The sequence below is a fragment of the Streptomyces sp. NPDC044921 genome, from assembly GCF_056432865.1.
On the sequence record NZ_JBWKIF010000007.1, the window covers coordinates 57672 to 172498 of the forward strand.

Here is a 114827-nt window from a genome sequence, read left to right on the forward strand (position 1 = left end):
GCCGCGGTGGCCGCGCTGCGCGGCCAGGTCTCGGCGAAGGAGATCCAGAAGCTGGTCCGCCGGCAGGAACGGCGGGCACGAGCCGGTAAGGCCGTGAAGACGCTGGTGATCCTGGGGGCCGTGGCGGGCGGTGCCTTCGCCGCATGGAAGTGGTGGGACAAGCAGGCCAACCCGGACTGGCTGGTCGAGCCGCCCGCCGCGACGGAGGTCCCGGAGTCGGGTCGCCCGCTGTCCGCCGTGGACGGCAGCGGCCAGTCGGCTCTGGACCCCGAGGTCCAGGCCAAGGAGGCCGAGGAGGAGGCCGCCCAGCGCGACGACCGCTCCTGAGCGGCGCCGATCAACAGCACGGCGGGGCCGGAGACTTGAGGGCTTGCCTCGAGAGTTCCGGCCCCGCCGTGCTGTTTCACGTGAAACAGTCGCCGCCCGGCTCGGAGGGCGCACGAAAAACGCCCTCCGCGTCTGCGTTTCCGCAGATCGGAGGGCGTTTCCAGGTGGAGCCTAGGGGAGTCGAACCCCTGACATCTGCCATGCAAAGACAGCGCTCTACCAACTGAGCTAAGGCCCCGGAAGAAGACGTCCGACCGGATAACCGCGTCCGGGCGGGCGTCGGAGACCAGAGTACCGGGTCACCCCCGTGATTCCGCAAAAAGATTGGGGGTCCCCGTCGCCGACCACTCTCCGTAAGATGCTCGGCGTGGTTCGCTACCGCGAACCGCCGTACTTGGGGAAGCGATGGGGAGACGCAATGGACGCCGCACAGCAGGAAGCCACCGCAAGAGCGCGGGAACTGCAGCGGAACTGGTACGGGGAGCCGCTGGGGGCGCTCTTCCGTAAGCTCATCGACGATCTTGGCCTCAACCAGGCTCGTCTCGCGGGGGTGCTGGGACTGTCGGCGCCGATGCTGTCGCAGCTGATGAGCGGTCAGCGGGCGAAGATCGGGAATCCGGCCGTGGTGCAGCGGGTGCAGCTGCTGCAGGACCTGGCGGGGCAGGTCGCGGACGGCAGCGTGAGTGCGGCCGAGGCCACCGAGCGCATGGAGGAGATCAAGAAGTCGCAGGGGGGCTCGGTGCTCAGCAACACCACGCAGACGACGAGCAGTTCGGGGGCTCCCACGGTCAAGCGGGTCGTCCGCGAGATCCAGTCGCTGCTGCGCTCGGTGGCGGCGGCGGGCGACATCATCGACGCCGCGGACACCCTCGCCCCGACCCATCCGGAGCTGGCGGAGTTCCTCCGGGTCTACGGCGCCGGCCGCACCTCGGACGCGGTCGCGCACTACCAGTCCCACCAGAGCTGATCCTCGCGCCCAGGCACCGAAGGGGGTTCGGCGGCGGGCACGAGGGCGGTGTGACGGGGGGCCGAGTGACGGGGCGGGAGTGACGGGGGTGCCTCGCGGTACGGGCGGGCACGGGGGAGTCTTTCGCCCGTCGGGGAGTCGTAGCGCTCGCCGAGGGGGAAGCAAGGGGGAGACCACAGGGGGAGGAGCGACGTACAGCCATGGGTGAGGTCTTCGCCGGCCGGTACGAACTGGTCGATCCGATCGGGCGCGGAGGCGTCGGCGCGGTCTGGCGTGCCTGGGACCACCGCCGCCGCCGCTATGTGGCCGCCAAGGTCCTGCTGCAGAGCGACGCCCACTCACTGCTGCGCTTCGTCCGCGAGCAGGCCCTGCGCATCGACCACCCCCATGTGCTCGCCCCCACCAGCTGGGCCGCCGACGACGACAAGGTCCTGTTCACGATGGATCTCGTCGCCGGGGGTTCCCTGGTCCACCTCGTCGGTGACTACGGCCCCCTGCCGCCCGCGTTCGTCTGCACCCTGCTCGACCAGTTGCTGACCGGGCTGGCGGCGGTGCACGCGGAGGGCGTGGTGCACCGGGACGTGAAACCCGCCAACGTGCTGCTGGAGGCCACCGGCACGGGCCGGCCCCGGCTGCGGCTGTCCGACTTCGGCATCGCGATGCGGCTGGGCGAGCCCCGGCTGACCGAGACCAACCTCGTCGTGGGGACCCCCGGCTACCTCGCGCCCGAGCAGCTGATGGGCGCCGAGCCGGACTTCCCCGCAGACCTGTTCGCCGTGGGTCTGGTCGCCCTGTACCTGCTGGAAGGCGCGAAGCCGGACAGCAAGGCGCTGATCCAGCACTTCGCCGAACACGGGACACCGGGAGCGCCCCAAGGCATCCCGGAGCCGTTGTGGCAGGTGGTGGCCACGTTGCTGCAGCCCGTCCCGGAGGCGAGGTTCCGTACGGCGACGGGAGCGCGCAAGGCTCTCGCGGCCGCGGCGGAGCTCCTCCCGGAGCCGGGCCCGGACGACGAGCTGATCGAGATCTTCGACCAACTCGGGCCCCTGCCCAAGGGGTTCGCCCCGGAAGGGCCGCTGGAGAGAGCGCGGGGACTGAGGCCGGAAGACGACCGCACGGGCTCGCAGCCGAGGACGAACGGGAACCCGCCGGGCTCGGAAGCGGACGCGGGACAGGCAGGCGCGCGACCGGAAGGCCCGGGACCGGCGGGTAGGGGACCGGGGGGTACGGGACCGGCAAGCGCGCGACCGGCGGGTAGGGGACCGGGGGGTACGGGACCGACAAGCCCGAGACCAGCAGGTACGGGACCGGAAAGCGCGGGACCGGCAGGCGCGCGACCGGCGGGCCCGGGGCCGGCGGGCCCGGGGCCGGACGCCCGGACGCCGGCCGAAACGGCGTCCACGGGGTCCCAGCCCACCGGCACCCCCGGCCAGCACAACGGCCGGCCGGCCCCGGTCAGCGAGCCCGCGCAGCCGGACGCCCGGCAGTCCTCCGGCCCCCCACCCGCCCCCGTACGGCAGCAGCCCTCCATGTCGGACACGGGCAGCTTCCACCTGCCCCCACCGCAGCCCACGGTCACCTCATCCCCCGCACCCGGGGCGGCCCACCAGGCCCACGGCCAACAACCGCACCACCATGCCCAGTTCTCCCCCTACGACCTCACGCACCCGCGACCCGCGGCCCAGCCGCTCCTCCCGGCCCATCCCGGCCCGTATCCGCCTCTCGCGGAGCCGCACCGCGCCGACGCCGTCACCGCCTCGTACACCGCCCGGAACCCACAGACCCCGCCGGCCGCGGGCCACCAGCCGCCGTCCCGGCACCGCGCACCACGGCCGTCCCGCCCCGGCCCCCCGGCCAAGGTGGCCGTCCCTCTGCTCCTGCTGGCCCTGCTCTGCTACGCCGTGGGTTTCTGGGCGCTGACCCGTCTCTGAGCACTCGCCTTGGGCGACGACCTCGGCAGGGCTACGCGGCGCTCCGCCGCCGGGCCAGCAGGGTCCACACCCCGAGTCCCACCAGCAGCGCGCTCCCGGTGCCGATGCCGCCCACGGCGACCACCCGCAGCGCGGTGTCGTCGCCCGACACCGGCACGCCCTCGGCGGCGGCCTCCCGGTCCTGCTCCGAGACGTCGAAGACGCCCTGCGGCCGGGACTCCCCCGTGTACCCGGGCCCGCTGCGGGGTTCGCCCTTCACCCGCACGCGCAGGGTCATCCTGAACGGCCCGTCACCGAAGTCGTCGGCGACCTCCGGCGCCAGGTGCGCGACGAGGTAGTAGGAGCCGGCGAAGCGCAGCGCGCTCACCTGGGCGGTGGCGGCGTAGCGGTTGGCGTGGTCGACCGGCGGCAGCGGCGGCAGGCTGCCGGACTTCTGGTCGCCGTCGTAACCGACGCTCACCCCGGCGGCACGGCCGCGCGCGGGGTTGTAGAGGGCCAGTTCTAGGGCACCGGACACGTACCCGCTGCCGCCGGAGTCGGAGCTGCCCAGCTCGGCCGTCACCGAGAGCTGCTGGCCCCAGTCGACCGGCACCGCGTAGAACAGCGTCTGGCCGGGCCGGACGTCGTCGCGCCAGACCCCCTGGTCGAGGGGGGTCGCCCCGGCGAACCCCGCACCGCCGCGACGGGACTCGGGGTCGCCCTGGAGCGGCTGGGGGGTGGCGGAGTCCCACACCTGGGGTGCGCCGGTCGCGGCGGTGCCCGCCGCCGGCGGCTCGGTCGTGGTGAGGATTTCCAGGTCCCAGCTGGCGGGCGAGGAGCCCTTGCCGTCGAGGTCGGCGCGCTCGACGGACACGTAGTAGGCGCCGGCCTCCTGGCACAGCGACTTGGTGGGGGAGATCTCCCGCACGCCCCAGGCCGCGATCGGGCGGGCACTGCGGCCGGCGCCGAAGCTGGCCGTGTCGGCGGAGCAGGGATTGCCCTCGGCGTCCTGCACGGACACCCTGACCCCGTCGACGACGGAGACGGTGCTGCCGGGGGGAGGGACGGCGGTGACGGACACGTACGCGCTCGACGTGGCGTCCAGCACCAGACGGTAGTTGACCTTGCCGCTGCTCGGCAGGGAGCTCCGGTAGGCCGTCCCGGGCGCCAGACGTACGGCGTCGGCGGTGCTGCGCGCGCCCTCGACGGTCCGGGCGCCGTCGGCGAAGGCGTAGGGGCTCGGTGCGGCTGCCGGGACGGAGTCAGCCGCGGCGCGGGCGGCCGGTACCGGTCCCACGGCGGCCGTCGTCCCCAGCACCACCACCACGGCGCCCAGGCGCGCGGCCGTCGACGACCGACCGCGCCACGCCCCCGCACGCCGCTCGCGCGCCGTACACCACCGCCCCCTCACGCGCCACTCCTCACCGTCGCCGGACCTCGGAACCGTGAACCGGAGCCCATCCTGCCGCGCCGCGCGGGCTCACGACCGGCCCTCGGCACACAAAACCCCGACCGCGAGGCGGCCGGGGTGTGCTCGAAAGGGGTTGTCGTGACTCACGAACCCGTGGGCACGGAGTCAGTCGCCTCCGTCCACAGATCCTGCTCGGCGCGATCCGCCTGGATCTGGCGGTACACGAGGAGCCCGCCGATGGCGGCCAGTGCGACCAGGAGAAGCTTCTTCACCGCGCGACCTCGTCTTTCCTTGACGTAGGGGACCTCTGGCGCCCGACTATACACACCGACCGATACCGATCGGTGACCTGCGTCGGCTGTCAACTCCCGTCCCGGACACCGGGATAGAAGCGGAGCCACCCGCTCCGATCGGAGGGTGATCACACGCCGACGGACGGTCACTTCGACCACTCTCCTCCCCTCTTCCCACGTTTTCCGCCCCCTTGCGTCCATCCGGGTGGTGTTCATCTGAACATCGCCGCGCCACGGGCGGAGGTCCACCACTTCTCGGCCCCCATACACATCATGAGGAAAGTACGCAAATCGCCCAACCCGAAAGTGAGGGGCCATGGCCCGGAACAAGGTCATGAAGCTGTGGACCGCCATCGTCACCGCCTTCCTCGCCCTGTGCACGGCGCTCGGATTCATCACCACGACCGCCGCGGCCGCGGTACCGCAGGCCGAGCAGAAGCGCAACAGCGAGCGCATCCCGCACCAGCGGACGGCACCGGAGGCCGCGCCCTGGTCCCAGGCGAGGGCCCTGCCCCCCACGATGAAACAGCGCATCCGCGCCGAGGCCCACGGCAAGTCCCCGCGCTGCCGCCACCGCTCCCTCACGGACGCGACGGCGACGACGAGCACGCCCGACTGCCCGGACGACGGCGACCCTGACGACGAGGGCGACCCCACCCCCACCCGCCTCACGCCCCTCCAGCGCTGAACGCCCGGTCCCTGGTACGTCCTGGCGATCTTGCGTACCCCCACGACCCACCAGAGACCTTGAAGACCCCGGCCGTCCCGGCCGGGGTCTTCGCACGTCCCGCTCACTGCGACAACGCGGTGAGCACCACGGCGATCGCCGCCAGCACACCGGAACCGGCCGCCGAGGCGACCCCCAGCCCTGCGGACCGGAAGCCCTGGCTCCCTATCCCATGGAACGCGCGAAGGCGGCCTTCTCTTCTCCGAGGGCCTCTTCATGCTCGGGCCGCAACGCGATCGGGGCCCCCGCGCCTTCCAGCAGCACGAGCGAGGTGATCAACAGGTCGCGCGTCAGACCGCGCGACACCGGATTCCCGGCCGAGGACCACGTGTCGTACAGGGCCTGCACGAAGGCCCGGAACGTCAGGAGCTCCATGTCACAACTGCCCTGCGGAGTCGGTGTCAGGCCGGTCGGCAGCTCAAGGAACTCCGCCGCGCCCCGCGCCAGGGAGAGGTACAGCAGTCCGCCGTGATGGCCGGCGTCCCAAAGCGTCTCTCCGCCCAGTTCGTAGGGGTAGCTCAATCCACGATCTCCACAGTGTGAGGCCGATGTCAGGCATGGACGTCAAAGACCCCCAGCCGCTACCGACTGGGGGTCTCTTCGCTGGTGGGGCTAACAGGATTTGAACCTGTGGCCTCATCCTTATCAGGGATGCGCTCTAACCAACTGAGCTATAGCCCCGCCGCGCTCTGCGGTGTGTGTCCCGCGCGCTGACTCCTGAAGATTAGCGCACGACATGGGCAGTCCCAAAATCGGTTGCCGGAGCACCGCCAGCGGGACACCCGCAGCACGTCGGAGGTGACGTCACTCGTCCTCGGCGAGCGTCAGCTCCACCCCGCCCACGAAGCCCGCGGAGAGGTTGTAGATGAACGCGCCGAGCGTCGCCAGGGCCGTCGCGAGGACGACGTCGATGACCGCGATGATCGACGTGAACAGCAGGACGTTGGGCAGCGACAGGAAGGCCTGCAGGTCGAAGCCGTTGGACTCGTTGGAGCCGGTGGCCTCGGAGATCGTGCCGCCGACCGTCGAGAAGACGCCCATCGCGTCCATGACCATCCACAGCACGGCGGCCGCGACGATCGTGCAGATGCCCAGCGCGATGGAGAGCAGGAAGCTCACCTTCATCACCGACCACGGGTCGGCCTTCGCCACCCGCAGGCGGGCCTTGCGGACCCGGGGCGTGGTGCGCGCGCCCGTGCGCGGACGCCGTACCGCGGCGGTGGCCCCCGCGTCGGGACCGGCCGCGGCGCCCTGCTGCGCCGGATAGGCCTGCGGCGGGTGGTACGGCCCGGCCGGCTGCTGCGTCCGCCGTTCCCCCGGCAGCGGCGACGTCGAGGCCGGCTGCGCGGCGGCTCCCTGGTCCTGGGCGGCCGGCTGCGCCGGTGCGCCGGTGGCGGCCGGGCCCGCCCCAGGCTTCTGCTGGGTCTGCGGACCTCGGGTGTCCGTCACAGTTCCCCCCTGTGATCCGTGCGTGTCGGGCGAGGACGAGTCCTTGGTCGGGGACTTGATCGCCTTCAGGTTGGTCGTGTGCGGATCCGCCGCACGCGCGGCGGAGCCACGGCCGCCGCCGTCCGTCTCCGTACCCTTCGAGGTACCGGTCGGTCCGGCGCCCGTGGCTCCGCTCACGCTGACTCACTCCTCGTGCTACTCGGGCGAGGGCGCCTCACCCTCGTCCGTGCCGGTGGTCTCGGCACCCTCGGCGGACTCGTCGACGACCACGTCGCCGTCGACCTCCTCCGCCTCGCGTCCCGCCTCGGCGTTGCGAGCGATGCCCACGACGGCATCGCGCTTGCCCAGATTGATCAGTTGGACGCCCATGGTGTCACGGCCGGTTTCCCTGATCTCGTTGACTCGCGTACGAATCACACCGCCCGACAGCGTGATGGCGAGGATCTCGTCGGTCTCCTCGACCACCAGCGCGCCGACGAGGGAACCGCGGTCCTCGACGATCTTGGCAGCCTTGATGCCGAGGCCGCCGCGACCCTGGACGCGGTACTCGTCGACGGCGGTCCGCTTCGCGTACCCGCCGTCTGTGGCAGTGAACACGAACGTACCGGGTCGAACAACATTCATCGAGAGGAGCTCGTCCCCCTCGCGGAAGCTCATGCCCTTGACACCGGAGGTGGCACGGCCCATGGGGCGGAGGGTTTCGTCCGAGGCGGTGAACCTGATCGATTGGGCCTTCTTGCTGATCAGGAGCAGATCGTCGTCGGACGAGACGAGTTCGGCACCGATCAGTTCGTCGTCCGAGCCGTCCTCCATCGACCGGAGGTTGATCGCGATCACACCGCCGGAGCGGGGCGAATCGTAATCCTTCAGAGGCGTCTTCTTCACAAGTCCGGCCTTGGTGGCGAGCACCAGGTACGGAACGGCCTCGTAGTCGCGGATCGCCAGGATCTCGGCGATCGCCTCGTCCGGCTGGAAGGCGAGCAGGTTCGCCACGTGCTGACCGCGCGCGTCCCGGCCGGCGTCAGGCAGCTCGTAGCCCTTGACGCGGTAGACGCGGCCCTTGTTGGTGAAGAACAGCAGCCAGTGGTGCGTGGTGGACACGAAGAAGTGGTCGACGATGTCGTCTTCCTTGAGCTTCGTGCCGCGCACGCCCTTGCCGCCGCGCTTCTGGGCGCGGTAGTCGTCGGTCTTGGTGCGCTTGATGTAGCCGCCCCGGGTGACCGTGACGACGATGTCCTCCTCGGCGATCAGGTCCTCGATGGACATGTCGCCCTCGTACGGGATGAGCTTGGTCTTGCGGTCGTCGCCGTACTTCTCGACGATCGCGGCCAGCTCCGCGCTGACGATGCCCCGCTGGCGGACCGGGGAGGCCAGGATCTCGTTGTACTCGTTGATCTTCGCCTGGAGCTCGTCGTGCTCCTGGACGATCTTCTGGCGCTCCAGGGCGGCCAGCCGGCGCAGCTGCATCTCCAGGATGGCGTTGGCCTGGATCTCGTCGATCGTCAGCAGGTCCATCAGGCCGCCGCGGGCGATGTCGACGGTCTCGCTGCGCCGGATGAGCGCGATGACCTCGTCGATGGCGTCGAGGGCCTTCAGCAGACCGCGCAGGATGTGCGCCCGCTCCTCGGCCTTGCGCAGCCGGAAGCGCGTACGGCGGACGATGACCTCGATCTGGTGCGTCACCCAGTGGCGGATGAACGCGTCGAGCGAGAGGGTGCGCGGCACGCCGTCGACCAGCGCCAGCATGTTGGCGCCGAAGTTCGTCTGCAGGTCGGTGTGCTTGTAGAGGTTGTTCAGGACGACCTTGGCGACCGCGTCCCTCTTGAGCACGATCACGAGCCGCTGGCCCGTGCGCGAGGACGTCTCGTCGCGGACGTCCGCGATGCCGCCGATCTTGCCGTCCTTGACGAGGTCGGCGATCTTCTGCGCCAGGTTGTCCGGGTTCACCTGGTACGGCAGCTCGGTGACGACCAGGCACTGGCGGCCCTGGATCTCCTCGACCTCGACCACCGCGCGCATGGTGATGGAGCCGCGCCCGGTGCGGTACGCCTCCTCGATGCCCTTGCGGCCGACGACGAGCGCGCCGGTCGGGAAGTCGGGGCCCTTGATCCGCTCCAGGAGCGCGTCCAGCAGCTCCTCGTGCGAGACCTCGGGGTTCTCCAGGTACCACTGGGCACCGGCGGCGACCTCGCGCAGGTTGTGCGGCGGGATGTTGGTCGCCATGCCGACCGCGATACCGGCCGAGCCGTTGATCAGCAGGTTCGGGAAGCGGGCCGGCAGGACGGTCGGCTCCTGGGAGCGGCCGTCGTAGTTGTCCGTGAAGTCGACGGTCTCCTCGTCGATGTCACGGACCATCTCCATCGACAGCGGCGCCATCTTGCACTCGGTGTACCGCATGGCCGCGGCCGGGTCGTTGCCCGGGGAACCGAAGTTGCCGTTGGAGTCGACGAGCGGCATGCGCATCGACCAGGGCTGGGCGAGGCGCACCAGCGCGTCGTAGATGGAGGAGTCGCCGTGCGGGTGGTAGTTGCCCATGACGTCGCCGACGACGCGGGCGCACTTGTAGAAGCCGCGCTCGGGGCGGTAGCCGCCGTCGTACATGGCGTACAGGACGCGGCGGTGCACGGGCTTGAGGCCGTCGCGTACGTCGGGCAGCGCGCGCGAGACGATGACGGACATCGCGTAGTCGAGGTACGAGCGCTGCATCTCGGTCTCGAGCCCGACGGGCTCGACGCGCATCGCGAGGTCGCCGCCCTCTTCAGGGGTGACGGGAGTGTTCTCGTCGGTCATTGCCGGTGAAGATCCTTCCTGGTGCGGTCAGCTGAGACCGACTCAGATGTCGAGGAAGCGGACGTCCTTGGCGTTGCGCTGGATGAACTGGCGGCGGGCCTCGACGTCCTCGCCCATCAGGACCGAGAACAGGTCGTCGGCCTGCGCGGCGTCGTCCAGGGTGACCTGGCCGAGGACCCGGTGCTCCTGGTCCATCGTGGTCACGCGCAGCTCCTCGGCGTTCATCTCGCCGAGGCCCTTGAAGCGCTGGATGGAGTCCTCGCGGACGCGCTTGCCGCGCTGGCGGCCCATCTCGATCAGAGCGTCGCGCTCGCGGTCCGAGTAGGCGTACTCCACGTCGTCCCGGCCCCACTTGATCTTGTACAGCGGCGGACGGGACAGGTACACGTGCCCGGCCTCGACCAGCGGCCGCATGAAGCGGAACAGGAAGGTCAGCAGCAGGGTGCTGATGTGCTGGCCGTCGACGTCGGCGTCCGCCATCAGGATGATCTTGTGGTAGCGGAGCTTCTCGATGTCGAAGTCCTCGTGCACACCGGTGCCGAAGGCCGAGATCAGCGCCTGGATCTCCTGGTTCTGCAGGATCTTGTCGATCCGGGCCTTCTCGACGTTGAGGATCTTGCCGCGGATCGGGAGGATCGCCTGGTACTGCGGGTTGCGGCCGGACTTGGCCGAGCCGCCGGCGGAGTCACCCTCGACGATGAAGATCTCGCACTTGGTGGGGTCGTTCGACTGGCAGTCCGAGAGCTTGCCCGGCAGGGACGCGGTCTCCAGCAGGCCCTTGCGGCGGGTCAGGTCACGGGCCTTGCGGGCGGCCACGCGCGCGGTGGCGGCCTGGATGCCCTTGCGGACGATGTCCGCGGCCTCGACCGGGTTGCGGTCCAGCCAGTCGTTGAGGTGCTCGTAGACGGCCTTCTGGACGAAGGTCTTCGCCTCCGTGTTGCCCAGCTTGGTCTTGGTCTGGCCCTCGAACTGCGGCTCGCTCAGCTTGACCGAGATGATCGCGGTGAGACCCTCGCGGATGTCGTCGCCCGTGAGGTTGTCGTCCTTCTCGCGGAGCAGCTTCTTGTCGCGCGCGTACTTGTTGATCAGGTTCGTCAGCGCCGCGCGGAAGCCCTCTTCGTGGGTGCCGCCCTCGTGGGTGTGGATGATGTTGGCGAACGAGTACACGCCCTCGCTGTAGCCGCTGTTCCACTGCATGGCGACTTCGAGGGAGAGGGACTTGTCCTTGTCCTCGGCCTCCAGGCCGATCACCGACGGGTGCACCGCCTCTCCCTTGCGGGAGTTGAGGTACTTCACGAAGTCGACGATGCCGCCCTCGTAGTGGTACGTGACCGTCTTGACCTCGGCGGTCTCGTCCGCGCCCGCCTCGTCCGCCCCGGAGGTGGCCTTCGCCGACTCGCGCTCGTCGGTGAGCTTGATGGTCAGGCCCTTGTTGAGGAACGCCATCTCCTGGAAGCGCCGCGACAGCGTCTCGAAGGAGTAGTCGGTGGTCTCGAAGATGTCGCCGTCGGCCCAGAAGGTGACCGAGGTGCCGGTCTCCTGCGTGGCCTCGTGCTTGGCCAGGGGGGCCGTCGGGACGCCCATCTTGTAGTCCTGCGTCCAGCGGTGACCGTCGGTCTTCACCTCGACGGAGACCTTGCTGGACAGGGCGTTCACGACCGAGACGCCGACGCCGTGCAGACCACCGGAGACCGCGTAGCCGCCGCCGCCGAACTTGCCGCCCGCGTGCAGCACGGTCAGCACGACCTCGACGGCCGGCTTGCCCTCGGACGGGACGATGCCCACCGGGATGCCACGGCCGTTGTCGACGACCCGGACGCCGCCGTCGGCGAGGATCGTCACCTCGATCGTGTCCGCGTGCCCGGCCAGCGCCTCGTCGACGGAGTTGTCGACGACCTCGTACACGAGGTGGTGCAGGCCGCGCTCACCGGTGGAACCGATGTACATACCGGGTCGCTTGCGGACCGCGTCCAGACCCTCGAGGACGGTGATGGCACTGGCGTCGTACGAGGCGGTGACCTCGCTGCTGGAGGTGATCGCCTCGCTGGTCACGCCTGCGTCGGTGGACGGGATGTTCTCGTTGGGGTTGCCGGAATCGGCCACGAAGCGCCCTTTCTGGCACAGCACGAGCCAGGCTCTGGGGGTCTCCCCTCCGGGGAGGGTTGCCGGAGCGGCTGCGGCATGTTGCGTTGGTAAGCCTTGATCAGCGTTGCTCAGCTTGTCCCGGACGGTCCCCACGATGGGGGCGGGATTGCTTCCAGTCTACCGGTAGCACTGACACTGATGGGGGTTTGCCGGTACCTGAGTCCGCATGTGCCGCCCTCGCCGGGTCTTGTCCGACTCCCGATATACGGAAGGGGGCTCCAAGAGGCTCACGGAGCCACTCAGCGCTTTCGGCCGTCAACCCTTGGCTACTTCGGAGTCAGGTCGCGATTCGCAACCGTGTGCGGTGCCGCGAGAGGACGGCCGCGCCCGTCGATCGGGGCCGGAAGGACGTGACGTAAGTCACCTGTAGGAATCGCGCGGTCCACTGCTGCCGGGGGCGCGCAGGGGGCCGTAGCGGCGCGTGGGAGCGCTCGGACCGATGACCTTGATGTGCCGTACGGTGCCGTGCCCCAGGTCCTCGTTGAGCCGTGCGACGAGGACGGGCGCCAGGCGGCGCACCTCGGTCGCCCAGACCGGCGACTCGCACTGCACGACCAGGACGCGCTCGTCCTCGTCGTACCGCTGCGGGGTGCAGTGGTCGGCGAGCTTCTCGCCGACGATCTGCGGCCAGCGGCCCATCACCCCGCCCACGGCGGCCGGGGCCTCCCAACCGCGCTCGGTGATGAGCCGGTTGATCGCGGGGCCGAGGGGCATCGGATCGCGGCCGTCGGCGCGCGCGCCGGAGCGCAGCCCGCCGCCCCGGCGCGCCTGCTTCTTCTGCTGCGCCGCGTCCCCCCGCGCGCGGGCGGCCTCCTTCGCGGCGCGCAACGCCACGCGCGCGAGGTCGACGCCGGAGGGCTCCGGCTCCTTCTTGGGCTCCTGCGTGCTCATACCCGCTCCACCGTCCCGTCGGACACGGCGAACCGCGCCCCGGACAGCACGTGCGGCACGTCGTCGTCCACGGCCGCGGTCACCAGCACCTGCTCACCGGGCGCGACCAGCTCGGCGAGCCGCTCGCGCCGGCGGGTGTCCAGCTCGGCGAAGACGTCGTCGAGCACCAGCACCGGCTCGTTGCCCTCCGCCCGCAGCAGGTCGTACGAGGCCAGGCGCAGCGCCAGCGCGTACGACCAGGACTCGCCGTGCGAGGCGTAGCCCTTGGCGGGCAGCTGGCCGAGCTTGAGCAGCAGGTCGTCCCGGTGCGGTCCGACCAGCGTGACGCCCCGTTCGATCTCCTGCTTGCGGGCCTCGGCGAGCGCCGCCGTCAGCTGTTCGAACAGGTCCTCGCGCGTGTGGGCGTCGCCCGGCGCGGACGGCCTGTACTCCAGGGCGACCGGGCCGCCGCCGGGGGCGAGCTGCTCGTACGCCTTGTCGGCCAGCGGCTGGAGCGTGGCGATCAGATCGAGCCGCTGGGCGAGCAGCTCGGCACCCGCGCGCGCGAGGTGCTGGTCCCAGACGTCCAGGGTGGACATGTCCATGGAACGGCCGCCGTGCCGCCGGGCCAGCGCGGCCGACTTCAGCAGGGTGTTGCGCTGCTTGAGGACCCGGTCGTAGTCGGAGCGGACCCCCGCCATGCGCGGGGAGCGGGCGGTGATCAGCTCGTCGAGGAAGCGGCGCCGCTCCCCGGGGTCGCCCTTGACCAGGGCCAGATCCTCCGGCGCGAACAGGACCGTGCGTACGATTCCCAGCACGTCACGCGGCCTGACCTGCGTGGACCTGTTGATCCGGGCGCGGTTGGCGCGGCCCGGGTTGAGCTCCAGCTCGATCAGCTGCTGCCGCTCGCCCTGCCGGACCTGTGCCCGGACGATCGCCCGCTCGGCGCCCATGCGGACCAGGGGGGCGTCGGAGGAGACCCGGTGGCTGCCGAGGGTGGCGAGATAGCCGACGGCCTCGACGAGGTTGGTCTTGCCCTGCCCGTTCGGCCCGACGAAGGCCGTCACCCCCGGGTCGAGCGGGACCTCGACCCGGGGATAGGAGCGGAAGTCGGCCAGCGACAGATGCGTGACGTGCATGGTCGTTCCGCCGACCTCCCTCGGTGCTCGGTTACTTCTTCTCGACCGCGTGGCCGCCGAACTGGTTCCGCAGCGCCGCGATCATCTTCATCTGGGGCGAGTCCTCCTGGCGCGAGGCGAACCGCGCGAACAGCGACGCGGTGATCGCCGGCAGCGGCACCGCGTTGTCGATCGCGGCCTCCACAGTCCAGCGTCCCTCGCCGGAGTCCTGTGCATAACCCCGGAGCCCGTCCAGGTGCTCGTCCTCGTCGAGCGCGTTCACCGCGAGGTCGAGCAGCCAGGAGCGGATGACCGTGCCCTCCTGCCAGGAGCGGAAGACCTCCCGGACGTCGGTCACGGAGTCGACCTTCTCCAGCAGCTCCCAGCCCTCGGCGTAAGCCTGCATCATGGCGTACTCGATGCCGTTGTGGACCATCTTGGCGAAGTGGCCCGCGCCGACCCTGCCGGCGTGCACCGAGCCGAAGTCGCCCTCCGGCTTGAGGGCGTCGAAGACCGGCTGCACCTTGGCGACGTTCTCCGGGTCGCCGCCGTACATCAGCGCGTAGCCGTTCTCCAGGCCCCAGACGCCGCCGGAGACACCGCAGTCGACGAAGCCGATGCCCTTGGCCGCCAGCTCCTCGGCGTGCTTCTCGTCGTCCGTCCAGCGGGAGTTGCCGCCGTCCACGACGACGTCGCCCGGCTGCAGCAGCTCGGCGAGCCGGTCGATGGTGGACTGGGTGGCCTCGCCCGCCGGGACCATCACCCAGATCACGCGCGGTCCGGTGAGCTTGCCCACAAGCTCTTCCAGGCTGTGGACATCGGCGAGGTCCGGGTTGCGGTCGTATCCGTAGACGGTGTGGCCCGCGCGGCGGATCCGCTCGCGCATGTTGCCGCCCATCTTGCCGAGGCCGACGAGACCGAGCTCCATCAGTTGTTTTCCTTAAGGTTCGCAGGTGTCCGACGTGGCGCTGCGGCACTGGTGTGCCGCGTCCGAGCCTAATCCCGGACGCTCGTGCACATCTGTGGGCATACGCGCTCACTCGCACGCCCTCACCTGCGGCTTTACCCCCAGCCTGTGGACAGCCGGCGACGCTCAGCCGCTGAGGCGCACCGGCATGATCAGGTACTTGTAGGCCTCGTCCGCCTCGGCGTCCACGGCCGGCTTGCCGCTGAGCAGCGCGGGCTTGGTGGACGTCGTGAAGGACAGCTGGGCGACTGGGGAGTCGATGGCGCTCAGGCCGTCGAGCAGGAAGGTCGGGTTGAAGGCGATCGAGATGTCGTCACCCTCCAGCTGGGCGTCGACCCTTTCCACAGCCTGTGCGTCGTCGCTGGAGCCGGCCTCCAGGATGAGCACGCCCTGCTCGAAGCTGAGCCGCACCGGGGTGTTGCGCTCGGCGACCAGGGCCACACGCTTGACGGCCTCCACGAAGGGGGCGGTCTCGATCACGGCGATGCTGTTGAACTCCGTCGGGAACAGCGTGCGGTACTTCGGGAGGTCGCCCTCCAGCAGGCGGGTCGTCGTGCGGCGGCCGGCGCCCTCGAAGCCGATCAGGCCCTCGCCGGAGCCCGAGCCGGACAGCGCCAGGGTCACCTGGTCACCGCTGGTCAGGGCCTTGGCCGTGTCCAGGAGCGTCTTGGCGGGCACCAGGGCGACCGCGGAGGCGTCCGGGTTCTCCGGCTTCCACAGGAACTCGCGGACCGCGAAGCGGTAGCGGTCGGTGGAGGCGAGCGTGACCGTGTCGCCCTCGATCTCGATGCGGACACCGGTGAGGACCGGCAGCGTGTCGTCGCGGCCGGCCGCGATGGCGACCTGGGCGGCCGCGGAGGCGAAGACCTCACCGGGGACCGTGCCCGTCGCGTTCGGCATCTGCGGCAGGGCCGGGTACTCCTCCACAGGCAGGGTGTGGAGCGTGAACCGCGAGGAACCGCAGACCACGGTCGCCCGTACACCGTCTGTGGAAATCTCCACCGGGCGGTTGGGCAGCGCGCGGCAGATGTCCGCGAGCAGGCGGCCGGAGACCAGGACCGTGCCCTCCTCCTCGACCTCGGCCTCGACGCCCACCCGGGCGGAGACCTCGTAGTCGAAGCCGGACAGGCTCAGCTGGCCGTCCTCGGCCTTCAGGAGCAGGCCGGCGAGGACAGGCGCCGGCGGACGGGCCGGGAGGCTGCGTGCCGCCCAGGCCACTGCCTCCGCGAGTACGTCGCGTTCCACCCGGATCTTCACTGTTGCCGCCTCCTGCTGTTGCCGGCGCTTCTCGCTCTGCCTGGCCCTCATCGTCTGTCTCGGTGTCGACGGTCCCTGAGACGGGGAGGACACCGGGGACCAGTCTGACGCACGGCACTGACAGTAGGTGCCTCTCGGGGTCAAGTCGTGACGAGGGGCGGTCGGGCGCCGAAGAGCGAGTTGTGCACAGGGCCCGCTTCGAAACGGATTCCGCTCTCTCTCTAGTCGGGAGTAGTAGTAGGGCCTGTGGATACCGTGGATAACCACGTTTGCCCAGCTCAGAGCGGAAAATTTGTCCACGGGTCCTGTGGGTGACGGCGGTGGACAACCCGGCGCTTCTGTGGAGAACGGAAAGTTCTGCACACCCCGTGCACAGGGAGAGGCGAGTTCTCCCCAGTGCCGTCCCCAGGTTTACCCACCTTTCCCACAGCCCAACCCGGCACCTTGGTGTGACGCCTTTCACTCGACCCGGTGAGGAGGCGCGTCGGGTTGCCGAACAGTGGACAGGCATGTGGAGAAGACGCCGATCGCTGGGGACAACCGCCCCCAGCCTGTGGGCAGCCCGTGGACAACTCCGTGCACAGCCTGTGGATCACCGCTTTGTCCACAGTCTGTGGAGATCGTTCGTCCACCAATCCACAAGGGCCTGAGCTGGTCTGATGGTCTTTCAACAGCGCTCCCTGTGGACACGATCTGGACAACTTCCCGGTCCCCAGGATGTGGACGGCAGAAAGTCACCGAATCTGTGGAGGGAGGCCGTAACCCGGCGACTATTCGAACAGCGGGTTGCGGCCGGGGACGGCGCGGGCGCCCGTGGGCAGGGACGCCGACCGCCGTGACGCACGCGGACGCACGCAGGAGACGCATGCAGGGGCAGCAGGAGACGCATGCAGAGGCACGCAGAAGGGCGCCCCCAGGAGTCCCGGAGGCGCCCTCAGTGACCCTTCGAAGCGGCCGTCAGCCGTTCTTGATGCGGTTGGTCAGCTCCGTGACCTGGTTGTAGATGGAGCGGCGCTCGGCCATCAGGTTGCGGATCTTGCGGTCCGCGTGCATCACCGTCGTGTGGTCGCGGCCGCCGAACAGCGCGCCGATCTTCGGCAGCGACAGGTCCGTCAGCTCCCGGCACAGGTACATGGCGATCTGCCGGGCGGTGACCAGGGCGCGGCCGCGGGACGTACCGCACAGGTCCTCGACGGTCAGCCCGAAGTAGTCGGCCGTCGCGCCCATGATCGCCGTGGAGGTGATCTCGGGCGCCGAGTCGTCACCGCCGGGGATGAGGTCCTTGAGGACGATCTCCGTCAGCCCCAGGTCGACGGGCTGCCGGTTGAGCGAGGCGAACGCCGTGACCCGGATCAGCGCGCCCTCCAGCTCGCGGATGTTCCGCGAGATCCGGGACGCGATGAACTCCAGGACCTCCGGCGGCGCGTTCAGCTGCTCCTGCACCGCCTTCTTGCGCAGGATCGCGATCCGCGTCTCCAGCTCGGGCGGCTGGACGTCCGTGATCAGTCCCCACTCGAAACGGTTCCGGAGCCGGTCCTCCAGCGTCACCAGCTGCTTGGGCGGCCGGTCGCTGGACAGCACGATCTGCTTGTTGGCGTTGTGGAGCGTGTTGAAGGTGTGGAAGAACTCCTCCTGCGTCGACTCCTTGTCCGCGAGGAACTGGATGTCGTCGACGAGCAGGATGTCCATCTCCCGGTACCGCTTGCGGAAGCTGTCGCCCTTGCCGTCCCGGATGGAGTTGATGAACTCGTTCGTGAACTCCTCCGAGCTCACGTACCGCACCCGCGTGCCGGGGTACAGGCTGCGCGCGTAGTGCCCGATGGCGTGCAGCAGGTGCGTCTTGCCGAGCCCGGACTCCCCGTAGATGAACAAGGGGTTGTACGCCTTGGCCGGTGCCTCGGCGACGGCGACCGCGGCCGCGTGCGCGAAGCGGTTGGAGGCGCCGATGACGAACGTGTCGAAGAGGTACTTCGGGTTCAGGCGCGCGGTGGGCTCGCCCGGGCCGGTCGCCGGCGCGGGCTGCGCGGCCAGCGGGCCGGGTGCCCCGGTCGTCGGCAGGTTCGGGCCGACCGGGCCGCCCCGGTGCACGTGCCCCGAGCCGGCCGGCGGCTCCGGCAGCTCGCGGCGGACCGGGTCGCGCTGGTCGTAGTCGGGGCGTGACGCCTCGTACTCGGGGCGCGGCGGCTCGTAGGAGGGACGCTCCGCGGGCTGTGGACGGTAGTCCTGCGAGCCGTAGGGCTCCTTCGGGCCGTAGGAGTCCTGACCCCCGTACGGGTCCTGACCGCCGTAGGAGTCCTGCGACGGGGACGCGTACGGGTCACGGTCGGGGAAGCCGAGGCGCTGCTGCTGCCAGCCGTAGTCCTCCTGTCCCGGCCGGGGCCAGGAGCCGGGCTCGGGGCGCTGGTACTCGGAGGGGTAGGCCGGGCGGGCCGTCGGCAGCTGGTCCGCGCGCCCAGGGGGCAGCTGGTCGCCGGCCGTTCCCGGCAGCGGCTCGGCGCGGTGCCGGCCGTACCCCTCGTACCCGTCGCGGTCCTGGCGGCCGTCGTAACCGTCGCGGTCCGCGCGGGCGTCGTAGGCGTCACGCTCCTGGCGCGCGTCGTATCCGTCCCGCTCGGGGCGGTTGTCGTACGCGTCACGGTCGGGGCGGCCGTCGTAGCCCTCCCGGTCCTGGCGGGCGTCGTACGTGTCGCGGTCCTGGCGCGCGGACGGGAGCTCGGGCTCCTCGTAGCGCGGCTGGGGGCGGGCGGGGGGCGCCGGCGTGGCCGGGGGCTCGCCCGCGGAGTCGTCGACGGTGATCGCGATCCGGATCGGGCGGCCGCACTCGCGGCTCAGCGTCTCGCTGACGACCGGCGCCAGACGGCCTTCCAGCACGCCCTTCGCGAATTCGTTCGGTACGGCGAGCAGCGCCGTGTCGGCGACCAGCGCGAGCGGCTGGCAGCGCCGGATCCAGTGTTCGTCCTTCGCCTCGACCCCCTGGCCGCGGCCCTCCCCGAGGAGCTGCTCCAATACGCGTGGCCACACTGCGGCAAGATCGGCAGGTACGTCAGCCACAGGGCACGCTCTCTCACGGGTCCCTCGAAGGTGTGATTCGGGGACGGGTCGGGATGTAAATCGGGTCGGGCAGGGATAAGGGAACGAATCGGAGTCCAGTCACGGTAGTCAGGGCGGTGGCTGCGGTTCAAGTTGTTGTCCCCAGGCTGTGGACAAGTGTCTCCCGGCGACTCCTGGTTTGACCGGATGGCGTAGCCGCGCGTACCGTAACCAGGTCGAGTTGTCGATGGCTGCTGCCGCCTGCCTCCGATGGGCACAGGTCACTGGGGTGATCGGTAAGCGGTGCACTCGGGCGTAACTGCGAGCTACTCGTGGGCGCACGGTGACAGCCAGGACGGCACCCCGCAACCACCGATTCTTTCTGGAGCCCCCGAGTGAGCAAGCGCACCTTCCAGCCGAACAACCGTCGTCGCGCGAAGACCCACGGCTTCCGGCTGCGTATGCGCACCCGTGCCGGCCGCGCGATTCTCGCGTCCCGCCGTAGCAAGGGTCGCGCCCGCCTGTCCGCCTGATCCCGGTCAGGTCATGACGTCGTGCTGCCCACCGAGAACCGGCTGAGGCGGCGCGAGGACTTCGCGACCGCGGTACGACGAGGGCGTCGGGCAGGCCGCCCGACCCTCGTCGTCCACCTTCGAAGCGGTGCCACGGACCCGCATGCGCCTGGGGAGAGCGCTCCCCCGACGCGTGCGGGTTTCGTCGTGAGCAAAGCCGTGGGTGGCGCGGTCGTGCGCAACAAGGTGAAGCGCAGGCTTCGCCACCTGATGCGCGAGCGAGTCGCCCAGCTGCCCCCCGGTAGCCTGGTAGTCGTACGAGCGCTGCCCGGATCGGGCGACGCCGACCATGCACAGCTGGCCCGAGACCTGGACGCCGCCCTTCAGCGGCTGCTGGGAGGGGGCGCGCGATGAAGTACCCGCTGCTGGCTCTGATCAAGCTCTACCAGTGGACGATCAGTCCGCTGCTCGGGCCGGTCTGCAAGTACTACCCGTCGTGCTCCCACTACGGCTACACGGCCATCGACCGGCACGGTGCCATCAAGGGCACGGCACTCACGGCCTGGCGCATCCTGCGGTGCAATCCGTGGTCGCTGGGCGGTGTGGACCACGTCCCGCCGCGCAAGCGTCCGCGGTGGCACGAAATGCTGCGCAACGCGTGGCGCGCACGCAAGGGCGGGCCCTCCGCCGCCGACCCGGCCACCGAGGGACAGACTTCTCCCACAGGTCCGTCCAGTCCTTCGAGCCCGGCCGCAGAGACACCGTCCCATGCCCAAGGAGCATGATTAGTGGACACGATTGCCAGCCTCTTCAGCTTCATCACCACACCCGTCTCCTGGGTCATCGTCCAGTTCCACTCGGTGTACGGCGCCATCTTCGGCCCCGACACCGGGTGGGCCTGGGGCCTGTCGATCGTGTCCCTGGTGATCCTGATCCGTATCTGCCTGATCCCGCTCTTCGTGAAGCAGATCAAGGCGACCCGGGCTATGCAGACGCTCCAGCCCGAGATGAAGAAGATCCAGGAGCGCTACAAGAACGACAAGCAGCGTCAGTCCGAAGAGATGATGAAGCTGTACAAGGAGACGGGCACCAACCCGCTCTCCTCGTGCCTTCCCATCCTGGCGCAGTCCCCGTTCTTCTTCGCCCTGTACCACGTGCTCAACAGCATCGCCTCGAACGACACCATCGGTGTGATCAACGAGAACCTGCTGCAGAGCGCGCAGAAGGCGCACATCGTCGGTGCCCCCCTCGCGGTGAAGTTCACCGACAGCGCGTCGAAGGTGGAGTCGCTCGGCGCGACCCTCACCGACGTCCGCGTGGTCACCGCCGTCATGATCATTCTGATGTCGGCGTCGCAGTTCTTCACCCAGCGCCAGCTGATGACGAAGAACGTCGACACCACGGTGAAGACGCCGTTCATGCAGCAGCAGAAGATGCTGATGTACATCTTCCCGGTCATGTTCGCCGTCTTCGGCATCAACTTCCCCGTCGGTGTCCTCGTCTACTGGCTGACCACCAACGTGTGGACCATGGGTCAGCAGATGTACGTCATCCGCAACAACCCGACCCCGGGTTCCAAGGCCCAGGCCGAGTACCTGGAGCGCCTGCACAAGCATGTCACGCACCGCGAGAAGGTCAGCCGGCGCAGGGACCGCGTCATCGTGAAGGCCATCGTCGCCAAGGGCCGCGACCGTAACGAGTACGAGCGCAAGTTCATCAACGGACTGAGCAAGGCCGGACTCGCCGCGCAGGCCGACGGCACCGTGATCAAGAGCGAGGCCGCTGCCGCCGCCCAGGCCGAGGACGGCGCGACGGTCACCACGGGTACGCCGCGGCGTCAGCAGCCCAAGCGGCAGACCAAGGCACAGCGTCAGGCCGGCGCCGTGGGAGGCGCCAAGGCGGCCGGTGAGCAGGAGCCGAAGACCTCGCTGACCAAGTCCGACGAGCCCGAGGACGCCAAGCCCGCCCCCGCTGCCAAGAAGGGCGGCGCGAAGCCCGCCGGCGGTACCCGCAGCAAGGCCCAGTCCGGACAGCGCAAGGGCCCCCAGCGGCCCAAGTCCCCGTCCAAGAAGTAAGAAGGAGTCCATCCCGTGACGGAAGGCACCACCTCCGCCGCTGCCGAGGGTGCAGACACCCTGACTCGCCTGGAGCAGGAAGGCGAGATCGCGGCGGACTACCTGGAGGGTCTGCTCGACATCGCCGACCTCGACGGCGACATCGACATGGACGTCGAGGCCGACCGTGCCTCCGTCTCGATCATCAGCGACACGGGCAGCCGTGACCTGCAGAAGCTGGTCGGCCGCGACGGCGAGGTGCTGGAGGCACTCCAGGAGCTCACTCGACTGGCCGTGCACCGGGAGACCGGTGACCGCAGCCGTCTGATGCTCGACATCGCCGGTTACCGCGCACGGAAGCGCTCCGAGCTGTCCGAGCTGGGCGCCAAGGCCGCCGCCGAGGCCAAGAGCAGCGGCGAAGCAGTGAAGCTCCAGCCGATGACGCCCTTCGAGCGCAAGGTCGTGCACGACGCGGTCAAGGCCGCCGGCCTGCGCAGCGAGTCCGAGGGCGAGGAGCCGCAGCGCTTCGTCGTCGTGCTGCCCGCCTGATCGGCCCCTGCTTTTCCCGGCCCCGTCTGTTGCGCAGACGGGGCCGAACTTTGTCAGCCTGATAGTTCTGTGGTTCTGATGTCGGCGCCCGGCGCGCCGACGCGGTACGGAAGGACGGTCCCCCGTGACGGAGGCAGCGGAGCTTCCCCCCGCGCCCGAGCAGGCGCGCGAGGTATTCGGTGACCGCTTCGCGGATGCGGTGCGGTACGCCGAGCTGCTCGCTGAGACGGGCGTGCAGCGCGGTCTCATCGGTCCACGCGAGGTGCCCCGCCTGTGGGAGCGGCACCTGCTGAACTGCGCGGTGCTCTCGGAGGTCGTGCCCGAGGGAGTGACGGTGTGCGACGTCGGTTCGGGCGCCGGTCTGCCGGGCATTCCGCTGGCACTGGTCCGGGAGGACCTCAAGATCACCCTGCTCGAGCCGCTGCTGCGGCGCACCAACTTCCTCACCGAGGTCGTCGAGCTGCTGGGCCTCGACCATGTGACGGTCGTGCGCGGCCGCGCCGAGGAGGTCATGGGGAAGATCCAGCCCGTCCATGTGGTGACGGCCCGTGCTGTCGCGCCCCTCGATCGTCTCGCCACCTGGGGCATCCCGTTGCTGCGCCCGTACGGGGAGATGCTCGCGCTCAAGGGTGACGCGGCCGAGGAGGAACTGAAGAGCGCCTCGGCGGCTCTCAGCAAGCTGGGTGCGGTGGGGACCTCCATCCTGCATGTGGGCGAGGGCGTGGTGGACCCGATGTCCACGGTCGTACGGGTCGAGGTCGGAGAGAGTCCGGGCGGTGTGCGCTTCGCCGCGAAGCGGGCCAAGGCAGCTCGTACGGGCCGCGCGCGTCGGCGGCGCTGATCCGTCCTGCGGACGAGACGTACTCCACACAAGCTGCCAAACCTATGCATGCCGGAGTGTCGCGGCAGTTCGGCCAGGGCTGCCCTGCATCGTGTTTCACGTGAAACGTCGCTCACTGCTGCACGGCATCATCAGTCGTGGCCGCGCTGCGGCCGAACCCCGCGACCGTAAGCCCCTCGGCTCACTCGACGAGGGAACCGAGTTGTCCACAGAGGTGGATTTCTCCACAGAACGTCAGGCCTCACTGGTTCACGACCCCGAAGACATGGGAGGCTCTGTTCATTGCGAGCCTGAAGTCGAGGAGAGTGAATCCTTGCGGTCCGACGCCAACATCGCGGGACCGATGACCGATCCGGTCCCCGGTCCCCGTACCGAGTCGATGGGGGCGGATGTTTCACGTGAAACACCGCCTCCGATGGACGACACTCCCATCGGTCGTGCTGCCCAATTGGCGGTGGAGGCTCTGGGCCGTGCCGGCGAGGGTCTGCCGCGGCCCGAGCAGACCCGGATCATCGTGGTCGCCAACCAGAAGGGCGGTGTGGGCAAGACGACGACCACCGTCAACCTGGCCGCGTCGCTGGCCCTGCACGGTGGCCGGGTCCTCGTGGTCGACCTCGATCCCCAGGGGAACGCGTCCACCGCACTGGGCATCGACCACCACGCCGAAGTGCCGTCCATCTACGACGTGTTGGTGGAGAGCAAGCCGCTCTCCGAAGTCGTCCAGCCGGTTCCCGATGTCGAAGGCCTCTTCTGCGCCCCCGCCACCATCGATCTCGCCGGTGCGGAGATCGAGCTGGTGTCCCTTGTGGCCCGGGAGAGCAGACTGCAGCGCGCCATCCAGGCGTACGAGCAGCCGCTGGACTACATCCTCATCGACTGCCCGCCCTCGCTGGGCCTCCTGACGGTCAACGCGTTGGTGGCGGGCCAGGAGGTCCTGATCCCCATCCAGTGCGAGTACTACGCGCTGGAGGGCCTGGGTCAGTTGCTGCGCAACGTCGATCTGGTGCGGGGGCACCTGAACCCCGCCCTGCACGTGTCGACCATTCTGCTCACCATGTACGACGGCCGGACCCGGCTGGCGTCCCAGGTCGCCGAAGAGGTACGCACCCACTTCGGCGACGAGGTGCTGCGGACGAGCATCCCCCGTTCCGTCCGTATCTCCGAGGCCCCGAGCTACGGGCAGACGGTTCTGACTTACGATCCAGGATCGAGTGGTGCCCTCTCTTATCTTGAGGCGGCACGAGAGATCGCGCTGAAGGGCGTGGGCATCAGCTATGACGCCACGCACGCCCATATCGGCGCCCAACAGAACGACCCGAGCATGGTGGAGGGCATCCAGTGAGCGAGCGACGGAGGGGGCTGGGCCGTGGTCTCGGCGCACTGATCCCTGCCGCCCCGACAGAGAAGTCGGTGGCCCAGGCGGCAGCGGGGGGATCCGCTTCCGCGTCCCCCGCGGCAGTGCCCGTGCTGCCCAACGACCGCGGAGTGGCCGCAGCGAAGGTGGCGACGCTGCCCCCTGTCTCACGTGAAACAGAGGAAGCGGCGCAGCCTGCTGCCCCGGCCGCGCCCGCCGCACCGATTGGTGCGCACTTCGCGGAGATCCCGCTCGACTCGATCACCCCGAACCCGCGGCAGCCGCGTGAGGTCTTCGACGAGGACGCGCTCTCCGAGCTCATCACCTCCATCAAGGAAGTGGGGCTCCTCCAGCCGGTCGTCGTCCGGCAGGTGGGCCCCGCCCGCTACGAGCTCATCATGGGCGAGCGTCGCTGGCGGGCCTGTCGTGAGGCGGGCCTGGAAGCGATCCCCGCGATCGTGCGGGCGACGGAGGACGAGAAGCTCCTCCTGGACGCCCTGCTGGAGAACCTGCACCGCGCTCAGCTGAACCCGCTGGAAGAGGCCGCCGCCTACGACCAGTTGCTCAGGGACTTCAACTGCACGCACGACCAGCTGGCGGACCGCATCGGCCGCTCGCGCCCGCAGGTCTCCAACACCCTGCGCCTGCTGAAGCTGTCGCCGGCCGTGCAGCGCCGGGTCGCCGCGGGAGTGCTCTCCGCCGGTCATGCTCGGGCTCTGCTGTCCGTGGAGGACTCGGAGGAACAGGACAGGCTGGCCCACCGCATCGTCGCCGAAGGGCTTTCGGTGCGTGCCGTCGAGGAGATCGTGACCCTCATGGGATCACGTCCTCAGAAGGCCCAGCGCCCCAAGGGGCCGCGGGCCGGAGCTCGGGTCTCTCCCGCGTTGTCGGACCTCGCCACGCGGCTCTCGGACCGGTTCGAGACGCGGGTGAAGGTCGACCTGGGACAGAAGAAGGGCAAGATCACCGTCGAGTTCGCCTCGATGGAGGACTTGGAGCGGATCCTCGATTCGCTCGCTCCCGGTGAGGGGCCGGTCCTGCAGAAGAATCTTCTGGAGGGCGACTCCGAGGAAAGCGAGTCCTGAGTCTCCGGAGGAGTCTCGGCTGTGCATCCGACAGAGCGGGCCGTGTCCGGTGTGTACCGGAACGTGGCCCGCTTTTTCCTTTCTGCCGGTTTCGAGGGAATCGCATCGTGGATACGATGCGTTCGGATACGGCGCGACCTCCGGCAACACCTCTGAGAGGGAGGCAGGGGCCATGCGAACGATGAGCCGCACCGGGCTGGTGAGCGCCGGTCTGGGGCTGGGAGCCGTCGGTGGGTTCATCGGCAGTCTCCTCAGGGAACGGAGTGCTCTGACAGCCGCCCGTGACGTGGCGGGCGAAGGAAGCGAGGAACAGCCTTCATGGGGCGTCGGCTTGCACCGCTCACGCTGGACAACCTTCAGGACCTCCCCCAGCGCTGTCGTTCGTGCGTCTTCTGGGAGCTCGACCCGGTCAGCGGTGAAGCAGCGGTAAAGGCGGGCACGTCCGACCTGGAGAAGGAAGCCTGGATCTCAGCTGTCCTGCTGGACTGGGGCTCCTGCGGCCGGGTCGTCTACGTCGACGATGTGCCGGTGGGTTTCGTGCTCTACGCTCCTCCCGCTTATGTCCCCCGCTCCACGGCGTTCCCCACGAGTCCGGTCTCTCCCGACGCCGTCCAGCTGATCACCGCGTTCATCGTGCCGGGCTACCAGGGGCAAGGACTGGGCCGGGTGATGGTCCAGACGGTGGCGAAAGATCTGCTGCGGCGCGGCTTCAAGGCGATCGAGGCGTTCGGAGACGCCCGGTGGAAGGAGCCGGCCTGCGTACTGCCCGCCGAGCATCTTCTGGCGGTGGGCTTCAAGACAGTCCGGCAGCATCCCACGCACCCCCGGCTACGGCTGGAGCTGAGGTCCACGCTCTCCTGGAAGGAAGACGTCGAGATGGCGCTCGACCGGCTTCTGGGAGCCGTCCAGAAGGAGCCGGCCCTGCGACCTCTGTAGCGAGGGGCAGACAAACGAATGGGCCAACCCGTTCGGGTTGGCCCATTCGTGTTTCACGTGAAACATGCGCCGTCGGCGCGACGGCTCAGCCGCCTCACTCGGCGATGAACTCCTCCAGGTCGCGAACGATCGCGGCCTTCGGCTTGGCACCCACGATGGTCTTGGCGACCTCGCCACCCTGGTAGACGTTCAGGGTCGGGATGGACATGACGCCGTACTTGGCGGCCGTACCCGGGTTCTCGTCGATGTTGAGCTTGACGACCTCGATCTTGTCGCCGTACTCGGAGGCGATCGCCTCGAGGGACGGCGCGATCTGGCGGCACGGACCGCACCAGGCGGCCCAGAAGTCCACCAGGACGGGCTTGTCGCTCTTGAGGACGTCCTGCTCGAAGGAGTCGTCGGTCACATTCTTCAGGGTGCCGGCCACGGCGGGCTCCTTAACTGTTGGTGCGTGGGGCGGGTAGGGAGGGGTCAGACAGCGGTCTTCTCGGGCTCCGGCTGCTCCTCGTCCGCGAGGGCGGCCAGGAAGCGCTCGGCGTCCAGAGCGGCGGAGCAGCCGGTGCCGGCCGCCGTGATCGCCTGCCGGTAGGTGTGGTCCACGACGTCACCGGCAGCGAAGACGCCGGTCAGGTTCGTGCGCGTCGACGGCGCGTTCACCTTCAGGTAGCCCTCTTCGTCCAGGTCGAGCTGGCCCTTGAAGAGCTCGGTGCGGGGGTCGTGGCCGATGGCGATGAAGAGTCCGGTCACCGGCAGGTCCGAGAGCTCGCCGGTCTTGAGATTGCGCAGCTTCAGGCCGGAGAGCTTCGCGTCGCCCTGGATCTCGGCGACCTCGCTGTCCCACACGAACGAGATCTTCGGGTCGGCGAAGGCGCGCTCCTGCATGGCCTTGGAGGCACGCAGGGTGTCACGCCGGTGGACGACGGTGACGGACTTGGCGAACCGCGAGAGGAAGGTGGCCTCCTCCATCGCGGTGTCGCCACCACCGATCACGGCGATGTCCTGGTCCTTGAAGAAGAACCCGTCACACGTGGCGCACCACGACACGCCACGGCCGGAGAGGGCGTCCTCGTTCGGCAGGCCGAGCTTGCGGTGCTGCGAACCCGTCGCCACGATCACGGCCTTGGCCCGGTGGACGGTGCCGGCGGTGTCCGTGACGGTCTTGATCTCACCGGTCAGGTCGACGGCCACCACGTCGTCCGGGACGAGCTCGGCGCCGAAGCGCTCCGCCTGGGCACGCATGTTGTCCATGAGCTCGGGGCCCATGATGCCGTCCTGGAAGCCCGGGAAGTTCTCGACGTCGGTGGTGTTCATGAGCGCACCACCCGCGGTGACGGCCCCCTCGAACACCAGGGGCTTCAGCGACGCGCGTGCGGTGTACAGCGCCGCCGTGTAACCGGCGGGCCCGGAGCCGATGATGATCACGTTACGGACGTCGCTCACGGCTTGATTCCTCGTCTCTGGACTGCGTCGTTCGACCGGTGGGAGCTTCTTGCGGAGCTCTCACCCCACCCAACGGATCCTAAGGGGCGCGCATTCCCGCTGTGTCCGGGCACACGGAGATGCGCCCCGTGCCGGACACCACCCACGGGAGAGACGAGGCACCGGCTCAGGGAGACGGGTAGGTACGCTTCAGGAGGACCTTGCCCGGGGCAGCGGAGTCCTTCTGCGCCACACAGGTCGCGTCGACGATGTAGGCGGTGACCCGCGTGGCGTCGGCGGCATCGGGGAGCAGCACGAGCATGGCCTTCTTCCCCTGGTACGTGCCGTTCTCGACAGCGAGGGCGGCGTCTTCACGCCCGATGCCATCACGCACGCAGCCGGGTACCACGACCTCCCGGAAGACTCTCGGATCGTCGGTGCCCGGTGCGGTCGCCGCGCCGAAGGGACTGCGGGTACCGCCGCCTTCCTCGGTCTCGCTCTTGTTTTCGGAGAGGAGATCGGAAACCTGGTTCCGCAGCTGCCCCTCCGAGAAGGTGTCCGCGGGGGTGGTCCGCTGACCGCTCGCCGTGTCGCGCGAGGGCTGGCCGTCCCCGAGGGACGACAGGAGTACCGATCCCAGCCCCAGGGCGGCGACGGTGAAGACGGTGCCCAGAACGGCGATCCTGCGACGTCCGTTTCGCGTGCGTCCCTTGCGTCCCGGTCCGGTGGTCGAAGAGCGGGGGCGGCCGGCGGGCCGGTCGGCGGACGTCGATGTTTCACGTGAAACATGCGCACCGGTGTCGTCTCCGGCGGGGGTGGGCTTCGAGTCGGACTCGGAGCTGGAGCCAGAGCCAGAGCCGGAGCCTGAGCCGGGAGCCCCCGGAGATGCGCCCCTCTCCTCCGAGGTCTCCGGGCGGGTGGCCGTCAGCAGGGCCTCGGCGGCGAGTGCGGCGTCGATGCGCCCGGCGACCTCGGCGGGCATGCGCGGGGGACCCGGCAGGGTGCCGAGCAGCCCGCGGATCTCCTCCAGGGAGGCGTGGACGTCCGCGCAGAGCTCACACGCGTCGAGATGCCGCCGCAGGTCGCTGCTCCGGGCCGGTGGGAGGAGGCCCTCGACGAGGTCGGAGATCTCCGCGACGTCCGGGTGCCCGGCCATGTCGGTCGTCGACGTCACGCTCGCCCACCTCCGCCCTTCACTACAGCTGAGTCGCTCGGTCCTGTGTCCGGCGGTTCCGCTGGGTGCGGACCCGCTGCGGGTGGGACGGCCGACTCCGGCGTCCGGTTCCGTTCCGTGCCCGTCTTCTTGCCGCTGCCGTCCGGCCGGAGGTGGGTGAGCAGCGGCAGGAGTCTGGCTCTGCCGCGGGCGCACCTGCTCTTCACCGTGCCGGTCGGCACGTCGAGGATGCGGGCTGCCTCCGCGACGGGATAGCCCTGCATGTCCACCAGGACGAGCGCCGCGCGCTGATCGGCCGGCAGCGTGCCCAGCGCCTCGACGAGCTGCCGGTGGAGATCGTTGCGCTCGGCAGGTGCGGAGGCCGACTCGTGCGGCTCCAGCAGCTGCTCCAGACGCTCGGTGTCGTCGACGGGGGAGGTCTTCCGGGAGGCCGCCTTGCGGGCCCGGTCGAGGCAGGCGTTCACGGTGATCCTGTGCAGCCAGGTCGTGACGGCCGACTGGCCACGGAAGGTGTGGGCGGCCCGGTAGGCGGAGACGAGCGCGTCCTGCACCGCGTCAGCGGCCTCCTCGCGGTCCCCCAGGGTCCGCAGGGCGACGGCCCAGAGCCGGTCACGGTGCCGCCGGACGATCTCCCCGAAGGCGTCGGGGTCACCCTCCACATGGCGGGCGAGGAGGTCCTGATCCGTCGCACCGCTGAGTTCGGCGCTGTCCCCCATCGGACCCCTTCCCCTCGGTCGGCTCTCAGCCCGTGAACTTCACTTCGGTGATCGCCTGCTTGTAGCCCGCGTCACCGAAGTTGGACGGGTCGTAGCCCGAGTAGGGCAGCGCCGTCAGCCAGACCAGGACGTACCGGCTCTTCACCGGCTTGTCGACGGTGATCTTCGCGGTGGTGCTGCTCGACGTCACCGTGCCGAGCTTCTTCATGGAGCTCAGCGGGGTGGCGGAACCGAGGGAATCGGTCGCGTACAGCTCGGCCGTGGTGTGGTCACCGCCGTACCGGAGCGACAGGGTCGCGGACGAGACCTGCTGCTCGGACCCGAGGTCGTAGACGATGCCGACACCCGGCTTTATCACCATCTTGGGACCGTCGAGATAGCTGTTGGTGCGCCAGGCCGTTGACGTGTCGCCGTCGTAGGTCTTGCCGACGTCGGCGGCGTGCTGGGCCTGGCCCTTGGCGACGTACTCCTGGGAGCCCTTGATCGCGATCGGCTTCGGGGCCGGGCGGTTCTTGTTCTTGTCGCCCTCGTTGTTCTGCGTCTTGGTCGGGTCCTCTGCCTTGCCGCCCTGGTCCATGAGGGCGTCGGCCAGCTGCCAGCTGCCGAGGCCGAGGGCGGCGATCAGGAGGGCGGACACGGCCCACTTCAGGGCCTTGCCGGTGCGGCTCTGCAGCGGGGGCGGCGGGGCGGGGATCGACTGGGTCGCACCGGGGACCTGGCGGCCGTAGGTGCCCTGCTGGTACGTCGTGCGCTGGTACTCGGGCGGGGCGGTGAACGCCGGCTCCGGCGGGCGGATGCGGGGCATCTCGCCGATCGCCTTCACCAGCTCCTCCGGCGTGGTGCACGGCGACTCGTGCCGGGAGGCGGTGGCACCGTCGTTGGCGAGGGCCCGCATCGAGAGCTCGGACAGTCCGCGGTGCACCCCGGCCCGTACCTGGTCGGGTGCGATGAGGCCGATGTCCTTCGGAAGCCCCGACAGCCCGTAGGCGTCGCTCTCGTACGGCCAGCGCTGGGTCAGCGCCGCGTACAGCAGGGCGCCGATGGCCTCGGTGTCGGTGCGCTGCGGGGTGTCGGACGAGATGCCGCGCAGGGCGGCGTTCACGGCGAGGCCGCGGATGCGCCACTGGCCGGTCGAGGCGCGCAGGACGGCGTTGGGGTTCAGTCGCAGGTGGGCGAGGCCCTCACGGTGGGCGGCGGCCATGGCGGCGGAGACCTGGCTGACCATCTGGTAGGCGTCGTACGGCTCCAGCGGCCCGGAGGCGAGGAGCGTGGTCAGTTCGGTCGCGTCCGGGAGCCACTCGTGGACCACGTAGACGAGGTCGTTCTCCTCCACCGCGTCCAGCACCTGGACGAAGCGCGGGTCGCCGAGGAGTGCCGAGGAGCGGGCGGCGGCCAGGACGGACCGGGCCCGTGCGTGGTCCGCGGGCAGGATGTGCACGCCGACGGCTCGGCGGAGCTTCTCGTCCACGGCACGCCAACTGCTGAAACCGTCCAGACGGGTGACGCACTCCTCGAGGCGGTAGCGTCTGGCGAGCTTGTGACCACTGTGCAGCTCAGGCGTCGAGGTCTTCCCGGAACCGTCGGCCCGGGTGCTCTCCTGTACCTCGTCGCTGTCCGTGTCCCGCTCCAGGTTCTTGGCCACCCCGTCGGCCGTGGACTGGTCCGCCTCCGCGGTCAGCGACGTCTCGCCGCTGTTGTCTGCCACGTCGACGGCAGCCGTACTCCGTTCCGCCACCGTCGTTCCTGCCTCCCCATCCATTGCGCGCCGGTCCGCATCCGATGCGCGCCGTCCGACGCCGAAACCAATTGTGCCCACAGTCCGCCGCTATGCACGACACGCGGTGGCTGACGATGGTTGTGCGCCTACCCCCCTCCTCAGCGTCCCAGGCGCCCGCGGACCATGCCGACCAGCGAGTTGAGTTCCTCGATGCGCATGCGGCGGGCGGCGACGAAGAAGACCCCGAGCAGCACGGCACCGCCGGCGAACACCGCGACGAGCGAGCCCGCGACGCCCTGGCCGAGCGTGTGACCGATGCCGTAGACGGCCGCGCCGCTGAGCAGGGCGGCCGGGATCGACGCGATGCACAGCCGGGCGTAAGTCCGCAGCACGCGGGCGCCGTCGAGGTCCCCGCCCAGCCGCTTGCGCAGCCGGCGCCAGGCCACGCCGACGCCGATCGCGTAGGCCAGTCCGTAGGAGGCGGCCATGCCGACCACGGCCCAGCGGGACGGGATGACGAAGTAGCAGGCCGCCGAGGCGCCGGCGTTGACCGCGGCCACGATGACCGTGTTGTAGAAGGGCGTTCGGGTGTCCTCGTAGGCGTAGAAGGCACGCAGGACCACGTACTGCACGGAGTACGGGATCAGGCCGAGGCCGAACGCCATCAGCATGTACCCCATGTTGGTCGCCTCGCTGGTGCCCGAGGAGCCGAACATCAGCGTGCACAGCGGGATGCCGAGCGAGAGGAAGCCGAAGGCGATCGGCACGATCGCGACGGCCGTGTTGCGCAGACCCTGGGAGATGTCGTCGCGGACAGCGCCGCCGTCGCCCTCGACCGCCGAGCGTGACAGGCGCGGCAGCAGGGCGGCCATCAGGGAGACCGTGATGATGGCCTGCGGCAGGCCCCAGATCAGCTGGGCGTTGGCGTAGGCGGCGAAGCCGGTGCCGTCGACGGGCGAGGCCTTGCCCGCCGCGGTCGACAGCTGGATGACGATCATCGCGCCCGCCTGGTTGGCGAGGACGAACAGGACCGTCCACTTGGCGAGCGTGACGGCCTTGCCGAGGCCCTGGCCCTTCCAGTCGAAGCGCAGCCGCAGCCGGAACCCGGTCTCACGCAGGTAGGGGATCATCGCCAGTGCCTGGACCACGAGGCCGAGCAGCACACCGATGCCGAGCAGGCGCTGGCCCTCCGGCGGGATGGTGGTGACCTTCATCCCGGAGTCGGCCGCGGTGCCGTAGACGTAGATGAACATGCCCAGCGTCACGATGATGACGATGTTGTTCAGGACCGGGGTCCACATCATCGCGCCGAACTTGCCCCGGGCGTTGAGGATCTGCCCCATCACCACGTGGACGCCCATGAAGAAGATCGAGGGCAGGAAGTACTGGACGAAGGTGATGCCGACCCGGTTCGCCGCCGGGTCGCTGGCGACCGGGTCGGACAGCAGGCGGATCAGGAGCGGCGCGCCGAGGATCGACAGGGCGGTGAGGGCGCCGAGCGTCACCATGACGAGGGTCAGCAGGCGGTTGGCGTACGCCTCGCCGCCGTCCTCGTCCTCCTTCATGGCGCGCACCAGCTGCGGTACGAAGACGGAGTTCAGGCCGCCGCCGACCGTGAGGATGTAGATCATCGTCGGCAGCTGGTAGGCGACCTGGAAGGTGTCACCGAGAAGGCCGACGCCCAGGGCCGAGACGATCAGCGCGGAGCGGATGAAGCCGGTGAGCCGGGAGACCATCGTGCCCGCCGCCATCACGGCGCTGGACTTCAGCAGGCCCCCGGCGCGGCCGCCCTTCTTCGGGGCGGGCGCGGCGGCGGGCTCCGGCGCGGGTGCCTCGTCGGCCGGGGACGTCGCCGTGTCACCGTGCCCGGGTGCCTGGTACTGGCCCTGCCCCGTGGGCGCCGGTGATGGGCCGGGGACCGACGGCGTCTCGTACGAGGGGTGGCCGCTGCTCTGCTGCTGGTCCCGGAAGAGGTGCGCGAACGCGTCCGGTTCCTGGCGTGGCCCGCCCGCCCGGGAGACGAGGTCGTCCACGCCGACGAACTGGGTGGTACGCGGGTCGTCGCCGTAGGGGAGGTGCCGCGTGGGGCCGTCCGGCTCGGGCGCGGGCGTCTGGGCCCACACCCGCGGATCGGGTGCGTACGGCGACTGCGGCGGCTGGGCGTACAGCTGCTGCTGGGGCGGGTAGGTGCCCGGGGCGGGGGGCGGGTGCGCGGCGCGGTCGTAGAGCGCCTCGCCGACCGGGTCCTGGGCGGCGAGGTCGTGCGCCTGGTAGGGGTCCGGGGCGTAGGCGTCCTGGAGGTACATGTCCGCGGGCGGCTGCGGCGGTACCTGGCCGTGCTCGGCCGGCGAGCCCTCGGGCCCGCCCGACTCGGGGTGGCCCGGGCTGCCCGCGGCACGGCCGCGGTCACCGTCGTACGGCGCGTTCATGGTTACCCCACCTCATCGTCCCGGGCCCACCGGCCACGACATCTCAACGGTCCACTCTCTCACCCGTGCCGGACGGGTCGGCGCTTTCCGCTGCGGTGTCCGGGACCGGGTCACTCGGCTGCTCCGGGGTGTGGGCCCGGGAACCCGCAGTGGACTCCTCCGTGGGACGGTCGCCGGCGGTGTGCGGGTTCTGCGGAGTGCCGGCCGGTTCCCGCGGGCCGTCGGCGGTCTCGCCGGCCTCGGCGGTGTCCTCCGGCTCGGCCGCTTCGCGGGCGGCGGCGCGCTTGCGCTGGGTGTACATCCGGAAGCCGGCCAGGACCAGGAGGAGGAAGCCGCCGCCGATGACCAGCATGACGGTGGGGGTGACCTCGGTCACCCGCACGTCGAAGATGACGGGGTCGCCGTAGGGCCGGCCGTCCTCCGTGTACAGCTGGGCGACCACCTTGGCCTGTCCGTTGGCGTTGGCGGACGTGGTGAACTTCACCGACTGGCTGTGGCCGCCGTTGACCGCGACGGGCTGCTCCTCGTAAGGGGCGTCGCCGATCTTGAGGCGGGTCGGGTTCTGCGACGTGAGCCGCAGCTGCAGGTGCTCGACGCCCTGCACCAGGTTGTTCTGGACCGTCACGGGGATCGTGGCGCTGCGGCCGGAGAGCTTGGTCTCCGTCTTCTGGATCAGCTTGACCCCGTCGATGAGCCCGTCGAGGTAGGACTCGATGTCGTAGCGGTAGCCCACCGCCGCGACGCCCCGGCCGCGCCAAGAGGTGGACATCTCGCGGTTCATGGCCCGGCCGAACGGGGTGACCACGCGGGACTGGATGGTGAGGATCACCTTGAACTTGTCGAGCTTGCCCTGCGTCCTGGCGATCTGCTCGAACGCGGCCCGCGGCAGTTCCTGCTTGCGCAGGTCACGGGGGTAGACCGACGCCGGGGGCACCTTCGTGTTCGCCGCGGGGTCGGGCTTGGCCCGGGCGGCGTCCGCGAGGTCCTGGGACTCGGACCAGTTCCCGTCCTGCAGGGCCGTCAGGGCTTCGGACATGGCCCGGGCCTGGCTGACGGAGGGCATGCGCTGCGGGGCGACGACGACGCTGCGCTGCTTGCCGGTCTGCAGGCCCAGCGTCAGGCTCTGGGCGAGGAAGCGCTGCACGGCGAGCGTGGACGCGGAGGCCCTCGTCAGATCGCCCTGGAACGGCGTGGACATCCTGGCGTCCGCCACGACCGCCGTGGTGCCGCCGCCGATGGGCCGGGCCGCTGAGGGCGTGTAGGGGAGGTTGTCCTGGAGGCTGTCGCCGCGGGCGATCACCTTGTCGGCGCCCGCGGACGTCGCGACCTTCACGATCGACGGGTCGACGGCCCCGTCGACGGGCCAGGCGAAGTCCGTGTTCGGCTTCACGTGGAGGATCGTCTCCACCGTGTCGTCGACGACGTCGGTGGCTTCCTTGAGGTGACTCAGCGACCCGGTCACGGTCGTGCCGTTGTGGGCGAGGGAGGCCAGGTCGGGGTCGCCGAACGGCAGCGCCACGACCTCCTTGCCGGCGACCGCCTGCTGGAGGTCGGTCAGCCACCGCTTGGCGAGCTCCTGGTTCCTGCCGGGTGTGGTGCTGCCGTCGGCGGCGCGGACCTCGTAGCTCCTCGTCATCGCGTCGACGGACGCCAGCAGGTCCGGGTCGACCACCCACGTGACGTCGAGGGACTCGCCCAGCGACACCATCTGGTCGAGGCGGCCGCCCGGGGAGATCTCCTCGGCGAGCTCCTCGTCGCGGAAGACCGGCGTCTGCTGCTCGTTCGACCCCGTCTCGGCCGCCATGTGGGAGGTGGAGACGAGTGGCCACAGGAACGTGGTCCTGGTCTTCGTGTCGGCTTCCTCCGGCTGCCAGGGCAGGAACGTGCGCTGGATGCCGAGGACCCGGTCCCAGGGCTGAGCGGCGGTCTCCCCGGAGAGGGTGACGCCCAGCTGGTAGACGCCGTTCCCGCCGAGGTCCAGCTCCTCCACCGGAACGGAGATCGTGAAGGGCTCCGCCACGCCCGGGGTGAGCCTGGGGAACTTCTCGGTGTACTTCCCGCCGACCTCCTGGCCGGCGGGACCCTGCAGGTCGTCGCTTTTCTTGGCCAGGGTGTCGATGGACGAGCGGGTCTCGACCTGGGGGCCCACCCGCAGATCGACGTGGGCGTCGGTGACCGCCTGCTTGCCGTTGTTGGTGACCGTGCCCGACACCGTCAGCGTGTCCCCCTCGGTGGGGACGCTGGGGGTGAGGGAGTCGACGGCGACGGAGACCGAGCCCGCGCCGGAGGCGGCCTGCGGGGACTCCTGTCCCGTCGCGTCCGCGGGGGGCGCGCCGGGCATCTGGAGGAGTCCGGCCAGCAGGGGCGCACCAGCGAGCAGTGCCCCGGTGCGCCGCAGCCACCGGCGGGCAGGTGAGGCACTGGTCCCCTGGAAGTCTGCCGCGTCGGCCACGCGCTCGCCCGTCCCTCGTCGTCGTCAGTGGTCGTCGGAATGTGCGTCCACGCATGGTAACGATGCGCGCTGAGGGGAAGTGCCGCGGTCCGCCCCACAAGATCGCGGGCCGGCGTACCGCTGTCCGGTATGCGGACCTATGGAAGGGAGCGGTTCTTTACCGCTCAAGGGCAGCCCTTGTGCGGGTATGGAGGGACGTGTCCTCACCCCGTATACGAGGAGCTGCGGGATGCCCGGGCCACGTACCCTCTTCTGTTGTGCCGAACGCCAACGAAGAAACGTCCAGTGTCCTGAGCCAGGTGCAGCAGCGCGCGGTGAGTGAACTGCTACGGGTCGCTCCTGTCGCCGACGACCTCGCCCGCCGCTTCCAGGAGGCCGGGTTCTCACTCGCCCTGGTCGGCGGCTCGGTCCGGGACGCGCTGCTGGGGCGGCTCGGCAACGACCTGGACTTCACGACCGACGCCCGTCCCCAGGACGTACTCAAGATCGTGCGCCCCTGGGCGGACGCCGTCTGGGAGGTCGGGATCGCCTTCGGCACGGTCGGCGCCCACAAGGGCGGCTACCAGATCGAGGTGACCACCTACCGGTCGGAGGCGTACGACCGGACCTCGCGCAAGCCCGAGGTGTCGTACGGCGATTCGATCGAGGAGGATCTCGTCCGCCGTGACTTCACCGTGAACGCGATGGCCGTCGCGCTGCCGGAGAAGGAGTTCATCGACCCGCACGGCGGTCTGGAGGATCTCGCCGCGCGTGTCCTGCGCACCCCGGGCACTCCGGAAGAGTCCTTCTCCGACGACCCGCTGCGGATGATGCGGGCCGCGCGCTTCGCGGCTCAGCTGGATTTCGAGGTCGCCCCCGAGGTCGTCGCGGCGATGACGGAGATGGCCGGGCGGATCGAGATCGTCTCGGCCGAGCGGGTCCGGGACGAGCTGAACAAGTTGATCCTCTCCCCGTACCCGCGCAAGGGCCTGTCGCTGCTCGTGGAGACCGGCCTCGCCGATCACGTGCTGCCCGAGCTGCCGGCTCTGCGTCTGGAGCGCGACGAGCACCACCGGCACAAGGACGTCTACGACCACACGCTGATCGTCCTGGAACAGGCGATGGCGCTGGAGGACGACGGGCCCGACCTCACCCTCCGGCTGGCCGCCCTCCTGCACGACATCGGCAAGCCGCGTACCCGGCGCTTCGAGAAGGACGGCCGGGTCTCCTTCCACCACCACGAGGTGGTCGGGGCGAAGATGACCAAGAAGCGCATGACCGCGCTCAAGTACAGCAACGAGTTGGTGAAGGACGTCTCACGTCTGGTCGAACTCCACCTGCGTTTCCATGGCTACGGCACCGGTGAGTGGACGGATTCCGCGGTCCGCCGCTACGTCCGTGACGCCGGGCCGCTCCTCGACCGCCTCCACAAGCTGACCCGCTCGGACTGCACCACGCGCAACAAGCGCAAGGCGGCGGCCCTGTCCCGGGCGTACGACGGGCTGGAGGAGCGGATCGCCCGGCTGCAGGAGCAGGAGGAGCTGGACTCCATCCGCCCCGATCTCGACGGCAACCAGATCATGGAGATTCTGGGCGTCGGTCCCGGTCCGGTCGTCGGCCGCGCCTACAAGCACATGCTGGAGATGCGGCTGGAGCACGGGCCGATGGACCATGACGCGGCGGTCGCGGTGCTCAAGGAGTGGTGGGCCGAGCAGGAGGGCTGAGTCCGTGGGCCGGGGCGGCATGTTTCACGTGAAACACGCCGCCCCGGGGACGGACGAAGGGGCGGTGTTTCACGTGAAACACCGCCCCTGTCCGTGCCGGTCCTACTTCTTGTAGTCCTGCAGGCAGAGCAGGAAGTCCTTGCCGTCACCGCTTTCGGTGTACGTGTACTGGAAGTCCTCGGCCTCGGACTTGCACTTGCTCGACGCCAGAGTCTGCGTCATGTAGGAGCCCTCGATCTTGGCCAGCACCTTGAACTGGGCCTTCGCGTCGCTGCACTCGACGACCTCAAGGTCCGGGTTGTTGTCGTCGGTGCTGCCGCGGTGCATGCAGTCGCCGACGGCCGCCGTGTTCGCGTCGTCCCGGCTGGTGATCCAGCCGCCGATGGCGATGCCCGCCACCGCGACGACGATCACGATGTTCTTGATCATCTTGGCGCTGACCTTGCGGCCGGACGGCTGCGGCGGAACCGGGGCGTACGGACCCGCGCCCTGGGGCGGGATGCCGGGCTGGCCGGGCTGCTGGGGGTAGCCGCCCTGCGGCGGGTACGGAGCCTGGGGCTGACCCGTGGGCTGGTTCTGCGCGAACGGGTTGCCCTGGGGCGGCGGAGTGGACACGTGGGTTCCCCCTGAAAACATGGATGCGTGACGCGAACATGTCGCGAGATAAGACCCACGTAAGGTAACGGTCCCCACTGACACCGCAGTAGTCAGAAGTGGCTCTGTGTCATTGATGTGACACTGACTCGCGCCCGAACCGGGCCATAGCGGTAGCTACCGTCGCGTAGATCACGGCGATCGTGGCCACCAGGGGTACGGACCGGCCGTCCGGCGGCAGCATCAGGGCGGCGACTGCGGCCGCGGCGACGAAGAAGACGTTGAACAGGACGTCGTAGACCGAGAAGATCCGGCCACGGAAGCCGTCGTCGACGGAGGACTGGACGATGGTGTCCGTGGCGATCTTCGCTCCCTGGGTGGTCAGGCCCAGGACGAACGCCGCGACCAGCAGGGGCACGGTGGCGAACGGCAGTCCGAGCGCGAGCTCCAGCACGGCGGCGGCCCCGGCGCACACGACGATCCAGCGGCCCGGCCCCAGCCGCCCCGCGGTCCAGGGCGTCACCACCGCCGCCGCGAAGAAACCGGCGCCCGACACGCCCAACGCCAGGCCCAGCAGGGCGAGTCCCTCGTCCGGGGTGGAGGTGAGGGCGTACCGGCAGAGCATCAGCAGCATGACGAGGAGCGCGCCGTAGCAGAACCGCATCACGGACATGGCTGCCAGCGCCCAGGCGGCCTCCCGGCGCGGCGATGCGGCCAGGTGCCGTACGCCTGCCGCGAGTTCGCGCACCGTGCCGGTGAGAGCCGTGCCGATCCGCACGCGCACCGCGCTCCGGTCGGGGCCGAGGAGTTCCCGGGCCATGGTCAGCGTCGCCAGGGCCGCGCACAGGTACAGCCCGGCCGCCACGAGCACCACGGCCGCGTCGGAGTCCGCCCCCACCAGGCGGACGGCGAAGGCGAGGCCGCCGCCCGCGGTCGCCGCCAGTGTTCCGGCGGTCGGGGAGAGGGAGTTGGCGAGGACGAGGCGCTCGGTGTCGACCACGCGCGGCAGAGCGGCGGACAGACCGGAGAGGACGAAGCGGTTGACGGCGGTGACGCACAGGGCGGAGACGTAGAAGAGCCAGTCCGGTGCCGGACTGAGTATCAGCAGGGCCGTCGCGCAGGCCAGCAGGGCGCGCAGCAGGCTGCCGTGGAGCAGGACCTGGCGGCGCCGCCAGCGGTCGAGCAGGACGCCGGCGAAGGGGCCGACGAGCGAGTACGGGAGCAGCAGCACGGCCATCGCGGAGGCGATCGCGGCCGCCGAGGTCTGCCGCTCCGGAGAGAAGACGACGTAGGCGGCGAGCGCGACCTGGTACACGCCGTCGGCGCCCTGGGACAGCAGACGGACGGCGAGCAGGCGCCGGAAGCCCTGGAAGCGCAGCAGCACGCGCAGGTCACGGACGACGGCCATGGGGCCCAGCCTCACATACGGGGAGGGTCCCCGGGCCATACGACCCGGGGACCCTCACAGCCCTGGCAGGAGCGGCCGGTTGCGGCGCGTCAGCGCTCGACCTCACCCTTGATGAACTTCTCGACGTTCTCGCGGGCCTCGTCGTCGAAGTACTGCACGGGCGGGGACTTCATGAAGTAGCTCGACGCCGACAGGATCGGGCCGCCGATGCCGCGGTCCTTGGCGATCTTCGCGGCGCGCAGGGCGTCGATGATGACGCCGGCGGAGTTCGGGGAGTCCCAGACCTCCAGCTTGTACTCCAGGTTCAGCGGGACGTCGCCGAAGGCACGCCCCTCCAGGCGGACGTAGGCCCACTTGCGGTCGTCCAGCCAGGCGACGTAGTCGGACGGGCCGATGTGGACGTTGCCCTCACCCAGGTCGCGGTCGCGGATCTGGGAGGTGACGGCCTGGGTCTTGGAGATCTTCTTCGACTCCAGGCGGTCGCGCTCGAGCATGTTCTTGAAGTCCATGTTGCCGCCGACGTTCAGCTGCATCGTGCGGTCCAGGACGACGCCCCGGTCCTCGAACAGCTTCGCCATGACGCGGTGCGTGATGGTGGCACCGACCTGCGACTTGATGTCGTCGCCGACGATCGGGACGCCCGCCTCGGTGAACTTGTCCGCCCACTCCTTGGTGCCGGCGATGAAGACCGGGAGGGCGTTGACGAAGGCGACCTTGGCGTCGATGGCGCACTGGGCGTAGAACTTCGCGGCGTCCTCGGAGCCGACGGGCAGGTAGCAGACCAGGACGTCGACCTGGCGGTCCTTGAGGACCTGGACGACGTCGACGGGCTCCTCGGCGGACTCCTCGATGGTCTCGCGGTAGTACCGGCCCAGGCCGTCGAGGGTGTGGCCGCGCTGGACCGTCACGCCGGTGCGGGGCACGTCGCAGATCTTGATGGTGTTGTTCTCGGAGGCGCCGATGGCGTCCGCGAGGTCGAGGCCGACCTTCTTGGCGTCCACGTCGAACGCGGCGACGAACTCGACGTCGCGGACGTGGTAGTCGCCGAACTGGACGTGCATCAGGCCCGGCACCTTGGACGCCGGGTCGGCGTCCTTGTAGTACTCGACTCCCTGCACCAGCGACGCGGCGCAGTTGCCCACGCCGACGATGGCTACGCGAACCGAACCCATTCCGGTTGCTCCCTGTGTGTACGAGTGAGGCCCGCTGCGGGCTCTCACGTGGCGGTGTCGTCGGGCGTATCCGGACGGGGGTCGTCCCCCGGCCGGGGCAGGCCGCCCGACGCTCCAGATGTGGTGTCGCGCGAAGCGGGCTCCCCGGAGGCGGGGCCCTTGAGGTCCCGTCCCGCCCGCTCGCTCTCGATGAGCTCGTTCAGCCAGCGCACCTCGCGCTCCACGGACTCCATCCCGTGGCGCTGAAGCTCGAGCGTGTAGTCGTCGAGTCGTTCCCGGGTCCGGGCCAGGGAGGCGCGCATCTTCTCCAGACGCTCCTCCAGCCGGCTGCGGCGGCCCTCCAGTACGCGCATGCGCACATCGCGTGAGGTCTGCCCGAAGAAAGCGAAACGGGCGGCGAAGGTCTCGTCCTCGTACGCGTCGGGCCCGGTCTGCGAGAGCAGCTGCTCGAAGTGCTCCTTACCCTCCGCCGTCAGCCGGTAGACGATCTTGGCGCGGCGGCCGGTGAGGGGAACGGCCTCGGACTCGTTCCCCGGTTCCTCGATCAACCAGCCGTTGGCGACCAGCGTCTTGAGGCAGGGGTAGAGCGTCCCGTAGCTGAACGCACGGAACACGCCCAGGGACGTGTTGAGGCGTTTACGCAGCTCGTAGCCGTGCATCGGAGATTCCCGGAGCAGGCCGAGTACGGCGAACTCGAGGATGCCGGAACGCCGGCTCATCGTCGCCTCCTCTCCGCCCGGTGCGCGGGTCTCCGTCCGGTGTATCGCTCCGATGTCTCGGGGCGATGTGTCGGGTTGATGTATCGACTCGATACATCACGACGATAGAACGGCCTTCCGGATGCGACAAGAGGGGGTGTGGTGAACGGGGTCACATCACCGATTCATCGGACGCGAGTTGCCTGATTTGAGATGAAGTTCGGGGCTCGGCAGGTTTTGGCGGTGCGTAGTCTGTGCGCCATGCACATCACCGGGAACCGAGTGACGCCCGAGAGCGTCGTCGTCTTCGGTGTAGTACGGGTGCATGCGGGACCGATGAATGCGGAGCCGACCGCATCCGTACTTCGGGGGGACCGGAAACCAGCCGCCGTTTCCAGGCGCGCAAGGGTGCGCCTGCCCGAGGAGTAGTCGTTCGATGAGCGAGCACCGTCGCAAACCGCCGCAGCCGCAGGGAGGCGGACGTGCCGCGGCCCGACGCGGCCAGTCCGGCTCGTCCTCCGGCCGCCGAGCGGCACCGCGAGGCGCCACCGGGTCTCCGTCCGACTCCTATGGGTCGGACTCCTACGGCTCGGGGGGTGAGCAGCGTCCGTACGGCGGCCGTGCCGAGGCCCGGCGTGCGGCGCAGAGAAGTGGGGGCGGCCGGCGGAGAGCGGCCGAACCGCCGCGGGGCGGCCGGCGTGGCGCAGCCATGGGCGCGGCCGGGGCGGCCGCCGGCCGGGGCCGGGGGCGTGGGGCCGCCGTGTCCGACAAGAAGCGGCTGATCGACTATCCGCGGGCCGGCAGATACGGCTGGCAGCGCTGGATGCCGTCCTGGAAGCTCGTCTCCGGCTTGTGCATCGGTTTCTTCGGCAGCCTGGTGGCCGTGGCGGGCATCGGCTACGCCATGGTGGGCGTCCCCACCGAGGAGAACGCTGCGGCCCGGTCGCAGAACAACGTCTACCTCTGGTCCAACGGCCAGCAGATGGTCGCGACGGGCAGTGGCCAGAACCGGCAGAACGTCACGATCGACCGGATCCCGAAGGCCATGCAGGATGCGGTGATCTCGGCCGAGAACAAGACCTTCTACCAGGATTCGGGCGTCGACCCCATGGGCATCGCGCGGGCCCTGGCGAACATGGCCCGGGGCGGTGACACGCAGGGTGGTTCGACGATCACCCAGCAGTTCGTGAAGAACACCTACCTGAGCCAGGAGCAGACGGTCTCCCGCAAGTTCAAGGAGATGTTCATCTCCATCAAGGTGGGCACGAAGCTCGGCAAGAAGGAGATCCTGCAGGGCTATCTCAACACCTCGTACTACGGGCGGGGCGCCTACGGCATCCAGGCCGCGGCCCAGACGTACTACGGCAAGGACGCCCACGAGCTCGAGCCGAGCGAGTGCGCCTTCCTCGCCGCCCTGCTCAAGGGCCCGACGTACTACGACCCGGCGGGCAACGAGAGCCTCGACCCGGCGGCGAACAAGGACGCCAACCTCAAGCGGTCCAAGGAGCGCTGGAGCTGGATCCTCGAGCAGATGCACAACGACGACAAGCTCACGGACGCCCAGTACCAGGAAGCGACCAAGAAGTACCCCATGCCGCAGGGCCGCAAGGCCACCAAGGGCATGAGCGGCCAGATCAGCTACCTGGTGGACACGGCCAAGAAGTACGTCCTGAACCACTCCGACATCACGGAGCAGCAGTTCGACCAGGGCGGCTACCAGATCAGGACGACCTTCGAGAAGAGCAAGGTCGAGGCGCTGGCCGCGGCCGTGAAGAAGATCGAGAAGGAGAAGCTGGACCCGGAGAAGCGTGAGCTGGACAAGCACGTCCAGTTCGGCGCGGCGTCGGTGAAGCCCAAGGACGGTGCCATCGTCGCCCTCTACGGCGGCGCCGGCTACGAGAACGGCCACTTCAACAACAACGCGGACACCTCGGGTGTCCCCGTCGGTTCGACGTGGAAGCCGTTCGTGCTGGCCGCGGCCATGGAGCACGGCACCTACCGCAGCGACGGTCCCCTGTCGCCGCTCAGCAAGTACAACGGCAACGACCACCTCAGGATCACGAACAACGACGGTTCCTATGTCCTGAAGAAGGACAACACGCCGTTCTACCAGGAGAACGAGAGCGACCGCCCCTGGGGCTACATCACCCTGCGCAAGGCGATGGAGCAGTCCGTCAACACGCCGTTCGTGCAGCTCGGCATGGACGTGGGGATGAGGAACGTGCGGGACGTGGCCGAGAAGGCCGGAATCCTGGACAGCAGCTTCGCCGCGCTCAACCCGTCGTTCGCGCTCGGTACCTCCACGCCCAGCGCGATCCGCATGGCCGACGCCTACGCGACGTTCGCCGCCGCCGGCAAGCAGGCCGCTCCGTACTCGGTGACCAGCGTCAAGTTCAACGGGCAGGAGATCGAAGGCTTCGACCCTCCGAGGATCACCCAGGCGATGCCCGAGAACGTGGCGAACAACGTCACGGACGTCCTGGAGAACGTCATCCAGAACGGTACGGGCAAGAAGGCACTGGCTCTGGGCCGTACGGCGGCCGGCAAGACCGGCACGACGGACGAGAACAAGTCGGCGTGGTTCGTCGGCTACACCCAGCAGTTGTCCACCTCGGTCGCGATGTTCCGTGAGGACCCCAAGAGCGCCAAGCTGCTCTCGATGAACGGCACGGCGGGTGAAAAGTCCATCCACGGCGGTGACGTCCCGACGGAGGTCTGGACCGAGTACATGAAGCGCGCCCTTGCGGATGAACCCGACCCTGGCTTCCCGCAGGCCGAGAAGATCGGTGCGATCCAGGACGCGGCAGGCGCCCCGTCGCCGACGCCCACTCCCAGTGAGACGCCGAGCGAGACGCCGAGCGAGACGCCCAGCGCCACGCCCAGCGAGACGCCGACCTCTCCCTCTCCCTCACCGAGCGACACCTGCGGCTTCTTCGGCTGCGAGGAGGACGGTGGCGGACAGAACGGTGGCGCGGACAACGGCGGCACGGACGGAGGCGCGAGTACCGAGCCCACACCGACCGACACCAGCCCGGACGGTGGCAGCACCAGAGGCAACGGCAACGGAGGCATCTTCGGAGGCTCCGCCGGATAGCCGGTCGATCGCCCGGCTTGGGTGTTTCACGTGAAACAGCCTGTTTCACGTGAAACGAGGGCCGCCGCACCCGCTCGGGTGCGGCGGCCCTCGACGTTATGCGGGACAGGTACGGCAGGATGTGCGACATGCCCAGTGCAGAAACGACGCCAGCGAGCGTCCACGAGCCGGACCCGGTGCGGCCGACCCAGGAGGACGAGGTCGCCGCAGCCGGCAGCGAGCTGATCGGTGGCCCGCTCGGGCGGCGCGCCCTGCTCGGGGCGTCCTGGTGGACTCCCGTCCGGGTGATCGCCCTGGTGGCGATCGGGATGTTCGCCCTCGGCCTGGTCCAGAAGGCGCCCTGCTACAACGGCGCCTGGTTCTTCGGCGCGAGCTCGCAGTACACGCACGCCTGCTACTCGGACATCCCGCACCTGTACCAGGGGCGGGGCTTCGCCGACGGGCTCGTGCCGTACTTCGACCGGCTCCCCGGCGACATGCAGTACTTGGAGTACCCGGTGCTGACCGGCGTCTTCATGGAGGTCGCCTCCTGGCTCACGCCCGGCAGCGGCACCATCCAGGACCAGGAACAGTGGTACTGGATGGTCAACGCCGGGATGCTCATGGTGTGCGCCTCGGTCATCGCCGTCTGCGTGACCCGCACCCACGCGCGGCGCCCCTGGGACGGTCTGCTGGTCGCCCTGGCGCCCGCCTTCGCGCTGACGGCCACGATCAACTGGGACCTGCTGGCCGTCGCCCTGACGGCCGCGGCGATGCTGATGTGGTCCCGGGGCCGCTCCCTCGCCTTCGGCGTCCTGCTGGGGCTCGCCACGGCGGCCAAGCTCTATCCCTTCCTGCTGCTGGGACCGTTGCTGGTGCTGTGCTGGCGCGCCGGCCGATGGCGTGAGTACGCCACGGCCGTGGGCGGCGCTGCCGTCGCCTGGATCGTCGTGAACGGGCCGGTGATGCTCTTCGCCTTCGAGGGCTGGTCGAAGTTCTACACGTTCAGCCAGGAACGGGGCGTCGACTTCGGCTCCTTCTGGCTGATCATGGCCCAGAACTCGGACGACCCGCTGGCCACCGACACCGTCAACACCCTCGCCACGCTGCTGATGCTGGCGTGCTGCGCGGGCGTCGCGGCCCTCGCGCTGACCGCTCCGCGCCGCCCGCGGTTCGCCCAGCTGGCCTTCCTGATCGTCGCCGCGTTCATCCTCACCAACAAGGTCTACTCGCCCCAGTACGTGCTGTGGCTGGTGCCCCTGGCCGCCTTGGCCCGGCCCAAGTGGCGGGACTTCCTGATCTGGCAGGCCTGCGAGGTGGCGTACTTCCTGGGCATCTGGCTGTACCTCGCCTACACGACCAGCGGGGACGCCCACAAGGGCCTGCCCACCGACGGCTACCACTGGGCCATCGCCCTGCACCTGCTGGGCACGCTCTACCTGTGCGTGATGGTCGTGCGGGACATCTTCCTGCCGGAGCGGGACCCGGTGCGCCGCTCCGGCGACGACGACCCCTCGGGCGGTGTGCTCGACGGGGCCGAGGACGTCTTCGTCCTGGGGCCCGCGGTCCGCTCCCGGCGGCGGACGGCAGCCCACCGCGAAGGGCCGCCCATCGCGTGGGGCAAGCGGGGCACGGCCGGCGGTTCGCTCTGAGCGAACGGCGGGGTGCACCGTGCGGCCGTCACCGGTCATGGAGAAGGCCGTACAGGGAGACCCTGTACGGCCTTCTCGCTGGGCCTTCTCGCTGCGCTGCCGCGGTCAGCGGTCCACGAGCCGGTCGAACTGCGTGGTGGTGTGCCGCAGATGGGCCACCAGCTCCTCGCCGACCTTCGGCTCGGGCGCGTCCGCGGGGACGAACAGGATCGACACCTGCATGTGCGGCGGTTCGGCGAACCAGCGCTGCTTGCCGCCCCAGACGAAGGGAGAAAGGTTCCGGTTCACCGTCGCCAGGCCGGCCCGGGCGACGCCCTTGGCACGTGGCATGACGCCGTGCAGCGCCTTGGGGGCCTCCAGGCCCACCCCGTGCGACGTACCGCCCGCCACGACCACCAGGTAGCCGTCGGAGGCCGCCTTCTGCTGCCGGTAGCCGAAGCGGTCGCCCTTGGCCACGCGCGTGACGTCCAGGACGGCGCCGCGGTACTCGGTGGCGTCGTGGTCCCCCAGCCACAGCCGCGTGCCGATGCGGGCACGGAACCGGGTCTGCGGGAACTGCTGCTGGAGCCGGACCAGTTCCTCGGCCTTGAGGTGGCTGACGAACATGGTGTGCAGGGGCAGCCGGGCCGCGCGGAGCCGGTCCATCCAGCCGATGACCTCCTCGACCGCGTCCGAGCCGTCGGTGCGGTCCAGCGGCAGGTGCAGGGCGAAGCCCTCCAGGCGGACGTTCTCGATGGCGGCGTGCAGCTGGGCGAGGTCCTGCTCGCTGATGCCGTGCCGTTTCATCGAGGACATCACCTCGATCACCACGCGGGCACCGACCAGGCCGTACACCCCGTCTATCGACGAGACCGAGCGGATCACCCGGTCCGGCAGCGGCACCGGCTCCTCGCCGCGCCGGTAGGGCGTCAGCACCAGCAGGTCCCCGCTGAACCAGTCCTTGATCCGGGCGGCTTCGTACGTCGTGCCGACGGCGAGGATGTCCGAGCCCAGTCGCGTGGCCTCCTCCGCCAGCCGCTCGTGCCCGAAGCCGTAGCCGTTGCCCTTGCAGACCGGCACGAGACCGGGGAACTGCTCCTGCACGTGCTTGTGGTGCGCCCGCCAGCGCGCGGTGTCGACGTAGAGCGTGAGCGCCATGGCCGGACCTGGAACCTTTCTCGTGGTTGCCGTGTGTCAGAGGTATAGAAGCACTGAAAGGGACATCAACGACGCGACATGTAGATGTCGAGCGCCTTGTGCAGCAGCTTGTTGAGCGGGAAGTCCCACTCGCCGAGGTACTCGGCCGCCTGGCCGCCGGTGCCCACCTTGAACTGGATCAGGCCGAAGAGGTGGTCGGTCTCGTCCAGCGAGTCGGAGATGCCGCGCAGGTCGTAGACGGTCGCGCCGAGTGCGTACGCGTCGCGCAGCATCCGCCACTGCATCGCGTTCGACGGCCGGACCTCGCGGCCGATGTTGTCGGAGGCGCCGTACGAGTACCAGACGTGGCCGCCGACGATCAGCATCGTCGCCGCCGACAGGTTCACGCCGTTGTGCCGGGCGAAGTACAGCCGCATGCGGTTGGGGTCCTCGGCGTTGAGGGCCGTCCACATGCGCTGGAAGTACGACAGCGGGCGCGGCCGGAAGTGGTCGCGCACGGCCGTGATCTCGTACAGGCGCTGCCATTCCTCGAGGTCCTGGTAACCGCCCTGGACGACCTCGACGCCGGCCTTCTCGGCCTTCTTGATGTTGCGGCGCCACAGCTGGTTGAAGTTCTTGTGGACCTCCTCCAGGGACCGGTTCGCCAGCGGCACCTGGTAGACGTAGCGCGGCTGGACGTCGCCGAAGCCGGCGCCGCCGTCCTCGCCCTGCTGCCAGCCCATGCGGCGCAGCTTGTCGGCCACCTCGAAGGCACGCGGCTCGATGTGGTCGGCCTCGATGTCCCGCAGGCGCTTGACGTCCGGGTTCTGGATGCCCTGCTTGATCGACGCGGCCTCCCAGCGGCGGATGATCACCGGCGGGCCCATCTTCACCGAGAAGGCGCCCTGCTGCTTCAGGTGCGCCAGCATCGGCTCGATCCACTCCTGCAGATTCGGCGCGAACCAGTTGATGACCGGGCCCTCGGGCAGGTACGCGAGGTAGCGCTTGATCTTGGGGAGCTGCCGGTAGAGGACCAGACCCACGCCGACCAGCTCACCGGTGCGCTCGTCGAACCAGCCGAGGTTCTCCGAACGCCACTCCGCCTTGACGTCAGCCCAGGCCGGGACCTGCATGTGGCTCGCCGACGGCAGGCTCTGGATGTAGGCCAGATGCTGCTCTCGACTGATGGTCCTCAGGGTCAGGCTCATTCGGGGCGCTCCTCGGGCTGGTGTGTCCCCATGGGTTCAGGGGCTCCGGCTCTCGCGCGAAGCCTACTGCGCCGTGGGAGCGCGCCGGTTGGGCGTACGGAACCTGCGCCCCGGCCCGAGGACGGCCGGGGCGTCGTCCGCTGTTCGAGGAGGGGTGTTCCGGCGTCAGCCGATGAGGCCGCCGTGCATCATGCCCAGGAAGAAGCCGACGCCCGAGGCGCCCAGGCCCAGGATCAGGCCGAAGCGCTCACGCGTCGTCTCCGAGATCCACTGGCCGTAGGCACCCGTGAGAATGCCCACCAGGCCGGTCCAGGAGCTGAGCACGTGCAGGCCGTCGTCGATGATCGCCGTGAGGAACGCGGTGAGGCCCAGCACCAGGGTCACCGCGAGCAGCGTGTCCTGGAGGGGGTGGGGCTTGCCGTCCGTGGCGAAGAGGCCGCCGGCGGTGTTGGGTCGCAATGCCTGTGCCATAGGGCACCTCCTGCGAAAGTCGGCGCACCGTAGCGCCATACACACCCGATGTGTACAGATTGGCCGCCCCCGCGACCGGATTTCAACCGGAAGCCACCGTGCGGGTACTCTGTACCGTCCGCACCGGTGTCTGCCCACGTCACGACGAGGGCTTCTCCACAGAACCCCTGATTGTCAGTGGTGGCCGATACCGTTGCCTACGCATCACAACCCTCCTGCCACGGAACGACCGTGGCCGCTGAGTCCAAAGGAGGTGGGTTCCACATGCGTCACTACGAGGTGATGGTCATCCTCGATCCCGACGTCGAGGAGCGCGCTGTCTCCCCGCTGATCGAGAACTTCCTCTCTGTCGTCCGTGACGGCGGCGGAAAGGTCGAGAAGGTCGACACCTGGGGTCGTCGTCGTCTCGCGTACGAGATCAAGAAGAAGCCCGAGGGCATCTACTCGGTCATCGACCTGCAGGCCGAGCCTGCGGTCGTCAAGGAGCTCGACCGCCAGATGAACCTGAACGAGTCGGTCCTCCGGACCAAGGTCCTCCGTCCCGAGATGCACTGAGCTTCCACGCTCAGCTGATCCCGGGATTCGAGTAGCAAGCAGCCAGAGCAAACCCGCCGAGAGGTTCCCCCATGGCAGGCGAGACCGTCATCACGGTGGTCGGCAATCTTGTCGACGACCCCGAGCTGCGCTTCACCCCCTCCGGTGCGGCCGTCGCGAAGTTCCGTGTCGCGTCCACTCCCCGCACCTTCGACCGCCAGACGAACGAGTGGAAGGACGGCGAGAGCCTGTTCCTGACCTGCTCGGTCTGGCGTCAGGCGGCGGAGAACGTCGCGGAGTCGCTCCAGCGAGGCATGCGCGTCATCGTGCAGGGCCGGCTGAAGCAGCGGTCCTACGAGGACCGTGAGGGTGTCAAGCGCACGGTCTACGAGCTGGACGTCGAGGAAGTCGGCGCCAGCCTGCGCAACGCCACGGCCAAGGTCACCAAGACCAGCGGCCGCGGTGGCCAGGGCGGTTACGGCGGCGGTGGCGGCGGCCAGGGTGGCGGCGGCTGGGGCGGCGGCCCCGGAGGCGGCCAGCAGGGCGGCGGAGCTCCCGCCGACGACCCGTGGGCGACCGGCGCTCCCGCCGGTGGCAACCAGGGCGGTGGCGGCGGCTGGGGTGGAAACTCCGGCGGCGGCGGTGGCGGCGGCTACTCGGACGAGCCCCCCTTCTAGGGCGGGTTCGCACCCACACTTCTTGATCACACAGGAGAATCACCATGGCGAAGCCGCCTGTGCGCAAGCCGAAGAAGAAGGTCTGCGCTTTCTGCAAGGACAAGGTCACGTACGTGGACTACAAGGACACGAACATGCTGCGGAAGTTCATTTCCGACCGCGGCAAGATCCGTGCCCGCCGCGTGACCGGCAACTGCACGCAGCACCAGCGTGACGTCGCCACGGCCGTCAAGAACAGCCGTGAGATGGCGCTGCTGCCCTACACGTCCACCGCGCGATAAGGGAAGGGTGACCGACTCATGAAGATCATCCTCACCCACGAGGTCTCCGGCCTCGGCGCCGCGGGCGACGTCGTCGACGTCAAGGACGGCTACGCTCGCAACTACCTGATCCCGCGGAAGTTCGCGATCCGCTGGACCAAGGGTGGCGAGAAGGACGTCGAGCAGATCCGTCGTGCTCGCAAGATCCACGAGATCCAGACCATCGAGCAGGCCAACCAGGTGAAGGCCCAGCTCGAGGGCGTCAAGGTCCGTCTGGCCGTCCGCTCCGGCGACGCCGGTCGTCTCTTCGGTTCCGTCACCCCGGCCGACATCGCTTCCGCGATCAAGGCTTCCGGTGGCCCCGAGGTCGACAAGCGCCGCATCGAGCTGGGCTCGCCGATCAAGACGCTGGGCGCTCACGAGACGTCCGTGCGTCTGCACCCCGAGGTTGCCGCCAAGGTCAACATCGAGGTCGTCGCGGCCTGAGTGCCGGGCTCGCTGCAGCAGTGAGTGATGGGGTCGTGCCCTTCGGGGTACGGCCCCATCGTCATGCGCGCCGGGCGGAGCGATGTTTCACGTGAAACAGCCCTTTCCCTGAAGTGCTCCGTGTTTCACGTGAAACGGTCAGCGGGTCGCGCCCGTCACGAGCCAGCGCCCCGATCGGGTGCGGAGCCACAGGGTCAGCATCCGCACGGTCATCATCAGCGTCATGGTGGCCCACAGCGCGGTGAGCCCCCCGCCCAGCACCGGTACGAGCAGGGCGGCCGGGGTGAACACGGCGAGAGTGACCAGCATCGCCCAGGCCAGGTACGGGCCGTCGCCGGCGCCCATCAGAACGCCGTCCAGAACGAAGACGATGCCGGAGATGGGCTGGGAGAGGGCGACGATGACGAGTGCGGGCAGGGCCACGTCCTTGACCGCGGGGTCGCCGCTGAACAGGGGCAGGAACACCGGACGGGTGATGACCACCAGGACGCCGAGGACGACCCCGACGGCGATGCCCCACTCGACCATGCGGCGGCATGCGTCGCGGGCGCCCTGGGCATCACCGGCTCCGAGGTAGCGGCCGATGATGGCCTGTCCCGCAATGGCGATGGCATCCAGGGCGAAGGCGAGCAGGCTCCACAGGGACAGGATGATCTGATGGGCGGCGATATCGGCGTCTCCGAGCCGGGCGGCGACCGCGGTGGCGATCATCAGGATCGCCCGCAGGGAAAGCGTGCGGACCAGCAGGGGCACACCTGCCTGTGCCGAGGCCCTGATCCCGGCGGCGTCCGGACGCAGGGAAGCACCGTGCTTGCGGGCGCCCCGCAGGACGACCACCAGGTAGACGGCGGCCATACCGCACTGTGCGATGACCGTGCCCCAGGCGGAGCCCGCGATCCCCAGGCCGGCACCGTAGACGAGTCCCGCGTTGAGGGCGCCGTTCGCGACGAAGCCGGCGATGGCGACGTAGAGCGGGGTGCGCGTGTCCTGCAGGCCGCGCAGGACACCGGTCGCGGCGAGGACGATGAGCATGGCGGGGATGCCGAGCACGGAGATGCGCAGATAGGTGGTGGCGTAGGGGGCTGCCGCCTCCGAGGCCCCGAAGAGGTCCACCAGGTGGGGTGCCGTGGGCAGGGCGGCGGCGACGACGACGGCACCGAGGAACAGCGCCAGCCAGATGCCGTCCATGCCCTGGCGGATGGCGGCCGGGAGGTCTCCCGCGCCGACTCGGCGGGCGACCGCCGCCGTGGTGGCATAGGCGAGGAAGACGAAGACGCTGACCGCGGTCATCAGCAGGGCCGAGGCGACGCCGAGCCCGGCGAGCTGGGCCGTGCCCAGATGGCCCACGATGGCGGTGTCGGCCAGCAGGAAGAGGGGCTCGGCGACGAGGGCGCCGAAGGCGGGCACCGCCAGCGCGACGATCTCCCGGTCGTGCTGTCTCCGGCCGTCTCGACGGCGCGCGGGGGCCTGTGTCATGTGCACCAATCTAATCGTCCACAGGTAAGAGATGCAAAGCCTTTGCAGTCCTTACTTTCCGTTCGAGGGTGCGCACTGCTGTGCACCTTTCGAAGCGATCTTGCGCCGGTTGGGGAAGTTTTTCTTCTGCACAGCCGGTGGATGGCAAAGCCCCAGGTCACAGCGTTGTTGTCGAGAGGGTTGACTGCTTGTTCACAGCCCTGTCCACCGGGTCGTGCACAGGTTTCGCGGAGTTCTCCACAGCATCTGGGCCGTCGTCCACATGGCCTGTGGATAACCAGATTGGCTGACGGTGCCGACGGGCCTACGGTGGTCCGGCGCCCGCTCCGTCCGCCGGTTTTCAAAACACCACAAAACCGGCGCCGACCAACCGGAGTTGGGCCTCTCATTTGTCAGTGCCGTGCCGTAGAAAAGAGGGGCACGGCGAGGTCTGCTGCGGCGGACGGGAGGAGGTGGCTCGGTGAGCATTTCCGAGCCCTTGGACGACCCGTGGGCCGACAGCGGGCCCAGTGATCGTCTGCCCGCCTCCCGCCGACGGGGTGACGGTAGCCGGGGCCGTGACGAACAGCACGAGCGCGGCCGGGACAGCGGGGTGTGGGACGGCGGCTCGGGCTCGTCGTTCGAGCGGGTGCCGCCGCAGGACATCGAGGCCGAGCAGTCGGTGCTCGGCGGCATGCTGCTGTCCAAGGACGCCATCGCCGACGTGGTCGAGATCCTCAAGGGCCACGACTTCTACAAGCCGGCGCACGAGACGATCTACCAGGCCGTCCTCGACGTCTACGCCAAGGGCGAGCCGGCCGACCCCATCACGATCGCGGCCGAGCTCACCAAGCGCGGCGAGATCAACAAGGTGGGTGGGGCCTCCTACCTGCACACCCTCGTCCAGACGGTGCCCACGGCGGCCAACGCCGCCTACTACGCGGAGATCGTCCACGAGCGCGCGGTCCTGCGCCGCCTGGTCGAGGCGGGCACGCGGATCACCCAGATGGGGTACGCGGCCGACGACGACGTCGACGAGATCGTCAACCGCGCCCAGGCGGAGATCTACGCCGTCACCGAGCAGCGCACCAGCGAGGACTACCTTCCGCTCGGCGACATCATGGAGGGCGCCCTCGACGAGATCGAGGCGATCGGTTCGCGCAGCGGCGAGATGACCGGCGTCCCCACGGGTTTCACGGACTTCGACTCGCTCACCAACGGCCTGCACCCCGGCCAGATGATCGTCATCGCGGCCCGCCCCGCCATGGGCAAGTCCACGCTCGCCCTCGACTTCGCGCGCGCGGCCTCGATCAAGAACAACCTGCCGAGCGTGATCTTCTCGCTCGAGATGGGGCGCAACGAGATCGCCATGCGCCTGCTGTCCGCCGAGGCCAGAGTCGCCCTGCACCACATGCGCTCCGGCACGATGACGGACGAGGACTGGACGCGTCTGGCCCGGCGGATGCCGGACGTCTCGGCCGCCCCGCTCTACATCGACGACTCGCCGAACCTGTCGATGATGGAGATCCGCGCCAAGTGCCGTCGGCTGAAGCAGCGCAACGACCTCCGCCTGGTCGTCATCGACTACCTGCAGCTGATGCAGTCCGGTGGGTCCAAGCGGGCCGAGAGCCGTCAGCAGGAGGTCTCGGACATGTCCCGTAACCTCAAGCTGCTGGCCAAGGAGCTGGAGATCCCGGTGATCGCTCTCTCCCAGCTCAACCGCGGCCCCGAGCAGCGCACGGACAAGAAGCCGATGGTCTCCGACCTGCGTGAGTCCGGCTCCATCGAGCAGGACGCCGACATGGTCATCCTGCTGCACCGCGAGGACGCCTACGAGAAGGAGTCGCCCCGCGCGGGCGAGGCGGACCTGATCGTGGCCAAGCACCGAAACGGCCCGACGGCGACGATCACCGTCGCCTTCCAGGGCCACTACTCGCGGTTCGTGGACATGGCGCAGACCTGATCCTGGGCGCTGCAGGGGTTGGGCTGCCGCCGGCTTCCGGCGCCCGGTCCGTAGGGGCACATCAGACCAGCGGGGGCCCTGCCTCGACGCGGCGCAGCACCGGAGCCAGACGGTCCAGGTCGGGACCGGTCTGGACCTGCCGCTCGTCCCACCAGGTGGCACCCGCGTCGTGCAGCGGACCGATCACGTCCCTGGCCTGGGCCGTGGCGCAGGGCGTGGCGCCGCCGAGTACGAACTCGAAGGGGCCCTCCGCCCCGGCCGCACGGTGCTTGCGCACGTATCCGACAAGATCGCGTACATCGGCCACATCCGGCACCTGGCCGTGCCGGGCCGTCTCGAAGAGCGGCACCGCGCCGTCCCACCGCGCTGCCCGCCGCATGGGCGGGCGACGCGGCCAGAATCCGCCGATCCATACCGGTGGACGGGGGCGCTGCACCGTGGCGGGCAGCAGCGTCACGTCCCGCACCTCATAGTGCCGGCCGTGGTGGTTCACCGAGTCCCCGGACCAGAAACGCCGCAACAGGTCCAGTCCCTCGTCCAGCCGCTCAGCCAGGAGGCGCGGCTCGGCGGTGTCGCCGAAACTGCGGTACTCGTCCTCGACCGGACCGCCCAGGCCGGCAGCGAAGATCACCCTGCCGCCGCTGAGGTGGTCCAGGGTGGCCACCTGGCGCGCGAGTTGCTGCGGCCGGTAACGGGGGACGGCGCCAGCAGGGTGCCCAGCCGGATCCGGGAGGTCGCCAGCGCGGCCGCTGTCAGCAGGATTTGCGGGTCCGCGGTCGCGACGTTGCGGGGGTCGGCGAAGTCACCGAAGTTGGGGATGTTGACGGAGAAGCGCATCCCAGCAGGATGGGGAGCCGGTTCAGCAGGGGCAATCACATTCCTGGCCGGGCGGCTTCACAGCAGGCAGGGACCGAGACCGTCGGCGGTGGAACGGAGGTCCCGGGAAGGCGCCCAGCAAGAACACGGGCCGCGAGATCCACGGACGCGCGGTGAAAAGGAGTCGACGGGTGGGTCCGGGCCGGATGGACTGGGCCCATGACGACACCTCATCAGGGGGAAGAGCTGCTTCCCGCCACGCGTCGCGCACTGCTGCACCGGATCGCCGTGGCCCAGGCAGGGGGACGGGCACCGTCACTGGTCGCGGCCGTCGTCCGGGACGGCCGGGCGGTGTGGCACGGCGCCCGGACATCGGTGGAGGGGCACGCGCCCGACGACACCGTGCAGTACCGGATCGGCTCGATCACCAAGACCTTCACCGCCGTCCTCGTGATGCGTCTGCGCGACGAGGGACTGCTGGGCCTCGGTGACGCGCTGGAGAAGCATCTGCCGGGTACGGGCGCGGGGGAGGCCACGATCGCCGAACTGCTGGCCCACACGGCCGGGTTGGCGGCCGAGGCGCCCGCGCCGTGGTGGGAGCGCACATCGGGGTCCCTGCGGCCGGAACTGTCCGACGTCCTCGGAGAGCAGCCCTTTCTGCACCCCGTCGGCCGGCGGTACCACTACTCGAACCCGGGCTACACGCTGCTGGGCGCGCTCGTGGAGGAACTGCGCGGGACGTCCTGGGAGGAGGCCCTACGGCGTGAAGTGCTCGAACCCTTGGGGCTGGACCGGACGAGCGTGCGGCCGCGGGCTCCGCACGCGGGCGGGTGGGCCGTACACCCCTGGGCCGACGTGCTGCTCCCTGAACCCGCAGAGGACCTCGGCCGGATGGCACCCGCCGGTCAACTCTGGTCGACCACCTCGGACCTGGCCCGGTTCGCGGCCTTCCTCGTGCGGGGCGACGAGCGGGTGCTGAGCCCCGCGTCCCTGCGCGAGATGCGGACCCCCGCCGCACCGGCGGAGGCCGCGGACGTGATGTCCGGTGATGCCTATGGCCTCGGCATGCAGATCCAGCACCGGCACGGCCGGCTGCTCGTGGGGCACAGCGGCTCCCTGCCGGGCTTCCTGGCCAATGTGAGCATCAGTGTGGAGGACGACGTGGCGGCGGTCGTGCTGGCCAACTGCACCTCGGGACCGGCGGTGTCGGCGGTCGCCGCCGATCTCGTCCGGATCGTCGCCGAGGCGGAGCCGCGCATCCCCGCCCCGTGGACGCCAATGCGTGAGGTCCAGCCGGACGTGCTGGAGCTGACGGGCCAGTGGTACTGGGGGACGCACGCCTTCGCCCTGCGGCTCACGGCCGATGGGCTCGCCTCGCTGGAGCCGCTGTCCGGCGGCGGGCGCCGCTCACGCTTCCGCCCGAACGGGGACGGGACCTGGACCGGACTGGAGGGCTACTACGCCGGAGAGCTGCTCACGGCCGTACGGCGGCCGGACGGGTCCGTGAGCCATCTGGACCTCGGCTCGTTCGTGCTCACGCGGCAGCCCTACGACGAGACGGCTCCGGTACCGGGAGGGGTCGACCCCGAAGGCTGGCGCGGAATCGGCTGAGCCGGACGCGAAGGAGCGCCCGTGTTTCACGTGAAACACGGGCGCTTCCGCCTGCCGGTCAGAGCTGGAGCTTGAAGCCCGTGTGGGAGGCCGTGAAGCCGAGCCGCTCGTAGAAGCGGTGGGCGTCGGTGCGGGACTTGTCGGAGGTCAGCTGGACCAACTGACAGTCCGCCTCACGGGACTCGTCGATCGCCCACTCGATGAGCCGCGACCCCAGGCCGCTGCCGCGCTCCTCGGCGTGGATGCGCACGCCTTCGATGATCGCCCTGGTGGCGCCCCGCCGGGACAGCCCGGGGATGATCGTGAGCTGCAGCGTGCCGACGACGCGCCCCTCGCGCACTGCCACGACCAGGCGCTGGTTCGGGTCGGCGCTCAGCCGCTCCAGCGCGGTCAGGTAGGGCGCGAGATCGTCCGGTGACTCGCGCTGCGCGCCCAAGGGGTCGTCCGCGAGCATGGCGACGATCGCCGGGACGTCGTCGGCGACGGCGGTGCGTATGTCGAGATCTCCCATGGCCGCACCCTACGCAGCGGTGCGGTGCCGGTTCACGCCGGTACCGGGGCCTTCAGCGTTTCGACGGCCCGGACCAGCGGGGCCAGCTCGGGATTCTTCGCCGCCTCGTCGAGGGCCTCGCGCAGGGCGGCGTCATTGGTCGGCCGCGCCGCTTCCAGCAGCTTCAGGCCCGCCTCCGTCACGTTCGTGTAGATGCCCCGGCGGTCCGTGGGGCACAGATAGCGCTCCAGGAGCCCTCGGTCCTCCAAGCGGGTTACCAGGCGGGTGGTGGCGCTCTGGCTGAGGACGACGGCGTCGGCGACCTGCTTCATCTGCAGGTGGCCTCCGTCGCCGTCGTGCTGCCGGCTGAGCACGTCCAGCAGGGAGTACTCGCGCGCACTCAGGTCGTGTTTCGCCTGCAGGGCGCGCTCGATGTGGGACTCGATCCTCCCGTGGAGCAGGGAGAGGGCGCACCAGCCCTGGGCGAGGGCGGTGAGCGCGGGGTCCGTCGCTGTCATTGGGGTTTCCTCCGTCCCGGAGCGGCTGACATCCAGGATAGGGCAACGACGCAATAGACGGCAGTTGCACTTAGCCCGCGTGCGCAACTATTGTGGACGCACGCAAAGCGCACCTGCAATCTTCTGGGAAGGTACCCCTCCATGCCTCTCGCGCTTCTGGCCCTCGCGATCGGGGCCTTCGGGATCGGAACGACCGAGTTCGTGATCATGGGCTTGCTGCCCGAGGTCGCGGGCGACTACGGGGTCTCCATCCCCACCGCCGGATACCTGGTCACCGGCTACGCGCTGGGCGTCATGTTCGGTGCCCCGCTGATGACCGTTCTCGGCACCAAGGTCTCCCGCAAGCACATGCTGATGCTGCTGATGGGCCTGTTCATCGCCGGCAATCTGCTCTCGGCGCTCGCTCCCGCCTTCGCCGTCATGCTGATCGGCCGGATCGTGGCCTCACTGGCTCACGGCGCCTTCTTCGGCATCGGCTCGGTCGTCGCTGCCGACCTGGTCGCCCCGGACAAGAAGGCCGGTGCCATCGCCATGATGTTCACCGGACTGACCGTCGCCAACGTCGTCGGTGTCCCGCTGGGCACGCTCGTCGGGCAGTCCGTCGGCTGGCGGGTCACCTTCGGCATCGTCGCCGCCCTCGGCGTCATCGGCCTGATCGGCATCGCCCGGCTCGTCCCCGACATGCCCAAGCCGGAGGGGGTGCGCCTGCGGCACGAGCTGGCGGCCTTCAAGAACGTGCAGGTGCTGCTCGCGATGGCGATGACCGTCCTCGGATTCGGCGGTGTCTTCGCCGCCATCACCTACATCGCGCCGATGATGACCCACGTCGCCGGCTTCGCCGACAGCTCGGTCACCTGGCTGCTGGTCCTGTTCGGCCTCGGCATGGTCGGCGGCAACCTCGTCGGCGGCAGGTTCGCCGACCGCGCCCTGATGCCCATGCTGTACGTCTCCCTGGGCGCCCTGGCCGTCGTCCTGGCGCTGTTCACCCTCACCGCGCACGACAAGGTCCTGTCGGCCGTCTCGATCGCGCTGATCGGCGCCCTGGGCTTCGCCACCGTCCCGCCGCTGCAGAAGCGGGTCCTCGACCAGGCGCACGGCGCCCCGACCCTGGCCTCCGCGGTGAACATCGGCGCCTTCAACCTCGGCAACGCCCTGTCCGCCTGGCTCGGCGGCCTGGTGATCGCGGCCGGCCTCGGTTACACCGCCCCCAACTGGGTCGGGGCCGCCCTCGCCGCCGGAGCCCTGCTCCTGGCCGTTCTCTCGGCCGCCCTGGAACGCCGCGCCGGTGCGCCGAGCACCGTCGTCACCGGGTCCGCCGCCGCTGAGCAGCGGACCGCCGTCCACCACTGACCGGTCGGGGACACCCCGGCCCACGCCCTCACCCGTACGTCACACAGGAGAACCACCTCATGAGCACCGCCACCCCTGTCGCCCCGCTGACCACCCAGGACGCCGACGCCCTGGTCGCCGCCGCGAGCCGCGCCGCCGCATCGGCGGGGGTCACCGTCAGCGTCACCGTCCTGGACGCGGGCGGACACCTGCTGGCCTTCCGGCGGGACGACCGTGCCGTGCTGATCTCCGGCGAGACCAGCACCCGCAAGGCCTACACGGCGCTCCAGCTGAACGCGCCCACCGCCGACCTCGTCGACGCCGTCCAGCCCGGAGGCCTCTTCCACACGCTGCCGACCGCGCTCGACCGGCCGCTGCTGTTCATCGCCGGCGGTGTGCCGGTGCACCGCGACGGCCGGCTCATCGGCGCGATCGGTGTCGGGGGCGGGGCCCCCGAGCAGGACCACGGCTTCGCCATGGCCGCCGTGGAGGCCCTCGCCTGACCCGGAAGGCGGCCCCTGGACACCTCACCGGGAAGGCTCCCGGAGATCTGACCGGGAGGCCCCCGGACAAACGACGCCGGTTCCCCGATGCCCGGGGAACCGGCGTTCGCCGATGCCCGGGAACCGGCGTTCGCCGTGCCGAGGCTTCCTCAGCCCGCCGCGACCGTGACCGGGGCGAAGCGCCGGCTCCAGTCTCCGGGCAGCTCGGTGATGCCGTACGACATCACCGCGTTGAAGGCCACCGACGTCAGTCCGCGTGCCTTGGCCCAGACCAGCAGTTCCTCGTGCCGTACGTCGATGTCGGTGCGCAGCGGGCGGTCGGTGCGGGCGGCGAGAGAAGCGATGAGCGCCCGGGCCACCGCCGTGTCCCGAGCGATGAGCGGGCCGACGACGTGCGTCTCCATGTTGGGCCAGGCGGCCGCGTAACCGACGATCCGCCCGTCCTCCTCCGCCACGCGCAACTGGTCCGCGAAGGCGGGCAGTCGGATGACGATGTGCGTCCGGTCGGTCCCGAAGACCTGCTCGTCGAGCCGGAGGATCGCCGCCAGGTCCTCGGCGGTCGCGGCGCGGGTGGCCACCTCCGGCTCCGGTCCGCCGGGCGTGAAGCGGCCCCTCACCATCTCCGCCCGCCCGATGACCTTGAAGCCGAGTTCCTCGTAGAGCGGGCGGCCGTTCGGCGTCGCGTGCAGGGTGAGGGGCGTGGTGCCCATCGCGGAGACCACGTGGCGCATCAGCCGGCGTCCGATGCCCTGCCGGGCGTGCCGTCCGGCGACCAGCACCATGCCGATCGCGGCGAGGGCGGGACGTTCGTGGGGCCCGTACTCGGTGACGACGCAGGCGCTCGCCAGGCCGCCCTCGGGGTCGTCGATGCCCCAGCCCTTCCCGGCCGTGAGGAGGAAGCCCCATTTGTGCTCCTCCCGTGGCCACCCCCGGTCCTCGGACAGGTCGGCGCAGGCGGCGAGATCGCGAAGTGTCAGGCGGCGGATGGGCAGAGCGGCAAGGGAAGGAGTCGACACGCAGGTCAGGCTGTCCGACCGGAGCCCTTGGCGTCCACCTGTTTGAGCGGAGACGTACGGGCTTTTGGCCAGTTGCAGTTGCATGCGAAGCACGTGAGGCGGCTTCGGCCGTTTCACGTGAAACACGTAAGAACGGCAGATGGCCGACGGGGAGGGTCAATGTGTCCTCTCCGTACCCCAGTTGACCCGTCCGAGGATTCGTCTCCTGCCCTCATTCGTGACGGGGGAAGGGGGGACTTGTGTGCACGGCGGTGGCCGGTAGGGTCGACTCCGGTTCGCGTCAGGGACGGATGACCCGACTGGTGCGGGCCGAGTGCAGGGCAATGCAGCCTAAACGGACGGAGAGATCGAAGACCCGCGTTTCCGGTAATGAGACGAGAACCATCCAGGCGAGTGGGAAGCTCGAAGAGAGAGTAGTGCGGGCAATGTCACACTCTCGCCTTACTTGTCCGTACGCAGCCGGATCACGGGTTGAATGTGGCCGCATTGGCCACGACAGGGATGGGAACACGGCCCGTCCACGGGGGAAAGCAGGCACCTTCCGACCAGGGAAGTGCGCAGACCGACCGAAAGACGCTCGAGGCGAGGCACACCATGGACGCTCCGACCACCACGTCGGCCGACAACGGCACTTCTGGCGGCGGGGGCGGCTGGTTCACGCCCCGCAAGAAGCCGGAGCCGGGCAGCGAGCCCGGTGCGGCGGAACGGCCCGGTGTGGCAGAACGCCCCGGTCCGGCGGAACGATCCGGCCCGGCAGGTGGACGTCGCCCGGCGGCGATACGCCCCGTGGGCCGGTCCACGTTCCCCCCGGACGCTCGGGCGGGCGGCACCGCACCGCCGTCCGGCACCCCGGCCGGCAGCGCCACCACCGGCGCTCCGCGCCAGGAGCTCGCCGCCGAGGACGCGATACCCGCGCCCGCCCCCGCCGTCGCGCAGCACGCCCCGGCGTCCGGCAGCGCGCCCCGCACCGCGGCTTCGTCCCCGCGTCCCGCGCTGCACGCCACGGTCTCCTCGCCGGGTCCCGCGCCCGCCACGCTCACCCCGGCCCCCTTCGCCCCGACCGTGGCACCTCCCGCCGCGTCACGTGTCCCCGCCCAGCGCCCCGCACCGTCCCCGGACCCGGCCGCCACCGCCCGCGAGGCGTCCCCGGACGCCCTCCTCGTCCGCCGCGCCATGGCCGAGATCGCGCCCGTGGCCGACAAGGTCACCTCGTACTTCTACGCGCTGCTCTTCGTGCGCCACCCCGATCTGCGGTCGCTGTTCCCCGCCGCGATGGACACCCAGCGGGACCGGCTGCTCCGGGCGCTGCTGACGGCTGCCGAGCACATCGACAACACCGACGTCCTCGTCGACTACCTGCAGAACCTCGGCCGGGGGCACCGCAAGTACGGCACCCGGGCCGAGCACTACCCGGCCGTCGGCGAGTGCCTCATCGGCGCGCTGAGCAAGTACGCCGCCGGGGTCTGGAACGAGGAGATGGAGGCCGCGTGGGTGCGGACCTACACCACCATCTCCCAGATCATGATCGACGCGGCGGCCGCGGACGAGCTGCGGGCGCCGGCCTGGTGGTACGCCGAGGTCGTCAGCCACGAGCTCAGAACCCCGGACGTCGCGGTCGTCACCGTCCGCCCCGACCAGCCGTACCCCTTCCTCGCCGGGCAGTACACGAGCGTGGAGACCCCCTGGTGGCCCCGCATCTGGCGGCACTACTCCTTCGCCTCGGCGCCGCGCTCCGACGGCCTGCTGTCGTTCCATGTGAAGGCCGTCCCGGCCGGCTGGGTCTCCAACGCCCTGGTGCACCGCGCCCGGCCCGGTGACATCATCCGGCTCGGTCCGCCCGCCGGTTCCATGACCGTGGACCACACCACCGACAGCGGGCTGCTCTGCCTGGGCGGGGGCACCGGTATCGCCCCCATCAAGGCCCTGGTCGAGGACGTCGCCGAGCACGGCGAGCGCCGCCCGGTGGAGGTCTTCTACGGTGCCCGCACCGACCACGACCTGTACGACATCGACACGATGCTCCGCCTCCAGCAGAGCCACCCCTGGCTCTCGGTCCGCGCGATCATCGACCAGCAGGCGCACCAGCAGCTCCCTGACGCCATACGGGCGTACGGGCCGTGGCACGAGTACGACGCCTACCTCTCGGGCCCGCCGGGGATGATCCGCAGCGGTGTGGACGCCCTGAGAGACGTCGGCATCCCGGCGGACCGCATACGGCACGACTCCGTCGAGGAACTGGTCTCGGCCGGGGACTGACCGGCCGTCGCCCTCAGCCCGGGGCAGGCGGTTCCAGCCCAGTCAGGCGTCTCAGCCCAGGTCCGGCGCGTGCATGGCCCGCACGCCCTCGATGTTGCCGTCGAGGTAGTGCCGCAACGACAGCGGAACGAGGTGCACGGAGGCGATGCCGACCCGGGTGAAGGGCACACGGACGATCTCGTACGCGCCGATGGGCTCGTCGACCTCGGGGCCGTGGCGGAGGGAGGGGTCCATGGACTCCAGCCGGCAGACGAAGAAGTGCTGCACCTTCACCCCGGTCGCGCCGCCGTCCTCCCCGATGTGCTCCACGGTGTCCACGAAGCAGGGCACCACGTCGGTGATCTTCGCGCCGAGTTCTTCGTACACCTCCCGGTGGAGGGCGTGGACGACGGTCGGATCGTCGGGCTCGACCCCGCCGCCGGGGGTGACCCAGTAGGGATCCATGCCCGGCTTGGTGCGCTTGATCAGGATCAGGTCGTCACCGTCCAGCAGAACGGCGCGGGCGGTGCGCTTGACCACGGGTCGGACGGTCATGGGGGAAATGTGGCCCGGCTGGTTCCACGTGAAACATCCCCCCACGTCACCGCCCGAGTGCCCGGAGTGAAGAGCCTTCCCGGAGGTGGGACCGCGATCTCGCCTGCCCCCGCGTCCGTGGGCTCAGCACCACTCGGCTGCCGCCCGTCGCAGCCAGTCGTGCGCCCGCGCGATGTGCGGCATGGCCAGGGTCCCGGTCCGCACCACCAGGAAGTACGTCCGCAGGGGAGGCACCGCCGGCTCGTGCAGCGCGACGACCTCCCCCCGGTCCAGCGCGGCCGCGCACAGATACCGCGGCAGCACCGCCAGGCCCGCGCCCGCGATCGCACAGGCGAGGACCGCGCGCAGGTCGGGAACGACGACCGTGCCCGGGGCCGCCGGGCGCGAGTCGAAGACGGAGGCCCAGTAGCGGGAGACGAAGGGCAGCGACTCGTGCACCTCCACCACGGGCACCTGCTCCAGGGACGGCTCCGGTTTGCGGTCCGGCTCTCCGGCGCCGATCTGATCGGCCCAGCGCGGCGCGGCGACCAGGACGTGCTCCTCGTCGCACAGCGCAGTCGCCGTGAGCAGGGCACCCCGCGGACGGGCCGTGCTGATGACCAGATCATGGTGCCCGGCAGAAAGCCCTTCCAGGGTCTCCTCGGCGTTCCCGAAGGAGACGCGCAGCGCGAAGCCCTGCCCGTCCTCGCCGGTGAGTTCCGTGAGCGCGGGCAGGGCTCGTTCGGCGGTGAACTCCGGGGGCCCCGCGAGGTGCAGCGTCCGTAAGGACGACTCGTCGTCGAGGCCGCTCTCGGCGATCTCCACCAGGGCGTCGAGATGCGGCGCGGCCTTGTGGGCGAGTTCGTCACCGATGCTGGTCGGCGTCACGCCACGTGCCTGCCGCAGGAACAGGGGGCGGCCCAGCTGCCGTTCCAGGGTCCTGATCTGCGAGGTGACGGCCGGCTGGGAGAGGCCGAGCAGGGCGGCGGCGCGGGTGAAGGAGCCGGCCCGGTGCACGGTCACGAAGGTCCGCAGCAAGGCCAGATCCACTGACACTCTCCCCTCGTCGGCCCCCGCTCCCGGCCTCCGGACGCGCCCAACTATAAATAAGTCGATAGGTCTCTGTCGCTACCGTGATTGGACACTGACAGAGAGTCAACTAGCCTTGGTCGGGCGGTTCTTGCGCGCGGAACCGGGAGGACGGTCCGAGCCACGAGGGGGGAGGCTCGGACCGTCCGTGGGGAGGGTCAGGCGGCCGACGCGTCCAGGGCGCGCAGGAGGTCCGCCACCAGATCGTCCGGGTCCTCGGCCCCGACCGACAGGCGGACGAATCCCTCCGGAACGTCGTCCCCGCCCCAGCGTCCGCGCCGCTCGGCCGTGGACCGCACTCCGCCGAAGCTCGTCGCGTCGTCCACGAGCCGCAGCGCGTCGAGGAAACGGTCGGCACGCGCGCGCGAGGGCAGCGTGAACGACACCACGCTGCCGAAGCGCCGCATCTGCTGAGCGGCGATCTCGTGCGCAGGGTCCTCCGGGAGCCCGGGGTAGCGCAGGCCGGTCACCTCGGGCCGCGCGCGCAGCGCCTCGGCGACCGTCAGAGCGGTGGCACACTGCCGGTCGACCCGCATCTGGAGCGTCGCGATCGAACGGTGGGCCAGCCAGGCCTCCATGGGGCCGGGGATCGCTCCCACGATCTTGCGCCAGCGGCGTACGGCGGTCATCGCCTCGGCGTCGCGGCCCACGGCATAGCCGAGGAGGATGTCGCCGTGGCCGGTGAGCTGCTTGGTGCCGCTGGCCACCGCGAAGTCGGCGCCGAGCTCCAGCGGGCGCTGGCCGAGCGGGGTCGCGAGGGTGTTGTCGACGGCGACCAGCGCTCCCCGCGCGTGCGCCGCCTCGGCGAGCCGCCTGACGTCGCACACGTCGAGCCCCGGGTTCGACGGTGTCTCGATCCACAGCAGCTTCGCGCCGTCGAGGACGTCGAGCTGGGCGTCGCCGCCGGTCGGCGCGGTGCGGACCTCGATGCCGTACGCCTCCAGCTGGGCACGGACCAGGGGCAGCGCCTGATAGCCGTCGGAGGGCAGCACGCACACGTCCCCGGCGCTCAGCTGCGAGAAGAGCACCGCGGAGGCCGCGGCCATGCCCGAGGCGAAGACGAGCGTCTCGATGTCGTCCCGGCCGGGCGCCTCCAGCTCGCCGATGGCGCGCTCCAGCAGCGTCCAGGTGGGGTTCTCGTCCCGGCCGTAGGTGTAGGGGCCGGTCGGATCGCCCGGCAGGTGGAAGTGGGCGGCGAACACCGGGCCGGGCAGGGTGGGCTCGTACTTGACCGCCTCGGGCAGTCCCGCCCGCACCGCGCGCGTGCCGTCGCCGGAACCCGTGGCAGCCGGGCCTTTGGACACGGAACCCGTGGCCGCCCGGCCGCCGGGCCCGGAACGCGGGTCCTGGTGGGTGCCGTACCCGCCGCCCGTCGTTCCGCCCTCGTCACCCGTCGCGGATTCGCTCATGCCGCCCGTCCCTCCATGTCCTCGCGCACTGCGGCGAGCAGACCGGGGCTCGCCGCCTCCACCATCTCAAGACACTCCTCGAAGCCCTCCGGCCCCCCGTAGTAGGGGTCCGGCACGTCGAGGTCGTCACCGGCGGCGGGATCGTAGGAGCGCAGCAGCCGCACCTTGCGCGCGTCCTGCTCCGTGGGCGCGAGACGGCGCAGGGCCCCGAGGTGGCCGGAGTCCAGCGCGATCACCAGGTCCAGGCGGGAGAACCACGACGGCTGGAACTGCCGGGCCGTGTGGTGCGCGGAGTAGCCGTTCTCCTCCAGCACCGCCACCGTGCGCGGATCGGCGCCGTCGCCCTCGTGCCAGCCGCCCGTTCCGGCGCTGCCCACCTCGACCAGATCGTCGAGCCCGGCCTCCGCGACCCGCGCGCGGAAGACGGCCTCGGCCATCGGGGAGCGGCAGATGTTGCCCGTGCAGACGAAACAGACGCGGTACGTCATGGTGGCTCAGTCCCCGTCGGGCAGGACGACGTGCAGCGCCCAGGAGACGACCGAGATGATCAGGCCGCCCAGGACGGCCGTCCAGAAGCCCTCGACGTGGAAACTCAGGTCGAGCTTGTCGGCCAGCCACGAGGTGAGCAGCAGCATCAGCGCGTTGACGACCAGGGTGAACAGGCCCAGCGTCAAGATCAGCAGCGGCAGGCTGAGGAGCTTGACGACCGGCTTGACCAGGAAGTTCACCAGGCCGAAGAGCAGGGCGACGGCGATCAGGGTGCCGATCTCCTTGCCCGTGCTGTCACCGGTCAGGGTGATCTTGTCGAGCAGCCACACCGCGACCGCCAGAGCACCCGCGTTGGCGATCGTCTTGACTACGAAATTCATCATGTGTCTGATCGTGGCAGACCTGATCGGACACGGGCACAAGAGGCAGGGGCGGACAAGGCGATGAAGGCATTCCGGCTGGACGAACTGGAGGCGGAGCGCGCCGCCAACGACGGGGCCTACCTGCAGTTCCTCCGGGAGCGAAACATGTCGGTCGGCCTCTACGCCCTGGACGCCGGCGAGCAGGATCCGCAGAAGCCGCACCATCAGGACGAGGTCTACTTCATCGTGAGCGGCCGGGCCGCGATCACCGTGGGGATGGAGACGACCCAGGTGGCGCGCGGCAGCGTGGTCTACGTGCCGGCCGGGGTCGCCCACAAGTTCCACCACATCACCGAGGATCTGAGGGTGCTGGTGGTCTTCGCTCCGCCGGAGAGCTGAGGGGCGGCCCCCGGGTTCCCTAGGGGATCGGTCAGGGGAGGACAAGGGGTGCGCGGCCCCCGTGGCCCCCGTCCCGGGCCTAGCATCGAGTGCGGAACATCAGGACCGACAGGACCCGGCACTCGGACGGGGCGGAGAGGTAAGGACAAGGGCGATGCGAGAGATCTTCGCGGGACTGCCGTGGTGGGTGAAGTGGATCGCGGTGCCGGTCATCGCCCTCGTCGTGTTCGGGGGGCTGATCGCCAGCGTGGTGGGCTTCGTCATCGGACTGCTCTTCAAGGTGCTGGTCTTCGTGGCGCTGGTCGGTGGACTGATCTACGTCGTACGGAAGTTCACTGCGAGCTCCTCGTCGCGCGGCGACTGGTGAGACCGGTGGGAAACCGGTGGGGGTAGCGGGAAACGCCTGGAATCACCGGTTCCCTCGGCCGGGGGAAGTTTCCCGTCCGGGCCGTCTGCGTGCGGTGGCGGACGAATAGAGTCCGGAACTCGACGCGGGGACATCCCCGCGAGCGGCGTACACGCCCACCCGTGTTGCTCGCACGGGCTGCCCCCTCGCGCTTCGGGAGTGACCCTTGGTCCCGGCTGACACCGCCCCTGTCCACCTCCACGCCGTCCCCGCGCAACCCCGTTCGGCGGCTCCCGGCGCGCCCTCACCCCCTTCTCCGCCCCCGGCGACCCTCATCGGATCCGTACAGCGCGCGATGCGCCTGCTGGAGACGGTCGCCCGGCACGAGTACGGCGCCCCCGCCAAGCAACTGGCCCGGGAGACCGGGCTGGCACTGCCCACGACGTACCACCTGCTGCGCACCCTCGTGCACGAGGGCTATCTCCGCCGGGACAAGGGCCTGTTCTTCCTCGGTGAGGCGGCCGAGCTGCTGAGCAGCAGCGGAGCGCGGCAGAAACGTCGCAGCACGGTGGTGGACGCCCTCGCCCGCTGGCGGGACGCGCTCGGCGTGCCCGTCTACTACGCGGTCTACCGCGAGGGCGAGATCGAGGTCATGTGCGTCTCCGACACCCCGGGCAACCCGGCGGTCGAGGAGTGGGCCGGCTTCCGGGAGACCGGGCACGCGCACGCCGTCGGGCAGTGCCTGCTGTCCCAGCTGGACGAGGAGGCCCGCCGCGACCACCTCGACCGCTACCCGGTGCAGCCCCTCACGCCGTACACGGTGCGCGACGACCACAGCCTGCTGAGGCGGCTGGAGCGGATCCGCCGGATGGAACCGGTGATCGAACGTCAGGAGTACGCGCTGGGCACGGTGTGCGCGGCGATTCCGCTGACCCTGGGCACCACGGCCGCGACGGTGGCCATCTCCCTGCCCGCGCACCAGTCGGACCGGCTGCTGCCGGCAGCCCGGCAACTGCAGCACGAGATCGGGCGGCTGCTCGGTTCCCTCGCGCTCTCTATCAGTATGTGAAAACTCACTCCTTGTGATCTGGTGTGTACGTTCAGCAAGATTCCACCAGATGTCAGAGGTTCGTTCCCGGCCAGTCGACGGCGAATGACGGGGTTAGCGATGCGCGAGTCCGTACAAGCAGAGGTCATGATGAGCTTTCTCGTGTCCGAGGAGCTCTCCTTCCGCATTCCGGTGGAGCTGCGCTATGACACCAGTGATCCCTATGCCGTGCGGCTGACCTTTCACTTGCCCGGTGATGCCCCGGTGACCTGGGCCTTCGGCCGGGAGTTGCTGATCGACGGCGTCGGGCGGCCGTGCGGCGAGGGCGATGTGCGGGTCACACCGGTCGAACCGGACGCGCTGGGCGAGGTGCTGATCCGCCTGCAGGTGGGCAGCGACCAGGCGCTCTTCCGGTCGTCCACGGCGCCGCTGGTCGCCTTCCTCGACCGCACGGACAAGCTGGTCCCGCTGGGCCAGGAGGGTTCGCTCGCCGACTTCGACGCCCATCTCGACGAGGCCCTCGACCGCATCCTGGCGGAGCAGGGCGCCGGGTGAGACCTCGGCCGGCGGCACGGTGGAGGAACGCTTCACCGGACGCCGCCGAGCTGTGCAGGAACGCTTCTGCCTGAGCGGTCCGCCCCCGGAGGGATCAGCGCTTGCGGCGCCGGCCCCTCCCACCGCGCGCCGCGGCGGTCTCCGCGGCGGGCTCCGCTCCCGGGCGGTCGGCCGACACCACCAGCGCCGCCAGGGCCGTGGTCACCGGCACCGACGCCACCAGGCCGATCGAACCGATCAGCGTACGCACGATCTCCTCCGCGACCAGCTCGCTGTTGGCGACCGTGCCCACGCTGCTCTGCGCGATGGAGAACAGCAGGAGCAGCGGCAGCGCCGCACCCGCGTAGGCGAGGACGAGCGTGTTGACGACCGAGGCGATGTGGTCGCGGCCGATCCGGATGCCCGCGCGGTAGAGCCCGCGCCAGCCCATCGACGGGTTGGCCTCGTGCAGCTCCCAGACCGCGGAGGTCTGGGTGACCGTCACGTCGTCGAGGACACCGAGCGAGCCGATGATGACCCCGGCGAGCAGCAGACCGCTCATGTCGATCGTCGGATAGAGGCCGTGGATCAGCCCGGTGTTGTCGTCGGTGTTGCCGGTGAGCGCCGCCCAGCCGATGAACACCGAGCCCAGGACGCCGATCAGCAGTAGCGAGACGAGGGTGCCGAGCACCGCCACGGACGTCCGTGCGGACAGGCCGTGGCACAGGTACAGGGCGATGAGCATGATGGCGCTCGCCCCGACCACCGCCACGACCAGCGGGTTCGAGCCCTGCAGGATCGCGGGCAGGATGAACAGGTTCAGCACCAGGAAACTGATGGCCAGCGCCACCAGCGCCATGACGCCCCGCAGCCGCCCGACGGCCACGACGGCGAGCGCGAAGATGCCGGCGAGCAGCGCGAGTGGCACGCGCCGGTTGACGTCCGTGACCGAGTACTGCAGGTCCCTGGGTGCCGAGGGCTCGTAGGCGACCACGACCTCCTGGCCCTCGTGCAGCTGGCGGGACTGGTCCGGCTGGACGATCTCGGTGAAGGTGCGGCCCTTGTCCTTGCCGCTGTCGACCCGGATCGTGGCGCGCTTGCAGGTGCCGTTCTCCTGCTGCACCGCGGAGGAGCCCTCGGCGGTGGAGGTGTCGCCGGTCGGCGGGACACCGGAGGCACCGGCCTCCTTGCAGCTGACGTCGACGACCTTGGTGACCGTCGCCTGCTGGGTCTGCCGGTCGAAGCCGACGCCGGTGCGCTCGTGCGGCGGGGCGCCGCCGGGCCACAGTACGGCGAGACCGACCAGCACCGCCGCGGCGAACGGGATCAGGACCGCGGCGATGACCTTGCGCAGATGCATCGAGACGGGCGTCGCCGGGCCGTGGCTGTGCGCATGCCCGTGACCACCGCCCGACGCCGGCCCGTGCCCGTGGCCGTGCCCGTCACCTCCGCCGGCGCCCTGACCACCGCCCCCGGAACCAGGGCTCCGTCCGCCACCCCCGGAACCAGGGCCCTGTCCGCCTCCGCCGGCGCCCTGACCGCCGCCTCCGGAACCAGGACCCTGTCCGCCGCCCCCGGAGCCGGAATCCGGCCCGGGGAAGCCGTGGCCGCCACCGGACCCGGCACCCTGGCGGCCACCGTCAGCCGGCCCGTATCCGCCGCCCTCACCCGGACCGTACTCACCACCCCGGCCGCCCGGCCCGTACCCGCCCCCGCCGCCCGGCCCGAAGCCGCCACCGGCACGCGGTGCGTACCCGCCACCCGGCCGTGGCCCGTAACCATCACCCGAGCTCGGCCCGTAACCGCCACGCGACCGCGGACCTCGACCGTCACCGGAACCGGCTCCGTACCCGCCCGTGGGGGCGGCACCGGACGCCCTGCCGGCATCGGACGCCCCAGCGGTACCGGACGTCCGGCCGTCACCATCGAAACCCGAACCGGTCCCATCGAAACCCGGACCGCTCCCGTCGAATCCCGAACCGGTCCCGTACCCGCGTTCCCGCCCCGGGGCACGGCCGTTTCCGGCCCCGGCGGCATCTCTGCCGTTGCCGGGGCCGTCGCCAGGACCGTTGCCGTGTCCGGCGCCGGATCCGCGGGACGGTTCGGGCGGAGGGTACGGGGGACGCTGTGTCGTGGTCACCGACCGATCATCGCAAGAACGACGGGGGCCCTCTGTTCACCGCGCCAAGATTGCCGCTAGCGTGGAGGCACCTTTTGTACACGCGGGAGCTCGGAGCACCGGGCTGAGAGGGCGCTGACCTCCGTCCCAGCGATGTTTCACATGAAACATCACCGAAGTCGAGTGATGTTTCACACGGAACGTCGGCAGACGGAAGCCGCTGCGTCGACCGCCGAACCTGTTACCGGGTAATGCCGGCGTAGGGAGTAGGTCTCATGACCAACAAGGACGCACGCACGCCTGCCTCCGTTCAGGACGGACAGTCCGAGGAGGCCGGGAAGTCCATCGGCTGGCACAAGGCGTACGTCGAGGGCACCCGCCCCGACCTGCGCGTGCCGGTCCGTCAGGTGCATCTCACCAACGGGCAGTCGGTCACGCTGTACGACACGTCCGGCCCGTACACCGATCCGTTCGTCGAGACCGACGTGCGCAGGGGCCTGCCGCCGCTGCGCGAGAACTGGATCATCGCCCGCGGCGACACCGAGGAGTACGCGGGGCGCCCTGTCCGCCCCGAGGACGACGGCATCAAGCACACCTCGCCCCGCGGGGGGCTGCGCAACCTCGACGCCGTCTTCCCCGGACGGCCGCGCCAGCCGCGACGCAGCCGGGACGGCAAGGCCGTCACCCAGCTCGCGTACGCCCGACGCGGGGAGATCACGCCCGAGATGGAGTACGTGGCCATCCGGGAGAACGTGGCGCCCGAAGTCGTGCGCGACGAGATCGCGGCGGGCCGGGCGGTGCTCCCGGCCAACGTCAACCATCCCGAGATCGAGCCGATGATCATCGGCAAGCGGTTCCTGGTGAAGGTCAACGCCAACATCGGCAACTCGGCCGTGACGTCCTCCATCGAGGAGGAGGTCGAGAAGATGACCTGGGCGACCCGCTGGGGCGCCGACACGGTCATGGACCTGTCCACCGGCCGCAACATCCACACCACGCGCGAGTGGGTGCTGCGCAACTCCCCCGTCCCCATCGGGACCGTGCCGCTCTACCAGGCCCTGGAGAAGGTCGACGGCCGGGCCGAGGAGCTGACCTGGGAGATCTACAAGGACACGGTCATCGAACAGGCCGAACAGGGCGTGGACTACATGACGGTCCACGCGGGCGTGCGCCTGGCGTACGTACCACTGACGGCGAACCGCAAGACCGGCATCGTCTCCCGCGGCGGTTCGATCATGGCCGCCTGGTGCCTCGCACACCACAAGGAGTCGTTCCTCTACGAGAACTTCGAGGAACTCTGCGAGATCCTGGCGGCGTACGACGTCACGTACTCCCTCGGCGACGGCCTGCGGCCCGGCTCGATCGCGGACGCCAACGACGAGGCGCAGTTCGCGGAGTTGAGGACGCTCGGGGAACTCAACCGGATCGCGAAGCGTTTCCACGTACAGACCATGATCGAGGGCCCGGGCCATGTCCCGATGCACAAGATCAAGGAGAACATCGACCTTCAGCAGGAGATCTGCGATGAAGCTCCGTTCTATACGCTCGGCCCGCTGACCACGGACATCGCGCCGGCGTACGACCACATCACGTCCGGCATCGGCGCCGCGATGATCGCCTGGTGGGGCACGGCGATGCTCTGCTACGTCACGCCCAAGGAGCACCTGGGCCTGCCGAACCGCGACGACGTCAAGACCGGCGTCATCACCTACAAGATCGCCGCCCACGCGGCCGACCTGGCCAAGGGGCACCCCGGTGCGCAGGAGTGGGACGACGCCCTGTCCGACGCGCGCTTCGAGTTCCGGTGGGAGGACCAATTCAACCTGGCCCTCGACCCGGACACGGCACGGGAGTTCCACGACGAGACCCTGCCGGCGGAGCCCGCCAAGACGGCCCACTTCTGCTCGATGTGCGGTCCGAAGTTCTGCAGTATGAAGATTAGCCAAAGCATCACAGAGCGGTTCGGTGGTGACGCCTCTGCTGGGGCCCCGCCTGAAGAGATCGCTGAGGGGATGCTGCGCAAGTCGAAGGAGTTCGCGGAGGCGGGCCACAAGGTCTACTTGCCGATCGCTGACTGATCCTCACCTGAGAGCGGTACGTGCTCCGGACTGGCCCAAGCTCGGTCGGGAGCAAGCACCGCCTGTTGGTTCACGCGAGGCTGCTGAGGCGCCACCACTGCGCTGGGTCTACAACACCTCCGTGCATAGGTGGATTCCGCTCCTTTCAGAAGCGGGATCCACCTCATTCCTCAACTGCATCAAGTTGAGCGATTGACTATCCGCTGAGCCCGCTTTTTATGTGTAGCTGCCCACCGATCAGGCGCTCACTTCGAGAGAGACGGATACCAGAGGTGCGCAATGGTGCTTCTTTATCGAGCATTAGGCCTGTGACTTTCGGCGATGACGCCAAACCGAGAATGAAATCAGTCCGATGAGTGCCACGAGCCAGATCGTGATCTCAACCTGACCAAAGCCGGATCCCAGAGTCAGCAGTAGAGCCAGGAAGATAGCGATGATCAACGCTATCTGTCCGATTAGAGATTTCATGTTAGCTCCCTGCTAGGCGCCGCTGCCGTCATACTTCGTCTTGCCCGTACCATAGACCTTCACCTGGGCCCACGGGTAGAGGGTGGCGTAACAACCATACTTGACGGCGCACAGTTGCACTTTTCGCTTCATCTTGGAAGTGGCCGAGGATGCGGGGACTCTGGATTTTGCGTTGGTGATTCTCTTGTTGTCCACCTCCACGACGTCCTGCTCATTCGAGAAGTCGTCGTAGCGGGAGCCCCAAGCGCGCACCTTACCACTGCCGTAGTTGAACTCTGCATAGGTGTGGTACTTGAAGATCACCGAGCCGAAGTAGCTGCGATGGGTGTGGGTGATGTGCGTCATCTTCCACTTGCCGCCCTTGACGCCTGCAGTCGCGGCGAACGTGGCGAGCGTGGCGCCATCGGCTTCAGTCTCTTCGGGCGTGATGACTTCTTCCGCCTCGTTGCTTGGTGTTGCGCTGGTGGGTGGCATGATTCGGGCCACCTGCTCCGGCGTCAGCGGCTTGCCATCAGAGCTCACAGCCTTCCCGTCATCCGTGATGACGGCTTCTTCGATGGTCGTTTCCGTGCGACTCGGATCGACGACAATCTTTGCAAGTTCCGGCTCGCGTTTCACAGCGTCTATGTCAGCTGCATTTCCGGTTCCGTTACTCACTCTCTTCAGCAGCGCGGCAGTAAGCACCGAATTCCACGTGGGAGGGTCCGACTTCTCTACGGCCGTGGCTGCAGGCGTCAGTGTTGCAATCAATGCTGTCGCGGTAATGGCCACCCCGGCCAGAGTCCCCCGCTGGCGACGGCTGTGCAACTCAAGCATTTATTTTCCTTATTCTGGTCAGTGGTCGTACGCGAGCTCGTTCGTGTCATGGACACGCCCCCGGCTTCGCGCAGTGAGATCTTATGAGCTGTGTGATCAAGTTGCAAGGGATCAGTTGAGAGAGTGGTGATGATGTGTGCGGCGACGTCTGAAGGCCTGGGATGTAGCGAGAGATTCGTTTCCTCAAATCAGGCTCAAATCGCCAGTCTCATTGCTCAAGGGAAGCTCAAATGGTGCCTCTTTCCGCAGGCGCCCTTAGTCGGTCGCGTACTGAGTCCTTGGTGAGACGAGGGCACGTGCTGGGGCCCGTTGGCCGCGCTTCTGGCAGCCCTTCGCTCAGGGGCGGTGACGCAGGTACGGTCGACTTCGTGTCCGGTGCGCGTCGGGTTGGTCACCCGTAGGCGTGCGCCGGTTGATCGCGCGCGACTAGGGGAGCTGGTACGGGCATGGCGCTTGACGCTGCTCGATCGCAAGAGGGGTTCACATCGACGAGGGCCGCGCAGGTGATGAGTGAGGCTTGCCGGGCGGCCGGGTTGGACCACAGAGGGGCAGAGCTGATCCGGCTGGGAGAGAACGCGCTCTTCCGCCTGGACACGGAGCCAGTGATCGTACGAGTGGCGCGGGGAGAGCCGTGGCTTCCCAAGGCTCGTGTTGAGGTGGCCGTATCACAGTGGTTGGCCGAGGAGGGGTTCCCTGCCGCGCGCCTGGTCGATGGGCTGGAGCAGCCGTTCCTGATCGATGGCCACCCGGTGACCTTCTGGCGGCTCATCGTCGAGGGCAGCCGTAAGGCCACGTATGGGGAACTTGGTGGCATCCTGCGGGACCTGCACTCCATGACGTTGCCCGTTGGCCTGAAGCTGCCCTCGTTCAACCCCTTCGACAAGCAGGAACTGCGGATCAGCCAGGCGGCGATCCCGGAGGACGACAGGCTCTTCCTCCGCAAGCGGTGGAGTGAGCTGCGCGACCAGTTCGAGGGCTTGCGGTTCGAGACCCCCAAGGGGCCGGTCCACGGCGACGCTCACGTGCAGAACCTCATGGTGAACGACCGGGGGGAAGTCATCCTGATCGACTTCGAGGCATTCTGCTTCGATCACCCTGAGTGGGACCTGATGGTCACCTCGGTGGAGCACCACAGCTTGGGGTGGCAGACCGAAGAGCAGTACGCCGACTTCGTGCGGGCGTACGGGCGGGACCTGCACGACTGGCACGGCTACGACACGCTCCGGCGGCTCCAAGAGTTCGGCATGACCACGTGGTTGATGCAGAACGTACGGGAGGACGAGGGGATCGCGGCCGAGTACCGCCGGCGCATCGCTGCCTTGAGGAACGACGACGCGCCGCGCGATTGGCGTCCTTCGTAGCTGTTACTCGTCCTCATCCAGACGGGCGAGCGCTTCGTTCACCTGTTCGTTGAAGGCGACGACGGCGGGGTTGGCCGCGTACGCACTGACCTCCGCCTGAAAGTCGGACACGTACCGCTGGACACGGGAAGACTGGAGGGAGTCGCCGCCGTCCACGGCAAGGCTGGCTGTGGTGACGGCGGCTTCCAACTCTCCGTTCAAGAGCTGGCTCTGTGCTAGCACCATGCGGCAGAAACCGAGAGTGCGGGCGTACTGCGGATCGGTGCTGTTCACAGCGCGCTGTGCGTGCTCGACCGCCTCACGGCGCATCCTCAGATCGCGGAAGCAGTGGCAGAACTCGCCCAGGAGTTCAGCGTCGTCGAAGTAGCTCAACCATGGCGGGTCGTCAGCACTGTCAGCACGCTCGAAGTAGCGCTCAGATTGGTTCATGGCGAGTGACGCCCCGGTTCGATCACCCGCGTTGGAGAGGGCCCGGGCCTCCATCGCCCAGTAATTCGCCATGGCACGCGGGGTTGCCCGGCCCTTGGCGCCCTCGACTGCGGCGCGGGCTAGCTGGATGGCCTGGGTGTGGTTGCCGAGGTAGTTGGCCTGGTGGCTGAGGTTGCCGAGGATGCGGGCGCCGAACATGCGGTCGTCGATGACCTGGGACAGTCGCAGTGTCGACGTGAGATAGCGGTGGGCGAGCCGGTGGTTTCCGGAGTCGTACGCGGTCCACGCGAGCAACTGGGAAACCTCGGCGGCGGCCCCGAACAAGGCCGTGCCTACCTTCTCGCTGTAGCTGGCGTTGAGCAGGGGCAGGACCTCATGGCGGAAGTAGTGGCGTAGTGCCTTGTGGCCGTGGCCTCCGCCGTACTTGAAGTCGAGTTGCATGAAGGTGGCGGCGGCGTCCCTGATTGCCCGGACGTCGCGCATGCCGACTCGCTGCTGAGCGGGCCTGTCGGTCTGGATGCCGTCCGGGCGCGCGATCATCCAGGACAGTACGGCGGAGCTGAGATCTGAGTCCGAGACGGTCAGTTGCTCAGACACCACGGTGTCGGCCCGTTCCTGGGCGAGTCCGTCCAGCATCGACAGCACGTCGGGGACCGTACTGGGATAGCCGATGGGTTCCGGAGTGGCCGGCCGTTTGTGATCGAAGAAGCCGAGATCGCCGGGAGTGATGCGGCGGCCGAGTTTGGCGCTCAGCACGTCGGCCATGAGTGCCGCTGTCTGAGGCTGGATGCCCGCGCCGTCCCGCCATCGCTGTACTGATACGTGCGTTGTTCCGAGACTGAAGCCCCGCTGAGCGGCGGCGTCCTTCATGCGCTTCGCCAGGCCCTTGTTCGAGACCTTCGCCTCGTCCATGACGGCGATTAACTGCGCGTTCGGCTCTCGGCTCATGCCTCCCTGCCAACCCGAGAATGACGGCGAGTGTTCATCGTGTCACAGCAGTATCAACCGTGAGGGTTCATTGATGAACCCCCTTTGCCTTTGCCCGTGTTCACGTGAACCCCCTGGTGAACGCTCCCGGTCACATCCGTCTCGCCTTGTACTGGCTTGCGTGAAGCAAGCGGTGCCGTGAGAGCCGCGGGGCCTCGGAAGGGAAAGCGATGGATGCCGGGAAGACTGAACGGTTGGCGGGTGAGCTTGACGCGTACGCGCACTGGTTCGTGACACCGGAGCCGTCCTCCGACGGCCACTTCCTGACGCTGACGCTCTTCGCCGAGTTCGGTGACACAGCGCGCGTCGCTCGCGACATGACGGCTGTGTTCCTTCGGGGCGCTGGCGCTAGTGCGGTCGTGGACGACGCCCGGTTGGTCGTGTCCGAGCTGGTCGGCAACGTGGTGAACCATGCCGTGCCAGACCAGCACCTGGCCGCCCCCGGTGCCTGCCGACGCATCGACGTGATCTTCAAGATGTTTCCGAAGTGGCTCTTCATCGGTGTCGCTGATGAGGACTCGACCCCTCCGCCGCTTCCGGTGGGAGAGGTGTTCTCTCCCGGGCTGATCGGAGATCTGTCTGAGGCGGTGCTGCCCGACAGCGGTCGTGGACTGCTCATCGCCCAGCGTCTGGCAGCGGCGGTCTGGTGGACACCGGAAGAGCGCGGCGGAAAGACGGTCTGGTGTCGCTTCGACTTGAACGACGGAATGGAGCCCGTACCGCGCTCGTGATCTCCGGGCCGTCGCCCTGTTTCGCTCCCTCGCGATCGGGAGCGAGCGGCGGCCCGGTAACCGGCCGGAGTCTGACCCCTTCGGCCAGGGCGCGGCTCCTCCGGACTTCTGGGAGCTCCCCTCCACACCGGAGGGCCGCGCCTGACAACCACAAACCGAGACCGGGCCACCCCATCAGCCCTGGAAAGCGAAGGGTGGCCCGGCTGGGAACACGGCGGTCCCCGGTGCCTGATGGTACCGGGGCCGTCGTGCTGCGTTCGTGCCCTGGTTCAAGGAAGTTGACGATCCGTTACTAGATCAGGGCAAAGGTGGCAACGTGACTGGCTCGGGTGAGGACTGGCTGAGCGACGGTCTGAACGTGACGGGCGCGGACTCCGGTCTCTGGGTGTCCGGGGTCGACTACATCGCGGGATGGCGTGAGGCACGAGTGGCAGCCGATCGCCTGAACCGGGCGCTCCTGAGCATGGGGTTCGAGCTGTCCGCCGTACGGGCCGTCGCCTCGGCGAACGAGGGCGGACGGGGTGTGGTGCGACTGGCGGGCTGGCCGGACGCTGTGGATCGCCTCGCTCAGATGCTGGAGGCTCGCTCGGACCGCGACGGTGGTGCAGCGTGAGGAGCCTTTTCGCTGGTGAGCGGGGCACTTGGGCACGTCGCCGGCCGCAGAGACTTTGGGCTGGAGCTGCCATGGGGCGAGTGAACAGGGGGCCTTACGCTGGCCCGGCGAATCGGGCAGGCAGTTGCCCTGCCCGTTGTAGTGCCCGATTGGCCCCCTGTTCTTCGAGGCTCGCCCCATGGTGGCTGCCTAAAGTCTCGGAGGCCGTCGACCCCCAGCCCACCACGCCCCAGCCTGCGACAGCGGTTCGACGCCCTAACTCCTTGGGTGTGCTGTGGGCGGGGGTGCCCGGCGACCGGCCGGGACCGGCGTCTACGCCGCACGCCCGGCCGGGGCGGCCGGGCGGCCCGGCGCGCCGCAGGCGCGCCCTTGAGGAAGTAAAGGCTGTTTCGACCGATGCGGGTTGCCGCTCAGGCGCGGGTACGTCGCGCGGGCTGCTTGTCGGAGGTGATCCGGTAGGCGAGTTCGGCACGGTCCGCGCCGATGTGAAGCTCTTCGAGGGTCAGGGGGCGATTGTCGGCGCCGTGTGCGACGCGGGCGACGTGCAGGACCGGAGTCGCGTCAGGGAGCTGGAGCGTGGTCCGCTCGTCGGGCAGCGGCATGCGGGCGCGGACCGTCTCCGACCACCACAGCTTGTGTCCGCCCTGAGTGAGCACTTGGTAGATCGCTGCCGGGGGCTGGCACGGCTCATCAGCGAGCACTGGAACCGCCTCGGCGACTTCGAACGGAATCAGCGTGCGGTGCATGGCGCGGGCACCCGTGGCTGTGTCGATCAAGAGCCGGTCGCAGCCGAAGACGGCCTCTTCCTCACTGAGTCCCAGCAGTCGACCTGTGGCTTTCGTGGTCCGGGTGCGGTAGCTGCTCGGTTCCTCGGCCTCCTGCCAGGCGTCGCCGTTGGGCATGACGAACTTGCTGTCTGTGGTGCGGTTGATGCGGCGTTCGAGGGTGAGTGTGGGCTGGCCGCTGGAGCGTACGAAGCTGCCCTTGCCGTGGCGCACGTCGATCAGACCTTCCGCCCGCAGTGCGGCGATGGCGTTGCGAACCGTGGGGCGGGAGACGCTGTAGCGGGCCATGAGCTGGGCTTCCGACGGAAGCAGGGAGTCGGGGGCGAACTCGCCCGACAAGATCGCTGCGCGGATGGCGCCGGCGACTTGCTGGTAGAGGGCTCCGGGGCGCTGGATCTCCGTCATCTCGACAGTCTCCGGGTTAGGTCGTAGGTACGTCGCACGCGCGACATCACTCGTTAGCATAAGTAGTTGCACCCTCGCCGTACAGCACTCCATAGTCGTAACTCGTAAGGACAAGTGACGTCAGTATCTCGCTGACGCCCCGGATGGCCAGGGAGGCCAAAGCAAATGCAGTCCATTCCCGTGGACACGGCGCGGCTCGGCGTACTGCGGTGTGCCAACGCGCCCGAAGTGAAGTTCAGCAACTCGGAAACGCAGGAGGTGAAGAAGGACCGGGACGGCAAGCCGGTCTACAGCGTGGCCGTCACCGTGCGGCCGGACGGACGGCGTATCTCCGTGATCGAGATCGCCGTGAGCGGTGAGCCCAAAGGGCTCGAAGCGGGCCAGGTCGTCAAGGTCACCGGATTGACGGCGTTCGTCTGGTCGATGGGCGACCGCAACGGCGTCAGCTTCCGCGCCGACACGATCATGCCCGCGCACGGATCAGCGGCACAGGGCAAGGGCGGTGACGCGTGATGGGGCCGACTCTGCTCGCCCTCGCCCTGGCGGTACTGGCCTGGGTGCTGGTCGTCGGTGACCTGGTGCGGCGCCACCGTCCGGCTTGGCACTGGTACGTGGTCCGCTACCCCGCGACCGCGTGCCGGGTGGTGCTCACCTGGCGCAGGGTTGCTCTGCTCAACGACCTGTCCGTCTCGCGCCTCCCGGCGCGCACGCTCATCGGGCACCTGCTGGTCAAGGGGGATCCGGTTCGGCCGGCGGCTCCACGGATCTCGTTTCCGCGGGCTACCCGCATGGGGCTGACCGTGGCTGTCCAACTGCACGCGGGGCAGACTCCGGCGACCTACCTCAAGGCTGCCGACGCGTTCGTCCATGCGTGGAAGGTTCACGCGGTGCGCGTGACCTCGCCGGAACGCGGGCTCGTCCTGCTGTCGGCGATGGCCAGTGATCCGCTCCAGCGGCCCGGATTAGCCACCGCCCCCACCGAACTGCTCTCCGCGCTCATCGGCGCACTGGAGAGCGGCGGCGCCTGGGTGATGAACCTGCGGCTCGTGCCGCACTGGCTCATTGCCGGGGCGACGCGGTCCGGCAAGTCCACCCTGCTGGCCCGGCTGATCACCCAGCTTGCACCGCAGCCCGTCGCCCTGGTCGGCATCGACTGCAAGGGCGGCATGGAACTCGGTCTGTTCGCCGGGCGGCTGAGTGCACTGGCGACCAGCCGACGCGAAGCGGTCGCGGTCCTCAGCGCGCTCGCCCTCGACATGCAGGAACGAATGAGCGTGTGCCGGTCGGCCGGTGTGCGCTCCATATGGGAGCTGCCCGACAAGCTCCGGCCTGTGCCGGTCGTCGTGATCGTTGACGAGATCGCAGAGCTGTACCTGTCCGACGGCCGCCGCGAGAGCAAAGCAGAAACCGAGCAATGCTCCACGCTGCTGCTGCGGCTGGCCCAGCTCGGGGCGGCGCTCGGTGTCCACCTGGTGGTGGCCGGACAGCGGGTCGGCTCCGACCTGGGGCCCGGCGTCACCGCCCTGCGGGCTCAGCTCGGCGGCCGGATCTGCCACCGGGTGAACGATCCCGGCACGGCAGAGATGACCCTGGGCGACCTGAACAAGGACGCCGTGACCGTCGCGCAGGCCATCACGGCAGAGGAACGGGGCGTGGCCGTGTGCACCGGCCCGGACGGCAGCTGGAGCCGCACCCGATCCCACCTCACGCCCACGGAAGAGGCCGTCTCAACGGCTCGGAAGCACGCAGCACTCACCCCGGATCTGCCCGCGCTCAACCGTGCCCTTGCGGCGCCGGAAGGAGACGACAAGTGATCAGCGAAGGTACGGCGTTCACGTTCGCGGTGGTCTTCGGGATCATCACCGTCCTCCTCGTCCGCTCCCGTGACGTGCGCGCCTGGGAAGCGGTCTGCGTCGGCCTCTTCGGCCTCTACCTCGGCCAGACCCCTGTGATCTACACCGTCCACGGCCTCGTCACGTGGCTGATCAACGGCTTCTCCCACACCTGACCAGAGAAGGGAACGCAACGGCATGCCCATGCCCCGCGTGAGGTGCCCCCACTGCAAGGGCGACGGAGCCCGTAGGACCTGGAGTGGACGGCAGAGGCGCTGCCGCGTCTGCCGGGGCACCGGAACCATCCGCTGAACTTCGCTCCGCCCGACCCCACAAGGAAGGCGATCCCCATGACCGACAACGCGCACCTACCCACCCACCGTGCCGCTGCGGCGGCCCACCCCGGAAGGTCACCACCATCCCCCCGGAGCTCACCCCGGCTGATAGGCGCGCCGTTCTCAACCGCGCGGCGCGCCTGCGTCAGCTGTCCGAAGCAGACCGCGACGCAATCAACCTCGCCCAAGACCCGAACTTCCCCCGCCTGTTGGAGCAGATCACTGCCACCGGCGGCTGCTCCCACCCCGTCCACCTCTCCGGTTCCACCACCACCCTGGACGGTACAACCGGCGAAATCCTCCGCCACTACGACACCGGCACCGAACCCGGCGAACGCCTTCTTGTGCGCTGCCGCAACCGCCGGGCAACCGTCTGCCCCGCATGCTCACGCCTCCACGCGGGCGACACCTTCCACCTCGTCCGCGCGGGCCTCCTCGGCGGCAAGAACGTCCCTGCCACAGTCCGCCACCGTCCCCGGCTCTTCGTCACTCTGACTGCCCCGTCCTTCGGTCACGTGCACCGAACCGGGGAGCTGTGTCGGCCTCGTCGTGACCGTGGGACATGCGCACACGGCCGTCCTCGGGGCTGCGGCGCTGTCCACGGTCCCGATGATCCCTCCGTCGGCAAGCCCTTGTGTGCCGACTGCTACGACTACACCGGCCACGTGCTGTGGCATGCGCACGCTTCCAAGCTGTGGGACCGGTTCGTCATCGACGTACAGCGGCGCCTGGCCTCCTCGGTCGGCCTCGTACAGTCCCACTTCCGGGACCACGCCCGGCTGTCCTTCGACCGCGTCGCCGAGTACCAGAAGCGAGCGGCTGTCCACGTGCATGCAGTCGTCCGCCTCGACGGCCCGAACGGACCGGCGGACGCACCCCCGCCCTGGGCCGCGGACCGACTCATCGAGGCCGTACGCGCCTCCGCTCGCCGTGTCCTGGTCCGTACGCCGTACAGCCCCGCCGTGGGTGAGCTGGTTCTGCGCTGGGGGGCCCAAGTCGACGTGCGCCCACTACATGCCGACGGCGACGGACCTGACGATGATGCCGTAGCCGCCTACGTGGCCAAGTACGTCACTAAGGGAGCGAGCGAGACAGGCGCCGGCATCGACTACAGGGTCACTACCTGGGATGACATCGAGGCTGCGTCCGTGAACGCACACGTCCGTACTCTCATGCGGACCTGTTGGCGCCTGGGCGGCCTGCCCGAGTTCGAACCCCTGAACCTGCGCACGTGGGCTCACACGCTGGGCTACACGGGCCACATCCTCACCAAGTCCCGCGCCTACTCCACCACCTTCGCGGCACTGCGGGCCGAACGCGCCCAGCACGTAGGCGGTGTCGACGTCCTCGGGACGGTCACGGACAGGCACTGGCGCTACGTCGGCTCCGGCCATACCCCGGGTGCTGCGCTCATCGCCGCCGGAATCGCAGATGACATCGCTGAGAACCGCGCCATCGCGCGGGAGGCTCTCCGAGCTAGCGGTGATGCCAGCTGAGTACTCCTTCGGCGAAGACCAGCGATGATCGCGAGGAAGCAGCAGTACGCGCTTGGATCGAGCGACAGCTACGCGACTCTCCCCCACTCTCCGATGATCAGCTGCGGAGCGTGGGGGAGATCCTCGGACTTCAGCTCATTCGGAAGTCCGCCACACAGGCCTGAGTAGATCAGGGTCGAATGTCTTGTTGCCCTTGCCACCCGGTACTGCGATCACGGCGCTCAAGACCTTCTTGATCGCCTCGCGCTTCTGCGTGAGCGTCTTCGACCGCCACGAGTTCCTGACGTCTTCCTTGGCCTCCTCGGCCTCCGCCTTCAGGGCTTCGTGCGCCCGCTGGTCCGCACGAAGCTCCTTGATCCGCCGTTCGAGGACCGGGAGATTGCGGAAGAACGTCTCATCGTCGATGTCCGTGTCCTCGTCGTCGTGCCAACGCCGCTCCAGCTCGTTGCGGCTCCTGACGGCTCGCTCCAGGGCATCGGCCTTGTCCCAGTCCGGTACGTCCTGGGCCTTGCTGGCCGCATCGCGCTCCAACTTGGCGATGACCAGTTCCTCGATGACTTTGTCCGTCTTGTCGCCACGCTTGTAGGTCTTGTTGCAGCCGCCGTCCACGGTCTTCTTGCACATGTAGGCGTGCCGGTACTTGAGCCAGTCGTTCGCCTTGATCCCGATCATCTTGTTGTTGCAGACCGTGCCGTCCTCCAGCACGTGGCCGCACCGCAAGATGCCGGTGAGCAGGTACTTGTGGACCAGTCCACCGCGCGGCATCCCGGTTCCGCGGCCACGTTCCCTGATCTTGGCCGTGACCGCGAACCACTCCTTCGGAGTGATGATCGGCTCCCACTCGCCCACGATGGGCTGATCATCGCCGTCACGGACAAGTTCGCCCTTGATCTCGCGATATCCACACAGCCGCGCGTTCACCAGGACCTGCTTGACAGTCTGGTACTGGAAGGCGTTCCCGCGACTCGTGATGAAGCCGGCCTCCTTCCACCGGCGCGTGATCTCGGAAATGGAGGCACCCGCGATCACGTCCTTCACCGCCTGACGGATGGCTTCCGCCTCGTCCGGGCGCAAGGAGACCTTGTCGTCCTCCCATCCGAAGGGGCGCCATGCCGCTACCGACTGCCCACGGATCGCACGGCTGCGGTGGCTGTTCCTGCTCCGACGCTCCTTCTTCCTCGTCTCGCTGAGGGACATGGCAACCCCCAGAAGCCCTTTGATCTCGAAGCCTTCGGCATAGAGGTCCTGGATGCCGTTCGAGTCGTGGTAGACGCGTCCTTCCTGCGTGGTGAACGCCTTCAGGTACCGCTCCCAGTCACTCGGGCGCCGGTACAGCCGGTCGTCGTTGACCGCCATGACGCCGTGGATCGGGTACCCGTCCGGCGTCGTCCCGGCAGCAAGATCGGCGAGCAGCTGTTCGAAGTCATCGCGAACGCTGTTCTCCTTGCTCGCGCTCTTGTCGTTGTCCATGTAGCGGTAGACGACGAGCCATCCGAACCTGCGGGCGGTCTCGGTCATGTCCCGGTGCTGGTCCTCGACGCCGTGGGCGTCCTTTACCCGGCCCTCGAACGAGATCCGTGCGTAGCAGACGACGCACTTCAGCTCCGGGTCGGAAGCCAGCATGGTGCGCACTTTCTCGACGGACGGCAGTCCCTCGGGCGTACCTCGCAGCTTGCTGACCAACTCCTCGCGCTTGCCCAGGTGTTCCCCTCGGTCCATGGCTGGGCTGCTGGGACGACCGCAGCGCATGTGTGGGGTTGAGTAATGCTCTACAGCATGAGGATCTCCCAGGACATCCGCCGTGAACACGGCGGCAGCCGGACCGAGATCGAGGAGGGCATGGCGCAGAAGTCGAAGGAGTTCGCGGCGAGCGGCAACCGCGTGTACCTGCCGATCGCGGACTGACCCGGCCTCACGGCCGCGTCACGGAATCAGCACGGCGGCGCCCGCCCTGCCCGAGGACCGCAGGGCCCTGGTAGGGGCGGGGCCCCAGCCCGAGGACCGCAGGGGTCCTGGCCAGGGCGGGGTGCAGGTGGTCCAGCGGGTTCGTGGGCGCCGTCGCGCAGACGAGTCGGCGCCCGCTGGCGGACGTGTCCCTCGGCCGGATCCGGACGTCCGCCCTGATCGGGGAGGGCATGGTCCCGGGACGCCTGTGCGGATGCGGTCGCCGGCGCGCGCCGAGGTGCCCGGCTTGCGCTCCCTGAAGCTCGTCCGCGCAGGGGAGCGCAGGCCGACGGGCGCTGGGCGTGCGCGCCGACGGCTACTCCGGCTGGTGCTCCGGTCCTCCGAAGTCCGGACTGGTGTAGTCCGGGCTGCTGAAGCTCGGCCGCGAGCCGCGGCTGCCGTCGTCCGGGCTGGTGAACCCCGGGCGGTCGTAGCCGAGGTGGGGCATGCGGCTGACCGGCGCGGAGGTGGACGTGGGGTGCAGTGCGGAGGCCGCACCCGGATCGGCGAGCGCCTCCCGCAGGAAGGGCAGGATGCCGCGCTCCAGCAGCGCCTCCCGCCAGGCGTCTCTGGCCTGTTCCACCTCCTCGCGGAGCGCGCCGTAGGAACCGCCTTCGGCCGACGGCTTGTTGCGCAGGGCGGTGAGCAGCAGTCCCACCGCGGCGACGAGGATCGCCACCGCGGTCACGGCGCCGAAGACCCAGCCCGTGGTGAGCATGGTCCGGGCGAACCCCTGCTCCGGGTCGAGCATCTGCAGGAGGTAACCGACGAGCAGGAAGATCGCCGCGGCGGTGCCGGCCAGGACGGGGGCGAGGACGGCGACGACGGCGACCGCGCCCGCGCCGGTGGTCTCGGCCGCGACCGCGACCTCCCCCATCGTGGCGGCGAGCCCGGAGCCGTCCGTGCCCTGCTCGGCGGAGCCGGACTCGCGCACGGCCGGCGTGTGCGACGACGCCGGCCGGCGGAGTTCGTCGCGGACCTTGACGTAGTGCGTGTACTCGGCCGACGCGGCGGCCGTGATGAGCGCGGTGGCGTTCAGCGCCATGGTGCGCAGCTGTTCGGAGTTGAGCCGCTGTCCGACGGCGGCCAGGTCCGGGCGGTGTGGTGCGGAGCGCAGCGCCTCATCGAGGATCCGCTCGTATTCCTGGCGGTCCTCGCTCAGCAGGTGCTGCGGAACGCTGTTCATGTGCATCCCCCGATGCTCCGTAGGGCTTGTGACTCGGCATGCTGACGAGCCGTCGGGCAGAAACGGAGGGGAGCCTGCTACGGATAAGCCGATGGTAGAGCGGCGACGGTGGCCGGTGACAGGGGGTTTACCGAAATTGGCCCTTCACCGGTCCGGTCCTGTGACGGGACGCGGGGGCCCGGTGAACGTTCACGTGGCCAGCGGCAGTTGCTGGACCAGCAGCTTTCCGGCCATGGTCACGCCGCCGTCCATCGCGATGGCGAGTCCGTCGGCGTAGACGTGCGGTCCTTCGACGACGGGGTCGGTGCCGTCCTCGTCCTCCTCGGAGCCGACTTCGCCCAGCAGGTAAGGGATCGGGCTGTGGCCGTGAACGATCCGGGTGCCGCCGTACGTATCGAGCAGGGAGCGCACGGCGTCCGCGCCGCCCTCGTCCCGGAAGGAGAACCGCTTGGTGAACTTGCGGAACAGGTCCCAGACCTCGTCCGCGTCGTTGCGGGTCAGCGTCTCGCGGACGGTGTCGTTGACCTCTTCGATGGAGCGGCCGTAGTCGAGGTAGGCGGTGGTGTCGGAGTGCACGAGCAGGTGGCCGTCGACCTCCTCGAGGGCATCGAGCCGGGCCATCCACTGCAGGTGGTGGTCCTGGAGGCGGTCCATGTCGGTCTTCTGGCCGCCGTTGAGCAGCCAGGCCGCCTGGAAGGTGGCGGTGCCGGCGCCGGAGTTGACGGGGGTGTCGCCGAAGCGCTTGGCGCCGAGCAGCAGCAGCTCGTGGTTGCCCATGAGCGCCTTGCAGTAACCGCCGGCCGCGGCGGCCTCGGCGGACAGCCGCATGACCAGGTCGATGACGCCGATGCCGTCCGGGCCGCGGTCGGTGAAGTCGCCGAGGAACCACAGCCGGGCGGTGCCCGCGCACCAGTTGCCGGCGGCGTCGAGCAGGCCCTTCTCCTGGAGGGCGGCCACCAGCTGGTCGAGGTAGCCGTGCACGTCGCCCACGACGTACAGCGGGCCCTGCCCGGTCGTGGCGGGCGCGGCGGCGGGCTCGGGGTCGACGGTCACCTGGACAGTGTCGCCCCGGTTGACGACGGGAAGGTCGCGCTGCGTCGGCGTGTATCCCTCGGGATAGGTCTCCTCGGGCGGCGGGGCGACGTCCCCTGGGTGGACGCTGTGGACGTACGGACCGGTCTCGTGGACGTACGCGGGCACCCGGAAGTCGCGCAACGTCGCCGTCCGCTCCACCTCGGGTCCCTGACCGGCCCCCTGAGTCATCGACCCCTCCACCATCGCGCCGCATCTGCACCGCATCGGACTGCCTGGTCGTAGCGGCCCGCCGGTGTCGTGGGCCCATCATAGGAATGCGGATCGCGCCATGTGATGACCCAGGGGTGGTGAATCAGAGCAAGACTCCAGTTCACTGCGGCTTTCGCCCCGATTGCGCCGGGCTTCGCCCACCGTGTGACCGTCCTCGCTCGCCTTCTCTTCGCGAGAACGGTTCCTTCTCTCCGGGGGACCGGCCCCGTTTCTCCCCAGGAGTGCGGCCCCCCGGGCCCGGCAGCGACCTCCCCGACCCGGCCTGGGGGACCATGTCCGCCGAGTGGCGGCCGTGTCCCGTGACCCGAGTGCGGGCCTACGTCTCCTCGGGTGTGCGCGGCGGGCTGACCGTCGTGCGCGGCGGGCGTCGCTGGGACGAGGTGCGCACGATCAGCTCCGTCGGTATCACCTGCTCCACCGGATGGTCGGATTCCACACCCTCGATGGCGTCGATCAGCAGCTGCACCACCGCCGTGCCGATACGGCGCGGCTTCAGGGAGAGCGTGGTGATCGGCGGCTCGGTGTTGGCGTACACGGTGGACTCGCTGCAGCAGACGAGCAGCAGGTCGTCGGGGACGCGCAGGCCGTAGCGGCGGGCGGCGGCGAGCAGATCGGTGCCGTTCGGGTCGAACAGTCCGTAGACCGCGTCGGGGCGGTCCGGCCGGGCGAGCAGCCGGTCGGCGGCGACGGCGCCCGCGCACGGGTCGTGCGCCGGGTAGGCCTCGTACACCGGGTCCTGGCCGACGCGCTCGCACCAGCGCAGGTAGGCCGTGGTCGACAGGTGGGTGTACGTGTCCGTGGTCGTGCCGGTCAGCAGGCCGATGCGGCGGGCTCCGGCGTCGGCCAGGTGGTCGAGGATGCCCAGCACGGCGGCCTCGTGGTCGTTGTCGACCCAGGCCGTGACGGGCAGCGTGCCGGCCGGGCGGCCGTCCGAGACGACCGGGAGGCCTTGCCGGACGAGTTCGCTGACGACGGGGTCCTGGTCGGAGGGGTCGATGACGACCGTGCCGTCCAGGGCGACGTTGGACCACACGTCGTGGCGGGAGGTCGCGGGCAGGATGACGAGGGCGTAGCCGCGGGCGAGCGCGGCGGAGGTCGCCGCGCGCGCCATCTCGGCGAAGTACGCGAACTCCGTGAAGGTGAAAGGTTCATCCCCGTACGTGGTGACGGTCAGGCCGATGAGGCCGGACTTGCCGGTACGGAGGGTCCGGGCCGCGGCCGAGGGCCGGTAGCCCAGCCGGTCGGCGACCTCGCGGACGTGGCGCCGGGTGGCGTCCGGGAGCCGGCCCTTGCCGTTGAGGGCGTCGGAGACGGTCGTGATGGAGACTCCGGCGGCGGCGGCCACGTCTCTGATACCCGCCCGACCCGACCGGCTGCCTCGCCGTGAGGTTTCCGCGCGGCTCACCTGGTGCTTCCCTGCTGCTGTCATGGCGAGCCGATAGTAGGGCTCATGCGGTGGGGTAGTGCGGACGCATATGCACGCGTTGACAGGCACGTTTCTGCATGATCATCAAGGCTCAATTGCCGTGGAAAGTAAAGGTGTTGAGCCCTCTCATGCCAGTACGTGACTTGTCGGCCCGCGCGGGCCTGCCAAGGGGCCGAGGTTGCGAAGAGGTCTCAACTCACCTGCACGGGGGATGCGCGCCAGGGCGTGCACCACCGGCGCGTAGATATATGTGCGGCGCGCCCCTGAATTCGTACGCCTTCGTACGGTGATGCCCCTGATGCCGGTGGGACGCCGGAGGCCGACGCCCGCCGGTTCGACGCGGCTATACGCAGTGGCGCCGAATCCTCATAAGGTGAGGAGCATTGGTTGTCGGCGGCGGACAGGGGCCGCCGGTCTTCGCGAGGAGGACTGCGGTGAGCGAGACGAGCCCGAAGCTGCGCGCCGAGCTGGAGGGGATCCCCACCTACAAGCCCGGCAAGCCGGCCGCGGCCGGCGGGCCGGTGGCCTACAAGCTGTCCTCCAACGAGAACCCCTACCCGCCGCTGCCCGGCGTGCTGGAGACCGTGACGGCGGCGGCCTGCTCCTTCAACCGCTACCCGGACATGGCCTGCACCGGGCTGATGAACGAGCTGTCCGAGCGGTTCGGCGTGCCGCTGTCCCACCTGGCCACCGGTACCGGGTCGGTCGGTGTCGCCCAGCAGCTCGTCCAGGCCACCTCCGGCCCCGGCGACGAGGTGATCTACGCCTGGCGGTCCTTCGAGGCCTACCCGATCATCACCCAGATCAGCGGCGCGACCTCGGTGCAGGTGCCGCTGACCGCCGGTGACGTGCACGACCTGGACGCGATGGCCGACGCCGTCACCGACCGGACCCGGCTGATCTTCGTCTGCAACCCCAACAACCCGACCGGCACGGTCGTGCGCCGGGCGGAGCTGGAGCGCTTCCTCGACCGGGTCCCCCGTGACGTCCTGGTGGTGCTCGACGAGGCCTACCGCGAGTTCATCCGCGACCCCGAGGTTCCGGACGGCGTCGAGCTGTACCGTGACCGGCCCAATGTCTGCGTCCTGCGGACCTTCTCCAAGGCGTACGGCCTCGCCGGGCTGCGGGTCGGCTTCGCCATCGCCCATGAACCGGTGGCGGCGGCGCTGCGCAAGACGGCGGTGCCGTTCGGCGTGACGCAGCTCGCGCAGGAGGCGGCGATCGCCTCGCTGCGGGCCGAGGACGAGCTGCTGGGGCGGGTCGGCTCGCTGGTGTGCGAGCGCACGCGCGTGGTCGACGGGCTGCGCGCCCAGGGCTGGACGGTGCCCGAGACCCAGGCCAACTTCGTGTGGCTCAGGCTGGGGGAGCGCACGGTGGCCTTCGCGGAGGCGTGTGAGCAGGCCGGTGTGGTGATCCGGCCGTTCCCCGGCGAGGGCGTGCGGGTGACGGTCGGGGAGGCCGAGGCGAATGACATCTTCCTGAAGGTGGCGGAAGGGTTCCCCAAGGAGCTGTAGCGGCTGAGCAGAGGTCGCGGTACGAGCCGGTCGGTGGGGTCGCCGACCGGCTCGACGCATGTGCGGCGCCGTCGCCGTTCCTTTCGAGGACAGACAGGCCCGTTTCACGTGAAACCTGCCGGTGTGCACGGGCTCGTGCGCTCCGGCGCGGGGTTGACGAGCGTCACACGGGCCCCCGTCCATGCGTCGAAAGTGCGTGCTGCATAATGGCTTGTGAATGTGAACGCTTTCACAAGCGTAGGTAAGGAGCGGCGACGTGGACCTGGCTTTGGCGCCGGAGACCCTGGCGCGATGGCAGTTCGGCATCACCACCGTCTATCACTTCCTGTTCGTCCCCCTGACGATCTCGCTGGCCGCGCTCACGGCCGGGCTGCAGACCGCCTGGGTCCGCACGGAGAAGGAGAAGTACCTCCGGGCGACCAAGTTCTGGGGCAAGCTGTTCCTGATCAACATCGCCATGGGTGTGGTCACCGGCATCGTGCAGGAGTTCCAGTTCGGCATGAACTGGTCGGACTACTCCCGCTTCGTCGGTGACGTCTTCGGTGCGCCGCTCGCCTTCGAGGCCCTGATCGCCTTCTTCTTCGAGTCCACCTTCATCGGCCTGTGGATCTTCGGCTGGGACAAGCTGCCGAAGAAGATCCACCTGGCCTGCATCTGGATGGTCTCGATCGGCACACTGCTGTCGGCGTACTTCATTCTCGCCGCGAACTCGTGGATGCAGCACCCGGTCGGCTACCGGATCAACGAGGACAAGGGCCGGGCCGAGCTCACCGACTTCTGGCTGGTGCTGACCCAGAACACCACGCTCAACCAGGTCTTCCACAGCTTCTCCGCGGCGTTCCTCACGGGCGGCGCCTTCATGGTGGGCATCGCCGCCTTCCACCTCCTGCGCAAGAAGCACATCCCGGTGATGCGGACCTCGCTCCGGCTCGGCCTGGTCACGGTCGCCGTGGGCGGCCTGCTCACCGCGGTCAGCGGGGACACCCTGGGCAAGGTCATGTACGAGCAGCAGCCGATGAAGATGGCCGCCGCCGAGGCGCTGTGGGACGGCGAGAGGCCGGCGCCCTTCTCGGTGTTCGCGTACGGGGACGTCGACGAGGGCCACAACAAGGTCGCCCTGGAGATACCCGGCCTGCTCTCCTTCCTGGCCCACAGCGACTTCGAGTCGTACGTGCCGGGCATCAACGACACCAACAAGGCGCTCCAGGAGGAGTTCGGCCCGGGCGACTACAAGCCCATCGTCCCGGTCGCCTACTGGGGCTTCCGCTGGATGATCGGCTTCGGCATGGCGTCGTTCTCGATCGGTCTGCTGGGGCTGTGGCTCACCCGGAAGAAGTTCCTGCTGCCGGCGGCCTGGCGGACCGGGGAGGACGAGGTGCCGCATCTGGTCGTCTTCCGGAAGCCGCTCCGGCCGCGCCTGACCCGCCTGTACTGGCTGGTGGCGGTCTGGACGATGGCCTTCCCGCTGATCGCCAACTCCTGGGGCTGGATCTTCACCGAGATGGGCCGCCAGCCGTGGGTCGTCTACGGCTTGTTCCAGACGCGGGACGCGGTCTCCCCCGGTGTCTCCCAGGCGGAGGTCCTCACCTCGATGATCGTGTTCACGGTCCTGTACGCGATCCTCGCCGTCATCGAGGTCAAGTTGCTGGTCAAGTACGTCAAGGCGGGCCCGCCCGAGCTCACCGACGCCGACCTCGACCCGCCCAAGAAGATCGGCGGCGACCTCCGTGACGCCGACAAGCCGATGGCCTTCTCCTACTAGGCCGAGGGAGCCGCACGTCATGGAACTGCACAACGTCTGGTTCGTCCTGATCGCCGTCCTGTGGACCGGCTACTTCTTCCTGGAGGGCTTCGACTTCGGGGTCGGAGTGCTCACCAGGCTGCTCGCCCGCGACCGGCCCGAGAAGCGGGTGCTGATCAACACCATCGGGCCCGTCTGGGACGGCAACGAGGTGTGGCTGCTCACGGCGGGCGGCGCGACCTTCGCTGCCTTCCCCGAGTGGTACGCCACGCTGTTCTCCGGTTTCTACCTGCCCCTGCTGCTCATCCTGGTCTGCCTCATCGTCCGGGGTGTGGCCTTCGAGTACCGGGTCAAGCGGCCCGAGGAGAACTGGCAGCGCAACTGGGAGACGGCGATCTTCTGGACCTCGCTGCTGCCGGCCTTCCTGTGGGGCGTGGCCTTCGGCAACATCGTGCGCGGCGTGAAGATCGACCAGGACTTCAACTACGCCGGTGGGGTCCTGGACCTGCTCAACCCGTACGCGCTGCTGGGTGGTCTGGTCACGCTGTCGCTGTTCACCTTCCACGGCACGGTGTTCGTCGGTCTCAAGACCGTCGGGGAGATCCGGGAGCGGGCGCGGACGCTGGCGCTGCGCGTCGGAGCGGTGACCGCCCTGTTGGCCGTCGCCTTCCTGCTGTGGACGCAGGCCGACCGGGGTGACGGGGCGTCGCTCGTCGCCGTCGCCGTGGCCGTGGCGTCGCTGGTGACGGCGCTGCTCGCGGCGCGGGCCGGGCGAGAGGGCTGGGCGTTCACGCTCTCGGGCCTCACCATCGTGGCCACGGTGGCGGTGCTGTTCCTGACGCTGTTCCCGAACGTGATGCCCTCGACGCTGAACCCGGACTGGAGCCTGACGGTCACCAACGCCTCGTCCAGCCCGTACACGCTGAAGATCATGACGTGGTGCGCGGCGGTCGCCACGCCGGTCGTGATGGTCTACCAGGGCTGGACCTACTGGGTCTTCCGCAAGCGGATCGGTACCCAGCACATCGCCGACCCCGCGCACTGAGGTGTGTTTCACGTGAAACCAATCGATCCGCGTCTGCTCCGCCACGCTCGTGCCACCCGCGGCTTCCTGGTGGCGGTCGTCGCCCTGGGGGCGCTCGGGGCCGGGCTGGTCATCGCGCAGGCGATGCTCATCGCCGAGGTGGTGGTCGGCGCCTTCCAGCATGGCAGGGCGGTGTCCGCACTCGGCACCCCCCTGCTGCTCCTGGTCGCCGTCGCGGTGGGGCGGGCGCTGGTCGGATGGCTCACCGAGCTCGCCGCGCACCGGGCGAGCGCTGCGGTGAAGTCGGAGCTGCGGGGCCGGCTGCTGGAGCGGGCCACCCGGCTGGGACCGGGCTGGCTGAGCGGGCAGCGGACCGGTTCGCTGGTCGCCCTGGCCACCCGGGGCGTCGACGCACTCGACGACTACTTCTCGCGGTACCTGCCGCAGCTGGGTCTGGCGGTGGTCGTGCCGGTGGCGGTGCTGGCGCGGATCGTCACCGAGGACTGGGTCTCGGCGGCCGTCATCGTGGGCACCCTGCCGCTGATCCCGGTCTTCATGATGCTGATCGGCTGGGCCACCCAGTCCCGGATGGACCGGCAGTGGCGGCTGCTGTCGCGGTTGTCGGGACACTTCCTGGACGTCGTCGCGGGGCTGCCCACGCTGAAGGTCTTCGGCCGGGCCAAGGCCCAGGCCGAGTCCATCCGGCGGATCACTGGCGAGTACCGGCGGGCGACCATGCGGACGCTGCGGATCGCCTTCCTCTCCTCCTTCGCTCTGGAGCTACTGGCGACGATCTCGGTGGCCCTGGTCGCCGTGACGATCGGCATGCGGCTGGTGCACGGCGAGATGGACCTGTACATCGGCCTCGTCATCCTGATCCTGGCCCCGGAGGCGTATCTGCCGTTGCGGCAGGTCGGCGCGCAGTACCACGCGGCGGCGGAAGGGCTCGCCGCGGCCGAGGAGATCTTCGAGGTCCTGGAGACACCTGTCCCGGCGTCCGGGTCCCGGGCCGTGCCCGAGGGCGCGCTGGCTTTCGAGGACGTGACCGTCCGGTACCCGGGGCGGTCGGGTGACGCGGTGTCCCGGGTGAGCTTCCGGGTCGAGCCCGGGGAGACGGTCGCGCTGGTCGGCCCGAGCGGTGCCGGCAAGTCGACGCTGCTCGGCGTCCTGCTCGGATTCGTCGCTCCGGCCGAGGGCCGGGTCCGGGCCGGGGGAGTCGATCTCGCCGACGCCGACCTGGAGCAGTGGCGGTCCCGGATCGCCTGGCTGCCGCAGCGGCCGCACCTGTACGCCGGGACCATCGCCGAGAACGTGCGGCTGGCGCGGCCCGGCGCGGACGACGAGGCCGTGCGGCGGGCGCTGCGGGACGCCGGGGCGCTGGAGTTCGTGGACGCGCTCCCCGAGGGCCTCGCCACCGTGCTCGGCGAGGACGGGGCGGGGCTGTCCGCCGGGCAGCGGCAGCGGCTCGCGCTGGCCCGGGCGTTCCTCGCGGACCGGCCCGTGCTGCTCCTCGACGAGCCGACGGCGGCTCTGGACGGGGCCACCGAGGCGGAAGTCGTGGCGGCGGTGCGACGGCTGGCGGCCGGACGGACCGTGCTGCTGGTGGCCCACCGGCCGGCGCTGCTGGGAGTGGCGGACCGGGTGGTGCGACTGACGGAACCGGAGGCGGCCGAACCGGTGGTGCGGCCGGCGGCACCGGAGATGGCGGAACGGGTGGTGCGGGCGGCGGAGCCGGGGGCATCCGGGGTGTCCGCCGCGTCGGTGACGACCCGCGGGGAGCGGCCGGCCGAGCCCGGCCCGTCGGTGCCGGTTGCTCCGGCCGGCCCGGCCGCCTCCGTCGACGTGCCCGCCTCCCGCGGTGTCCTCGCACGTGTCCGCGCCCTGTCCGGCGCCCGGCGCGGCCGTCTCGGGCTCGCGCTGCTGCTCGGGAGTCTCGCACTCGGCAGTGCCGTGGGGCTCATGGCCACCTCCGGGTGGCTGATCTCCCGGGCCTCGCAGCAGCCGCCCGTGCTGTACCTGATGCTGGCCGTGACGGCGACGCGGGCCTTCGGTATCGGGCGGGCCGTCTTCCGGTACGCCGAGCGGCTCGTGTCGCACGACGCCGTGCTGCGGATGCTGGCGGACACCAGGGTCGCCGTGTTCCGCAGGCTGGAGCGGCTCGCACCCGCCGGGCTGCGCCGGACGCGCCGGGGCGACCTGCTCGCGCGGCTGGTGGCGGACGTGGACGCGTTGCAGGACTACTGGCTGCGGTGGCTGCTGCCGGCCGGGGCGGCCGTCGTCGTCTCGGCCGCTTCCGTCGGCTTCACGGCGTGGCTGCTGCCCGAGGCCGGTGCTCTGCTCGCGGCCGGGCTGCTGGCCGCGGGCGTGGGCGTACCGCTGCTCACCGGTGCCGTGGCCCGGCGGGCCGAGTACCGGCTGGCGCCGGCCCGCGGAACGCTGGCGACCCGGGTGGCCGATCTGCTCACCGGAACCGCGGAGCTGACCGTCGCCGGTGCCCTGCCCGCGCGGACGGCCAAGGCCCGTGAGGCCGACGGGGCGCTCACCCGGATCGCCTCGCGCGCCGCCACCGCCACGGCACTCGGCGACGGGCTCACCGCGCTGGCCTCCGGCCTGACGGTCACGGCCGCGGCCCTGGTGGGGGCGCAGGCCGTCGCTGCCGGGCGGCTGGAGGGCGTCGCCATGGCGGTCGTCGTCCTGACCCCGCTCGCCGCCTTCGAGGCCGTGCTGGGACTGCCGCTCGCCGTGCAGTACCGGCAGCGGGTGCGCCGCAGTGCCGAACGTGTCTTCGAGGTGCTGGACAGTGTGGAGCCGGTGGCGGAGCCGGAGCGGCCGCGGCAGGCGCCCGCGTCGCCGTTCCCGCTGGTCGTCAAGGGGCTTGCCGCGCGGTACGCGGGACAGGACCGGGACGCGCTCGCCGGGCTGGACCTGACCCTCGACGAGGGCCGCCGGATCGCCGTGGTCGGGCCCTCCGGCTCCGGCAAGACGACCCTGGCCCAGGTGCTGCTGCGGTTCCTCGACCCTCGCACGGGCGCGTACACACTCGCGGGCGTGGACGCCTGCGCGCTCGCCGGTGACGACGTCCGCGCGCTCGTCGGGATGTGCGCGCAGGACGCGCACCTCTTCGACAGCTCGCTGCGCGAGAACCTGCTGCTGGCCAGGAAGGACGCCAGCGAGGACGACCTGCGTGCCGCGCTCGGCCGGGCCCGGCTGCTGGACTGGGCCGACCGCCTGCCCGCAGGGCTCGACACGCTCGTCGGCGAGCACGGGGCGCGGCTGTCCGGAGGGCAGCGGCAGCGACTGGCCCTGGCCCGGGCGCTGCTGGCCGACTTCCCCGTCCTGGTGCTCGACGAGCCCGCCGAGCACCTCGACCTGCCGACGGCCGACGTGCTCACCGCCGACCTGCTGGCCGCCACCGAGGGCCGCACGACGCTGCTCATCACCCACCGGCTGGCGGGTCTGGAGGCGGTGGACGAGGTGCTCGTGCTGGACCGGGGACGGGTGGTGCAGCGCGGGCGGTACGAGGAGCTGGTTGCGGTGGACGGGCCGTTGCGGCGGATGGCGCAGCGCGAGGCGGCGTCGGAGTCGCTCGCCGTCGTCCCCTGAACGGGTCCGGTGGGGCGCGGTGCTGAGCCGTTCGGCTCAGCCGGTCCCCCGGCCGCACGCCATGAACGCGACCGGGCTCCCGCTCTGGGTGACGATCTCTGACATGCGCTCACTTCGCCGCCACCGTGTGGTCGTTCCCGTTCTGCTGTGCGGGCTGGCGGTCCTCGCGGCCCGCCCCACGACCGCGGACGAGGAACCCGGGAACCCCGGCGGCGGTCCCGCGAACCACGGCGGGGGTGCCACGGGCCTCAGCGCCGAGGTGGTGCGGCTGTACGAGGAGGCAGCGGTGGCGACGCAGCAGTACGAGGCCGGCCGCGCTCAGGCGGAGGCGCAACGGGCCGAGGCCCGGCGGGCGGAGGAACTCCTGGACACCCAGCGGCGGCACATCGCGGCCCTGCACGAGGACCTGGGCCGCATCGCCCGTGCCCAGTACCGCACGAGCGGAGGTCTGCCGGTGGCCGCGCAGATGATGCTGGCCGACAGCCCCGACGGCCTGATGCGGGGTCACCACGCCTTCGCACAGGCCGATCTCGCCGTGAACAACGCGATCTCCAAGAACCGCCGGGCCGAGGCCCGGCTCGCCGCGGACGAGGCCAAGGCCGCCGCGGAGTGGCGGGCGCTGGAGAAGCGCAACACCCAACTGGCCGCTCTGAAGGCGGACATCGAGCAGAAGCTGGAGTCGGCCCGCGCACAGCTCCAGGGGCAGGCCGACGCGGCGGTCGCCGCCGGGGCGTGCCGTGGGGCCGTCCGGCTGGACCAGCCGGAGACGGGGTTCACCAGCGCGTGGGTGGCCCCGGTGGAGACGTACGAGCTGTCCTCGTCCTACGGCAGCGGCGGCGCCCTGTGGGCGAACCGGCACACCGGGCAGGACTTCGCGGTGCCGATCGGTACGCCGGTGCGGGCCGTGGGGGCGGGGCGGGTGGTCAGGGTGTCCTGCGGCGGGCCCTTCGGCATCGAGATCGTGCTGCGGCACGCGGGCGGCTACTACACGCAGTACGCCCACCTCGCGTCCGTCGCGGTCGACCCGGGCGAGGAGGTGAGTCCTGGCCAGTGGATCGGCCAGTCGGGCACCACGGGCAACTCCACCGGGCCGCACCTGCACTTCGAGACGAGGGTCACGCCGGAGTCCGGTTCCGCGGTGAACCCGGTGTCCTGGCTCGCGGCCCGTGGAGTGCCGCTCTGACCGGTCAGCCCCGCGAGCGGAGCCGCTCGGCCACCAGCCGCTCGACCACCACCGCCACCCCGTCCTCGTTGTTGGCGACGGTCCGCCCCGAGGCCGCGGCGACGACGTCTGGGTGGGCGTTGCCCATCGCGTACGACCGGCCCGCCCAGGTGAGCATCTCGACGTCGTTGGGCATGTCGCCGAAGGCGACGACCTCCTCGTGCGAAATGCCGCGCTCGGCACAGCACAGGGCGAGGGTGCTGGCCTTGGACACCCCGGGACCGCTGATCTCCAGCAGGGCGCTGGGGCTGGAGCGGGTCACGTTGGCGCGCTCCCCGATGGCGAGCCTGGCCAGGGTCAGGAAGGCGTCCGGGTCCAGCTCGGGGTGGTAGGCGAGGATCTTCAGCACCGGCTCGCCCGCCGCACGGTGCCCCGCGGAGAGCAGCTCCTCGGCGGGGGCGAGACTGTCGGGTATCTCCATGTGCAGCTTCGGGTACGCCGGTTCCTGGTAGAAGCCGTACGTCTGCTCCACCGCGTACACCGTGCCCGGCGCGGCCTCGCGCAGCAGCCGCACGGCGTCGAGGGCGTTCTCCCGTGCCAGCTCGCGCACCTTCACGAACCGGTGGGCCCCGGGGCCGCCGTGCAGGTCGACGACGGCGGCGCCGTTACCGCAGATGGCCAGGCCGTGGCCGTGCACGTGGTCGCTGACGACGTCCATCCAGCGGGCCGGCCGGCCCGTGACGAAGAAGACCTCGATGCCCGCTTCCTCGGCGGCGGCCAGCGCGGCGACCGTGCGCGGGGACACCGACTTGTCGTCGCGCAACAGGGTGCCGTCGAGGTCGGTGGCGATCAGCCGCGGAGGGAGGGTCTCGGCCGCGGTCTCGTGCTGTCGGGTCGCTGAGGTCACCCCGCCATTGTCCCGCATATGCCTGCACGGGCGTGCGCGGCCGTGCACAGGTGAGTGGATACCGCTCCCACCTGGGTCAGCTCGCCCGTAACCTGGCCTCAGCGCAGCTGCGCCGGTGCCTCCATGGCGATCTGCTCGAAGACCTTCTCGTCCGCCGCGAATGCCGAGTCGGGGATCGGCCAGTGGATCACGAGCTCGGTGAAGCCCAGCTCCGCGTGCCGCCCGGCGAAGTCGACGAAGGCGTCGAGCGACTGCAACGGGCCGGTGCGCTCCGGAGTGAATCCGGTGAGCAGGACCCGGTCGAGACCGGCCATGTCGCGACCGGCCTCGGCGCAGAGGTCGGCGAGCCTGTCGGCCTGTCGGCGAATGGCCTCCCTCGACTGTTCAGGAGTGCCGTTCTCGTACAACGTGGGATCGCCGGTGGTCACCCACGCCTGTCCGTACCGGGCGGCAAGGCGCATCCCACGGGGGCCGGTGGCGGCCACCGCGAACGGCAGCCGGGGGCGCTGTACACACCCCGGGATGTTGCGGGCCTGGTGGGCCACGTAGAAGTCCCCCTCGTACGACACCGCGTCCTCGCTGAGCAGCCGGTCGAGCAGCGGTACGAACTCGGCGAAGCGGTCGGCGCGCTCACGCGGCGTCCACGGTTCCTGGCCGAGCGCGGTGGCGTCGAAACCGGAACCGCCGGCGCCGATGCCCAGCGTGACCCGCCCGCCGGAGATGTCGTCGAGGGAGATCAGCTCCTTGGCGAGGGTCACCGGGTGCCGGAAGTTCGGGGACGTGACCAGCGTGCCCAGCCGGAGCCGGTCGGTGACGGCCGCGGCGGCGGTGAGGGTGGGCACGGCGCCGAACCACGGGCCGTCCCGGAAGGTGCGCCAGGAGAGGTGGTCGTAGGTGTAGGCGGTGTGGAAGCCGAGCTGCTCGGCACGGGTCCAGGCCGCGCGGCCGCCTTCGTGCCAGCGGCGGTACGGGAGGATCACGGTGCTCAGGCGCAGACTCATGCCACCGAGCCTAAGCGAGGCGAAAGGGCCCCCGTGTTTCACGTGAAACGGACACGGGGGGAGAGACAGGGGTGCGGCCGGACGACAGCGGCAGGTCAGCGCGGGTCGGGAAAGCGCAGATAGCGCGGTGGTACGGCCGGGGTCAGCCATACGCCGTTCGCGCTGACGTGGAAGACGTGGCCGTCCCGGTGCATGGCGTCCGCGTCCACGGTCAGGACGACCGGCCGGCCGCGGCGGGCGCCGACACGGGTCGCCGTCTCACGGTCGGGTGAGAGGTGCACGGCATGCCGGTTCATCGGCCGCAGCCCTTCGGCCCGGATCGCGTCCAGGTGACGGGCGACCGTGCCGTGGTAGAGGCGCGCGGGCGGATCGGCCGGTGGCAGCCCCAGGTCGATCTCGACGCTGTGCCCCTGGCTGGCGCGGATCCGGGTGCCCTCGACGGCGAAGCGCCGTTTGTCGTTGGTGGCGACCACGTGGTCGAGTTCGTCGCGGGTGAAGCGGAAGCCGTGGGCGGCGGCCGCGGTGATCAGGGCGTCGATCTCCACCCAGCCGGCCTCGTCGAGGGTGAGCCCGATGCGTTCCGGCTGATGGCGCAGATGCTTCGACAGGTACTTCGACACCTTCACGGTGCGCCGCTCGTCCATCCCACCAAGGTTGTCCATCCCACCAGGGTGGGGGAGAGACGTGAATCACGCGATCGAGTTTCACTCTCCAGGTTTGATCCACAACCCAGGGGTGTTATCCACAGGCATAAGGGCCGTTCCTGTGGACAACTGGCCGCTACGGCACGGGGTTTGGCGCCCCGTCACACCGGCGGCCTGACCCGTGCGACCCTGCGCAGCACCCCCGGCGCGAGCCGCGAGAGCACCCGGGCGGCCCGGGCCTCCGGCGTCACCGCCACCACCGGCTCGTCGCGCGCCACCGCCCGCAGGACGGCCCGGGCGACCTTCTCCGGCGGATAGTTGCGCAGCCCGTACAGACGGGCCGCGCGCTGCTGCAGCCGCTTCTCCTCCGGCCCGTCCACGCCGGCGAAGTGCGCCGTCGAGGTGATGGCGGTGTTGACGAAGCCCGGGCAGACCGCCGTCACGCCGATCCCCCGCCCGGCGAGTTCCGCGCGCAGGCACTCGCTGAGCATCAGTACGGCCGCCTTGGACGTGCTGTAGGCGGGCAGCGCCCGGGACGGCTGGTAGGCCGCCGCCGACGCCACGTTGACGATGTGGCCGCCCTGTCCCCGCTCGGCCATCCGCCGACCGAAGAGCCGGCAGCCGTGGATCACGCCCCACAGGTTGACGTCGAGGACCTTCCTCCAGTCCTCCGTCGTGGTGTCGAAGAACGAGCCGGACAGTCCGATCCCGGCGTTGTTGACCAGCACGTCCACCACGCCGTACTCGCCGGTGACCTTCTCGGCGAGCTTCGCCATGGCCGGCTCGTCGGAGACGTCGGCCGTCTCCGCCCAGGCCTCGGGCGCGCCGGCCCGGCGGCACGCCTCGGCGGTGCGGACCGCCGCCTCCGCGTTCCGGTCGACGGTCACCACGCGCGCGCCGGCCCCGGCGAACGCCAGTGCCGTGGCCCGCCCGATGCCGCTGCCCGCGCCGGTGACCAGCACCAGCTGCCCGGAGAACCGCTCGGCGTGCGTCCCGCTCGCCGTGACGGGCGCGCCTCCGTTCTCCACGGACGTCACGAACTCCCCGATCCAGGCGGCCAGCTGGTCCGGGCGGGTCCGCGGGATCCAGTGCCCCGCCCGGATCGTCCGGCGGGTCAGCCGCGGAACCCACCGCTCCAGCTCCTCGTCGAGCCGCTCCGACAGGAACCGGTCCTGCAGGGGCGTGATGACCTGCACGGGCGCGTGGGCGTACGCGTCCGGCCGCGGGTCGCGCATCCGGGGCCGGACGTTGTCCCGGTACAGCCAGGCCCCGTGGGCGGCGTCCGACGGCAGGGACGCGGTGGGGTAGTCGCCCCGGGGCACCTTCTCGACGCGCTCCAGGACCCCGGGCCAGCGCCTGCCGAGCGGGCCGCGCCAGGCCAGCTCGGGCAGCAGGGGCGTGTGCAGCAGGTACACGTACCAGGACCGGGCGCCCTGCCCGAGGAGCTGGCCGACCCGGCGCGGGGTGGGGCGCCTCACGCGCCGGTCGATCCAGTGACCGAAGTGGTCGAGGGAGGGTCCGGACATGGAGGTGAAGGAGGCGATACGGCCCTGGGTGCGCCGCACGGTGGTGAACTCCCAGGCCTGCACCGATCCCCAGTCGTGCCCGACCAGGTGCACCGGCCGGTCCGGGCTCACCGCGTCCGCGACGGCCAGGAAGTCGTCCGTCAGCTTCTCCAGCGTGAACCCGCCGCGCAGGGGCCGCGGGGCCGTGGACCGGCCGTGGCCGCGGACGTCGTAGGCGACCACGTGGAAGTCCCCGGCGAGCCGTGCGGCGAGCTCGGACCACACTTCCTTGCTGTCGGGGTAGCCGTGCACGAGGACGACCGTCGGCCGTCCCGGATCACCCAGCTCGGCCACGCACAGCTCGACTCCGCCGGTCCGCACCCTGCGCTCCCGCGCACCCGTGAGCAACGTCATCCGGCGAATCTGGCAGTCGTTAGAGAGTTCGTCAATAGCGGCTTCCCGGCCGTGGTAACTCTCAAGAACCAGACCCCCTAGGGGCCCGTAATACTCGAGGCTGATCCCAAGACAGCTCTGCGGAGTGACGACCGCCACGCGCACGGCCCCTACCGTCGAAGCGTGACTGTGATCGCGACCGAAAGCCTGAGCAAGCGGTTCCCCCGGGTGACCGCGCTTGACCGGCTCTCCGTGGACGTCGGGCCCGGTGTGACCGGACTCGTCGGAGCCAACGGGGCCGGCAAGTCCACACTGATCAAGATCCTGCTGGGTCTGTCCCCCGCCACCGAGGGCCGTGCCGAGGTGCTCGGCCTGGACGTCGCCACCAAGGGCGCCGCCATCCGCGAGCGGGTCGGGTACATGCCCGAGCACGACTGCCTGCCGCCGGACGTCTCGGCCACCGAGTTCGTCGTCCACATGGCGCGCATGTCCGGCCTGCCGCCCACGGCCGCACGCGAGCGCACGGCCGACACCCTGCGCCACGTCGGCCTGTACGAGGAGCGCTACCGCCCCATCGGCGGCTACTCGACCGGCATGAAGCAGCGCGTGAAACTCGCGCAGGCCCTGGTCCACGACCCGCAGCTGGTCTTCCTCGACGAGCCGACCAACGGCCTCGACCCGGTCGGCCGCGACGAGATGCTCGGCCTGATCCGCCGCATCCACACCGACTTCGGCATCTCGGTCCTGGTCACCTCACACCTGCTGGGCGAGCTGGAGCGCACCTGCGACCACGTCGTCGTCATCGACGGCGGCAAGCTCCTGCGCTCCAGCTCCACCACGGACTTCACCCAGATCACCACGACCCTGGCGATCGAGGTCACCGACACCGACGAGCACCCCGACGGCACCCGGGCGGTCCGCGAGGCGCTGCTCGCGCGCGGGGTGAGCGTCGAGGACGGCAGCGGCCTGCCCGGCGCGGGCCACGTCCTGCACCTGACCGCGCGGGGCGAGGAGACGTACGACCTGGTCAGAGACGTGATCGCCGACCTCGGCCTGGGCCTGGTGCGCATGGAGCAGCGCCGGCACCACATCTCCGAGGTCTTCACGGCCAGTGACCGCAACGAGCAGCGGAAGGAGGCGGTCGGCCATGGCGGTTGAGCACTCCACGGGGACATCCGCCCCGGCGCCGGGTGACCAGACCCGCATCCACAACATCGGCTACCGCAGCTACGACGGCCCGCGCCTGGGCCGGGCCTACGCCCGCCGCTCCCTGTACTCGCAGTCACTGCGCGGCGCCTACGGCCTCGGCCGCTCGGTGAAGTCCAAGGTCCTGCCGATGCTGCTGTTCGTGGTGATGTGCGTGCCCGCGGCCATCATGGTCGCCGTCGCGGTCGCCACCAAGGCCAAGGAACTGCCCCTGGACTACACGCGCTACGCGATCGTCATGCAGGCGGTCATCAGCCTGTACGTCGCCTCGCAGGCACCCCAGTCCGTCTCGCGCGACCTGCGCTTCAAGACGGTGCCCCTGTACTTCTCGCGGCCGATCGAGACCGCCGACTACGTCCGCGCCAAGTTCGCGGCACTGGCCTCGGCGCTGTTCGTCCTCACGGCCGCTCCCCTGCTCGTGCTCTACGTCGGCGCCCTGCTGGCCAAGCTGGACTTCGCCGACCAGACCAAGGGATTCGCACAGGGACTGGTCTCCGTGGCACTGCTCTCCCTGCTCTTCGCCGGCATCGGCCTGGTCATCGCGTCCTTCACTCCGCGCCGCGGGTTCGGCATCGCGGCCGTGATCGCCGTGCTGACCATCACCTACGGCGCGGTCTCCACCCTCCAGGCCATCGCCGACGCGCAGGGCAGCGCCGATGCCGTGCCGTGGATCGGGCTCTTCTCGCCGATCACCATCGTCGACGGCGTGCAGTCGGCGTTCCTGGGCGCGACCTCGGCCTTCCCCGGCGGGGTGGGCCCGAGCAGCGCCGAGGGCGTCGTCTTCGTCCTCGTCGCCCTCGGCCTGATCGCGGCGAGCTACGGCCTCCTGATGCGCCGCTACAAGAAGGTGGGACTGTGACCACGCTCTCCATCGACCACGTCTCCCGCTGGTTCGGCAACGTGGTCGCCGTCAACGACATCACCATGACCATCGGCCCCGGCGTCACGGGCCTGCTCGGCCCCAACGGCGCCGGGAAGTCCACCCTCATCAACATGATGGGCGGCTTCCTCGCCCCCTCCACCGGCACGGTCACCCTCGACGGTCAGCCGGTCTGGCGCAACGAGCAGATCTACCGGCACATCGGCGTCGTCCCCGAACGGGAGGCGATGTACGACTTCCTCACCGGCAGGGAGTTCGTCCTCGCCAACGCCGAGCTGCACGGCCTGGGCGCCAAGGCGGCACAGAAGGCGCTTGCCACGGTCGAGATGGAGTACGCGCAGGACCGCAAGATCCAGACGTACTCCAAGGGCATGCGCCAGCGCGTGAAGATGGCCTCCGCGCTCGTGCACGACCCGTCGCTGCTCCTGCTCGACGAGCCCTTCAACGGCATGGACCCGCGCCAGCGCATGCAGCTGATGGACCTGCTGCGCCGCATGGGCGACGAGGGCCGCACGGTGCTGTTCTCCTCCCACATCCTCGAAGAGGTCGAGCAGCTCGCCTGGCACATCGAGGTCGTCGTCGCCGGGCGGCACGCGGCCAGCGGCGACTTCCGCAAGATCCGCCGCCTGATGACCGACCGGCCGCACCGCTACCTGGTGCGCTCCAGCGACGACCGCGCCCTCGCGGCCGCGCTGATCGCCGACCCGTCCACCTCCGGCATCGAGGTCGACCACGCCGAGGGCGCGCTGCGCATCCAGGCCGTCGACTTCGGCCGCTTCACCGCGCTGCTGCCCAGGGTCGCCAGGGACCACGGCATCCGGCTGCTCACGGTCTCGCCGTCCGACGAGTCCCTCGAGTCCGTCTTCTCGTACCTGGTCGCGGCGTAGGAGGCCCTGATGTACGACCCCACAGTCGCCCGGCTCACCTACCGGGCCCTGCTCGGCCGGCGCCGGGCCCTCATCCTCGGCGCGCTGCCGCTGCTGCTGATCGTGATCGCCGTGGCGGTGCGCGCCCTGGCCGGAGCGGACGACCAGACGGCGTCCGACCTGCTGGGCGGCCTCGCCCTGGCCACGATGGTGCCGATCATCGGCGTCATCGCCGGTACCGGCGCCATCGGCCCGGAGATCGACGACGGCTCGGTGGTGTACCTGCTGTCCAAGCCGATCAAGCGGCCGACCATCATCTTCACCAAGCTGATCGTCGCCGTCGCGGTGACGATGGTGTTCTCCGCGGTGCCGACCCTGATCGCCGGGTTCGTCCTCAACGGCAACGGCCAGCAGATCGCCGTGGCCTACACGGTGGCGGCGCTGGTCGCGTCCATCGCCTACGCGGCCCTGTTCCTGCTGCTCGGCACGGTCTCGCGGCACGCCGTGGTGTTCGGCCTCGTCTACGCGCTGGTCTGGGAGGCCCTATTCGGCTCCCTGGTGCCGGGCGCGCGCACGCTGAGCGTCCAGCAGTGGTCGCTGGCGGTGGCCCAGAAGGTGGCCGGCGGGGAGCTGGTGACGTCGGACGTGGGCCTGACCACGGCGACGGTGCTGCTGGTCGCCGTCACGGTGCTGGCCACCTGGTACGCGGGCCAGAAGCTGCGCTCGCTCACGCTGGCCGGCGAGGAGTGACGTGCCCCGGCCTTGACGGGGGCTTCACCTCTGCCGGGGCACACTGGGCGAACGGGACATAGGGCCACCGCACGGGAGACGGTGCGCAGGGCTACCGCACGGGAGCCGGACGGCTGGGAGGGACACGCATGGCGGGCGAGAGGGCTCAGTACGGCGACCGCGGGCAGTCGGGTCCCGGATCGGGAGACGACGCCTGGGACGACCTCGTCCTGGACGACGACTTCATACGCTCGGCCGGGACCTCCGAGCCGTCGGCCCGGGCCCGGATGCTGGCCGCGCGCTGGCGCCGTGAGGAACCCCAGCCGCAGCCCTGGCGCTCCGACGAGCCGCCCGCGGGCTGGTTCTTCAGCAAGGCCCGGCGGCGCTGGTGGCGCAAGCGCTGACCGGGCGCGGCGCGGCCCTGCCCGGCCCGTCCGGAGCCGGCGGACGGGCCCCCGTCCGCCTGTCGATGCAATCGGTGGCGCCCTTTTAATCGGTGGCGCCCTTTTCGCCCGGCGGGCAAAGTGGACGTGTCCCCGCCGGGCGAGGAGCCCGGCGCCCCGTTCCGGGAGAGGAGCCGGACGATGTCCCTGCACGGCAGTACGTCCAGCTCCCTTCAGGGCAGCCCGCGGCGGGCTCCGGAGTAGTCGCTACCCCTCCGTAGAGCCTGCCCCGCACGGGGAGCTGCCCGGGGCGGCCGCTTCGAGCACGCGAACCGCACCTCGCGTGGGCCGCCCACCCGGAGGATTGGCCGAGTGGTAAGGCACTGGCTTGCTAAGCCATGGTCGGGCTGGAAGGCCCGCGCACGTTCGATCCGTGCATCCTCCGCCGCACACGCGACACGAAGGTTCAGCCCAGCATCCGCTCCAGCACCACCGCGATCCCGTCCTCCTCGTTGGAGGACGTCACCTCGTCGGCCACCGCCTTCAGCTCCTCGTGGGCGTCGGCCATGGCGACCCCGTAGGAGGCCCAGGCGAACATCGGTATGTCGTTGGGCATGTCGCCGAAGGCGATCGTGTCGGCCGCCTTCAGTTTGAGCCGGCGGGCCGCCAGCGACAGGCCGGTGGCCTTGGACAGGCCCAACGGGAGGAGCTCGACGATGCCCGGGCCCGCCATCGTGACGGTGACGAAACCGCCGGCGGTCCGGGTGGCCGCCTGGCACAGCTCGTCGTCCGACAGGGTCGGGTGCTGGATGTACAGCTTGTTCAGGGGCGCGGTCCACAGGTCCGACGCGTCCGTGAAAGGGGTGGCGGGCAGGTTGCCGTGCGCCGCGTAACCCGGGCCCACCAGTACCTCGCCGTCCAGGCCGTCGCGGCTCGCCGCCAGGTACAGCGGGCCGACCTCCGCCTCGATCTTGGCCAGGGCCACCCCGGCGAGCTGCCGGTCCAGCGTGACCGAGGTCAGCAGGCGCCGGGTGCCGGCGTCGTACACCTGGGCGCCCTGGCCGCAGACGGCCAGGCCCTCGTAACCGAGGTCGTCGAGGATGTGCCGGGTCCAGGGAACGGCGCGGCCGGTGACGACGATGTGCGCCGCGCCCGCCGCGGTGGCGGCGGCGAGCGCGTCACGGGTGCGCTGCGACACCGAGTCGTCGGAGCGCAGCAGCGTGCCGTCGAGGTCGGTGGCGACGAGCTTGTACGGGAAGCCGCCCGAGCGGGCCGTGCCGCTCACGTGGCCACCGGTTCCAGGACCTCCCGGCCGCCCAGGTACGGACGCAGCACCTCGGGCACGCGGACTGAGCCGTCGGCCTGCTGGTGGTTCTCCAGGATCGCCACGATCGTGCGCGGGACGGCGCAGAGCGTGCCGTTGAGCGTGGCCAGCGGGCGGACCTGCTTGCCCTCACGGACGCGGATCGACAGCCGGCGGGACTGGAACTCGGTGCAGTCCGAGGTCGAGGTCAGCTCGCGGTACTTGCCCTGGGTCGGGATCCACGCCTCGCAGTCGAACTTGCGGGCGGCCGAGGAGCCGAGGTCGGCGGAGGCGACGTCGATGACCCGGAACGGCAGCTCCAGCGAGGTCAGCCACTGCTTCTCCCACTCCAGCAGCCGCTGGTGCTCGGCCTGCGAGTCCTCGGGCGTGACGTAGGAGAACATCTCGACCTTGTCGAACTGGTGCACGCGGAAGATGCCCCGGGTGTCCTTGCCGTGCGAGCCGGCCTCACGGCGGAAGCAGGGCGAGAAGCCCGCGTAGCGCAGCGGGAGGCGGTCGGCGTCGAGGATCTCGTCCATGTGGTACGCCGCGAGCGCGACCTCGGAGGTGCCGACCAGGTACAGGTCGTCGTCCGGGAGGTGGTAGACGTCCTGGGCGGCCTGGCCGAGGAAGCCCGTGCCCGCCATGGACTGGGGACGGACCAGGGCCGGGGTCAGCATCGGCGTGAAGCCGGCCGCCGTGGCCTGGGCCATCGCCGCGTTCACCAGGGCCAGTTCCAGCAGGGCGCCCACACCCGTCAGGAAGTAGAAGCGGGAGCCGGAGACCTTGGCGCCGCGCTCGACGTCGATCGCGCCGAGGAGGTGGCCGAGCTCCAGGTGGTCCCGGGGCTCGAAGCCCTCGGCGGGGAAGTCGCGGATCGTGCCGTGCGTCTCCAGCGTGACGAAGTCCTCCTCGCCGCCCACGGGCACGTCCGGGTGGACGAGGTTGCCGAGCTTCTGGAGCAGCTCCTGGGTCTCGGCGGCCGCGGCGTCGCGTTCCGCGTCGGCGGCCTTGACGTCGGCGGCGAGCTGGCTCGCCTTCTTCAGCAGCTCGGCCTTCTCGTCCCCGGACGCCTTGGGGATCAGCTTGCCGAGCGCCTTCTGCTCGGCGCGCAGCTCGTCGAAGCGGACGCCGGACGACCTGCGCCGCTCGTCGGCAGACAGGAGGGAGTCGACGAGCGCGACGTCCTCTCCACGGGCGCGCTGGGACGCGCGCACACGGTCGGGGTCCTCACGGAGCAGGCGAAGGTCAATCACGCGCCCCAGGCTACCGGTGTGGGATGACCGCCCACGACTCACTCTTCCCGTGGTGTCTTACGTACTGTTATGGGTGAATTGCGCACAGTGTCAATAAAGGGGGCGCCTCTCCCCGGAACGAGGCAGTCGGCGGGCGGCGCATTGACTCGAATCCCTTGCGGAGAGCGGGACTTGGGGTTCGGTTGTCCACAGCGATCCACACCCGCCGAAGAGTTATCCACAGCCTGTGTGGAAGATCTGTGGACTCCGGAATTGATCACTCCGGAAAGCCGGGCCGTCCCTGAGAATTCCCACCGCAAACCCCCTCTACCCTCACTTTCGAGTGGAAAGGGGTCACCCCAAAGGGTTACGCAAGGGGAAACGGTGGACGAAGGGTGACCTGCCCGCCGATGGACACATCAAGGGTCCGCAGGGCGATTTGTCGACTGACTCACGGTTCGTTGTCGACTTGTCCCCAGGTCGAGAAGCGGACCTGTGGATAACTTCTGTGGATAACGACTATCAGCAGGTAGGACCGGCCTAGAAACGGCCGTCCTGGCACCGCGCGACCCAGTCGGCCGCCGCCACGAACTCCTCGTCCGAGGTCCCCGGCCGCGGCTGCCGGACCTCCTCCGGCCGCACGTCGGCGCGCGGATAGGAACCCAGGTAGCGCACCTGGAGGCAGATCCGCTTCAGTCCCATCAGGGCCTCGGCCACCCGGCGGTCGGAAATGTGACCCTCGGCGTCGATGCAGAAGCAGTAGTTGCCGATGCCGGCGCCGGTCGGCCGCGACTGGAGCAGCATCAGGTTGATGCCGCGGGTGGCGAACTCGCCGAGCAGGTCGCGCAGGCCGCCGGGGTGGTCGTCGCGCTGCCACAGCACCACGGAGGTCTTGTCCGCGCCGGTCGGGGCGGCGGGCCGGGCGGGCCGGCCGACCAGCACGAACCGCGTCTGGGCGTTCTCGGCGTCGTGGATGCCGGTCTCCAGGGCCTGGAGGCCGTAGCGGGCGGCCGCGAACTCCCCGGCGAACGCGGCGTCGTACTGGCCCTCCTGGACCAGCCGGGCGGCGTCCGCGTTCGAGGCGGCCGACTCCCAGTGCGCGTCCGGCAGGTGCTTCCTCAGCCAGTTGCGCACCTGCGGCTGGGCGGCCGGGTGCGCGGAGACGGTCTTGATGTCCGACAGCGTCGTGCCGGGGCGGACGAGCAGCGCGAAGGTGATGGAGAGCAGCACCTCGCGATAGATCATCAGCGGGGCGCCCGCGACGAGCTCGTCCAGGGTGGTGGTGATGCCGCCCTCGACGGAGTTCTCGATCGGCACGAACGCGGCCTCGGCCTCCCCGGCGCGCACCGCGTCGAGCGCGGACTGGACGGACACGTACGGGATGAGCTCCCTGGTGGCGGCCTCGGGAAGCGTGCGCAGGGCGACTTCGGTGAAGGTGCCCTCGGGGCCGAGATACGCATAGCTCGCTGGCATGACCTCACCCTAATGGGCTCGCGGAAGCGCTATCCCCCGCATTCCCGCACACGGCCGCACGCTCACCCCTCCAGCAACCGCTGCCCCACGTACTCGCCCTCCGCCGCCCCGCCGGGCACCGCGAACAGCCCGCTCGACTCGTGCCGGATGAACGGCGACAGCGCGTCGCCCCGGTCGAGCTTGCGCTGCACCGGCACGAAGCCGCGCAGCGGATCGGCCTGCCAGCAGATGAACAGCAGGCCCGCGTCGGGCACCCCGTCGGGGTCGATGCCGTCGTGGAAGGAGAAGGGGCGGCGGAGCATCGCGGCACCACCGTTCTGGTCGGGCCGGGTGATGCGCGCGTGGGCGTTGATCGGGACGACGAGGTTGCCCTCGGCGTCCGTCTTCTCCAGGTCCATCTCCGTCGTCTCGGTGCCGCCGGACAGCGCCGCCCCGTCGGACTTGCGGCGCCCGATGACCTGCTCCTGCGCCTTGACGGAAAGCCTCTCCCAGTCGTCCAGGAGCATGCGGATCCGCCGGACGACGGCGTAGGAGCCGTTCGCCATCCAGGCCGGTTCGCCGTTCTCCGGGACGAAGATCCGCTCGTCGAAGTCGGGCTCGCCCGGCTTCGGGTTCCGGGTGCCGTCGATCTGGCCCATGAGGTTGCGGGCGGTCATGGGGTGGGTGGTCGCGCCGGGCGAGCGGTTGAAGCCGTTCATCTGCCACCGCACCCGGGCGGCCCCGCCCGCGTCCTTCTGGATCGCGCGCAGGGCGTGGAAGGCGACCAGGGCGTCGTTGGCGCCGATCTGGACCCACAGGTCGCCGTTGCTGCGGTTCTTGTCGAGGCGGTCGGAGGAGAACTCCGGCAGCGGGTCCAGCGCGACCGGCCGCTGCTTCTCCAGGCCCGTCCGGGAGAAGAAACTGTGCCCGAAGCCGAAGGTGAACGTCAGCGAGGAGGGGCCGGCGTCGCGGGCCACGTCGGTGTCGCCGTGGGCGCTGGGTTCCCCTGCCATCAGCCGTCGGGCCGTCTCCGACCAGCGGCGGAGCAGGGCGGCTGCCTCCTTGCGGCCGGCGCCCGCCGCCAGGTCGAAGGCGACGAGGTGACCGCGAGCCTGGAGGCCGTCGGTGATGCCGGGCTGATGTTTCCCGTGAAACATCGCCCGGTCGGTGCCGAGCGAGGTGAGGGGGACGGCCGCCTCGGAGGGTGCGGCGGCGTATCCCGCGGCGGCACCCGCCGTGCCGAGCACCAGCCCGGTGGCACCGGCGGTGCCGAGCAGCCGCCGCCGGGAGATGCCCTCGCGGGGGGCGGCCGCTTCGGTGTTCTCCGGGGCGGCCTCGGGGGTGCGGGCCTGGGGGATGGACTGGTCAGGCATGGTCGTTCAGCCGATCTGCGCGTTCTTGGTGACGGTCACCTCGTCGATCTCGGAGGTCCGCACGGTCACGTCGACCTGCCAGTCGCCGGCCATGGGGATCTGCACTCCGTTCGCCGACCAGTGTCCGGTAGCGAGGTGGTCGGGGACGACGGGCAGGGGCCCGATGTCCTTGGCCTTGAGGGTGAACTCGACCTTGACCTCCGGGATGTCGAAGGCACGGCCGTTGGGCCGCTCCACGTAGAGGTGCATCTCGTTGCCGCCCACGCGGGCGGGGTCGAGGTCGACGGTGACGACGCCCTTGCCGTCCCGGCCGCCGGTGTCGAAGGGCATGTTCAGGGTGAGCGCTCCGGAGGTCCCCGCGTCGGCGGAGGCGGAGGACGACGACGAGGCGGCCGCCTTGGCCTCCTGCTCCGTACGCCCCGGTTCGGTCTGTGTGAGCACGGTGGTGACGGCGAGCAGGACGACCGCGATGCCGGTCTCCGCCAGCACCGAGCGGCGCAGCCCGAAGCGGTGGGGATCGGCGTCCCGCAGCCGCTTCTGCCGGGCGGCTTCCCGGGCGGCCCGCTGCCGGGCGAGCTGGGCGGCGCGCTCGGCGTCGGCGGGTGCGGCGGCGGACTCCTCGGTACGGGGACCTTCGGCACGGGACCCCTCGGCAGGAGGTTCCTCATCGGTGCCGGTGCCGGTGCCGGTGCCGGTGCCGCTGCCGGTGCGGGCCCCCGTGCCGGCGCGGGAGTCGCCGTCCCCGTCGGTGTCGGTGTCGGTGTCACCGGAGGCGCCCGCCCCGGCCCGCACCTTCTCCCGCTCCGCCGCGGCCGGAGCCGCCTGCGCCAGCCGGCCGGTCCACCGGCGCGAGATCCACGCGACGCCGACGAGGACGCCGACGAGGACGATCTTCGCCAGGAGGAGCTGCCCGTAGCGGGTGTCGGTGAAGGCCGACCAGGAGCCGAGCTGGCGCCACGACTGGTACGTCCCGGTCGCGATCAGCGCGAGCACGCTGCCGAAGGCGATCCGGGAGAAGCGGTGGACGGCCGGCGCGTCGACGGGCGCGTCGGCGGGTGCCCGGTACAGGGCGACCAGGAGCGCGCCGAGGCCGCCGAGCCAGGCGGCGACGGCCAGCAGGTGGAGGACGTCGACCGGCATGGCGATGCCCGCCTGGAGCCCGACCGAGGCGTGCTCGGACATGGCCCAGCTCGCGGCGAGACCCGCGGCCACGACGACGCCGCCGATGGCGAGCCCGAAGGTCAGGTCCCGCTTCTCCTCGGCGTCCTCACGCTTGTCGTACGCCCCGAACAGCACGGCGATGAACAGCGCGGCGGCGGCGAGCAGCAGCAGCCGGGACACCAGGGCCGCGCCGGTCTTGGTCTGCAGCACCTGCCCCAGCAGGGACAGGTCGAAGATGTCGGAGACCTTCCCGGAGCCGGTGAAGGAACCGCGCAGCAGGAGCAGGGCGAGGGTCGCGGCGGTGAGCGCCAGCCACCCGGAGACGACGAACCGCTGCACCGGCCGCACCCCGCAGCCGCGCGGCCAGCAGGCGAGCACGAAGGCGGCGCCGCCGGCCATCACGATGAACCCGGCGTACGACACGTAGCGCCCGAAGCCGTACAGCCAGCCGACGACCCCGTCGTCGGTCCCCTGCCCCGACACCGCCACGGTCGTCTTGGAGGGGGCGCCGATGGAGAAGGTGTAGGCCCCGGCGACGGGGTGGCTGTCCGCCGAGACGACCTGGTAGGCCACCGTGTAGGTGCCGTCGGACAGGTCCGGGTTCAGGCGCACGGCGTACGTCGTGCCGCCGACGTTGGACGGCCGGCCCGTGTCGACGCGCTTGCCGTCGGGGTCGAGCACGCGCAGCGAGTCGCCGGAGAGCGCGACCTGCTCGGAGAAGGTGAGCGAGAT

The 114827-nt window shown here is 70.0% G+C and carries 98 protein-coding genes, 3 tRNA genes and 2 pseudogenes (2 of these 103 cut by a window edge); 49 read left to right on the top strand and 54 right to left on the bottom strand.

The genetic code is table 11. The features are described from left to right. A protein-coding gene (locus tag AC07DA_RS12995) for a DUF5324 family protein (protein WP_479127423.1) crosses the window boundary here: on the top strand, nt 1-327 show its 3' portion. It extends 378 nt beyond the left edge of the window; the window shows 327 of its 705 coding nt (coding positions 379-705); the start codon falls outside the window, past its left edge; its stop codon occupies nt 325-327. Nucleotides 328-492: 165 nt separating this feature from the next. Here the strand turns inward: AC07DA_RS12995 and AC07DA_RS13000 are convergent. Then, nucleotides 493-565 (bottom strand) — tRNA-Ala (locus AC07DA_RS13000). Nucleotides 566-745: 180 nt separating this feature from the next. Here AC07DA_RS13000 and AC07DA_RS13005 point away from each other — a divergent pair. After that, nucleotides 746-1294 (top strand): helix-turn-helix domain-containing protein, encoded by a 549-nt coding sequence (locus tag AC07DA_RS13005; protein ID WP_067018270.1) that lies wholly within the window; start codon nt 746-748, stop codon nt 1292-1294. Between the two features lie 200 nt (nt 1295-1494). Then, nucleotides 1495-3225, top strand: a complete 1731-nt coding sequence (locus AC07DA_RS13010) for a serine/threonine-protein kinase (protein ID WP_479127426.1) — start codon at nt 1495-1497, stop codon at nt 3223-3225. A 31-nt stretch (nt 3226-3256) separates the two neighbouring features. On the opposite strand, the gene AC07DA_RS13015 is transcribed toward AC07DA_RS13010, so the two are convergent. Both AC07DA_RS13015 and AC07DA_RS13020 read right to left on the bottom strand, forming a co-directional pair. After that, a complete protein-coding gene (locus AC07DA_RS13015) occupies nt 3257-4615 on the bottom strand; it encodes a hypothetical protein (protein WP_479127428.1) in 1359 nt (452 codons plus the stop codon). A 143-nt stretch (nt 4616-4758) separates the two neighbouring features. Next, nucleotides 4759-4887: a DLW-39 family protein gene (locus AC07DA_RS13020; RefSeq protein WP_003999697.1), complete on the bottom strand. Its 129-nt coding sequence runs from the start codon at nt 4885-4887 to the stop codon at nt 4759-4761. A 337-nt stretch (nt 4888-5224) separates the two neighbouring features. Here AC07DA_RS13020 and AC07DA_RS13025 point away from each other — a divergent pair, with 337 nt between their 5' ends. Further along, nucleotides 5225-5596 (top strand): DUF6344 domain-containing protein, encoded by a 372-nt coding sequence (locus AC07DA_RS13025; RefSeq protein WP_479127430.1) that lies wholly within the window; start codon nt 5225-5227, stop codon nt 5594-5596. Nucleotides 5597-5800: 204 nt separating this feature from the next. Here AC07DA_RS13025 and AC07DA_RS13030 read toward each other — a convergent pair whose 3' ends face one another. The 10 genes from AC07DA_RS13030 to dnaA form a co-directional block, all read right to left on the bottom strand. Beyond that, nucleotides 5801-6157: a DUF6086 family protein gene (locus AC07DA_RS13030; protein WP_479127432.1), complete on the bottom strand. Its 357-nt coding sequence runs from the start codon at nt 6155-6157 to the stop codon at nt 5801-5803. An 82-nt stretch (nt 6158-6239) separates the two neighbouring features. Continuing rightward, nucleotides 6240-6316: transfer RNA gene (locus AC07DA_RS13035), tRNA-Ile, on the bottom strand. A 123-nt stretch (nt 6317-6439) separates the two neighbouring features. Further along, complete coding sequence (locus tag AC07DA_RS13040; RefSeq protein ID WP_479127434.1) at nt 6440-7261, bottom strand: DUF3566 domain-containing protein; 822 nt, start codon at nt 7259-7261, stop codon at nt 6440-6442. Nucleotides 7262-7279: 18 nt separating this feature from the next. Further along, nucleotides 7280-9874: a DNA gyrase subunit A gene (gene gyrA / locus AC07DA_RS13045; RefSeq protein ID WP_479127436.1), complete on the bottom strand. Its 2595-nt coding sequence runs from the start codon at nt 9872-9874 to the stop codon at nt 7280-7282. A 42-nt stretch (nt 9875-9916) separates the two neighbouring features. Further along, nucleotides 9917-11977 (bottom strand): DNA topoisomerase (ATP-hydrolyzing) subunit B, encoded by a 2061-nt coding sequence (gyrB, locus tag AC07DA_RS13050; RefSeq protein ID WP_479127438.1) that lies wholly within the window; start codon nt 11975-11977, stop codon nt 9917-9919. A gap of 402 nt (nt 11978-12379) precedes the next feature. Continuing rightward, nucleotides 12380-12910: a DciA family protein gene (locus tag AC07DA_RS13055; protein ID WP_479127440.1), complete on the bottom strand. Its 531-nt coding sequence runs from the start codon at nt 12908-12910 to the stop codon at nt 12380-12382. Further along, entirely contained in the window at nt 12907-14028 is a 1122-nt protein-coding gene (gene recF, locus AC07DA_RS13060; RefSeq protein WP_479127443.1) for a DNA replication/repair protein RecF, read from the bottom strand. The genes AC07DA_RS13055 and recF overlap by 4 nt, the downstream gene beginning before the upstream one ends. 31 nt (nt 14029-14059) lie before the next feature. Next, nucleotides 14060-14935, bottom strand: a complete 876-nt coding sequence (gene gnd, locus AC07DA_RS13065; protein ID WP_479127445.1) for a phosphogluconate dehydrogenase (NAD(+)-dependent, decarboxylating) — start codon at nt 14933-14935, stop codon at nt 14060-14062. 165 nt (nt 14936-15100) lie between these two features. Then, a complete protein-coding gene (gene dnaN / locus AC07DA_RS13070; RefSeq protein ID WP_311682596.1) occupies nt 15101-16231 on the bottom strand; it encodes a DNA polymerase III subunit beta in 1131 nt (376 codons plus the stop codon). Between the two features lie 957 nt (nt 16232-17188). Further along, a complete protein-coding gene (gene dnaA / locus AC07DA_RS13075; RefSeq protein ID WP_479127447.1) occupies nt 17189-19282 on the bottom strand; it encodes a chromosomal replication initiator protein DnaA in 2094 nt (697 codons plus the stop codon). Between the two features lie 374 nt (nt 19283-19656). Between dnaA and rpmH the strand changes: the two genes are divergently transcribed. From rpmH to AC07DA_RS13120, 9 genes are all read left to right on the top strand, one after another. Next, nucleotides 19657-19794 carry a 50S ribosomal protein L34 gene (gene rpmH / locus AC07DA_RS13080; RefSeq protein ID WP_003956500.1) on the top strand — a complete coding sequence of 46 codons (138 nt, stop codon included), beginning with the start codon at nt 19657-19659 and terminating at the stop codon, nt 19792-19794. A 21-nt stretch (nt 19795-19815) separates the two neighbouring features. Next, complete coding sequence (gene rnpA, locus AC07DA_RS13085; RefSeq protein ID WP_078650725.1) at nt 19816-20187, top strand: ribonuclease P protein component; 372 nt, start codon at nt 19816-19818, stop codon at nt 20185-20187. Beyond that, nucleotides 20184-20558, top strand: a complete 375-nt coding sequence (gene yidD / locus AC07DA_RS13090; protein WP_383327377.1) for a membrane protein insertion efficiency factor YidD — start codon at nt 20184-20186, stop codon at nt 20556-20558. The genes rnpA and yidD overlap by 4 nt, the downstream gene beginning before the upstream one ends. Nucleotides 20559-20561: 3 nt before the next feature. After that, the gene (gene yidC, locus AC07DA_RS13095) at nt 20562-21848 is read left to right on the top strand and encodes a membrane protein insertase YidC (RefSeq protein ID WP_479127450.1); all 1287 of its coding nucleotides are present in this window, start codon (nt 20562-20564) and stop codon (nt 21846-21848) included. A gap of 15 nt (nt 21849-21863) precedes the next feature. Next, nucleotides 21864-22376, top strand: coding sequence for a Jag family protein (locus AC07DA_RS13100; protein ID WP_020273088.1), 513 nt, complete (start codon nt 21864-21866; stop codon nt 22374-22376). A 124-nt stretch (nt 22377-22500) separates the two neighbouring features. Continuing rightward, nucleotides 22501-23217 carry a 16S rRNA (guanine(527)-N(7))-methyltransferase RsmG gene (rsmG, locus tag AC07DA_RS13105; RefSeq protein ID WP_479127453.1) on the top strand — a complete coding sequence of 239 codons (717 nt, stop codon included), beginning with the start codon at nt 22501-22503 and terminating at the stop codon, nt 23215-23217. 265 nt (nt 23218-23482) lie between these two features. Further along, nucleotides 23483-24559: a ParA family protein gene (locus AC07DA_RS13110; RefSeq protein WP_308287298.1), complete on the top strand. Its 1077-nt coding sequence runs from the start codon at nt 23483-23485 to the stop codon at nt 24557-24559. Then, nucleotides 24556-25656, top strand: a complete 1101-nt coding sequence (locus AC07DA_RS13115; protein ID WP_479127455.1) for a ParB/RepB/Spo0J family partition protein — start codon at nt 24556-24558, stop codon at nt 25654-25656. The genes AC07DA_RS13110 and AC07DA_RS13115 overlap by 4 nt, the downstream gene beginning before the upstream one ends. A 318-nt stretch (nt 25657-25974) precedes the next feature. Then, nucleotides 25975-26592 carry a GNAT family N-acetyltransferase gene (locus tag AC07DA_RS13120; protein WP_479127457.1) on the top strand — a complete coding sequence of 206 codons (618 nt, stop codon included), beginning with the start codon at nt 25975-25977 and terminating at the stop codon, nt 26590-26592. Between the two features lie 94 nt (nt 26593-26686). Here AC07DA_RS13120 and trxA read toward each other — a convergent pair whose 3' ends face one another. The 7 genes from trxA to AC07DA_RS13155 form a co-directional block, all read right to left on the bottom strand. Then, nucleotides 26687-27019 (bottom strand): thioredoxin, encoded by a 333-nt coding sequence (gene trxA, locus AC07DA_RS13125; RefSeq protein WP_010032728.1) that lies wholly within the window; start codon nt 27017-27019, stop codon nt 26687-26689. Nucleotides 27020-27063: 44 nt separating this feature from the next. After that, nucleotides 27064-28032 carry a thioredoxin-disulfide reductase gene (gene trxB / locus AC07DA_RS13130; RefSeq protein ID WP_479127460.1) on the bottom strand — a complete coding sequence of 323 codons (969 nt, stop codon included), beginning with the start codon at nt 28030-28032 and terminating at the stop codon, nt 27064-27066. Nucleotides 28033-28198: 166 nt separating this feature from the next. Further along, a complete protein-coding gene (locus AC07DA_RS13135; protein WP_479127461.1) occupies nt 28199-29185 on the bottom strand; it encodes an anti-sigma factor family protein in 987 nt (328 codons plus the stop codon). Continuing rightward, a complete protein-coding gene (gene sigM, locus AC07DA_RS13140; protein WP_479127463.1) occupies nt 29182-29901 on the bottom strand; it encodes an RNA polymerase sigma factor SigM in 720 nt (239 codons plus the stop codon). The genes AC07DA_RS13135 and sigM overlap by 4 nt, the downstream gene beginning before the upstream one ends. Nucleotides 29902-29926: 25 nt before the next feature. Beyond that, entirely contained in the window at nt 29927-31636 is a 1710-nt protein-coding gene (locus AC07DA_RS13145) for a protein kinase family protein (RefSeq protein WP_479127465.1), read from the bottom strand. A 140-nt stretch (nt 31637-31776) separates the two neighbouring features. Then, nucleotides 31777-34047 (bottom strand): murein biosynthesis integral membrane protein MurJ, encoded by a 2271-nt coding sequence (gene murJ, locus AC07DA_RS13150; RefSeq protein ID WP_479127467.1) that lies wholly within the window; start codon nt 34045-34047, stop codon nt 31777-31779. Between the two features lie 43 nt (nt 34048-34090). Next, nucleotides 34091-36499, bottom strand: a complete 2409-nt coding sequence (locus tag AC07DA_RS13155) for a DUF6049 family protein (RefSeq protein ID WP_479127469.1) — start codon at nt 36497-36499, stop codon at nt 34091-34093. 257 nt (nt 36500-36756) lie between these two features. Between AC07DA_RS13155 and AC07DA_RS13160 the strand changes: the two genes are divergently transcribed. Continuing rightward, nucleotides 36757-38202 (top strand): CCA tRNA nucleotidyltransferase, encoded by a 1446-nt coding sequence (locus AC07DA_RS13160; protein WP_479127470.1) that lies wholly within the window; start codon nt 36757-36759, stop codon nt 38200-38202. Between the two features lie 102 nt (nt 38203-38304). On the opposite strand, the gene AC07DA_RS13165 is transcribed toward AC07DA_RS13160, so the two are convergent. From AC07DA_RS13165 to AC07DA_RS13180, 4 genes are all read right to left on the bottom strand, one after another. Next, nucleotides 38305-38817 (bottom strand): LppU/SCO3897 family protein, encoded by a 513-nt coding sequence (locus AC07DA_RS13165; protein ID WP_479127471.1) that lies wholly within the window; start codon nt 38815-38817, stop codon nt 38305-38307. 109 nt (nt 38818-38926) lie between these two features. Next, entirely contained in the window at nt 38927-40204 is a 1278-nt protein-coding gene (locus AC07DA_RS13170) for an MFS transporter (protein WP_479127473.1), read from the bottom strand. Between the two features lie 89 nt (nt 40205-40293). Further along, complete coding sequence (locus AC07DA_RS13175; RefSeq protein WP_479127475.1) at nt 40294-41376, bottom strand: inositol-3-phosphate synthase; 1083 nt, start codon at nt 41374-41376, stop codon at nt 40294-40296. A gap of 44 nt (nt 41377-41420) precedes the next feature. Then, the gene (locus AC07DA_RS13180; protein ID WP_425944346.1) at nt 41421-42095 is read right to left on the bottom strand and encodes a PadR family transcriptional regulator; all 675 of its coding nucleotides are present in this window, start codon (nt 42093-42095) and stop codon (nt 41421-41423) included. 802 nt (nt 42096-42897) lie between these two features. Between AC07DA_RS13180 and AC07DA_RS13185 the strand changes: the two genes are divergently transcribed. Both AC07DA_RS13185 and AC07DA_RS13190 read left to right on the top strand, forming a co-directional pair. After that, a complete protein-coding gene (locus AC07DA_RS13185) occupies nt 42898-45168 on the top strand; it encodes a transglycosylase domain-containing protein (protein ID WP_479127826.1) in 2271 nt (756 codons plus the stop codon). 119 nt (nt 45169-45287) lie between these two features. Next, nucleotides 45288-46799 carry a glycosyltransferase family 87 protein gene (locus AC07DA_RS13190; RefSeq protein ID WP_479127477.1) on the top strand — a complete coding sequence of 504 codons (1512 nt, stop codon included), beginning with the start codon at nt 45288-45290 and terminating at the stop codon, nt 46797-46799. 105 nt (nt 46800-46904) lie between these two features. On the opposite strand, the gene AC07DA_RS13195 is transcribed toward AC07DA_RS13190, so the two are convergent. The 3 genes from AC07DA_RS13195 to AC07DA_RS13205 all read right to left on the bottom strand — a co-directional run bounded on the left by AC07DA_RS13195 (nt 46905) and on the right by AC07DA_RS13205 (nt 49594). Next, entirely contained in the window at nt 46905-47936 is a 1032-nt protein-coding gene (locus AC07DA_RS13195) for an alanine racemase (RefSeq protein WP_479127479.1), read from the bottom strand. Nucleotides 47937-48001: 65 nt separating this feature from the next. Next, the gene (gene femX / locus AC07DA_RS13200; protein WP_479127480.1) at nt 48002-49123 is read right to left on the bottom strand and encodes a peptidoglycan bridge formation glycyltransferase FemX; all 1122 of its coding nucleotides are present in this window, start codon (nt 49121-49123) and stop codon (nt 48002-48004) included. Between the two features lie 165 nt (nt 49124-49288). Continuing rightward, complete coding sequence (locus AC07DA_RS13205; RefSeq protein WP_479127482.1) at nt 49289-49594, bottom strand: hypothetical protein; 306 nt, start codon at nt 49592-49594, stop codon at nt 49289-49291. Nucleotides 49595-49858: 264 nt separating this feature from the next. Between AC07DA_RS13205 and rpsF the strand changes: the two genes are divergently transcribed. The 4 genes from rpsF (at nt 49859) to rplI (ending at nt 51551) form a co-directional block, all read left to right on the top strand. Next, nucleotides 49859-50149, top strand: a complete 291-nt coding sequence (rpsF, locus tag AC07DA_RS13210; RefSeq protein ID WP_030237450.1) for a 30S ribosomal protein S6 — start codon at nt 49859-49861, stop codon at nt 50147-50149. Between the two features lie 71 nt (nt 50150-50220). After that, the gene (locus AC07DA_RS13215) at nt 50221-50805 is read left to right on the top strand and encodes a single-stranded DNA-binding protein (protein WP_402454587.1); all 585 of its coding nucleotides are present in this window, start codon (nt 50221-50223) and stop codon (nt 50803-50805) included. A 44-nt stretch (nt 50806-50849) separates the two neighbouring features. Then, nucleotides 50850-51086: a 30S ribosomal protein S18 gene (rpsR, locus tag AC07DA_RS13220; protein ID WP_003949403.1), complete on the top strand. Its 237-nt coding sequence runs from the start codon at nt 50850-50852 to the stop codon at nt 51084-51086. 18 nt (nt 51087-51104) lie between these two features. After that, nucleotides 51105-51551, top strand: coding sequence for a 50S ribosomal protein L9 (rplI, locus tag AC07DA_RS13225; protein ID WP_010032778.1), 447 nt, complete (start codon nt 51105-51107; stop codon nt 51549-51551). A 138-nt stretch (nt 51552-51689) separates the two neighbouring features. On the opposite strand, the gene AC07DA_RS13230 is transcribed toward rplI, so the two are convergent. Then, the gene (locus tag AC07DA_RS13230) at nt 51690-53027 is read right to left on the bottom strand and encodes an MATE family efflux transporter (RefSeq protein ID WP_479127485.1); all 1338 of its coding nucleotides are present in this window, start codon (nt 53025-53027) and stop codon (nt 51690-51692) included. Nucleotides 53028-53487: 460 nt separating this feature from the next. Here AC07DA_RS13230 and dnaB point away from each other — a divergent pair, with 460 nt between their 5' ends. Then, a complete protein-coding gene (dnaB, locus tag AC07DA_RS13235) occupies nt 53488-54969 on the top strand; it encodes a replicative DNA helicase (RefSeq protein WP_479127487.1) in 1482 nt (493 codons plus the stop codon). Nucleotides 54970-55030: 61 nt separating this feature from the next. Here dnaB and AC07DA_RS13240 read toward each other — a convergent pair. Next, nucleotides 55031-55806: pseudogene (locus AC07DA_RS13240) on the bottom strand (LLM class flavin-dependent oxidoreductase). Nucleotides 55807-56004: 198 nt separating this feature from the next. On the opposite strand from AC07DA_RS13240, the gene AC07DA_RS13245 reads away from it, so the two are divergent. Beyond that, nucleotides 56005-57396 carry a serine hydrolase domain-containing protein gene (locus tag AC07DA_RS13245; protein WP_479127488.1) on the top strand — a complete coding sequence of 464 codons (1392 nt, stop codon included), beginning with the start codon at nt 56005-56007 and terminating at the stop codon, nt 57394-57396. 58 nt (nt 57397-57454) lie between these two features. Here AC07DA_RS13245 and AC07DA_RS13250 read toward each other — a convergent pair whose 3' ends face one another. Continuing rightward, the gene (locus AC07DA_RS13250; RefSeq protein WP_479127490.1) at nt 57455-57907 is read right to left on the bottom strand and encodes a GNAT family N-acetyltransferase; all 453 of its coding nucleotides are present in this window, start codon (nt 57905-57907) and stop codon (nt 57455-57457) included. 32 nt (nt 57908-57939) lie between these two features. Further along, entirely contained in the window at nt 57940-58404 is a 465-nt protein-coding gene (locus AC07DA_RS13255; RefSeq protein ID WP_479127492.1) for a MarR family winged helix-turn-helix transcriptional regulator, read from the bottom strand. A gap of 141 nt (nt 58405-58545) precedes the next feature. On the opposite strand from AC07DA_RS13255, the gene AC07DA_RS13260 reads away from it, so the two are divergent. Together AC07DA_RS13260 and AC07DA_RS13265 are read left to right on the top strand one after the other, a co-directional pair. Further along, the gene (locus AC07DA_RS13260) at nt 58546-59754 is read left to right on the top strand and encodes an MFS transporter (RefSeq protein ID WP_479127494.1); all 1209 of its coding nucleotides are present in this window, start codon (nt 58546-58548) and stop codon (nt 59752-59754) included. 59 nt (nt 59755-59813) lie between these two features. Continuing rightward, nucleotides 59814-60236 carry a GlcG/HbpS family heme-binding protein gene (locus AC07DA_RS13265; protein ID WP_479127496.1) on the top strand — a complete coding sequence of 141 codons (423 nt, stop codon included), beginning with the start codon at nt 59814-59816 and terminating at the stop codon, nt 60234-60236. A gap of 149 nt (nt 60237-60385) precedes the next feature. Here AC07DA_RS13265 and AC07DA_RS13270 read toward each other — a convergent pair whose 3' ends face one another. After that, nucleotides 60386-61252 carry a GNAT family N-acetyltransferase gene (locus tag AC07DA_RS13270; RefSeq protein WP_479127498.1) on the bottom strand — a complete coding sequence of 289 codons (867 nt, stop codon included), beginning with the start codon at nt 61250-61252 and terminating at the stop codon, nt 60386-60388. A 594-nt stretch (nt 61253-61846) separates the two neighbouring features. On the opposite strand from AC07DA_RS13270, the gene AC07DA_RS13275 reads away from it, so the two are divergent. Further along, nucleotides 61847-63508 (top strand): globin domain-containing protein, encoded by a 1662-nt coding sequence (locus AC07DA_RS13275; RefSeq protein ID WP_479127499.1) that lies wholly within the window; start codon nt 61847-61849, stop codon nt 63506-63508. A 51-nt stretch (nt 63509-63559) separates the two neighbouring features. Here the strand turns inward: AC07DA_RS13275 and AC07DA_RS13280 are convergent, their stop codons facing one another. The 5 genes from AC07DA_RS13280 to AC07DA_RS13300 all read right to left on the bottom strand — a co-directional run bounded on the left by AC07DA_RS13280 (nt 63560) and on the right by AC07DA_RS13300 (nt 67391). Next, complete coding sequence (locus AC07DA_RS13280; protein ID WP_479127501.1) at nt 63560-64042, bottom strand: NUDIX domain-containing protein; 483 nt, start codon at nt 64040-64042, stop codon at nt 63560-63562. A gap of 123 nt (nt 64043-64165) precedes the next feature. Further along, nucleotides 64166-65071: a LysR family transcriptional regulator gene (locus AC07DA_RS13285; RefSeq protein WP_479127503.1), complete on the bottom strand. Its 906-nt coding sequence runs from the start codon at nt 65069-65071 to the stop codon at nt 64166-64168. A 197-nt stretch (nt 65072-65268) separates the two neighbouring features. Next, a complete protein-coding gene (locus AC07DA_RS13290) occupies nt 65269-66519 on the bottom strand; it encodes a cystathionine gamma-lyase (protein ID WP_479127505.1) in 1251 nt (416 codons plus the stop codon). Next, nucleotides 66516-67007: a low molecular weight protein-tyrosine-phosphatase gene (locus AC07DA_RS13295; RefSeq protein ID WP_479127507.1), complete on the bottom strand. Its 492-nt coding sequence runs from the start codon at nt 67005-67007 to the stop codon at nt 66516-66518. The genes AC07DA_RS13290 and AC07DA_RS13295 overlap by 4 nt, the downstream gene beginning before the upstream one ends. Before the next feature lie 6 nt (nt 67008-67013). After that, nucleotides 67014-67391, bottom strand: a complete 378-nt coding sequence (locus AC07DA_RS13300; protein ID WP_479127509.1) for a phage holin family protein — start codon at nt 67389-67391, stop codon at nt 67014-67016. 60 nt (nt 67392-67451) lie between these two features. Between AC07DA_RS13300 and AC07DA_RS13305 the strand changes: the two genes are divergently transcribed. The 4 genes from AC07DA_RS13305 (at nt 67452) to AC07DA_RS13320 (ending at nt 69718) form a co-directional block, all read left to right on the top strand. Next, nucleotides 67452-67769 carry a cupin domain-containing protein gene (locus AC07DA_RS13305; RefSeq protein ID WP_479127511.1) on the top strand — a complete coding sequence of 106 codons (318 nt, stop codon included), beginning with the start codon at nt 67452-67454 and terminating at the stop codon, nt 67767-67769. A gap of 154 nt (nt 67770-67923) precedes the next feature. Further along, the gene (locus tag AC07DA_RS13310) at nt 67924-68136 is read left to right on the top strand and encodes a DUF5326 family protein (protein WP_470826073.1); all 213 of its coding nucleotides are present in this window, start codon (nt 67924-67926) and stop codon (nt 68134-68136) included. Nucleotides 68137-68449: 313 nt separating this feature from the next. Beyond that, nucleotides 68450-69184 (top strand): IclR family transcriptional regulator, encoded by a 735-nt coding sequence (locus AC07DA_RS13315; RefSeq protein WP_479127828.1) that lies wholly within the window; start codon nt 68450-68452, stop codon nt 69182-69184. Nucleotides 69185-69283: 99 nt separating this feature from the next. Continuing rightward, on the top strand, nt 69284-69718 hold the full coding sequence (locus AC07DA_RS13320; protein ID WP_479127513.1) for an SsgA family sporulation/cell division regulator: 435 nt from the start codon (nt 69284-69286) through the stop codon (nt 69716-69718). Nucleotides 69719-69812: 94 nt separating this feature from the next. On the opposite strand, the gene AC07DA_RS13325 is transcribed toward AC07DA_RS13320, so the two are convergent. Beyond that, nucleotides 69813-71057 (bottom strand): YibE/F family protein, encoded by a 1245-nt coding sequence (locus AC07DA_RS13325; RefSeq protein ID WP_479127515.1) that lies wholly within the window; start codon nt 71055-71057, stop codon nt 69813-69815. A gap of 1034 nt (nt 71058-72091) precedes the next feature. Here AC07DA_RS13325 and thiC point away from each other — a divergent pair. Then, nucleotides 72092-73894, top strand: coding sequence for a phosphomethylpyrimidine synthase ThiC (thiC, locus tag AC07DA_RS13330; protein WP_479127516.1), 1803 nt, complete (start codon nt 72092-72094; stop codon nt 73892-73894). Between the two features lie 480 nt (nt 73895-74374). Here thiC and AC07DA_RS13335 read toward each other — a convergent pair whose 3' ends face one another. Beyond that, entirely contained in the window at nt 74375-75178 is an 804-nt protein-coding gene (locus AC07DA_RS13335; protein ID WP_479127518.1) for a hypothetical protein, read from the bottom strand. Between the two features lie 446 nt (nt 75179-75624). Between AC07DA_RS13335 and AC07DA_RS13340 the strand changes: the two genes are divergently transcribed. Then, on the top strand, nt 75625-76539 hold the full coding sequence (locus AC07DA_RS13340) for a phosphotransferase enzyme family protein (protein ID WP_479127519.1): 915 nt from the start codon (nt 75625-75627) through the stop codon (nt 76537-76539). A gap of 3 nt (nt 76540-76542) precedes the next feature. Here the strand turns inward: AC07DA_RS13340 and AC07DA_RS13345 are convergent, their stop codons facing one another. Then, nucleotides 76543-77916 (bottom strand): sporulation protein, encoded by a 1374-nt coding sequence (locus AC07DA_RS13345; protein ID WP_479127520.1) that lies wholly within the window; start codon nt 77914-77916, stop codon nt 76543-76545. Between the two features lie 209 nt (nt 77917-78125). Here AC07DA_RS13345 and AC07DA_RS13350 point away from each other — a divergent pair, with 209 nt between their 5' ends. Next, the gene (locus tag AC07DA_RS13350; RefSeq protein WP_479127521.1) at nt 78126-78686 is read left to right on the top strand and encodes an ATP-binding protein; all 561 of its coding nucleotides are present in this window, start codon (nt 78126-78128) and stop codon (nt 78684-78686) included. A gap of 316 nt (nt 78687-79002) precedes the next feature. Beyond that, the gene (locus AC07DA_RS13355) at nt 79003-79299 is read left to right on the top strand and encodes a hypothetical protein (RefSeq protein ID WP_479127830.1); all 297 of its coding nucleotides are present in this window, start codon (nt 79003-79005) and stop codon (nt 79297-79299) included. Between the two features lie 410 nt (nt 79300-79709). On the opposite strand, the gene AC07DA_RS13360 is transcribed toward AC07DA_RS13355, so the two are convergent. Further along, a complete protein-coding gene (locus tag AC07DA_RS13360) occupies nt 79710-80489 on the bottom strand; it encodes a GntR family transcriptional regulator (RefSeq protein ID WP_479127522.1) in 780 nt (259 codons plus the stop codon). Nucleotides 80490-80654: 165 nt separating this feature from the next. On the opposite strand from AC07DA_RS13360, the gene AC07DA_RS13365 reads away from it, so the two are divergent. The 4 genes from AC07DA_RS13365 to AC07DA_RS13380 all read left to right on the top strand — a co-directional run bounded on the left by AC07DA_RS13365 (nt 80655) and on the right by AC07DA_RS13380 (nt 84152). Beyond that, a complete protein-coding gene (locus tag AC07DA_RS13365; protein WP_479127524.1) occupies nt 80655-81002 on the top strand; it encodes an SCO3933 family regulatory protein in 348 nt (115 codons plus the stop codon). Then, complete coding sequence (locus AC07DA_RS13370) at nt 81002-82303, top strand: FtsK/SpoIIIE domain-containing protein (protein ID WP_479127525.1); 1302 nt, start codon at nt 81002-81004, stop codon at nt 82301-82303. The genes AC07DA_RS13365 and AC07DA_RS13370 overlap by 1 nt, the downstream gene beginning before the upstream one ends. Continuing rightward, on the top strand, nt 82300-82497 hold the full coding sequence (locus AC07DA_RS13375) for a hypothetical protein (protein WP_003991451.1): 198 nt from the start codon (nt 82300-82302) through the stop codon (nt 82495-82497). The genes AC07DA_RS13370 and AC07DA_RS13375 overlap by 4 nt, the downstream gene beginning before the upstream one ends. Before the next feature lie 299 nt (nt 82498-82796). Beyond that, nucleotides 82797-84152, top strand: a complete 1356-nt coding sequence (locus AC07DA_RS13380; RefSeq protein ID WP_479127832.1) for a replication initiator — start codon at nt 82797-82799, stop codon at nt 84150-84152. 135 nt (nt 84153-84287) lie between these two features. On the opposite strand, the gene AC07DA_RS13385 is transcribed toward AC07DA_RS13380, so the two are convergent. Then, nucleotides 84288-85871 carry a recombinase family protein gene (locus AC07DA_RS13385; protein WP_479127527.1) on the bottom strand — a complete coding sequence of 528 codons (1584 nt, stop codon included), beginning with the start codon at nt 85869-85871 and terminating at the stop codon, nt 84288-84290. Nucleotides 85872-85925: 54 nt separating this feature from the next. Between AC07DA_RS13385 and AC07DA_RS13390 the strand changes: the two are divergent. Beyond that, nucleotides 85926-86057, top strand: a pseudogene (locus tag AC07DA_RS13390) (thiamine biosynthesis protein ThiC); the annotation flags it as partial. A gap of 355 nt (nt 86058-86412) precedes the next feature. On the opposite strand, the gene AC07DA_RS13395 reads toward AC07DA_RS13390, so the two are convergent. From AC07DA_RS13395 to AC07DA_RS13405, 3 genes are all read right to left on the bottom strand, one after another. After that, nucleotides 86413-87288, bottom strand: a complete 876-nt coding sequence (locus tag AC07DA_RS13395; protein ID WP_479127529.1) for a hypothetical protein — start codon at nt 87286-87288, stop codon at nt 86413-86415. Between the two features lie 183 nt (nt 87289-87471). After that, nucleotides 87472-88560, bottom strand: a complete 1089-nt coding sequence (locus AC07DA_RS13400; protein WP_479127531.1) for a metallophosphoesterase — start codon at nt 88558-88560, stop codon at nt 87472-87474. Between the two features lie 343 nt (nt 88561-88903). Further along, nucleotides 88904-90016, bottom strand: a complete 1113-nt coding sequence (locus AC07DA_RS13405; protein ID WP_479127533.1) for a LacI family DNA-binding transcriptional regulator — start codon at nt 90014-90016, stop codon at nt 88904-88906. A gap of 431 nt (nt 90017-90447) precedes the next feature. On the opposite strand from AC07DA_RS13405, the gene hisC reads away from it, so the two are divergent. The 5 genes from hisC to AC07DA_RS13430 all read left to right on the top strand — a co-directional run bounded on the left by hisC (nt 90448) and on the right by AC07DA_RS13430 (nt 99078). Then, the gene (gene hisC / locus AC07DA_RS13410; RefSeq protein ID WP_479127535.1) at nt 90448-91527 is read left to right on the top strand and encodes a histidinol-phosphate transaminase; all 1080 of its coding nucleotides are present in this window, start codon (nt 90448-90450) and stop codon (nt 91525-91527) included. A gap of 256 nt (nt 91528-91783) precedes the next feature. Then, complete coding sequence (locus AC07DA_RS13415) at nt 91784-93289, top strand: cytochrome ubiquinol oxidase subunit I (RefSeq protein ID WP_479127537.1); 1506 nt, start codon at nt 91784-91786, stop codon at nt 93287-93289. A 19-nt stretch (nt 93290-93308) separates the two neighbouring features. After that, a complete protein-coding gene (cydB, locus tag AC07DA_RS13420) occupies nt 93309-94313 on the top strand; it encodes a cytochrome d ubiquinol oxidase subunit II (protein WP_479127540.1) in 1005 nt (334 codons plus the stop codon). A gap of 12 nt (nt 94314-94325) precedes the next feature. Beyond that, a complete protein-coding gene (cydD, locus tag AC07DA_RS13425) occupies nt 94326-97895 on the top strand; it encodes a thiol reductant ABC exporter subunit CydD (protein WP_479127542.1) in 3570 nt (1189 codons plus the stop codon). 103 nt (nt 97896-97998) lie between these two features. Next, a complete protein-coding gene (locus AC07DA_RS13430) occupies nt 97999-99078 on the top strand; it encodes a M23 family metallopeptidase (protein ID WP_479127544.1) in 1080 nt (359 codons plus the stop codon). Nucleotides 99079-99082: 4 nt separating this feature from the next. Here the strand turns inward: AC07DA_RS13430 and AC07DA_RS13435 are convergent, their stop codons facing one another. The 4 genes from AC07DA_RS13435 to AC07DA_RS13450 form a co-directional block, all read right to left on the bottom strand. Then, nucleotides 99083-99982, bottom strand: a complete 900-nt coding sequence (locus AC07DA_RS13435) for an HAD-IIB family hydrolase (protein ID WP_479127546.1) — start codon at nt 99980-99982, stop codon at nt 99083-99085. A gap of 80 nt (nt 99983-100062) precedes the next feature. Continuing rightward, nucleotides 100063-100965, bottom strand: a complete 903-nt coding sequence (locus tag AC07DA_RS13440; protein WP_479127548.1) for an LLM class flavin-dependent oxidoreductase — start codon at nt 100963-100965, stop codon at nt 100063-100065. Nucleotides 100966-101060: 95 nt separating this feature from the next. Further along, the gene (locus tag AC07DA_RS13445; protein WP_479127834.1) at nt 101061-101609 is read right to left on the bottom strand and encodes an RNA 2'-phosphotransferase; all 549 of its coding nucleotides are present in this window, start codon (nt 101607-101609) and stop codon (nt 101061-101063) included. A 161-nt stretch (nt 101610-101770) separates the two neighbouring features. Continuing rightward, complete coding sequence (locus tag AC07DA_RS13450) at nt 101771-103528, bottom strand: SDR family oxidoreductase (RefSeq protein WP_479127550.1); 1758 nt, start codon at nt 103526-103528, stop codon at nt 101771-101773. Between the two features lie 168 nt (nt 103529-103696). Here AC07DA_RS13450 and AC07DA_RS13455 point away from each other — a divergent pair, with 168 nt between their 5' ends. The 6 genes from AC07DA_RS13455 to AC07DA_RS13480 all read left to right on the top strand — a co-directional run bounded on the left by AC07DA_RS13455 (nt 103697) and on the right by AC07DA_RS13480 (nt 108016). After that, entirely contained in the window at nt 103697-104665 is a 969-nt protein-coding gene (locus AC07DA_RS13455; RefSeq protein ID WP_479127836.1) for an ABC transporter ATP-binding protein, read from the top strand. Further along, nucleotides 104655-105572 carry an ABC transporter permease gene (locus tag AC07DA_RS13460; RefSeq protein ID WP_479127552.1) on the top strand — a complete coding sequence of 306 codons (918 nt, stop codon included), beginning with the start codon at nt 104655-104657 and terminating at the stop codon, nt 105570-105572. Before AC07DA_RS13455 ends, AC07DA_RS13460 begins: the two co-directional genes overlap by 11 nt. Further along, complete coding sequence (locus AC07DA_RS13465; protein ID WP_479127555.1) at nt 105569-106480, top strand: ABC transporter ATP-binding protein; 912 nt, start codon at nt 105569-105571, stop codon at nt 106478-106480. The genes AC07DA_RS13460 and AC07DA_RS13465 overlap by 4 nt, the downstream gene beginning before the upstream one ends. A 9-nt stretch (nt 106481-106489) precedes the next feature. After that, nucleotides 106490-107209, top strand: a complete 720-nt coding sequence (locus tag AC07DA_RS13470) for an ABC transporter permease subunit (RefSeq protein ID WP_479127557.1) — start codon at nt 106490-106492, stop codon at nt 107207-107209. A 128-nt stretch (nt 107210-107337) separates the two neighbouring features. Then, entirely contained in the window at nt 107338-107592 is a 255-nt protein-coding gene (locus AC07DA_RS13475; RefSeq protein ID WP_479127559.1) for an SGM_3592 family protein, read from the top strand. 337 nt (nt 107593-107929) lie between these two features. Next, nucleotides 107930-108016 (top strand) — tRNA-Ser (locus AC07DA_RS13480). 21 nt (nt 108017-108037) lie between these two features. Here the strand turns inward: AC07DA_RS13480 and AC07DA_RS13485 are convergent. The 5 genes from AC07DA_RS13485 to AC07DA_RS13505 all read right to left on the bottom strand — a co-directional run. Continuing rightward, on the bottom strand, nt 108038-108856 hold the full coding sequence (locus AC07DA_RS13485; protein ID WP_479127561.1) for an HAD family hydrolase: 819 nt from the start codon (nt 108854-108856) through the stop codon (nt 108038-108040). Continuing rightward, complete coding sequence (serS, locus tag AC07DA_RS13490; protein WP_479127563.1) at nt 108853-110130, bottom strand: serine--tRNA ligase; 1278 nt, start codon at nt 110128-110130, stop codon at nt 108853-108855. Before serS ends, AC07DA_RS13485 begins: the two co-directional genes overlap by 4 nt. Nucleotides 110131-110649: 519 nt before the next feature. Further along, entirely contained in the window at nt 110650-111582 is a 933-nt protein-coding gene (gene pheA, locus AC07DA_RS13495; protein ID WP_479127565.1) for a prephenate dehydratase, read from the bottom strand. A gap of 62 nt (nt 111583-111644) precedes the next feature. Continuing rightward, a complete protein-coding gene (efeB, locus tag AC07DA_RS13500) occupies nt 111645-112934 on the bottom strand; it encodes an iron uptake transporter deferrochelatase/peroxidase subunit (RefSeq protein WP_479127567.1) in 1290 nt (429 codons plus the stop codon). 6 nt (nt 112935-112940) lie between these two features. Continuing rightward, nucleotides 112941-114827 carry the 3' portion of a copper resistance CopC/CopD family protein gene (locus AC07DA_RS13505; protein ID WP_479127569.1) on the bottom strand. 159 nt of this gene lie beyond the right edge of the window, so the window shows 1887 of its 2046 coding nt (coding positions 160-2046); the start codon falls outside the window, past its right edge; its stop codon occupies nt 112941-112943.

Excerpts from the sequence above, each read along its gene's own strand:
- AC07DA_RS13005 (WP_067018270.1), top strand. The coding sequence starts at position 746 with ATGGACGCCGCACAGCAGGAAGCCACCGCAAGAGCGCGGGAACTGCAG.
- AC07DA_RS13010 (WP_479127426.1), top strand. The coding sequence starts at position 1,495 with ATGGGTGAGGTCTTCGCCGGCCGGTACGAACTGGTCGATCCGATCGGG.
- AC07DA_RS13025 (WP_479127430.1), top strand. The coding sequence starts at position 5,225 with ATGGCCCGGAACAAGGTCATGAAGCTGTGGACCGCCATCGTCACCGCC.
- gyrA (WP_479127436.1), bottom strand. The coding sequence starts at position 9,874 with ATGACCGACGAGAACACTCCCGTCACCCCTGAAGAGGGCGGCGACCTC.
- AC07DA_RS13055 (WP_479127440.1), bottom strand. The coding sequence starts at position 12,910 with ATGAGCACGCAGGAGCCCAAGAAGGAGCCGGAGCCCTCCGGCGTCGAC.
- recF (WP_479127443.1), bottom strand. The coding sequence starts at position 14,028 with ATGCACGTCACGCATCTGTCGCTGGCCGACTTCCGCTCCTATCCCCGG.
- gnd (WP_479127445.1), bottom strand. The coding sequence starts at position 14,935 with ATGGAGCTCGGTCTCGTCGGCCTCGGCAAGATGGGCGGCAACATGCGC.
- yidD (WP_383327377.1), top strand. The coding sequence starts at position 20,184 with ATGAAGTACCCGCTGCTGGCTCTGATCAAGCTCTACCAGTGGACGATC.
- AC07DA_RS13110 (WP_308287298.1), top strand. The coding sequence starts at position 23,483 with ATGGGAGGCTCTGTTCATTGCGAGCCTGAAGTCGAGGAGAGTGAATCC.
- AC07DA_RS13120 (WP_479127457.1), top strand. The coding sequence starts at position 25,975 with ATGGGGCGTCGGCTTGCACCGCTCACGCTGGACAACCTTCAGGACCTC.
- sigM (WP_479127463.1), bottom strand. The coding sequence starts at position 29,901 with ATGGGGGACAGCGCCGAACTCAGCGGTGCGACGGATCAGGACCTCCTC.
- murJ (WP_479127467.1), bottom strand. The coding sequence starts at position 34,047 with ATGAACGCGCCGTACGACGGTGACCGCGGCCGTGCCGCGGGCAGCCCG.
- AC07DA_RS13170 (WP_479127473.1), bottom strand. The coding sequence starts at position 40,204 with ATGGCCGTCGTCCGTGACCTGCGCGTGCTGCTGCGCTTCCAGGGCTTC.
- AC07DA_RS13175 (WP_479127475.1), bottom strand. The coding sequence starts at position 41,376 with ATGGGTTCGGTTCGCGTAGCCATCGTCGGCGTGGGCAACTGCGCCGCG.
- AC07DA_RS13180 (WP_425944346.1), bottom strand. The coding sequence starts at position 42,095 with ATGAGCCGGCGTTCCGGCATCCTCGAGTTCGCCGTACTCGGCCTGCTC.
- AC07DA_RS13185 (WP_479127826.1), top strand. The coding sequence starts at position 42,898 with ATGCCGTCCTGGAAGCTCGTCTCCGGCTTGTGCATCGGTTTCTTCGGC.
- AC07DA_RS13190 (WP_479127477.1), top strand. The coding sequence starts at position 45,288 with ATGTGCGACATGCCCAGTGCAGAAACGACGCCAGCGAGCGTCCACGAG.
- AC07DA_RS13195 (WP_479127479.1), bottom strand. The coding sequence starts at position 47,936 with ATGGCGCTCACGCTCTACGTCGACACCGCGCGCTGGCGGGCGCACCAC.
- femX (WP_479127480.1), bottom strand. The coding sequence starts at position 49,123 with ATGAGCCTGACCCTGAGGACCATCAGTCGAGAGCAGCATCTGGCCTAC.
- AC07DA_RS13205 (WP_479127482.1), bottom strand. The coding sequence starts at position 49,594 with ATGGCACAGGCATTGCGACCCAACACCGCCGGCGGCCTCTTCGCCACG.
- rpsF (WP_030237450.1), top strand. The coding sequence starts at position 49,859 with ATGCGTCACTACGAGGTGATGGTCATCCTCGATCCCGACGTCGAGGAG.
- AC07DA_RS13215 (WP_402454587.1), top strand. The coding sequence starts at position 50,221 with ATGGCAGGCGAGACCGTCATCACGGTGGTCGGCAATCTTGTCGACGAC.
- rpsR (WP_003949403.1), top strand. The coding sequence starts at position 50,850 with ATGGCGAAGCCGCCTGTGCGCAAGCCGAAGAAGAAGGTCTGCGCTTTC.
- rplI (WP_010032778.1), top strand. The coding sequence starts at position 51,105 with ATGAAGATCATCCTCACCCACGAGGTCTCCGGCCTCGGCGCCGCGGGC.
- AC07DA_RS13230 (WP_479127485.1), bottom strand. The coding sequence starts at position 53,027 with ATGACACAGGCCCCCGCGCGCCGTCGAGACGGCCGGAGACAGCACGAC.
- AC07DA_RS13245 (WP_479127488.1), top strand. The coding sequence starts at position 56,005 with ATGACGACACCTCATCAGGGGGAAGAGCTGCTTCCCGCCACGCGTCGC.
- AC07DA_RS13250 (WP_479127490.1), bottom strand. The coding sequence starts at position 57,907 with ATGGGAGATCTCGACATACGCACCGCCGTCGCCGACGACGTCCCGGCG.
- AC07DA_RS13255 (WP_479127492.1), bottom strand. The coding sequence starts at position 58,404 with ATGACAGCGACGGACCCCGCGCTCACCGCCCTCGCCCAGGGCTGGTGC.
- AC07DA_RS13260 (WP_479127494.1), top strand. The coding sequence starts at position 58,546 with ATGCCTCTCGCGCTTCTGGCCCTCGCGATCGGGGCCTTCGGGATCGGA.
- AC07DA_RS13265 (WP_479127496.1), top strand. The coding sequence starts at position 59,814 with ATGAGCACCGCCACCCCTGTCGCCCCGCTGACCACCCAGGACGCCGAC.
- AC07DA_RS13275 (WP_479127499.1), top strand. The coding sequence starts at position 61,847 with ATGGACGCTCCGACCACCACGTCGGCCGACAACGGCACTTCTGGCGGC.
- AC07DA_RS13280 (WP_479127501.1), bottom strand. The coding sequence starts at position 64,042 with ATGACCGTCCGACCCGTGGTCAAGCGCACCGCCCGCGCCGTTCTGCTG.
- AC07DA_RS13290 (WP_479127505.1), bottom strand. The coding sequence starts at position 66,519 with ATGAGCGAATCCGCGACGGGTGACGAGGGCGGAACGACGGGCGGCGGG.
- AC07DA_RS13295 (WP_479127507.1), bottom strand. The coding sequence starts at position 67,007 with ATGACGTACCGCGTCTGTTTCGTCTGCACGGGCAACATCTGCCGCTCC.
- AC07DA_RS13300 (WP_479127509.1), bottom strand. The coding sequence starts at position 67,391 with ATGATGAATTTCGTAGTCAAGACGATCGCCAACGCGGGTGCTCTGGCG.
- AC07DA_RS13305 (WP_479127511.1), top strand. The coding sequence starts at position 67,452 with ATGAAGGCATTCCGGCTGGACGAACTGGAGGCGGAGCGCGCCGCCAAC.
- AC07DA_RS13310 (WP_470826073.1), top strand. The coding sequence starts at position 67,924 with ATGCGAGAGATCTTCGCGGGACTGCCGTGGTGGGTGAAGTGGATCGCG.
- AC07DA_RS13320 (WP_479127513.1), top strand. The coding sequence starts at position 69,284 with ATGCGCGAGTCCGTACAAGCAGAGGTCATGATGAGCTTTCTCGTGTCC.
- AC07DA_RS13325 (WP_479127515.1), bottom strand. The coding sequence starts at position 71,057 with ATGCATCTGCGCAAGGTCATCGCCGCGGTCCTGATCCCGTTCGCCGCG.
- thiC (WP_479127516.1), top strand. The coding sequence starts at position 72,092 with ATGACCAACAAGGACGCACGCACGCCTGCCTCCGTTCAGGACGGACAG.
- AC07DA_RS13335 (WP_479127518.1), bottom strand. The coding sequence starts at position 75,178 with ATGCTTGAGTTGCACAGCCGTCGCCAGCGGGGGACTCTGGCCGGGGTG.
- AC07DA_RS13340 (WP_479127519.1), top strand. The coding sequence starts at position 75,625 with ATGGCGCTTGACGCTGCTCGATCGCAAGAGGGGTTCACATCGACGAGG.
- AC07DA_RS13345 (WP_479127520.1), bottom strand. The coding sequence starts at position 77,916 with ATGAGCCGAGAGCCGAACGCGCAGTTAATCGCCGTCATGGACGAGGCG.
- AC07DA_RS13350 (WP_479127521.1), top strand. The coding sequence starts at position 78,126 with ATGGATGCCGGGAAGACTGAACGGTTGGCGGGTGAGCTTGACGCGTAC.
- AC07DA_RS13360 (WP_479127522.1), bottom strand. The coding sequence starts at position 80,489 with ATGACGGAGATCCAGCGCCCCGGAGCCCTCTACCAGCAAGTCGCCGGC.
- AC07DA_RS13365 (WP_479127524.1), top strand. The coding sequence starts at position 80,655 with ATGCAGTCCATTCCCGTGGACACGGCGCGGCTCGGCGTACTGCGGTGT.
- AC07DA_RS13370 (WP_479127525.1), top strand. The coding sequence starts at position 81,002 with ATGGGGCCGACTCTGCTCGCCCTCGCCCTGGCGGTACTGGCCTGGGTG.
- AC07DA_RS13385 (WP_479127527.1), bottom strand. The coding sequence starts at position 85,871 with ATGGACCGAGGGGAACACCTGGGCAAGCGCGAGGAGTTGGTCAGCAAG.
- AC07DA_RS13395 (WP_479127529.1), bottom strand. The coding sequence starts at position 87,288 with ATGCACATGAACAGCGTTCCGCAGCACCTGCTGAGCGAGGACCGCCAG.
- AC07DA_RS13400 (WP_479127531.1), bottom strand. The coding sequence starts at position 88,560 with ATGGTGGAGGGGTCGATGACTCAGGGGGCCGGTCAGGGACCCGAGGTG.
- AC07DA_RS13405 (WP_479127533.1), bottom strand. The coding sequence starts at position 90,016 with ATGACAGCAGCAGGGAAGCACCAGGTGAGCCGCGCGGAAACCTCACGG.
- cydB (WP_479127540.1), top strand. The coding sequence starts at position 93,309 with ATGGAACTGCACAACGTCTGGTTCGTCCTGATCGCCGTCCTGTGGACC.
- AC07DA_RS13430 (WP_479127544.1), top strand. The coding sequence starts at position 97,999 with ATGCGCTCACTTCGCCGCCACCGTGTGGTCGTTCCCGTTCTGCTGTGC.
- AC07DA_RS13435 (WP_479127546.1), bottom strand. The coding sequence starts at position 99,982 with ATGCGGGACAATGGCGGGGTGACCTCAGCGACCCGACAGCACGAGACC.
- AC07DA_RS13440 (WP_479127548.1), bottom strand. The coding sequence starts at position 100,965 with ATGAGTCTGCGCCTGAGCACCGTGATCCTCCCGTACCGCCGCTGGCAC.
- AC07DA_RS13445 (WP_479127834.1), bottom strand. The coding sequence starts at position 101,609 with ATGGACGAGCGGCGCACCGTGAAGGTGTCGAAGTACCTGTCGAAGCAT.
- AC07DA_RS13450 (WP_479127550.1), bottom strand. The coding sequence starts at position 103,528 with ATGACGTTGCTCACGGGTGCGCGGGAGCGCAGGGTGCGGACCGGCGGA.
- AC07DA_RS13460 (WP_479127552.1), top strand. The coding sequence starts at position 104,655 with ATGGCGGTTGAGCACTCCACGGGGACATCCGCCCCGGCGCCGGGTGAC.
- AC07DA_RS13470 (WP_479127557.1), top strand. The coding sequence starts at position 106,490 with ATGTACGACCCCACAGTCGCCCGGCTCACCTACCGGGCCCTGCTCGGC.
- AC07DA_RS13475 (WP_479127559.1), top strand. The coding sequence starts at position 107,338 with ATGGCGGGCGAGAGGGCTCAGTACGGCGACCGCGGGCAGTCGGGTCCC.
- pheA (WP_479127565.1), bottom strand. The coding sequence starts at position 111,582 with ATGCCAGCGAGCTATGCGTATCTCGGCCCCGAGGGCACCTTCACCGAA.
- efeB (WP_479127567.1), bottom strand. The coding sequence starts at position 112,934 with ATGCCTGACCAGTCCATCCCCCAGGCCCGCACCCCCGAGGCCGCCCCG.